The sequence below is a fragment of the Bradyrhizobium huanghuaihaiense genome (genome assembly GCF_007830635.1).
Lineage (GTDB): Bacteria > Pseudomonadota > Alphaproteobacteria > Rhizobiales > Xanthobacteraceae > Bradyrhizobium > Bradyrhizobium huanghuaihaiense.
Genome location: NZ_VLLA01000005.1, coordinates 283,147 through 392,767 on the forward strand (window position 1 = coordinate 283,147; position 109,621 = coordinate 392,767).

Below are 109,621 nucleotides of genomic sequence, written 5' to 3' on the forward strand. Positions count from 1 at the left end.
CGGCAGCGAGGAGTTGGCCGCGTTCATCGCCTGCGGCGAGAACAGGACGTGGTCCTCGGCGGCATAGGCGAAGCCGCCGGCAATCAGCCTTTCGATGATCTCGCGCATTTCGGCGATATGCTCGGTCGCGCGCGGCTCGACGCTCGGCCTGAGCGCACCGAGCGCATCGACGTCGGCGTGAAACTGCTTGCCTGTCTGCTCGGTGACCTCTCGGATCGCCTCGTTCAGCGGCAGGCCGGGAAAGTCGCGCGCGGCACGGTCGTTGATCTTGTCGTCGACGTCGGTGATGTTGCGGACATATTTGACGTGCGCCTCGCCGTAAGTGTGGCGCAGCAGCCGAAACAGCACGTCGAACACGATCACCGGTCGCGCGTTGCCGATATGGGCGAAGTCATAGACCGTCGGTCCGCAGACATACATGCGGACGTTCTTCGCATCGAGCGGCACGAAGGGGCGCTTTTCCTTCGTCAGCGTATCGTAAAGGCGCAATTCCATATGGACACCCGTCGGCTGTTGGCCGGGCGTCCAGTGCTCTCAATGTGTTTGAGAAAAGACGGCTCCAGCCAGCGAATCGCTAGCTCGTAATCTCGCAAATGATGCAAATGGCGAGGAGACCGTTCATGCGGGAACATATGGGCTATGAGGTGCCCCGACGTCAAGGGAGCCGCGAAAATGCCGCCTTCTCCCCGCAATGCGCACCGGCCCGCCGCAATGGTTCCATTCCCCTTAACCTTTTGAGTTTATTAAGAGCGGGCGGTCTCCAGCCCCCGGTACCCCCATGCGATCCCTGTTCGCGCTCGTCTCTTGTGCTTCCCTCGTCGCGGCATCCGGTGCATTCGCCGAGACCCGCGTCTTCATCATTGCCAACCAGGCGGACGGCTACGGCGTCGACAAGTGCCTGGCCAAGGGCGACAAATGCGGGGCGCAGGTCGCACGCACCTACTGCCAGTCACGGGATTTTGCCCAGGCATCAAGCTATCGCCGGGTCGATCCCGACGAAATTACCGGCTCTGTCCCCAAAACCGGCGCAAACTGCTCCCATGGCCATTGCGACGAATATGTCGCAATCACCTGCCAGCGCTGAATTCCCTCGGAGCTGGCGGACCTTAGGACCAGTCTTCGGCCCCCTGAAACGACGTGACGATGCCGCAGGAAGCGGCTATTGGAGGGCGCGCTTCGGCCCCCAGATCATGCCGGGCCGTGACCTCGCTAGAATGGCGGATATGCCTGAATTTTTGTCCCTCTCCCGTGCCCGCTCCCTTCTTGCCTGCACCGTGCTCCTCGGCACCGTCGTGCTCGCCAATGGCGCTTTCGCGCAGGCCGGTCCGCCCGGCCCGCCGCCTCAGCCCGGCCAGAACGGGCTTGGCCCCAATCCGATGTGCGCACGGCTGGAAGGTCAGCTCGCCGCGCTCGATCGCGGCGGCGGTGGCGACCCCGCGCGCGAGGAGCAGATTCGCCGTTATCAGGATTCCCAGGCCAAGCAGCAGGCCGAGCTCGACCGCGTCACCATGCAGGCCAAGCGCATGGGCTGCGACTCCTCCGGCTTCTTCTCGCTGTTCAACGGCCAGCAGGCGCAATGCAGCCCGGTCAACACCCAGATCCAGCAGATGCGCGCCAATCTGGACCAGATCACCGGCAATCTCGAACGCCTGCGCGGCGGCGCCGGCGGCTTCAGCCCGGAACGCGACAACCAGCGCCGCTCGGTGCTGATGGCGCTGGCGCAGAACAATTGCGGTCCGCAATATGCCAACGCCGCGCAGTCGCAGGGCGGCGGCAACTTCCTGAGCAACCTCTTCAACGGCGGCAACAACCCGAACAATCCGCAAGCCGTGCCGCCCTCCGATCTCGGCCCGCAATCCGGCACCTTCCGTACCGTGTGCGTGCGCACCTGCGACGGCGCTTATTTCCCGATCTCGTTTGCCACCGTGCCGGCGCGCTTCCCCGACGACGAGAAGACCTGCAAGGCGCTGTGCCCGGCCGCCGAGGCCGTGCTCTACACCCATCGCAATCCCGGCGAGGACATGAATTCGGCGGTCTCCGTCGGCGGCCAGCCCTACACGGCGCTGCCGACGGCGTTCAAATTCCGCAGCGAGTTCAACCCGTCCTGCTCCTGCAAGGCGGCCGGACAGACCTGGGCCGACGCGCTGAAATCGGCCGACGACAAGGCGACCGTCGAGCAGCAGGGCGACATCATCGTCACCGAGGAGAGCGCCAGGAAGATGCAGCAGCAGCGCCTCAACAAGGGCGCGCCGCAGCCTGCCAACGCCAAGAAGGGCGCGGCGCCCGCGCCGACGACGGCCGCTGCACCGGCGGCAACGCCGCCGGCTGATACCGGCACGGCTGCGCCGAGTTCAGAGAACAAGCCGATCCGTTCGGTCGGCCCGACCTTCCTGCCGCAGCAGCAGAAGTAGTCCTAACCCGTCACCTCAAGCGAAGGCGGCCGCCAGGCGCGGCCGTTTCGCAGTTACTGCTCGCCCTCGCGGCTCCACGGGAAGAGATTGGCCGGAAAGTCCGCTGCGTAGCGCTTTCCCTTCGGGGGCGGCGGCGGCTCGTCCGGTGGATTCGGGTTTGGCTCGACGATCCGCCGATAGAGGTGCCAGGTGGCATGACCGAGCACCGGCAGAACGACCGCGAGACCGACGAAGAGCGGCAGCGAGCCGATCACGAGCAGCGCCGCCACGATGAGACCCCATCCGGCCATCGCAACCGGATTCGTTGCCACCGCCCGGAGCGACGTGCGGATCGCGTCGATCGCAGTCGCATGCCGGTCGAGCATCAACGGGAACGACACGACGCTGACGCACAAGGCCACAACCGCAAACAGGAAGCCGACACCGCAACCAACGACGATGAGCGACCAGCCTTCCGGTGTCGTCAGCACGCGCGTCGCGAAGTCGGGAATGCTTGCAGCCGCCGCGTGACCGAAGATGGTGACATAAATTGCGTTCGCGACACCGATCCAGGCCCCGAACAGGACCAGCAGGAGCACGCCGAGCTCGACCATGGCACCGAACGACGGTGCGCGCAGCACCTTGATCGCATCCCACGCATCGACCTCCTCGCCACGTTCGCGACGCCGGCTGAGTTCGTAGAGACCGATCGCGGCAAAAGGCCCGATCAAGGCGAAGCCGGCGGCCAGCGGAAACAGGAGCGGCAACACCGAATAGCCGAGAACCATCCTGAACAGCACGAGACCGAGAACGGGATAAATCACGCACACGACGATCGCGTGACTCGGCATCGCCTGGAAATCGTCCCAACCCAGGCGCAGCGCCTCGGTCAGGTCCGACAAGCTGATCTTGCGAATGGGATAGGAGGCCGCTTCGCCGAAGACGTGCCGCCTGATGATATCGTGGGAGTACAGAGTGGCCATGAACGGAGCCTCCCGTGCTGAAAATCGCGATTGTCGATAACACGCGCTTTTCAGCCACGCGTGTCCGCCTGACGAGCAGGAAACGCGATGGGTCGGGTACGGCAACCCAGGTTCAGCGAACAGAGCCTGGCCGCGGAACCCGTCGCGACCTGCCTCGCAAGCTTAGCGCGCGCGGGCCACGGCTGTGCTCACGGTTAGGTGAATTGTGCACCAGCGCGGGCTTGTGCGTTGCATCAACCAGACCCGACATGCGCACCTGATGCGTTGTCGGCTTGCCGGCGACGGCAACCACGCCACGTCGGGGCACCTACATTGCTCTATTGACGCCGGATTGGGGCGGTATCATTTTAGACGCAGACGCCCTTAGGTGATGGTCGCGAAGCGTTCTCTTGATTTCGCGACCCGTGGAATGGGCGAGGCAAAAGGCCGGCGATGGCATAGATGCCAACCAAGAAAGGCCAGCCATCGCGACAGACATGAGCTCCGCCCCGGATTCGTATCCGCAGCCTTCGATGGCAAGGATGGATCAGGATGGCTGTCGCACTGATACTGCTTCTGGTCGCGATCGGCTCGGTGCTGTTTCACATCTACAGCCCGTGGTGGTGGACGCCGATCGCCACGAACTGGGCCTATATCGACCACACCATCAACATCACGTTCTGGATCACCGGCTTCGTCTTCGTCGCGGTCATCGCCTTCATGGCTTACTGCGTCTTCCGCTTTCACCACAAGGAGGGAAGACGGGCTGACTACAATCCGGAAAACAAAAGGCTCGAATGGTGGCTGAGCGTCGGGACCGGCGTCGGCGTCGCGGCCATGCTGGCGCCTGGCCTCGTGGTCTGGCACCAGTTCGTGACGGTGCCTGCGGATGCCACCGAGATCGAGGTCATGGGCCAGCAATGGCAGTGGAGCTTCCGCCTTCCGGGCAAGGATGGGAAGTTGGGCACATCCGATGTCCGCAACATCGCAGCCGACAATCCGATGGGTCTCAATCGCGACGACGCCCACGCGCAGGACGACGTCGTGATCGAGAACGGCGACCTGCACCTTCAATTGGGAAAGCCGGTCAAGGTTCTCCTCCGCTCGGTCGATGTCCTGCACGATTTCTACGTGCCCGAATTCCGCGCCAAGATGGACATGGTCCCAGGCATGGTGACCTATTTCTGGATAACGCCGATCCGAACCGGGACGTTCGATGTTCTCTGTGCGGAGCTCTGTGGCGCGGCTCACTATCAGATGCGGTCCAAGGTCATCGTCGACGAGGAGCGTGAATATCACGCTTGGCTGGAGCAACAAAAGACGTTTGCCGAATTGTCTTCGGCAAAAGCCATCGTGAAGGCGACATACCAATCCGGTGGCAAGTAGCGAGCTGCCGCCACGAAATAGATCGGGTGCATGAGGCCAACGCCTCGCTTCCGATGGAAACGACCGAGGAGGTTTCTATGGTCGATATTCCATATGAAGGGATCGAAGGCATCCCGCCTGCCGAAGTACCTGACGTCGAGCTCTATCATCCGAGGAGCTGGTGGACACGGTATGTCTTCTCGCAGGACGCCAAGGTGATCGCCATTCAGTATTCGCTGACGGCCACGGCCATCGGGCTGGTGGCCCTGGTGCTGTCGTGGCTGATGCGGCTGCAACTGGGATTCCCCGGCACCTTCTCGTTCATCGATGCCAACCAGTACCTCCAGTTCATCACCATGCACGGCATGATCATGGTGATCTACCTGCTCACCGCATTGTTCCTGGGTGGCTTCGGCAACTACCTGATCCCGCTGATGGTCGGCGCCCGGGACATGGTCTTCCCTTATGTGAACATGCTGAGCTACTGGGTCTACCTGCTCGCGGTCCTGGTGCTGGCCTCGACATTCTTCGTGCCCGGCGGCCCCACCGGCGCCGGCTGGACGCTCTACCCGCCGCAAGCAATCCTCTCCGGAACGCCCGGGCAGGATTGGGGCATCATTCTCATGATGTCGTCCCTGATCCTGTTCATCATCGGCTTCACCATGGGCGGGCTGAATTACGTGGTGACGGTGCTGCAGGCACGCACGCGCGGCATGACGTTGATGCGCCTGCCGCTGACGGTGTGGGGCATCTTCACGGCGACCGTCATGGCGCTGCTGGCATTCCCTGCCCTGTTCGTTGCCTCGGTCATGCTGCTGCTCGACCGTCTCCTGGGAACCAGCTTCTTCATGCCCTCCCTCGTAGAGATGGGACAACTATCGAAGCATGGCGGCGGCAGCCCACTGCTCTTCCAGCACCTGTTCTGGTTCTTCGGCCACCCCGAGGTCTACATCGTCGCCCTTCCCGCCTTCGGCATCGTCTCCGATCTGATCAGCACGCATGCGCGCAAGAACATCTTCGGCTACCGCATGATGGTCTGGGCGATCGTGGCGATCGGCGCGCTCAGCTTCATCGTCTGGGCGCACCACATGTATGTGAGCGGCATGTTCCCGCAATTCGGGTACTTCTTCGCCACCACGACGCTCATCATCGCCATCCCCACCGCGATCAAGGTCTACAACTGGGTGCTGACCCTGTGGCGCGGCGACATTCATCTCAGGGTGCCGATGCTGTTCGCCCTCGGCTTCATCATCACCTTCGTGAACGGCGGGCTCACCGGCCTCTTCCTCGGCAACGTCGTCGTGGACGTGCCCCTCTCGGATACCATGTTCGTGGTCGCGCACTTCCACATGGTGATGGGCGTGGCACCGATCATGGTCGTGCTCGGCGCGATCTATCATTGGTACCCAAAGGTGACGGGGCGGATGCTGAACGACGCCCTCGGCAAGTTTCACTTCTGGGTCACCTTCCTCGGCGCCTACCTGATCTTCTTCCCGATGCACTATCTCGGACTGCTCGGGGTTCCGCGCCGGTATTTCGAGCTCGGGGACACGTCGTTCATCCCGTCCTCGGCCCATTCACTGAACGCCTTCATCTCCGTCGTGGCCTTGACCGTCGGCTTCAGCCAGATGGTGTTCCTGTTCAATCTCGCCTGGAGCCTGTTCAAAGGCGAGGCCTCGGGCGGCAATCCGTGGCGGGCGACGACGCTGGAGTGGCAGACGCCGGAGACGCCTCCAGGGCACGGAAACTGGGGCAAGGAGCTCCCGGTCGTGTACCGCTGGGCTTATGATTACAGCGTGCCTGGCGCCGCGGAGGACTTCATTCCGCAGAACCAGCCGCCACGCGCGACGCAGCTCGTTCAGGGAGCTGCTTCGTGAGCGCCATCATTCTGTTCCTGGCTGTGCTTGCGGTGATCGCCGGATGGTGGCTGTCGCACCAGCGGCTGACGGCCAAGCCCTGGCTGGAGGAAGGCGCGGTCGGCGACTTCCCCGGCGGCGATGCCATGACCTGGCCGGCAGCGAAGGTCGGACTTGGCGTGTTCCTCGCTGTCGCCAGCGCATTATTCGTCCTCTTCATCAGCGCCTACTCGATGCGCATGAGCGTGGTGGACTGGCGGCCGCTGCCGATACCGCGGCTGCTGTGGGTCAACACGGGCGTCCTGGTCCTGAGCAGCGTCGCGCTGCAATGGGCATACGTGGCTGCTCGGCGACAGGACACTGAGAGCGTCATGATCGGTCTGCTCGCTGGCGGAGCATCTGCCGTGATCTTCCTCGCCGGACAGCTCCTGGCCTGGCAACGGCTCGGGGCCGCCGGATACTTCGTGGCGTCCAATCCGGCGAATTCCTTCTTCTACCTGTTGACCGCGGTGCACGGGCTGCATCTGACCGGCGGTCTGGTGGCCTTGGGCCGCACCTCAGCCAAGATGTGGCGTGGCGCCAAGATCGCCGAGATGCGATTGAGCGTGGAACTGTGCGCCATCTACTGGCACTTCCTGCTGCTGGTCTGGCTTGTCCTGCTCGGTCTTCTCACCGGCTGGACCGATGATTTCGTCGACATCTGCCGCCGATTGCTGAGCTAGGGAGGCAAGACCAGATGGCTGAGACCGTGCTGACACATTCTGGCCAACCGACTGCGCGGCTTGAAGGCTGGCGCGGCATCGCCGCCGACTGGGCGTCCGATCAGCGTGCCTTCAAGAACGTGTCCTGGGGCAAGGCCATGATGTGGATCTTCCTCCTCAGCGACACCTTCATCTTCAGTTGCTTCCTGCTCTCCTACATGACGGCGCGCATGTCGACGACCGTGCCGTGGCCGAATCCCAGCGAAGTCTTCGCCCTCAATATCGGGGGCAACCACATCCCCCTGATCCTGATCGCCATCATGACCTTCGTGCTGATCAGCAGCAGCGGAACGATGGCGATGGCCGTCAATTTCGGCTACCGCCGCGATCGCGTGAGAACCGCAATCCTGATGCTGGTCACTGCAGCCTTCGGCGCAACCTTCGTCGGAATGCAGGCCTTCGAATGGACCAAGCTGATCATGGAGGGGGTTCGGCCCTGGGGCAATCCATGGGGTGCGCCGCAGTTTGGTGCGAGCTTCTTCATGATCACCGGCTTCCACGGCACCCACGTGACGATCGGCGTGATCTTCCTGATCGCGATCGCGCGAAAAGTCTGGCGGGGAGACTTCGACGTCGAGAGGCGCGGCTTCTTCACGAGCCGCAAGGGGTACTACGAGATCGTCGAGATCATGGGCCTGTACTGGCACTTCGTCGATCTCGTGTGGGTCTTCATCTTTGCATTCTTCTACCTTTGGTGAGGTCGGCGCATGACAAACGCGGCGGTACACATGGAAGGACAGCTCCACGCTCCGGCGCATGGCGCAGTCGCAACGGGAGCCGTTCACGCCAAGGGTCAACAGCACCCGATCAAGCTCTACCTCGTGGTCTGGGGCTGGCTGTTCGTCCTCAGCACGGGCTCCTATCTCGTCGACTACTTCGGCCTGCACGGCTATCTGAGGTGGTCGTTGATCCTGCTGTTCATGATGTTGAAGGCCGGCCTGATCGTCGCCGTGTTCATGCACATGGCCTGGGAGCGACTGGCCCTGGCCTATGCCATCCTGCTGCCGCCGATCGCGGTGTTGGTATTCGTGTCGATCATGGTGCTCGAATCCGAATACACGCACTTCCTGCGGGTGCTGTTTTTCGCAACCCCGTCGTAGCGCTCATGTGAATTCGCACCTCGCTCCACTGTCATGCCCCGCGAAGGCGGGGCATCCAGTACTCCGCGGCAGGAGTCGGTTTCTACAACATCCGCTGCGGAGTACTGGATCATCCGCTTTCGCGGATGATGACAGATAGATGTGTGGCGAGAACGTCCGTCTCTCTCCGATGCTACCCCTCGAACGCGTCGATCGACGCCTTGCTGCCGCGCGAGACCAGCGTCTCGTCCGGGGCCGGCGGCCTCTCACCCTTGTCGCGGAAGCGGTTGGTGATGGGATAGCGGCGGTCGCGGCCGAAATTCCTGGCCGTCACCTTCACGCCGGGCGCGGCCTGGCGGCGCTTGTATTCGGCGACGTTGAGCAGATGGTCGATGCGGGTGACCGTGTCGCGGTCGAAGCCGGCGGCGATGATCGCATCGAGCGGCTCCTCGCGTTCGACAAGACGCTCGAGGATGGCATCGAGCACGTCGTAAGGCGGCAATGAATCCTGATCGGTCTGGTTCTCGCGCAGCTCCGCCGTCGGCGGACGCGTGATGATGTCAGGGGGAATGACCTCGCCCGCGGGCCCGAGCGCACCATCCGGCTTCCAGCCGTTACGCAGGCTCGCCAAGCGAAACACCTGCGTCTTGTAGATGTCCTTGATCGGGTTGAAGCCGCCGTTCATGTCGCCATAAAGCGTGGCGTAGCCGACCGACATCTCCGACTTGTTTCCCGTGGTCACCACCATCAGCCCGGTCTTGTTGGAGATCGCCATCAGCAGCGTGCCGCGGGTGCGGGCCTGGAGGTTTTCCTCGGTGATATCGGGCGGCAGGTTCTTGAAGATGCCGGACAAGATGGTCTCAAACCCGGTCACGGCTTCCGCGATCGGCAACACCTCGTAGCGGATGCCGAGATGGCCGGCGAGTTCGCCGGCATCCGCAATCGAGTGTGCCGCCGTATAGCGATAAGGCAGCATCACGCCATGGACCTGGTCGGCGCCGAGCGCGTCGACCGCGATCGCCGCGCACAGGGCAGAGTCGATGCCACCGGAGATGCCGAGCAGCACGCCGGGAAAGCCGTTCTTGCCGACATAGTCGCGCAGGCCCAGCACGCAGGCGGCGTAATCGGCCTTGTCGCCCTCGACCTGCTCCGCGATCGGCCCCGTGCAGCGCCAGTCGTCGCCGTTCCGGGTAAAGCGCAGCGTGGTGACGTTCTCCTCGAACGCCGGCAGTTGCGCTGCGAGCGAGAGGTCGCCGTTGAGCGCGAAGGACGCGCCGTCGAACACCAGTTCGTCCTGGCCGCAAACCTGGTTCAGATAGACCAGCGGCAGCCCACTCTCGGTGACGCGCGCCACCGCCACCGACAGCCGCACGTCGTTCTTATCGCGGGCGTAAGGCGAGCCGTTCGGCACCAAAATGATCTCGGCGCCGGTCTCGGCCAGGGTCTCGACCACGTTTTCGTAGTCCTCGGACTCCTCGAGCCAGATGTCCTCGCAGATCGGCACGCCGATGCGAACGCCGCGCACCGTGACGGGGCCGGCCGCAGGTCCCCGCGCAAACAACCGCTTCTCGTCGAACACGCCGTAATTCGGCAGATTGCACTTGAAGCGAAGTGCGGCAATGCGGCCGCCGTCGAGCAGCGCGCAGGCATTGTAAAGCCTGCCGTCCTCGACCCAGGGCGTGCCGACCAGCATGGCCGGCCCGCCATCGGCGGTCTCACGGGCGAGCGCTTCGATCGCGACGCGGCAGGCGGCCTGGAAGGCCGGCTTCTGCACCAGATCTTCCGGCGGATAGCCAGAAATGAACAATTCCGGAAACAGGACGAGATCGGCGCCGTCGGCGGCGGCTTGCGCGCGCGCGGCGCGCACCTTCGCGGCATTGCCCTCGATGTCGCCCACGGTCGGATTGAGCTGGGCGAGCGTGACCGCGAATGCGTTGAGACGTTCGGTCATGGCCGCCCTTTTCAATTCTCGTCAGACGAAACCCAGCCGCTCGACGATGGCGAAGATCCAGAACGCGCCCGCCATCAGCAGCGCCACACCAACGGCGGCCGAGCCCATGTCCTTGACGCGGCCGATCTGCTTGTCGTGATCCATGGTCAGACGGTCGGCGAGCTTCTCGATCGCGGTGTTGAGCAGCTCGACCGTCAGCACGAACGCGACCGCACAAATCAATTCGACCGCACGCATCGCAGTCGCGCCGATGAACCAGGCCAGCGGCAGCGACAGAAGGAGCGCAAAGATCTCCTCGCGGATGGCCTGCTCCGAGCGGAACGCAAAAGCCAGACCGTTGCGGGAATTGATCGTGGCCTTCCAGATTCGCAGCAAGGTCCTAGAGCCCCGCTGCGGCCGGCATCGGCTTGGTCTTGCCGGCGCGTTCCTGCTTCAGCAGCTCGGCGACCAGGAAGGCCATGTCGATGGATTGCTCGGCGTTGAGGCGAGGATCGCAGACCGTGTGGTAGCGGTCGTTGAGATCCTCGTCCGTGATCGCGCGGGCGCCGCCGAGACATTCGGTGACGTCCTTGCCCGTCATCTCCAGATGCACGCCGCCGGCATGGGTGCCTTCGGCGGCGTGGATCGCGAAGAACGACTTCACCTCGGACAGGATGCGGTCGAACGGCCGCGTCTTGTAGCCCGACGTCGAGGTGATGGTGTTGCCGTGCATGGGATCGCACGACCAGACCACCACTTTGCCCTCGCGCTGCACAGCGCGGATCATGTTCGGCAGATGCTCGCCGACCTTGTCGGAGCCGAAGCGGCCGATCAGCGTCAGCCGGCCCGGCTCGTTGTCGGGATTGAGCACGTCGATCAGCTTCAGGAGCTCCTCGGGCTTCAGCGACGGGCCGCATTTGAGCCCGATCGGGTTCTTGATCCCGCGGAAATATTCGATGTGGCCGTGATCGAGCTGGCGGGTGCGGTCGCCGATCCAGATCATATGGCCCGAGGTCGCGTACCAATCGCCGGTGGTGGAATCGACGCGGGTCATGGCCTGCTCGTAGCCGAGCAGCAGTGCCTCGTGGCTGGTATAGAAATCGGTCGAGCGGAGCTCGGGATGGGCCTCGAGATCGAGGCCGCAGGCGCGCATGAAATTGAGCGCATCCGAAATGCGGTCGGCCAATTCCTTGTAGCGGCGGGACTGCGGACTATCCTTGAGGAAGCCGAGCATCCATTGATGCACGCTGCCGAGATTGGCGTAGCCGCCGGTGGCGAACGCACGCAGCAGGTTCAGCGTCGCGGCCGACTGGCGATAGGCCATCAACTGGCGCTGCGGATCCGGCACGCGCGCTTCCTTGGTGAAGGCGATATCGTTGACGATGTCGCCGCGATAGCTCGGCAGCTCGATGCCGTTCAATTTCTCGGTCGGCGATGAGCGCGGTTTTGCAAATTGGCCGGCAACGCGGCCGACCTTCACCACCGGCACCGCACCTGCATAGGTCAGCACCACCGCCATCTGCAGCAGCACGCGGAAGAAGTCGCGGATGTTGTTGGCGCCGTGCTCGGCAAAGCTCTCGGCGCAGTCGCCGCCCTGGAGCAGGAAGGCCTCGCCGGCCGCGACACGGGCCAGCGCCTTCTTCAGATTGCGCGCCTCGCCGGCGAACACCAGCGGCGGAAAGGTCGCAAGCTGCGCCTCGACGTCGGCCAGGGCCTTGGCGTCGGGATAATCGGGCACCTGTAGCACCGGCTTGCTGCGCCAGGACTCGGGCGTCCACCGCTCGGACATCGCAATCTCTCCGTGAAGCAAAAAGCACAACCTGATCTAGGGGTTGCGAGGGCCGCCTTATACACAGGCTGGCACGACATCGCCAGTTGTAAATCCGTTTCGCATTGCAAACCCTTGCGGGCAAAGCTGAATTCGCATTTGCTAGGGGTAGCGAGGAAACCGGCAAGACACCTTCCGCCCATGGACGCCGCACTGGACGACGTTTTCATCGACGAGATCAGCTTCCCGGCGGCCGACGGGTATGCGCTGGCCGGCACCCTGTTCCTGCCGCGCGGCACCAAGCGCCACGCCGTCCTGATCAATTCGGCCACCGCCGTCCCGCGAAAAATCTATCGCGGCTTTGCCTCCTACCTCGCCCATCGCGGCTGCGCGGTCCTCACCTACGACTACCGCGGCATCGGCGACTCCCGGCTGCCGGCGATGGTCGGCTACAACCAGCCGAAATCGCTGGTCGGCTTCAAGGCCTCGATGTCGGACTGGGCCGCGCTCGACGTCACCGCCGCGGTGCGCTGGATGCGCGAGCGGTACAATACGCTGCCCCTTGCCTATGTCGGCCATTCCTACGGCGGCCAGGCGCTCGGGCTGATCGAGAACAACAGCGAGATCTCCCGCGCCGCCTTCGTGGCCTCGCAGGCCGCGACCTGGCGGCTGATGACCTCGCCGGAGAAATACCGCGTCTACGCCTTCATGAATTTCGTCGGCGTGCCGCTGGCCCACGCGCTCGGCTACGCGCCGGGCTGGGCCGGCATCGGCGAGGATTTGCCCAAGGGCGTCTTCCTGCAATGGGCCGAATGGGTCCGGAGCCCGCGCTATCTGTTCGATTCAAAGCTGCCGGCGCTGGACAATTTCGCCAAGTTCAAGGGCGAGCTGCGCGCGCTGTGCTTCTCGGACGATCCCTGGGCGACGCGGCCCGCGGTCGAGTTGCTCATGGGCGGCTTCACCGCGATCAAGCCGGAGGTATTGACGGTGACGCCGTCCGAAGTCGGCGCCAAGGGAATAGGCCATTTCGGCTTCTTCCGCCCCGCCCACCGCGACACGCTGTGGCGCGGCGTCGCGGAATGGCTGCAGGGCGAGTGAGACTGCGTCAGCGGATGATCGTCGTCAGCGACGAGTAGCGCCTGTTCGGCTTGGCATCGCTCGGCGCAAACTGCGCGAACGCTTCGCTGACGCGGACCGCCGGCGGCGTGTCGCTCGCGAACCGAAACTCCTTCGGCTTGGGTGCGTAGAAGCTGGCGCTGTAATAGGCGTCGTCGAACCGCGCCTCGCCGACGCCGAACACCGCGTCGCAGGCGAACAGGAGCGCGTACACTCCTGCAACCGCCACGACGATCTCCCTGAAGATTGACATGATGATGCCCTGCCCTTTTGCGGGCAGGATGCATCTCGGTTCCAAAGCTCTGGTTTAAGGCGCCGCGCTTCTTGTCGGGAGGGTTTGCGCCTGCTGAGCCGGATGCAGACAATTTTATCGATCTCGAAAAAGAGCCCGCCTGACCGGACGATCAGGCGGGCCCAGGATTGGCCGATCGGGAGGTTATCAGACGGCCAGATTCATCCAGACAGCCTTGGGCTCGGTGAAATTGTCGAGCGCCGCGGTGCCGTGCTCGCGGCCGAGGCCGGAGTCGCGCTCGCCGCCCCAGGGCAAGCGCACGTCGGTATAGCCATAGGTGTTCATCCAGACCGTGCCGGCGCGGGCCCGCTTGGCGAAGCGCTGCAGCTTGCCGACGTCACGGCTCCAGACGCCGGCGGCGAGGCTGTAGGCGGTGCCGTTGGCGATCCGCAGCGCATCGGCCTCGTCCCTGAACTTGATGACGCTGACGACGGGGCCAAAAATTTCCTCCTGCGAGATCCGCATCTCGTGGGCGACATCCGCGAACACCGTCGGGCTGATGAAGTAACCGCGCTCGCCGACCCGCGTCCCGCCGGTGACGAGGGTCGCGCCCTCCTTCCGGCCGATATCGACATAGTCGAGGATCGACTTCATCTGCTTCTCGGAGATGACGGGGCCGAGCGCCGTCTTGCGGTCGAGCGGATCGCCGATCCTGAGCGATTTCGCGCGCGCAGCCAGTCGCTCGACGACCTCGTCATAGGCCTTTTCCTGCACCAGCACGCGGGAGCCGGCCGAGCACACCTGGCCGGCATTGAAGAAGATGCCGGAGGCCGCCGCCTTGCTCGCCGCTTCGAGATCGGCGTCATCGAAGATGATATTGGCCGATTTGCCGCCAAGCTCGAGCGAGACGCGCTTGAAGTTGCCGGCCGCGCCCTTCATGATTCCGCGGCCCACACCGGGCGAGCCGGTGAAGGTGACCTTGTCGACGTCGGGGTGATTGACCAGCGCATCGCCGACGACGCGCCCCGGACCCGTCACGACGTTGAACACGCCCGCCGGCAGCCCGGCTTCGAGCGCGAGCTCGGCGATGCGCAGCGCCGACAGCGAGGTCAGCTCGGCCGGCTTCATCACGATGGTGCAGCCGCAGGCCAGCGCCGGCGCGAGCTTCCACATCCCGATCATCAGCGGAAAATTCCACGGCACGATCGCCGCGACCACGCCGACAGGCTCACGCATTGTGTAGGTCAAGGCATCGTCACGCACCGGCACGACGTCGCCGCTGATCTTGTCGGCCCAGCCGGCGTAGTAGATCAGCGTGTCGACGGCGGCGGGAAAGTCCTGGCGCATCGTCGCGGAAATCGGCTTGCCGGCATCGATCGACTCCAGCTCGATGATTTCTTCGGCGTGTGCCTTCAGCAGGTCCGCCCAGCGCAGCAGGATCTGGCCGCGCTCGGAGGCGCGCATCGTCCGCCACGGGCCCTCGAACGCCCGGCGTGCCGCGGCCACGGCATGCTCGACATCGGCCTCGCCACCCTCGGCGACGGTGGCGATGACCTGCCCCGTTGCAGGATTGAGGGATTTGAAGGTGCGGCCGGAGCTGGCGGGGACGCGGCGGCCGTCGATGAGCAGGTGCTGCGGCCGGGCCATGAACTCGGTCGCCGGCGAATGCGCAAAGTCATATGCAACTGACATCATATCTCCTCCTGTTCTGGTATGCCAGACTAGGCGTCTATTGGCCGGAGTAAATATGATATGATCTGCAAATGGACGCCGAATATATGAAGTGTAGTTCATAAGGAAAGGCCGATGCTTCAGATCGAGATCGAGGCTGTCTGGCGGTTTCGCCGCGAGGGCAGCCCGCGCACCGTCGCCGTCATGCTCGGCGTGCTCAACGAAATCCGGAAGACCGGCAAGATCACCAGCGCCGCCAGCGACGCGCATCTCTCCTACCGGCATGTCTGGAATCTGATCGAGCAATGGTCGGAGTTCTTCGGCACGCCGCTGGTCGAGACCCAGCGCGGCAAGGGCTCGAAGCTGACCCCGTTCGGCGAGCGGCTGGTCTGGGCCGGCGAGCGCATGCAGGCGCGCCTCGGGCCGCAGCTCGAAAACCTGGCGCAGGAGCTCGCCAGCGAGATCAAGCCGTTCCTCGAACAGCGCCCATCCGTGATCCGCGTCCATGCCAGCCACGGCTTTGCGGTCGCAAAGCTGCGCGAATTCCTCGACCGCGAGCCCGGCATCGGCGTCGATCTGCGCTATGTCAGCAACCAGCATTCGCTGGTCTCGCTGGCGCAAGGTGCCTGCGACCTCTCCGGCCTGCATCTGCCGCACGGCGCGCTGCGTGCGCAAGGCATCAAGGCCGCGCGTGAATGGCTCGATCCGCGCGAGGACCGCATCATCAGCTTCGTCACGCGCGAGATGGGCCTGATGGTCGCGCGCGGCAATCCGCTGCGCATCGCCTCGCTGCAGGACCTCACCGGACCAAAAGTCCGGTTCGTCAACCGCGACCATGATTCCGGCACGCGCCTGTTGTTCGACCAGCTGCTCGCCGCAAACCGCATCGACGAAGGCAGGATCAACGGCGCGCAGCAGATCGAGTTCACCCACGCCGCGGTCGCGGCCTATGTCGCGAGCGGCATGGCGGATGCGTGCTTCGGCGTCGAGGCGGCCGCGCGGCAGTTCGGCCTCGATTTCATCCGCCTCCTCACCGAGGATTATTTCTTCGTCTGCAAACGCGCCTTCCTCGATACCGCCCCGATGCAGCGCATCCTCGAGATCATCCGCAGCGCCGATTTTCGCGCCGCCGTCGCCACCCTGCCCGGCTACGTGCCGTCGGATACGGGCACCGTGACCGGCGTGAAGGCGTTCCTGGAGATGCACGCCGTGCGGTGATGAAGGACCGCGCGCTCACCTTGTCGGCGGTGGGCAAGAGTGGCAATCTCAATTGCGAATTGATCCAAGAGTCCTCGTCATGCCGCGCGCCAGCGCCAAACCGCTTCCCCAGTTGAGCCTTCGCATCGACCTCGACGGCGAGGACCGGATCGGCCCCGGCAAGATCGAGCTGCTTGAGCAGATCCGCGAGCAGGGCTCGATCTCGGCGGCCGGCCGGGCCATGGACATGTCCTACAAGCGGGCATGGGACCTCGTCGACGAGATCAAGCGCATCTGCGGGCATGCCGTGGTCGAGCCGCAGGCCGGCGGCAAGAACGGCGGCGGCGCGATGCTGACTCCCTTCGGTGAGAAGCTTGTCGCGCGCTACCGCAAGATCGAGCGCGACGCCGCGCGCGCCGTCCACAAGGAGCTGGAGGCGCTCAGGAGCGACATCGCCCGTTCGCGGAAATCGTGACGGCCGTCAGTTCGGCCGTACCGTCATCTCGGGCATCGGCTGCGTCAGCGCTTCGCCCAGCAGGCTCTGCTCCGCCTTCGGGATCGAGAACCGCACCTTGAATCCATCCTCGGTCTGCAGCGTGATGATGCGCTGGGTCGTGTCGGTCGATTGCTCCAGCACCCAGGACGCCAGCGGATAGGCGTAGCGCAGGCTCTGGTCGCCGTAACGGGCCTTCAGCGCCGTCTCGAGCAGTCCGGGCAGCGTCATGATGAGGGCGCCGACCTGGTTGAGCGAGACGCTGACGGCAGCCGAATTGCCCGTCACGTCCTCGAAACCCAGCGAGATCGCGCCGCCGTCGGCCGCCACCTCGCACGTCGTGAGCGATCTGACCTTGATTTCCATCGAGAACTCCGGGACGCAGTTCCGCTATATCCTGAAAAATATAGCGATAGTTGCGATCAGGTCCAGCCGGTTTTTTTGGAATATCTCGAACCGGCCGGAGGGAGCGTGGCTTCGACTTCCGACGGCGACACGGTCCCGGCAGCGCCACGCGGCCGCTTACATCAGCGGCTCGTCCTTCAGCGCCGACACCACCTGCTCGCCGCGCTCGGTCAGGCGATAGGTCACCAGCGGCCGGCTCGATGGCGGCTTGCGATCGATCTCGACGATGTAGCCGCGCACCATCAGCGCTTCGAAGCTGCCGTAATAGCCGAACATGCTGATCTGGTTCTGCCTCAGCAGCTTGAACTCGCGCAGGAGGCGGATCTCGTTGCCCGAAAGCAGCGAGCGGCGCACGCGCTGCACGAACCGTGCGCGCTGCTCGAACCAGGCCTGATCGGGCAACTCATGCGCGGCCGGTGCCGGGTCGCGCTCGCAGGGGCGTGCCTCCGGCGCAGCGTCGGCCATCACCTGCGGCAGGCACGGCATGCTGCTCACGACCGCTTCCCTGGCGACATCGAGCAAGGCGATCGGCCAGCGCCGCTTGTTGTCCACCATGACCGGCGGCGGCACGACGTTGTCGCGCACCAATTGCTCGAAGCGCCCGGCGGTCACGCCGACATAGGCGGCCGCTCGTCGGCGATCGACCAGACGGGTGTCCGGCCCGTGCTCCAGCTCGCAAGCGATGTTCTCGTCCACCCCGAAATCCCCTGGCGCCTCGTTGCGCGAAGCCCGGCGGTCCCCAAGGGGACCGGCCGGGCCGGCGGCGAACGTAAGGAGGAGCAGCGCTCTCGAAAAGCAGAGAATTTCGCACATGTTGCTGCCGTTTCGGCAACGGCTATAGTCCTCCCCAGGGGACCCCATGCGATTTCATTCACCCGCCATCCAGTACTTCCACGCCGTCCGCCGCACCGGCTCGATCCGGGCTGCGGCGCGCGTCCTGAACGTCGCCTCCTCGGCCGTCAGCCGCCAGATTCTCAAGCTGGAGCAAGAGGTTGGGTCGCCCTTGTTCGAGCGTAATGCGCGCGGCCTGACGCTGACGACGGTCGGCGAGATGCTGGCCCGGCATGTCATGAACGTGCTCCAGGACCTCGACCGCTTCCGCTCGGACGTCGCCTCCCTCTCCGGGGCCTGGAGCGGCACCGTCAGCATCGCCTGCATCGAATCGCTGACGGAATCCGTGCTGCCGGACCTGATCGCGTCCCATCGCGGCCGCGCCCGCCGCGTCAGCTTCACCACTGAGGTGAAGGGATCGTCGGACGTGCTGGAGTCCTTGAGCCGCGGCGAAGCCGACATCGGCATCGCCATGGCGCTCCGCCACCCGCCCGATTTGCGGCAGGTCGCCTTGAAGCGGTTTCGCCTCGGGGCGGTGGTCGCACGCGAGCATCCGTTGGCGCGCCGCAAGACGGTGACGCTGGAGCAATGCCTCGCCTTCCCCGTCATCAACGCGCTGCCGGAGCTGTCGATCTATCATCTGCTGCAGCCGCTGATCGCACAGCTCTCGGAGACGCCGGAGCCGGCGATCCAGGCCAACTCGATCGACCTGATGCGCGAGCTCGCCGCGCGCGGCGTCGGTGTCGCCTTCCAGACCCAGCTCGGCATCAACAGGCTGTCACGCGACGGCCAGCTCGTCTTCCTGCCGCTCGACAACGCCGGCAGCCCGGTCTGGTCCGATCTCGGCATCTACGTCCGTGCCGAGCGGACGCTACCCGCCTACACGGACTCCTTCCTTCAGGAGCTGGTGCGCGAACTGGGCGAGCGCGAGCGGCGGGAGAACGCGGCCTATCCGCCGACCTCGTGACGTCGCCTCAAGCGCGCCCGCGCTCAGCCGTGGCTTGCCGGCTTGCGGTGGCCGTTCTCGCTGAGGCGGTCGACCCAGGCGATGCCGATCGCGGAGATGATGAAGGTCAGGTGGATCAGGACCTGCCACATCACACCGCTCTCGGTGAAATTGGAGCGCGTGGTGCCGAGATTGCCGGCCTCGATGAAGGTCCGCAGCAGCGAGATCGAGGAGATGCCGATGATCGCCATCGCCAGCTTGATCTTGAGCACGCTGGCATTGACGTGGCTGAGCCATTCCGGCTCGTCGGGATGGCCGCTCAGGTTGAGCCGCGAGACGAAGGTCTCGTAGCCGCCGACGATCACCATCACCAGCAGGTTCGAGATCATGACGACGTCGATCAGTCCGAGCACGACCAGCATGATCTGCTGCTCGCTGGCGTCGAAGGAATGCACGACCAGATGCCAGAGCTCTTTCAGGAACAGCAGCACGTAGACGCCCTGCGCGATGATCAGGCCGACATAGAGCGGCACCTGCAGCCATCGCGAGCCGAAGATCAACTGCGCGAACGGGCCGATTTGCGGTCGCGGCACGGCGTGCGCCGAAGGTGCTTTGCGTTCGGACGTCATTGATTACTCCGGATTGGAGGCAGGAAGCGTCGCCTCAGAAGAATTGCGCTCAGAGACTCGCGATCACAGGCGCGAGCTCGAGCGAGCCCCGATAGATCATCTCGAAGGCGACGTAAACGATGATGGCGAGACCGACATAGGCGATCCAGCGCTGCTTCTGCAGCACCCGGCCGAGCAGGTCGGCGGCAACGCCCATCATCGCGACCGACAGCAACAGGCCGAAGGCGAGGATGTAGGGATGCTCGCGCGCGGCGCCTGCCACCGCGAGAACATTGTCGAGCGACATCGAGACGTCGGCCGCGACGATCTGCACCGCCGCCTGGCCGAAGGTCTTGTGCGGCGCCGTCGCAGCATCCGCGCCGGGACCATGGCTGAACGCGAGCTGGTTGGAGTGCGCGGCCTGCTCGCGAATCTCGCGCCACATCTTCCAGCACACCCACAAGAGCAGCACGCCGCCGGCGAGCAACAGGCCGATCACCTGCAGAAGCTGGGTTGCGACGCCGGCAAAGACGATACGCAGCGCCGTTGCGGCGGCAATGCCAACGATGATGGCACGCCGGCGCTGCGCGGCCGGAAGGCCGGCGGCGGCAAGGCCGATGACGACGGCGTTGTCGCCGGCAAGCACGAGGTCGATCAGGACGACTTGAAGCAGCGCACTCAGCGCGTCGGCGGTGATGAATTCAGTCATGATTGATCATTTTTCGGTGTGGACGGATCGAGCCAATGCGGCTTCTTCCGCTCGATCCAGTCGAAGACCTTTGAACGGGAGGAACGCAGCGCCGGCACGTCCTCGGCGAGCAGCGCAAGGCCAAGCGGCAGCATCCAGACGCCGAGCACCGGCAGGAAGGAGAGCACTCCGCCGACGACGAGCAGCGCGCCCGAGGGGATCCGCACCCAGCGGCTGGACGGCTTGAGCAGATAGCTGACGGTGTCGGCCATGCGCGGCGGCAGACGGTGGACGAGCTTGTCGAGGCGCGGATCGCCGCCGGCCATCTGGCTGGCGGCGCCCGCGGTCCCGGTCGTGTGCTCATCCGATGCTGTGCTCATGCTCACTCCCTTGGGGCGGTGCTCACCGCACCCGGCCCGACCTGCTTCGCGCGCGGCAGCACCAGCGTCAAAAGCCGCAACAGCTTGATCGCCTGCACCTCATGCGGATGCACGTCCTCGTCCGCGGCCGCGACGCGCTCCGACAGCTCGATCAGATGCGACGACAGCGGCATGTTCGAAACCGGCCGCAGCGTGTCGATCACCACATTGGCAAAGTCCGGCTCTTCCAATCGTTCCGCAAGCTCGTCGAACATCGAAAGCAGCCGCTCGTCGCCGATATGCGGCGCCAATCCGCGATCCCTGATGAAGCGGATCACCTCGTCACGCTCGACCGGCGAGACGCGCCGGTCGGCCACGGCGACCAGCGCGCCGGCAATGACCAGCGCCACTGCGGCCTGCTCGTTCAGGCTGGACGGTTCGGTGATCTCGATCGTATTTGAGAATTTGGCGTCAGACATCGTTGCTCCTCGTTTTGCGCAAATGTCCGCGCGGAGCTGCGATGGAACGACGGGTCGGGAAGGAACTCGAGAGGGCCCGACGGTCGGCCGATCCATCGCATTCGCGCGGGACAGGTCATCCGACATCGCGAGGTTTGCCGACATCTGTCGGCGTCCTCGCCAGAGGGGCCCGGATTCTTGTTCGCCTCAGACATAAAGATGGGTCTGTCGGAATCAAGGCGATACGACTGCGACCAGCCGCCGCATCGGTTCCGTGTTGCCATGTTTGGTTAAGCAGTTGCGCACGCAGCTCCGTAGCCCGGATGAGCGCAGCGATATCCGGGACAGTGGTCGTCGCTTCGCTCATGCGGGCTACGGGAGATGGCCATGGGCACCGCACACACCTGTTTCAACCGTCATTGCGAGCGCAGCGAAGCAATCCAGACTGTCTCCGCGGAAAGACTCTGGATTGCTTCGCTACGCTCGCAATGACGGTGTATGGGCGACAGCGTCGCTCCTTCAATTCGAGCCTCGACAAGATGCGCGACGGGACGGCGGCATCGCAGCCGTGTCACGATGGATCGCTACGATCTCAGGAACGCGCGCTCCGATGGGACGCAGCGTTCCGTCATAGCGCCCGCACAAGCTTCGGCAGCGAAAAGGTCGCCCAGAGTTCGTTGATCGCGGAGAATCGCATGCATAGCATCACGTCCTGCACCGGCTGCGGCCATGCACTTGTCCCGATGCTGACGGCCAAGGGCCGCGCGGAGCTGAGCTGCCTCTGGTGCGAAGGCATCGACGCGCGCGCGGTGGACATGGCGAAGTGGGCGGACAGCCCGTCCGGCAAACCCGAGCGGATGGCTCGTCGGTCGTTCGAATGAGCGGTATCAAGCGCTGAGCCGGCGGCATTCGCCTATGCCCGCGACTTGCAGGGCTGCATGCCGTTTGCAGGACATGCCGACAAATTAGACAAGATACACCCCCGCACCGGACTTGCCGGCTTTGCGAGTTGGCCCGGGCAGGTTGGTGAACATGTTCTCTAACCTCAGGCGCAATCTCGATTTTTTTCGCGCCGCGTGAAGCCGGAGAGCTTGCGTGCTGCGCCGTGCGCCGACTGGCCCAAAATTCGCAAGACATCGTTACGCCGGATTCCCTGCCCTCCCACGACAGGAGCAGCAAGATGCGTGCGCCCAGCTCCGGGATGACGGCATCACATCGGAGAATGCCATGAACGTGCATGCCGCGGGCGATCTCAAATTCACCGGCCTCACCCGTCCGGATGGCTCCCCTCTTCGCCTCAACGATCAGGACTTCGTCGCGATCGATCGCGACAGGAATGCGAAGTTCGAGGCGACCTACCGGCCGCAGGCGCTCTACAACCGTGCCAACGAGGGCTTTCACGCCAACAACGAAACCTTCCTTCTGCACGAGGTCGCGACCAACCTGCCGATCTACCGCCCGGACACCGGCCCCACCGATTTCCACCTGCATCTTCCGCCCGGCGGCTTCCAGCTCGTGCTGGTCACGTCGGGCGCGTTCACCTTCGACTATGACGGGCGCTTCTACAATGTCGGTCCGGGCGCCGTGATGCTGCAAAGCGCGATCGTTCACCGCCAGCTGTTCTACACCTGGTCGGGTCTGTCGACCGAAGAGAACTTGAAGACGCCGCAAACGGTCGTGCCCGATCCGATCTCGATGGGCTATTCCGGCAAATTCCTCGAGGCCTTCATCACCGATCCCACCACCTTTCCGAACCCGACCATCGTCGGTCCGGACCAGATCAACGAGGCCGAGACGCCGCGCGTGGCCTGGAGTCATCAGTTGCACAACCGGCCGGCCGATGCCGGCTTCTGGCTTCAGGATCCCCTCGCGCTGGACGCGCTGTTCAAGCCGCTCACCGGCGGTGCGGTCAAATCGGCCCTGCCGGTCTACGTGCGCGACATCGGCATCGAGATTCCCAGCGGTCATCTCGTCACCGGCCACATCATCGCGACCGATCCGCGCGGCCATTCGCTGCTGCCGAAGAGCACGTCCATCGCCGCGGACGCCGGCTGTTTCGCCAAGGGCGAGGTCGTGATCTACCGCGTCATTCGCGGCACCGCCGAGTTCAAGAACAAAGCCGGCGAGAGTTTTGAACTTTCCGCCGGCGACGTGGTAACGGCGGGCAAGGAGTCCGTCAGCCTCATTGGCGTCGGCGAGAACACCCAGGTCCTCCGCCTCGGCCTGCTCAAGGGCATGAACGAGCTTCGCAGCTGGACGCCGACGCAGCGCGACGAGATCGACGGCCTTGCCGGTCAGATCATCACCCACAAGGACGTCCGTCCCCTGCGCACCGAAGGCAAGCCGGTCGGGTATCTGTACGGGTAGGCGGAAATCTCGCTTGCGGCCATCCTTCGAGACGCCCGCCTGCGGCGGGCCCTCAGGATGAGGTCCCGTGTTGCGGCGAGATTTCAGACCCTCATGGTGAGGAGCCCGCCAAAGCGGGCGTCTCGAACCATGCAGGCCCGGCTCGTCCGGCGGATGACAGCCTACTCCGCCGCCTGACGCACGTGCCGCGCAGTCGGCGTACGCATGGTGACGAGCTCTTCGGCCGCGGTCGGATGCAGCGCGATGGTCGCGTCGAAATCCGCCTTGGTCGCCTTCATCTTCACCGCGATCGCCACCACCTGGGTGACCTCGGCGGCGCAATCGCCAACGATGTGGCAGCCGAGCACGCGATCGGTCGAGCCGTCGACCACGAGCTTCATCAGCACGCGCGTGTCGCGGCCGGACATGGTCGCCTTGATCGGGCGGAACGTCGTCTTGTAGATGTCGACGTGGCTGAACTGCGCGCGCGCCTCGGTTTCCGTCAGACCAACCGTGCCGACCTCCGGCTGCGAGAACACGGCCGTCGGGATGTTGGCGTGATCCACCTGCACCTCGCGCTTGCCGAACACGGTGTCGGCGAAGGCATGACCCTCGCGAATCGCGACCGGCGTCAGGTTGAAACGGTGGGTGACATCGCCGATGGCATAGATGCTGTCGACCGAGCTCTTCGAGAAATGATCGACCGCGATGCCGCCATTCTTCGGATTGATGGCGACGCCGGCGTTCTCCAGGCCGAGATTGGCGACGTTGGGATGGCGGCCGATCGCGAACATCACCTGGTCCGAGGCGATGCTCGAGCCGTTCGACAGATGCGTGGTGAACTCGTCGCCGTGGCGGTCGACCTTGGCCACCGTGCAGCCGGTGAGGATTGTGATGCCCTGCTTCTCCATCTCGGAGCGGACATGGGCGCGCACGTCCTCGTCAAAACCGCGCAAGATGTTGTCGCCGCGATAGATCACGGTGACGTCGGAGCCGAAGCCCGCGAAAATTCCGGCGAACTCCAGCGCGATGTAGCCGCCGCCCTGGATCACGATCCGCTTCGGCAGCTTCTTGAGGTGAAACGCCTCGTTGGACGAGATCACGTGCTCGATGCCGGGAATCGCCGCGCCGTGGTTGGGCGCGCCGCCGGTGGCGATGAGGATGTACTTCGCCCTGATCTTGCGGTCGTTCTCGAGCAGGCGGACGGTGTGCTTGTCCTCGATCACCCCACGGCTCTTGACGATCTGTGCGCCCGACTTCTCGACATTCGTCGTGTAGGCCGCCTCCAGCCGCGCGATCTCCTTGTCCTTGTTGGCGATCAGCGTCGCCCAGTCGAAGCTCATGGAGGGGATGGTCCAGCCGAAGCCGGCGGCATCCTCGATCTCGTGACGGACATGCGAGCCGATCACGAACAGCTTCTTGGGCACGCAGCCGCGGATCACGCAGGTGCCGCCCATGCGGTATTCCTCCGCGATCATCACGCGGGCGCCGTGACCGGCCGCGATGCGGGCGGCACGCACGCCGCCCGAGCCGCCACCGATGACGAAGAGGTCGACGTCGAATTCAGCCATTGTCCACTCCGACCTCTAGAGCATGATCCGGAAAAGTGTGCAGCGGTTTTCCGAAAGGATCATGCTCAAATGACAACCTAAAGCGCGATAACGCGCTTTAGGTACTCGCTATCAGATAGGTACGGTCAGATTTCCTTGCCACGCTTGCGCATCTCGGCGCGGAAGGCCCCCATCACGGTCTCGGAGAAGTTCTGGGCCCAGGAGTTCATGAAGGCCATGCTGAGGCCGATGGCGCGCGGCTCGGCGTCGATCAGCTTCTTGCCGAGCGGCGACTTGTAGAAGGTGACGAGATCCTTCAGCTCCTGCTCGGTGAACTCGCTGGCGTAGATCTGCGCCATGCCCTCGCCGATCTCGTTCTGGCGGCCGTTGAGCTGCTGGGCGACGACCTGGGCAACCTCGTTGAGGTCCTTCTGGTAGTTGAGGTTCTGCTGGATCAGCGCGATCTTGGTCTTCTCGACGAGGCCGGGCACGGCGCCGGTGTACATCGCGGTGGCGTTCTTGATCTGCAGGATCTCCCGGGCCGCGGCAATCGCCGCCGGCGAGGCCTTCGGCTGGGCCGGCGCGGCGGGCGCCTTGGGCTGGGCCGGCGCCGGCTGCTGCGCCATCGCCGGAACGGCCGAAAGCGCCAGACCCGCAGCAAGTGTCACGGCCGGCAACAATTTCAAAACGCTCTTCATTCCTAGTCTCCTTAGGGCTTTCGCCGTTCAATTACGCGGATTCCCTCGCCGCCCGCCAAAACGGCCGAGCTGGCCAAGCCGATGAACAATCCATGCTCGACGACGCCGGGAATCGCGCTCAACGCCTTGGCGAGGCTGGCGGGATCCGCGATCCGTCCGAGCTGGGCATCGACGATCCAGTGGCCGCCGTCGGTGACGAAAACGTGGCCGTCCTTGGCCTTGCGGACCGCCATTTGCCCGGAAACGCCGCAGTCCGCAAATGCCTTCTCGATCGCGCGGCGCGTCGCGCCAAGCCCGAACGGGATGACCTCGACCGGCAGCGGAAACTTGCCGAGCGTCGGCACCCATTTGCTGTCGTCGGCAATCACGATCATGCGATCCGAGGCGGCCGCCACGATCTTCTCGCGCAGCAGCGCACCGCCGCCACCCTTGATCAAATTGAGCTCGGGATCGATCTCGTCCGCGCCGTCGACGGTGATGTCGAGATGGTCGACCTCATCGAGCGTGGTCAGCTTCACGCCGCAACGCTCCGCATCAGCGCGCGTCGCCTCGGAGGTCGGCACGCCGATCACCTTCAGCCCGGCAGCCACCCGCTCGCCGAGCAGCTCGACGAAATGCTTGGCGGTCGAGCCGGTGCCGAGCCCGAGCTGCATGCCGTCACGCACCTCCTCCAGCGCACGCGCCGCCGCCTGCCGCTTCAACTGGTCCATGTTCAATTTTGCGCCCGCCTCTGGCTTGAGAGTGCCGCCGGTATAGCTGCTTGCGGCGGCCTATGTAGCCTCGTTTTCCCCGCGGGAACAGGCCTCTGCGCCGATCTTATAAGGTGAACTTATGGCTTCTGCCCTTGCGCCGATCCGGCCGGCCCGATAGCGCTTGGCCCATGACCTCGCCCGCCACGACCTCCTCCTACACCCTCGTCTTCGATCTCGACGGCACGCTTGTGGATACGGCGCCCGACCTGATCACCGCGCTGAACTACGTGCTCGACCGCGAAGGCCTGCCGCCGGTGCCGATCGCCTCGGCCCGCAACATGATCGGCGCCGGCGCCCGCAAGCTGATCGAGCGAGGCCTGGAGGCCGAGGGCCGCACCGTCACCCCCGCCGACATGGACCGGATGACGGCGGATTTCATCGCCTATTACGCCGAGCATATTGCGGTCGAATCCCGCCCCTTCGAGGGGCTCGAGGCGGCGCTCGACCATTTTGCAGCGCAGGGCCATCGCCTGGCGGTCTGCACCAACAAGCTGGAATGGCTGTCCAAGCGGCTCCTGGACCAGCTTGGCCTGAGCCGCCGTTTCGCGGCGATCTGCGGCGCCGACACCTTTGGCGTCCAGAAGCCCGATCCGACCATCTTTAGGGAGACGGTGGCCCGGGCCGGCGGCAATGTGAAATCCAGCATCATGGTCGGCGACGCCGGAACCGATGTCGGGGTCGCCCGGCGGGCCGGGGTTCCCGTAATCGGGGTCAGCTTCGGCTACACGGACGTGCCGATCGCCGAGCTGAAACCGGACCGGCTGATCCATCACATGCGCGACCTGCCGGCGGCCGCCAGCAGCCTGATGACGGCCTAGACCTCGGCAAGTGCCTGAAATTTCAGCAAAAAACTGAAGATACCCGCGTTAACCAACTATTAACTATGCGCGGCGCGCCGGTTGCCTGCCCTCGGCGACGCCCCTAAGGTCCGCCCGGGGATGTGGCGGTTCGTCGCAGTCAAATTGGGTGGTTCATGCGTCGGGTGATCGCGATTGCGCTGGCGGGGGCGAGCTTGGGTGGCTGCTCCTCGATGTCCTGGGACATGTTCAAATCGGCGCCCCCGACCGTTCAGGTCCGGCTCGAATCAAATCCCCCCGGCGCTGACGCCACCACCTCGCTCGGTCCGGGCTGCAAAACTCCCTGCTCCGTTTCGGTTCCCGCCCCGGACGCGCCGTTCACGGTCGCCTTCGCGCTGCCCAAATACCAGTCCGCGAGCGTACCGGTGAACGTGACCAAGAATCCCGGGGATTTCACCACGCCCGCCTCGGTCACCACCGACCCGAATCCGGTGTTTGCGGAGCTCCAGCCGGCGGTGCCGCCAAAGCCCGTCCGCAAGCCGCACCGGCCGAAGAAGCCGAAACCGGCCACGACCGCCGCGGCACCGGCTGATGCCGCGCCTGCCGCGGGCTCGCCGTTCCCCGATCCGAACGCAGGCAAGCGCTGAGTTACGTATACCACCCGATTGTCCTAGCCGCGTCCGATGCTTAGATTGCTTCCAGAGCACCGCTGAAGCAAAGGTGCGCCCGTCGCCGTAAGTGACAAGGCATTTGGTATGAACGGACCCTCCGTGAGCCCCCGCGCAGCGCTGTCGAGCGCGATGACCGATCCGTTCGGACGGACCATCACCTACTTGCGCGTTTCCGTCACCGACCGCTGCGACCTGCGCTGCTTCTACTGCATGTCGGAAGACATGACGTTCCTGCCCAAGGCGGACCTGCTGACGCTGGAGGAACTCGACCGGCTCTGCTCGGCCTTCATCGCCAAGGGCGTCAAGAAGCTGCGTCTCACCGGCGGCGAGCCGCTGGTCCGCCGCAACGTGATGACGCTGGTGCGCTCGCTGTCGCGGCATCTGACGAGCGGCGCCCTGAACGAGCTGACGCTGACCACCAACGGCACGCAGCTCGCAAAGCATGCGAAGGAACTCGCCGATTGCGGCGTCCGCCGCATCAACGTCTCGCTCGACACGCTCGATCCCAAGAAGTTTCGCGAGATCACCCGCTGGGGCGAGATCGACAAGGTGCTGGAAGGCATCGAGGCCGCGCGGGCCGCTGGCCTCGCCGTGAAGATCAACGCGGTGGCACTGAAGAACCTCAACGAGGACGAGCTGCCCTCGCTGATGCGCTGGGCCCACGGCAAGGGCATGGGCCTGACCTTGATCGAGGTGATGCCGATGGGCGAGATCGGCGCGGGCCGTATCGACCAGTATCTACCGCTGTCGCTGGTGCGCGCGCGCCTCGCCCAGCAGTTCACCATGACGGATCTCGCTGAATCCACCGGCGGGCCGGCGCGCTATGTCAGCGTCGCCGAGACCGGCGGCAAGCTCGGCTTCATCACGCCGATGACCCATAATTTCTGCGAATCCTGCAACCGCGTGCGCATCACCTGCACGGGAACGCTGCACACCTGCCTCGGCCACGAGGACGCCTCGGACTTGCGCAAGCCGCTGCGCGCATCTGATGACGATGAGCTGCTGGCCGCTGCGATCGACCGCGCCATCGGGCTCAAGCCCAAGGGCCACGATTTCATCATCGACCGCCGCCACGACCGCCCGAGCGTCTCCAGGCACATGAGCGTCACGGGCGGCTGAAGCATGATCCGGCCCCGGACGGCCGCGTTAGTGCATTACGCGTGCCTCACAAGGCGTAACGCCGGTAGAGCACGACGATGACAGCGAGCACCGTCCCGGCATAAATGACCTGCGCTGCGTGATCCAGGACAACAGCGGCGCGCTTTCGGCCGGCGGCCCGAAGTTTTTCATGTTTGTAGCCAGCCAATATCGTCATCAGGCATAGTACGAAGAAAATGTAGAACATCTCTTCGACCACCACCGTGTACCCGACATCGCCGATCTGGCTGCTCACCGCGACGAGCAGCACCGCGCTCGCCAGGATCGAGGTCACTGGGATCGTCACGCGTTCACGAAACATGGTTTCGGGAAAGAACAGCGTCGCGAATACGACGAGCACGAGCAGGAACATCGGCAGCAGGTTCTTCAGCATGTAGATGGAGGAGCTGCGGCGCAGCACGATGGTCGCATCGAATCCTGCGAATTCCGTCATTGCCTCGGCATCAAACAAAGACGCCTTGCCGAGCGTCGATCCGCTGGACATGGATTCGACGAAATAGTTCAGCCCGAGAAATCGCCAGAGCGGAAGTCCGGAATAGGCCCCGTCCTCGGCCCGCGAGCTTCCGTCGTCGGCAAGGCGCAAGCCGAACCGATCGATGACATAGGTGATGAGTTCCCGCCGCTGTTCCGTGTTCTGGAAATGCAGACGTAGTTCCTGCGTGTCGAACGGATAATCATGGAGATCGAAACGGGCCTTGAAATCGCCGTTGATGCGATAGAGCCGATAGCTCAGACCGTCTTCCCGTCCAGCCTGAATCGGCCGAGCTGCATCGAACGCCCCGCGATCCAGCAAGGCCGGGAATTCGACGTGCGTCTGCGCCTCATCGTCACCAGCGAACCGCATCCAGAGATAGAAGTCGACGTTGAACGAATTTTGCTTCACGTCGATCCGACTGACGCGAATAATGTCGATGCCGGTATAAACGACGCGTTGAATCCAATAGCGCCGACCCTCGAACGCGACGACATGGCTCTTCTCCCGTTCGGCATCGAGATCGATCCCATCCGGCTGATCGATGCGCACGAGTTGCAGCGGCGCCGTGACGAACCGACCGTAACGGAAGAAACCCATTCGGATCGGGCGCGGAATGTCGCGGTTCGCGTTGAAATAGAGCCGCCCCGTCAGCCCGACGACCGCCGATTTCGGACTGTCGATCGCGGCCAGTGCGAGGCGCACCCGGTCGCGATCCGCAATCTTGCTGTCGGATGGTTTCTGAATCCCCTGCCCCATAAACCGGCGATGTAGGGCGGCTCGTCTCAGCGCGTCGATCATCAGGCGCGCGGCGTCATACGAGCCACCGCCAACCCAGCTTGGGGAGGTTCCCGCTCTCGCTTTGTAGTCTGCGGCGAAAGCCTGCGCCGCCACGCCGGCGCTGTCGAAAATCAGCGACGATGCCGCATACAGATTCTCACTGAAGAAACCCGGACGCGTTCGTTCCTCGGGCTCGTTGACGAAATTTCTCAAATAGCTTTCGCGGCCCGCGCCCTGGGTTGTGATGATCGTCCCCTTGATGCCGCGGCGACGCAGCGCCTTGACGATGTCTGCGATATAGTCGGCTGCCGCGCCGACGACGATGACACCGGGACCGGGCTCCTGCGCGGCAGCGTCCAGCGCCTCATCCATCGATCGGATCTGACCGGCTGCGACGTCCAGTCCGAACACACGCAACTGCTCCGCCGGATAGGCCGCCGCAAATCCACGCTCAAAACTCTTGCCGTAGGAATCGCGCGTGTGAACAAGACGGACTCTCGGCTCCTTCATCACGGCGCGCAGATGTTCCGCGATCGAGCGCGCCTGTGCGGAGACCGGCGACAGCGCACGAAAATAGTAATCACTGGTGGATGTCAGATCGTCGGCAGCCGCGCTTCCCGTGAGCGCCGGAATCCGCGCATCCTTATATGCCGGCGCTGCCGCGAGCGATGCGGAGCTGAGATAATGGCCGAGCACAGCGACGCATGGGCTGTCGGCGATCGCCTGCGCATTCGCGCGCGCCACGGCTGGATCGCTTGCGTCGTCGAACAGAACCAGTTCAATCGGCCGTCCGTTGACGCCACCCTTGGCGTTCACGTCGTCGATTGCAAGCTGCATCGCGATCAGGCTTTCCGTCCCAGCCGGGGCGGACGGGCCAGAGAGCGAATTGGCGAACGCGATGCGAATGGGCTCCGGGCGGGTCCAGAGGATGGCGGCCCAGGCGACGCCGAGCACCAGGGCGATACCCGCAACAACGGCAAGCCACATGATAAGCCGCGGCTTCATCGTCGATCCTCGCATCGGTCGGCATAAGCCGAGATTCTCCAGATCGAGGCCTCACTCAGGTGGAGATTGCCGCCGCTGAGAGCGTTTTTCAAGCCTGCCCGATCGCCCCCGGCAGATCTACGACCGCTCAAACAATAGCCTAAAGCCTTACTCCCGAATCCCCGGCGCGTAGCCAAATCCTACCGCCGGCTCGGCTGCGGTCTCGACCCAGACGCTCTTGACCTGCGTGTACTCGAAGAGCGTCTCGACACCGCTCGAACGGCCGTAGCCGCTCATGCCGAAGCCGCCGAAGGGCGATGCGACGCTGATCGTCTTGTAGGAGTTGATCCAGAACGTCCCGGCCCTGACTTGCGCGGCGACCCGGTGTGCACGCGCGACATCGCTCGTCCAGACCGCGCCGGCGAGACCGAATTCACTGTCGTTGGCGAGCGCGATCGCCTCCCCCTCGGAATCGAACGGGATCGCGGCGGCGACAGGTCCAAAAATCTCGTCGCGCGCAACCGCCATGCTGTTGCTGACGTCGCGCAGCACGGTCGGCGCGACGAAGAAGCCGCCCTTCCCCATGCTGCCATCGCTGCCGGTCGCGAGCGTTGCGCCCTCCGCGAGGCCCTGCTTCACCATGGTGAGCACGCGGACGTATTGCCGGGCATTGTTGATCGGCCCGACCTCGGTGTCCGCCGCGCCGGGCGCGCCGACCTTCAGCTTCGCAGCCCCATCGGCGACCATTTTGACGAAGCGGTCGTAGACGGAGCGTTCGACCAGCAGCCGCGAGCCGGCGACGCAGCTCTGCCCGGCGCCGGCGAAGATGGCCGACTGCGCGCCGATCGCCGCGCGTGCGAGGTCGGCGTCGGCAAACACGATGTTGGCGGACTTGCCACCGAGCTCGAGCACGCAGGGCAGCAGCCGCTTGGCGGCGGCTTCCGCGATCAGCCGGCCCGTCGGCACTGACCCTACGAACACCACCTTCTTCACCGCCGGCTGGCCGAGCGCGGCCTGCCCCGTCGTGTGGCCGTAGCCTGCGAGCACGTTGACGAGCCCGGCCGGCAATCCCGCTTGTTCTGCGAGAAGCGCCACCGCCATCGAGGTCAGCGGCGTCAGCTCGGAAGGCTTGAGCAGCACGCCGTTGCCCATGGCGATGGCGGGAGCGACCTGCCAGCCGCAGGTGAAGATCGGCGCGTTCCAGGGCGTGATCTGCAGCACGACGCCGACGGCTTCGCGCCGCGTGTAGTTGAGATGGCTCGAGGGCACCGGGATCACGTCGCCATGGAATTTGTCGGCCCAGCCGGCATAGTATTCGAACATCTCGGCGACCTTGGCGACCTCGACACGCGTGTCGCGGATCGGCTTGCCCGCCGACAGCGACTCAAGGCGCGCCAGCTCCTCGGCCTTGCCCTGAATGGCCCGCGCGATCGCCTGCACGACGCGCCCGCGCGCAGCGCCGGTGAGCCGCGACCAGCCGGCTTGCGCCGCGCTGGTCGCCGCTGCCGCCTCGGCAACAACCGCCTCGCCGGCATCACGATAGGCATAGAGCGGCGCGCCGGTTGCGGGATCGTCGATCGTGATGAGCTCGCCCGCTCCGAGAGCGATACGGCCCGCCACGTGAGAACCGATCGCCGCGCAGTCGGGCCAGAAGGGAGCGAGCGCATCGCGCAGCCGCGTTTCGATGAAGGAAGTCATGGTGTCGCTCACATCCTGCCGAGCTGGGTCTCGACGATCCTGTTGAAGTCCTCGCCGTCGCCGATCGAGGCGGCGCTTTCCGCCCAGATCCGTGCGGCTTCCCCGGCGATCGGCAGGTCGAGCGCGAGCTCGCCGATGAGCTGGTTCGCGAGGCGCACGTCCTTGCGCATCAGCCTCATGGTGAAACCGGAATCGAAGGCGCCGTTCAGCACCCAGGTCGGCAGATTGACCTGCGTGACGCCGGACCGGCCGGAGCCGGCATTGAGGCCTTCGAGCAGCCGCGCCGGATCGACCTCGGCTGCGCGCGCGATCCGCATCGCTTCAGCAGCGATCAGCAGATGCGCCGCGCACAGCAGGTTGTTGATGAGCTTGCAGACATGCCCGGCGCCGACCGATCCGACATGAACACGCTTCGCGCTCATGTCGGCAAGAACAGGCTCGACCGCGGCCACATCGGCCTCCGCACCGCCGATCACCATGGTCATGGTGCCGGTGATGGCGCCCTTCGGGCCGCCACTGACCGGCGCGTCGATCATGGACATGCCATGCGCGGCGAGCGCCGCGGCAAGGCGGCGGGTCGTCGCGGGATGGGATGTCGAGGTGTCGACGACGCGTAAGCCCGGCCGTGCATGGGCGATGATTCCGCCCTCGCCGGCGACGACGGCATCGACGATCTCGGCGGTCGGCAGCGAGAGGACCAGCAGATCGGCACGGGCGCAAAGCGGCCCGACGCGCTCGAACACCGCGACACCTTCCGATGCGAGCGCGCTGCGCGCCTTTTCCGAGGCGTCGGTCCCGAGCACCTCATGCCCGGCCCGCATCAGCGAGAGCGCCATGCCGCGCCCCATATTCCCGAGCCCAACGACGCCGACGACCGCCATGTCCTGTCCCTCACCCTGCGAGTGCCGTGAAAACCATACGGATCCGGCCCGGGTTCGGGCATCAGCAGGACGATTGCCTAATGTTGCCTCATGGGCAACACTTGGGCATGAGCAATGCACTCGATGAGAACCGCCTTCGCTATCTGTTCGAGGCCGCGCGCTACGGCGCCGTGCGCGCCGCGGCCGACGCGCTCGGCGTGAACCCGTCCGTGGTGAGCCGGCAGATCGCCCTGCTGGAGCGGGAGCTCGACGCCGCCCTGCTCGATCGCCATAGTCGCGGCGTGCGGCCGACCGAGGCCGGCGAGCTCCTGATTGCGCATTATCGCCGCCATACGGTGGACCGCGACGACACCCTGGCCCGCTTGCGGGAACTCCAGGGGCTGCACCGCGGTCACATCGACCTCGTGCTGGGCGAGGGCTTTGTCGCCGATCTCATGGGCGGCGCGCTCGGCGAGTTCTGGCGGAAGCATCCGCGGCTGACCATCTCGCTGGAATTGGCGGGCACGAGCGAGGTCATTCGCGCCATTGCCGACGACCGCTGCCATATCGGGCTGGTCTACCATCCGCCCCAGGATCCGCGAATCCGCTCCTGCGCCGCCATCCGGCAGCCGATCTGCCTGATCGCGCGCCCCGACCATCCGCTTGCGAAGCTCCGCCGCCCGATCAAGCTCCGGGAGATTGCCAGCCACACGCTTGGGATCATGCATGCGGGTTACGGCACGCGTCAGTTGCTCGCGATGGCCGAAACGTCCGAGAAGATCGGTCTGTCGCCGAAGCTGACGACGACCTCGATCAGCATCTTGAGAGATTTCGTCCGGTCCGACCTTGGCGTGACCCTGCTACCGGCGTTTTCAGTGGCAGCGGACCTCGAGGACGGATCGCTGGTCGCCCTCACCGTCGACAATGCGCTGCTCGCCTCGGCAGAAGCCCACATCATCACCCGGTTGGGCCGCGAGCTGCCGAACGCGGCCAGCCAGCTGCTCAGATTCCTGATCGGCCGGATGAAGGCCTTCCAGGCCGGCCGCCGCTAACCTAAGCTTTTGACCACGCGTCAATTTGTCCATTTTCCGATTGACGGCAGGTGAAGCCGCTGGTTTGGTGCGACCGCCTTTGCTTGCCCGGCAGCAATAAGCCGGCCCGCCCGTTGGCGGTCGCGGTCAAGACGGCAAGGCACGAGGGGAGGACTGACGCCGCAACGCATTTCGGAAAACGAAGCCGTGCGGTCGCGTGCTTTTTCGCATGCGGACCGAGCGATGCGTGCTGATGCTGCTCCCGTGAAGTTAGACCGCGACGGAGAAAAAATAAGATGCGTCCATTGCTGGCGGTGAGCAACGCCATCGACCTTCTCAACGAGAAGATCGGCTACGTCTGTAATCTCCTGGTGCTTTTATCCTGCCTGGTCAGCGCGGCCAACGCCATGATCCGCTACGCCTTCAGCTACTCCTCCAACGGCTGGCTGGAGATGCAATGGTACATGTTCGCGATCCTGGTGATGTTCGGCGCGTCCTACACCTTCAAGCGCAACGAGCACGTCCGGGTCGAAATCTTCTATCTGCTGCTGTCCGAGCGCGGCCAGCTCCTGCTCGACCTGATCGGCACGCTGTTCTTCCTGATTCCCGCCTGCCTCCTGCTCGCCTATCTGTCCTGGCCGTTCTTCATGCAGGCCTATGACGTCGGCGAGATGTCCGGCAATGCCGGCGGCCTGATCCGCTGGCCGATCAAGTTCGTGATTCCCGCCGGCTTCGTCCTGCTGGCGCTCCAGGGTGTTTCCGAAGTCATCAAGCGTATCGCGGCTCTCCAGGGCTATGTGACGATCGACGCCAAGTACGAGAGGCCGACCCAATGATTACGCTGGAAATGATGCCGCCGCTGATGTTCGGCGGCCTGGTTCTGGCGATGCTGATCGGCTTCCCGGTTGCGTTCACGCTTGCCGCGGTCGGCCTGTCCTTCGGCTTCCTCGCCATCCATCTCGGCTTCTTCGACCTCAACTTCCTCCAGGCCATTCCCGGCCGCGTGTTCGGCAGCGTGCTCTCCAATGAGCTGCTGCTCGCGATCCCATTCTTCACCTTCATGGGCGCGATATTGGAGCGATGCGGGCTCGCCGAGGACATGCTGGATTCGATGGGTCAGCTGTTCGGTCCGGTCCGCGGCGGCCTCGGCTATTCCGTGATCATCGTCGGCTTCATCCTCGGCGCCATCACGGGCACGGTGGCGGCGCAGGTGATCGCCATGGCGCTAATCTCGATGCCGGTGATGATCCGCTACGGCTACAACATGCGCTACATCACCGGCGTGCTGGCTGCCTCCGGCACCATCACGCAGCTGGTGCCGCCCTCGCTGGTGCTGATCGTGCTCGCCGATCAGCTCGGCAAGTCGGTCGGTGACATGTATCTCGGCGCCTGGGGTCCCTCGGTGTTCCAGATCATGCTGTTCGCCGGCTACACCTTCATTCTCGGCCTGATCAAGCCGGGCCACGTGCCCCCAGTGCCGAAGGAGGCCCGCACGCTGACCGGCTGGGCGCTGTGGAAGAAATGCCTGATGGGCATCATCCCCTCCGCCGTCCTGATCTTCGTCGTGCTCGGCACCATGATGATGGGCCTTGCGACGCCGACGGAAGCCGGCGCCATGGGCGCGGTCGGCGCCATCGTGCTCGCCGCGATCCACCACAAGGACTTCACCTCGAACGATCGCAAGGTACTGGTCATTGGCGTGATCGCCGCCGGCATCGGCACCATCATCGCGATGCTGTACAGCGAGAATTTGATCTTCAAGCTCGCCTTCGCGGTGACTTATCTCGCGGTGGCGTGGATCTGCTTCCAGGCCGCGCGCATCCCGGACCTGCGCGACCTCATCAAGCAGGGCTACGAATCCACCATGCGCCTCACCTGCATGGTCACCTTCATCCTGATCGGCTCGACCTGCTTCTCGGTGGTGTTCCTCGGCGTCTCCGGCGGCGTCTGGCTCGAGCATCTCCTGACCTCGCTGCCCGGCGGCGTCTGGGGCTTCCTGATCTTCATCAACCTCTTCATCTTCTTCCTGGCGTTCTTCCTCGACTTCTTCGAGATCGCCTTCATCATCCTGCCGATGATCGCGCCGATCGCGCAGAAGATCCTCGCCCCCGTCGTGGGGCCGGACGCGGCGCTGATCTGGTTCGGCGTGATGCTGTGCGTGAACATGCAGACCTCGTTCCTGCATCCGCCGTTCGGCTTCGCGCTGTTCTACCTGCGCGGCGTCGCGCCGAAGGAAGTGAAGAGCTCCGACATCTATTGGGGTGCGATGCCCTGGATCGGCCTGCAGATGATCATGGTGCTGCTGGTGATCATCTTCCCGTCCGTGGTGACGGGCCTGCTCGACAAGCCGCTCAACGTCGATCTCGACAAGGTCAAGATCGAGGTCCCGCAGATCGAGCTGCCGCCGCTGGATCTGGGACCGCCGCAGAAGTAAGGCGACTCGCACACCTGCCCTCTTACCCTCCCCTGGAGGGGGAGGGTCGATCGCGCGTAGCGCGAGCGGGGTGGGGTGATCTCTCCCCGCGGGCAGTGTTCGTGTGGAGAGATCACCCCACCCCGTCGCCCATTTCGCTGCGCTCAATGGTCGCCGACCCTCCCCCTCCAGGGGAGGGTGGAGACCGACACCCGTGACACGCGCGGCAAACACAGGCATACCGGGCCCATCCTCCAACTGATGGACCGCCGCGCATGCCCCGATCGCACCCTGTTCCCTCGCTCGTCGCTCCGGTGATCGCTTCGCTGTGGCTGGCATGTGCCGCCACCGTCGTGCACGCCGAGCCGGTGGCCGACGTCCACGCGCTGGCACAGAAGGAGCAGCAGCCCCTGCTCGACACGCTGCGCGATCTCGTCAGCATCGAATCCGGCAGCAAGGACATCGACGGCCTGAACCAGATCGCCGGGCGGGTGGCCGACCAGCTCAGGCAGCTCGGCGGCACCGTGGAGATCCTGCAGCCCACCGACATCTATCGCCTCGACGACACGCCCGAGAAGATCGGTCCGGCCGTGCACGCCGTGTTCAAGGGCACCGGCAGCAGGAAGATCATGCTGATCGCTCACATGGACACGGTGTACCTGAAGGGCATGCTGAAGGACCAGCCGTTCCGCATCGACGGCGACAAGGCCTATGGCCTCGGCATTTCCGACGACAAGCAGGGCGTCGCGCTCATTCTCCATACCGTGGCGCTGCTGCAGAAACTGAACTTCAGGGACTACGGCACGCTCACGGTGCTCACCAATGGCGACGAGGAGATCTCCTCGCCCGGCTGGCGCAGCACCATCACGAAATTCGCCTCGGATCAGGACGTGGTGTTCTCGTTCGAAGGCGGCGGCACCGACGGCACGCTGCGCCTCGCCACCAGCGGCATCGGCTCGGCCTATCTTTCGGTGATCGGCAAGTCGTCGCATGCCGGCGCAAGACCCGAGGGCGGCATCAACGCGCTCTACGAGCTCTCGCACCAGGTGCTTCAGATGAAGGACTTGTCCAAGCCCGAGCAAGGCCTGAAGCTGAACTGGACCGTCTCCAAGGCCGGCACCAACCGCAACGTGATCCCGGCCGAAGCCACGGCCCAGGCCGATGCGCGCGCGCTCAAGGTCTCGGATTTCGACGAGCTGGAAAAAGCACTGCAGGAGAAGATCAAGAACCGCCTGCTGCCCGATTCCAAGGTCGAGCTGAAATTCGAGGTGCGCCGTCCGCCGCTCGAGGCCAACGACGCCTCGCGCCGCGTGGCGGCCTACGGCAAGACGATCTATGGGGAGCTCGGAATGCCTCTCAAGGTCGACGAGAAGGCGACCGGCGGCGGCACCGACGCCGCCTTTGCCGCGCTCAAGACCAAGGGCGCGGTGATCGAAGGCATGGGCCTCTCGGGCTTCGGCGCGCATTCCAACGATGCCGAATATGTGAAGCTCGACACCATCGTGCCGCGTCTTTATCTCGCCACGCGCATGATCATGGATCTGTCCACCGGCAAGGTGAAATAATCCCCTCGCCGCCGCTCATAAATCGTCTTCGAAATTCCGACCGGCATACGCAATTGTGACGATCTCGACCTGGGTCTTCAGGACCCGGAACGCAATCGTGACGCGCCGCTCGAATCCAATCGTGCGCAAGCCCGGCAGGAGATCGTTACGGATCGTGCCACGCTTGGGAAAGGTGGCGAGTGCCATGCAGGCTTCCTCGATGCGATCGATATAGCCGCCGGCGACTCGATAACCCGCACGTTCTGCGATGTATTCGTAGAGGCCGATCAGATCGGCCTCGGCCTCCGGTCGGAATACGACCTTAAGCGCCACGCTTGGTGGCTTTCGCGTTCCTCGTATGCCGGGCGCGCAGACGCTTGAAAACGTCTGCTGCCGGAACACTGGGACGCGGATCCTTGATCGACGCCCGGACCTTGGCGGCGAGATAGTCGTCGAGCGCGGCATCCTGCCGGTCGAGGGCGCGAAGAGCCGAACGCATGACTTCGCTGGCCGATGCGTATTCTCCCGACTTCAAGCGGGCTTCCAGGCTCGCGAGCTGCGGACCGAGGGTCACGGTGATCGGTTTGCTGGTGCGCATGCAGTCCCCTTTCACGGTCATTGTAGCACATCGTATGACAGTGTCATACACCGCCTTTTGGCTAATTAATCGCGGCTGGGGGAGCCTGCAGCAACGTCTCCCTCCGCCAGCCGAAACCGCAGCGTGAACTCCGCGCCGCCGCCGGGAAGGTTCGCCACCGCCACCGTCGCGGCGTGATCGTCGGCCACGCCGCGCACGATCGAGAGGCCGAGGCCGGCGCCGTCGCTGCGCCGGCGGTCGGCGCGCCAGAAGCGCTGGAAGATCAAATCGCGCTCGGCTTCCGCAATGCCCGGGCCGCAATCGCGCACGCGCACGGAGCCGTCCTCGCCGACCTCGACGTCGACCGCGGTGTCCGTTGCGGTGAACTTGATGGCGTTTTCGGCGAGGTTGAAGATCGCGCGCTGGAGCATCTCGGCATTGCCGTGGATCAGCACCGGCGCGTCGGTGCCCTTCAGCGCGATGTCCTTGTGCTGGGCGAGCGCGAACGGCGCGATCGAACCCACCACCTCGGTGCAGACCGCGCGCAAATCGGCGGTCTCGCCGGGATCGAGCACCAGCGTGTCGAGCTCGGCGATCTCCAGGAGCTGGGCGACGATGCGGCTCATGCTCTCGATGTCGGCATGCAGCGCCTCCCTTGCCGTGCCGTCATGCAGCGTCTCGATCCGCGTGCGCAGGATCGCGAGCGGCGTGCGCAATTGATGCGCGGCATCCGCGGTGAACTGGCGCTGCACGCGAAACCCGTCCTCGAGGCGGTCCAGCGCCTGGTTGACGGCGGTGACGAGCGGCATGATCTCGCGCGGGATCTGCTCGGTCGGCAGTCGGATGTCGGTGCGCGCGGGGCCGATATTGCTGGCTTCCTCCGAGGCCTTCCACAGCGGCGCGACCGCGCGGCGGAAGATGATGATGTCGGTGGCGAGCAGGACCAGCAGGATCGGGATGGTGATCCATCCCACCCGCCGGAAGAAGTTCGAGATGATGTCGTCGATGATGACGTCGCGATGCGAAAGGTCCTCGGCGACGCGGATGCGCACCGTCTTGCCCTCGATGACGCGCGTCACGCCGGCACCCGAAATCGTTTCCGACAGCGGCGGCGCCGGTGTCGCGGCGCCCGCCTTGCGGCGGGACGAGAACAGCATACGGCCGTCCTCGTCGCGGATGTCGTAGAGGTAGCGGCCGTAGGCTTCCGAATAGAGGCCCCTGAGACTGTCGGGCAGATTGAATGTCAGCGTGCCGTCCGCTTGCGGAACGATGCGCTCGGCCAGCACCTCGGCTTGCGCGCGCATGGCGTCGCGGTGCAGCTGGTCGACCTCGGAGTTGAGCAGCCAGAACAGCACCAGCGGCAGGAAGATCGCGACCACCGCGACCGCGACGATGTGCAGGAACACGATGCGCCAGATCAGCGATTTGAACGTCGGCCTGGCGGATGACCGGGCGGCGAACACGCTATTTCTCCTCGGCCATCAGATAGCCGACGCCGCGGATGGTGTGGATCACGACCTTGGCGCCGTGCTCGGCGAGCTGCTTGCGCAGCCGCGAGACGTAGACCTCGACCGCGTTGGAGGCGACCTCGCCTTCGAGGCCGAAGATGTGGTCCTCGACGTTCTTCTTCGGCACCACCCGCCCCTGCCGGCGCAGCAGGATCTCGAGCACCGAGGTCTCGCGCGCGGAGATGATCCGCGGCTGGTCGTCGACGAAGATCTGGCGGCTTTCGGTGTCGTAGACGAGATTGGCCAGATGCAGCGAGCGGCCGAGCAGCTGGCCGGGCCGGCGCAGGATCGCCTCCAGCCGCGCCACCAGCTCCTCCATCGCGAACGGTTTTGCGAGATAGTCGTCGGCGCCGCTGCGCAGGCCGCTGACGCGGTCCTGCAGCCCGCCGCGCGCCGTCAGCACCAGCACGGGTAGCGGTTCCATCTGCCGGCGCAGCTCGCGCAGCACCGACAGGCCGTCGCCATCGGGAAGACCGAGGTCGAGGATCATCGCGGCGTAGCTGACGCTGCTGACCGCTTCGCGCGCCTCGGCCGCGCTGCCCACGATGTCGCTCTCATAGCCGGCCGCCGACAACCCGGCGGCCACGAGCCGCGACAGCTCGGCATTGTCCTCGACGATCAGAAGGCGCATAGCATTTCCCGCCGGATGTCCCAGTCACAGCACGGCCCGTGCCGCATCCGTGCTCTCTTCCCCTATTCGTCCGGTTTCGGCCAGCGAAAAAGCAGCTGACAGGAAGGTCCTGTCAGGTTCATGTAAGCGGAGGGCGAGCGATAGATCCCGCTGCCTAGGAGGCATCCGAGGCGCGCGCGAACGGATTGCCGTACACGGAATAGGCCAGCCAGGTCAGTTCCTTGCGGTTCTTGGCGGCCTCGCGCGCGGCGCGGACGGCGTCGACCAGCGTATCCCCGCCCTTGAGCGAGCGATAGAACGCCTCGGCAAAGCTATAGGCCAGCTTGTCGTCAACCGACCAGAGCGCGCCGACCAGCGCGCCCGCGCCCTGCTCGGAGTACGGCCGCAGGAACGCATCGACGAACCCGGCGACACCGCCGCCGATGCCGCGCCCGGCGCGCCCGGTCTGGCAGGCGTTGATGAAGACCATCGGATTGGGCCCACTCTCGGCGAAGCGGGCATACGCCTTGACCTGATCCGCCGAGAGCGAATCCTGTGCAAAGTTGCCGTCGACCTTGGCGCCCGTCATCAACAGGTCGGCCGTCATCACCGCCCGCTGGGCCGCCTCGCCATGGCAGGCAAAGTGCAGGACGTCGCATTCCTTCGCATCCTTCTGCAGGAAGCCGGTCACGGCGATGCTCTCGGCCGTCACCTCGCGGGGGCTGCCGAACAGCTTGGCCAGCATCTGGCGTTCGGCATCGGCGCCTTCGAGCCGCAGGCCGGGATCGACATAGGCCGGGATCACGTAGTTGACGCGATCATTGCGCATGGCGAGTTGCGGACCAGGCCACGGCGTGCTGTGCAGCCAGCGCACCAGCCCCCATTCCGCAAGGAAGCCCTTGCCGTCCGGCCCGGACTTCCGGTCGTTGATGTAGAGCAGCTCCCAGGGAATGAACGGCTCCTCGGAGATGACCTGGATCGCGCGGATCGCATCGCGGTGGGTCCACAACGCCTCGCGGACCTTGTCCGGCAGCAACTCGTTTGCCATGACGATTCCGTTGGCCTGCAGGCGCGACAGGAACTGGTCATACAGACGGTTCGTCGCGAGCCACGCGCTCTCGATGCCCTTGAAGATCTCCGCAACGTAGACATCGCGGGAGAAGCCGCCCGGAAGCGTGCGCGATTCCGACACCGCGATGTTCGGATCGACGCAGGCCAGATCGAAGCGCAGCGTCACCTTGCCGCCCTCCATGATCTCGTAGATCCGCAGCACCGCCGGCTCGTCCGGATGCGCCGCCATAGCCAGTCCGGCCTGGCTCTTGCGCAAGGTCTTGCTGTCGGCGTCGACGAACACCGGGGCCAGGGTGAATGAGGCGAGAATGCGCGGGCCCTGCCGCGCTTCGACCAGGATGTCGGCCGCGCCTTCCGAAGTGCCCTCCACGACGAAGCGCAGCGACTCAGCCCGCTGGTCTCGTGGCAGGTCAATCTCGGCGCTGGTGTCTCCGATCACCCGGCAATTCTTGCGCGCGATGATCTCGACGACGATCGCGCGGGCCGTGTCGACGTTGACCGGCGCATTCAGGGCGGCCGAGGCCGGGCTCTCCGCGGCCTCGATCTTCTGTCGGGAGACCGTGACGAACAGCGGGACCGGTTTCTTCGGCGGCGGATGAGACTCGATCTCCGCCGCGAAATAGCAGGCGGCGGTTCGTGACCCGGGCGACGTCGATGCCGGGGGCGGCGTGTCACCTGCGGCAGGCGCCTGCTGCGGCCCGGGTGGCCTCGCCGAAGGAGCAGAGCGCGATCGCGTCCGTCGCAATGTGAGCGTGTCCGACATGGAGCCGGATCCGGGGCTTTCCCATTCGCGCGCAGCCGAGCTGGATTCAGGCGGACTTTCGGCGATGGACGCCACGCCCCGCCTCGATCGCCGCGGCGGCGGCTGCTGCAGATCGATTTGCGGCGGGACGCTCTCGGGACGAGCTGCACCAAGACCCAGCCACTCGCCCAATTTCGAAGGGACGACATCTGTCGCAAAATACGTGGTGTGAAACACGTCGTCCGTGTCGCCGAAAGCAAATGTCGCGTCCTTCGCAAGGCGCGGGCCGCGGGTCCCGAACGATGTCATCGACGCCGTATCCACCACCAGATCGTTGTCGAGCTGGAACAGGCGGTTCGTCACGCGGTCGGCGATGAACTCGGCGAACTCCTTGGTCACGCCCTTGTCGGGTGCGATCTGCGCGACGAAATTCGACGTGATCGCATGATAGGCCGCGAGCTTGTCGAGAGGACCGGCCGCGCCGTTCAACTCCCTGACGAGATCGCTCGTTGGCCGCATCGCGGCAAGTCCGGGCACCCGGCCCTCGTCGATGGCGACTTCAGAAAACGCCTGGACGAAACGGCCGACGGTCTTGATCCCCTGCGACACGACGGGGCTCAGCGCAGCGCCTCCTGCGAGGAATGAAACCGCGCGGACGCCCGCCATGATCCCGTTGGTGTAGAGATCGATCATCGCCGCCCAGTTCTCGGGCTCGGCCAGATGCGTTCCGGCATTGGTGCAGCCGACAAAGACCGCCTTGCCGAGCCGGATGTCCGGCCGTTTCTCCGCAAGCAGGTTTTCGGCCACGCGATAGACAAGTCCGCCGCGGCTATGGATGACGGCGTCGATCGAGGAATTCTTGGGGATATCGAGCGCCTGCAGCGCGGCAACGAGAGCGGCCGCATTCTCTCGCGGTGTGACGGTCAGGGTCTTGTGATCGAAGCCGAGCACGGCGTCGTAATGCGCGCTGGCCTTCGACAGGAACGTCTTTCCGCTGTCGGAGCCGGCAAGCTGCGCGAAGCCGCTCGCCGTCGACGAGAACGTGCCATGCACCATCAGCAGGAACTTCAGCGGCCGGTCCTGCGGCAGCGGGGGCCGCGCCGATCGCGCCGGCGTCCACGCCGCCGGGTCAAGCCCGGCCATCACCACGATGCCTTCTTCCCTGTCGCCCTCGATATAGTCGGTCGCCACGTCGATCGCCGTTCGGGCGGCAAATTTCAGTACATAGGCACGGACCGGATCGATCAGCTTGTCGGACACCCAGTCGAGAACGGGACCGCGCTTGCCGCTGGCGGGGGCGACGCCGCGCGCCGAGCCCCTCGTCGCGGCCGTCAGCGGAAAGACCAGAACTTGTCCACCTCCACGCTGCCTCGACGGTTGGCCCGCGGCTTGCGGATAGGTCCAGGCATAGACGCCGCCTGCGCCCTCGATCAGGACCAGCGCCCTTTCCGACGGGCCGACTTCGACCTCGATCTGCGTCGGCGTCGATGCGTCCCGTCGCAGCGCCCGCGTGCCCGGTCGCGTCGGTACCATCTCGACCTCGGCTGCGATGGTGAAGTCGGAGGCCGACAACGCGCCCTTCAGCTGATCGGCGCCATCGATCTGGCTGGCAGTCCCCCGGCGAAATCCGCGGCGCACAGGACCGTCCTGAACGATCCTGATTTCGACATCGTCGGGACCACGAACCACGATCCCGTTCGCTACTTCCAGTTCAGCCATGACTTCGCCCCTGTCCAGACGGTCTGCTTCGTCGCGTCCTCGCGTGCCGCACGGGCTTTGCGAGCCCGGCGTGAAATCAGGATCTGAGCTGCGTGCTCGGCTGAGACACCGGCGCCGCCCATTCGAGCCGGTTGCCGTCGAGCGCCGACGACTTCCGGATCAGCTTGTTGGCCTCGATGTAGGCTTCCGCGGTCGAGGGCACGAGATAACCCATGACGAAGCCGAGCACGCCGAAAAGAGCGACGATGCCGGCGTAGACCAGCCAGGAGATGTACGGCATGTTCAGACCGAAGTACCTGCTAACCAATGTGAAGCCAATGAGAACGCAGACCATGACGGACGCCATCACCACCGCATGGGCCGCGCCGTCCTTCAGCCTTGCCTCGTGATAGTCCAGTCCACCGGCCCTCAGCCGCACGTCGAGAAGAATGCTCAGAACCAGCGTATTGACCAGGAAGACCAGAGACACCAGCGAGCTCGCCGCAAGCGGATGACCGCTTGCCAGCCAGCCGGGCGCGATCGGGATCGCGCTGTAGGTGATCCAGAGGACGACGTTGCCGAGCAGGTAGGATAGCGCGCCGAAGACGATGTAGGAACGCCAGGGCAAGGCATACAGCGAGGGACGCGCGAAATTCGTCGAGGCCTTGGGATAGATCGCAAAGAAGATCGAGATCATCACGGCGACCGCATGTGCGGCCGAGGAGAGGCCTCCGGTCAGCGAGCCGACCTCGTAATTCTTCGACAGGTTCATGAAGAACAGCGGCGCGACAGAGACCACGAAGTCGAGCACGAAGATGATCACCAGGGGCGCAAACGGCAACGGCTGGGGAAGAACGGTCTGGTACCCGAAGCTGGAGATCAGCTCCGTGCGGGAATCGCGCCTGTCGACCACCGACAACGTTGCCTCGGCCAATCGGCGCTGGTAGGCGACGCGCAGATCCTCGCATTCCTCGGAGATGAAGTCGGAAATCTCGTACACCAGCTCCTCCGCGTCCAGGGCCGATACCGTGATGTCGTCCGTCAGCAGGAGGGCACGGGCCGACCGTCGCAGCATGCGCCGATATTGCCTTTCCATCTCGTCGAAGACGGCTTTCCGGGCGCGGAAGAATCTCTTGAACCGCTTGTTGCCGCGCAGCTCGACGAAACTGGTGTGGAGGGAAGCGACCTGCTTGATCATGGTCGCAGCGCCGGGCGCGAGCACCTGGTCGTCGTCGTTGAGCGCCTTCTCGATCAGCCCGGCGGGAACGCCGTAGCCTTCGAGCTCGCGCTGCAACTCCGGTCTTGCCCGCTCCGTCACCTTGATGGGCGACCGCGCGATGGCGACGATGACGGTCTCCACGGCCTGCGGGTAGCGTGCCAGCGTCTGCATCATTCTTCGCAGGAAATCGATCACCCAGCCGAGCACCGGCAAATGGGGCGTCAGCACCATGAAGGCGATCGTCGCCGGGATCGCAACGACGAGGCCAGTTCCGCGCGACATCAGGATCGCGACGAAGAAATAGAACATCACCGCGATCGTGACGTAGGCGAAGACCGCGAAATAATAGCGATCGCGCATCACGGCAAAGCGGATGTCCGCGGTCTCGAAAGGTGCGTGGAAGTCGATCGCGCTGACGACGCAGACCGCAATCGCACCGAGGCCGAGAGCTACGATCGACGGGTCAAGGCCATGCATGGATGAAAACTCACTCCGATCCGGCCCGGTCCACGAAAATTTCCCCGTCGAGGCCGCGCATGTACAGGACCGGCGAAATCCATTCGGCGAATTGCCGCGCCTTCAATTCGGCCCGGGTATGCGCCAGCGCGGCCTGGATCGAAACGTTTTCCGCCAGATAGGTGTAGAACGTATCGGCGAAGGCGAGACCCATATTGTCGCTGATCTCGAACTGCATGGCGATCACGGCGGGCACGCCGCCCTGAATGAGCTCGGCGGCAGTGCTCGAGAACAGAGAGCCCGGTTCGCCCTGCGCGCCGCTGCAGGAGTTCAGGACGACGAGACTCGGCGTTTGACCGGGCTGGGTCAGGAATTCTTTCAGCGAGTCGGCATAAAGCCTTCTTCCCTTCGGCCCGCCCTCCTCCTGGACCACGATGAAGCCCATCTGCCGCTCGGGATCGTGACCGCCGTGCCCGATGAAGTGAAACAGGTCCCACCGCTTGCCTTCGTCTCCCCTCAGGAAGCGGCGGTTGAGATCCCGAGCCTTCGCCGAGGGGATCCACGACAGTTTCAGCCTCTTGCCGTCGTCCAGCTCGCTCAACGCCTTCTTGATCGCGACCTGCTCGGCATCGACCTCGATCTCGTCCAGCGGCAATCCGTTCAGGACCTTGACCCGCGCGGCCATACCCAGCATCCGTATCGGCCTTGCCGCGGCCACCCGGCGCTCCTCGCCATAGTCGTCGACGGCCCGCATGAATGGCGTGCTTTGCGACGTCGTCACGTAGAAGCGGTTCTTCTTGTCGTACATCGTCTCCCACGGCACGTAGGCGAGCGTGGGATCGGTGACCCGCAGACGGATCAGGAACGGCTGATCGTGCTTTCGCGCCGCCTGGGAGCATTCCTGATAGAGCTCGAGGATCTTGCGCTGAAAGATGAACTCGAAGAGCTGCGATCCGATCTCCTGCACGATCCGCTCGTCCGACCCCGAGGCCAGACCTCCGGCAGCGTCACGCAAAGCGGGTCTCGCTTCATCACCGCCACCTGTCGCGGACGCATTCGCGTTGCGCGCGGCAGCACACTGGAGAATTGCTTCCTGCAACGGCCTCAGATTCTGACGAAAGCTCGGCTTGAGCTTTTCGACTTCAATCTCGCGGCTCGATGAATTGTAGTCCGCGACGATGCGGCAATGACTTTCGCCACTATCTTCAATGGTCAGATTGAAAACGACTTTCGCCACGACGCAACCCTCAGCCGCGCAACAGCCGGCGCAAAAAACTCACGCCTACTCCAAGTCTATACCGGACAGAAAAGCGCGCAACGGGCGAATCGAGCCGGCGCTGTTCTCCGCATCTGCGGTGCCGGCATCCTGCCGGTCTGTTTTCCGTCCGGGACGCTCACCATCCATGGCGGGCGCCCGATTGAAATCCAATCGAATGATCGTCAAAACGACGCGGAACCGGCGTTCAGGCCTGCCGCCGCGGCTTGCGCGCCCGCCGCGGCTGGCGCACCGCATTTGCGGCCATCGGCGCAGAGCGGAAGCTTGCCGGCTCCTGAGCTTTTCTAGAGCCAATTCTCCGGAGCGAATGTGAGCCGCTTCACACCTCCCGGTTTATTGATCCCGCCCGGCTTGAGCATGCTCCGGAACTCGAAAGCGTACCGCCGCTCGCCCCTGAATCAATTTGACTTTCATGTCGACCGCCAGCATTCGACATCGCGGTCCCCGCTTATGCCGCTGGAAGCTCTACGCCTGTCAGCTCGTCCAGTCTGGCGATGAGGGCGTCCTGGAATGTCGGGTCGGTCGCCTCATCGGCCGGCTGCTCCTGCCGGAGGTGATGCCAGTAGCGGCCGCTGACCATCGCGGCCGGCTCTTCGCTGACGGCGAGCCAGGACTGCGTACGTTGTCCGGTGTCGAGATCCACGGGGGCACCCGCACCGCCCATTCTGGTGCGCACCCAACCGGGATCGACCGCATTGCAGAGAACGTGCGGCCAGCGCCTTGCCAGCGCGTAAGCCAGCGCGACCGCGTGCAGCTTGCTCTCGGCATAGGCCTTCCCCGCATCCCAGCTTCGCCGGGTCCAGTCGAGGTCGCGCAAAGAGCCCTCGCCGCCGCGATGCAGGCCGCTGCTGAGATAGACCAGCCGCTTCGGCCGCGCGATCAGGGCCGTCAGCATGTACGGCGCCAGCGTGTTGATCACCAGCGTGCCGGCATGGCCTTCCGCGGTCGAGCCGCGGCTCCGCTCCGTGTAGACGCCGGCATTGTGGATGATCGCATCCATGCGTCCGATCGCGTTGACCTGGTCTGCGATGTCCTTCGTCTCGGCGGCGCTCCTGAGATCGCCGACCACGATACCTGCAGCATGCGAGGCAAAGTCCGCAACCGCCGCGGCGCGATCGGCCGATCGCGCGTGCAGCACCACGCGGTGTCCCTGATCGATCAGCGATTGCGCAGCCGCCCGGCCAAGACCATCCGTGCTGCCGGTGATGAAGACGATCGCCATGCACTGCTCCGCTATCCCCTGCGATATTGTTCGTCGCTGACCTTCTCCATCCAGTCAACATTTTTGCCGCCCACGGATTCCTGGATGGCGATGTGGGTCATTGCCGTCGTCGGCGAGGCGCCATGCCAGTGCTTCAGTCCCGGCGGAAACCACACGACGTCGCCGGGCCGGATCTCCTCGACGGGGCCACCCTCCCGCTGCACCCAGCCGAGCCCGGCGGTGACGATCAGGGTCTGGCCGAGCGGGTGCGTATGCCAGGCGGTTCGGGCGCCCGGTTCGAATGTCACCTGACCGGCCGCCACGCGCGCGGGATCGGGTGCCTGGAACAGCGGATCGATGCGCACCGTTCCGGTGAACCAGTCGGCCGGGCCCTTCTGCGAGGGGCGCGATCCGTTTCGTTTGATGTCGATGTCCATGTCAGGTTCCTTCTGTGCTGCGGCCGCAAGCGGGCGGTGAACTCCGATCGCAGCGGCGGCGCCGCCGATCAGCGCGCCCCTGCGTGTGACGTGAGGCATGGCCCGGCTTCCTTCAGTGCGGACGCTTCTCGATGACGTCCTTGACGATGGGCGCTGCGGAGAACGCGTTGGGCCAGCCGGCGTAGAAGGCGAGATGCCCGAGCACCTCGCCGGCCTCCTCACGCGTCAACCCGTTATCCATCGCGCGGTTCAAATGATAGGTAATCTGCGCGACCTGGCCGGTCGCGATCAGCGCACTGACGGTGACGAGGCTGCGGTCGCGCGGCGCCAGCGCCGGCCGCAGCCAGAGATCCCGGAACAGCACGTCGGTCGTGTATTGCACGAGGCTCGGCGTGATCTGTCCGAACTGCTCGCCGACCCGGCTCGCCCGCTGCTTCTCCGCGGCTTCGTCGAGCGGAAGCTGCGGTCCCGACGCCGGCGGAAGCTGGTCGGCGCCGATGTTGCGGCTCCTGAACGCGTCCCTCGCCGCCGGGATCGCCCCCATCGCATTCGCCCAGCCGGTGTAGAAGGCCAGGTGCGTGATGATCTCGGAGATCTCGGATGGCTTCACGCCGCTGTCGAGCGCGAGACCGAGATGGGTCGGCAGCTCCACCGTCTGGTTGCGAGCAATGAGAGCCGCGACGGTGACGATGCTGCGGTCCCGAACCGAGAGGCCCGGCCGTTTCCAGAGATCGTCCTTGAGAACCTTCTGCGCATAGCTCTCGAGTGCGGGCGCGACGGCGCGGATGTCTTCGGGCTTCAACATGAGATTGGCTCCTTGTACGTCGCTGGCGGCGGCCACGTCGCCGGCAAGCAGGCAGAACGAAAACAGGGTGACGGCGAGCAGCTTCATTGCGGGGATCCTTCCAATGTTGCGGGGTGCACGATCAGCCACCAGGCGACGAGCGCGGCGCAGAGCACGGTCATGGCGCTGACGAGGAACACGGTGTTGAGCCGCGCGCCGGTCGCGATCAATCCGAGCGCAGGGCTTGCGAGCCCTTGCGCAAGGTCCAGGAAGGCGGTGTAGGCGCCCATGGCGAGGCCGCGGCTCTGCGCGGGAACGCGGCGCACGGCTTCGACGCCGAAGCCGGGATACACCAGCGAGAAGCCGAAGCCGGTCAGCGCCGCGCCGGCGAGCGCCATCTCGGGCCGGGCAGCAAGCCAGATCAGCGCCTGCCCGACCGCTTCGATCAGCGCGCAGACCAGCGCGACCTTTGCGCCGCCGACCGCATCGGCCACATGACTGAAGAACACCCGTGCCAGGATGAAGGCGACAGCGTAGGCGCTGTAGGCGAGCCAGCCGTCGGCCCATCCGCGGTTCGCGAACAGCAGGGCGACGAACGTCGTCACCGCGCCGAACCCGACGCTGCCGAGTGCCGAGCCGAAACCCGGCACCCATACCGAGCCGACGACCTGAACGAGCGAGAGACGCGCCTGGTGCACCGGCGCCACCGCGGGAAGCGGGGCGACAAGCAGCAGCGTCAACAGCGGCGCCACCGCTGTTGCGACCGCGATTGCGGCAAAACCATAGGCGGCGTAGAGCGCGGAGCCCGCGGGCGCGCCGATCGCGAAGGCCGCGAACATCGCCGACCCCACCCAGGCGATCACCTTGCCCGTGCTGCGGCCGTCGGCAAGCGCAAGTCCCCAGCTCACGGCAGCGGTGATGACGAAGCTCTCGGCCGCCCCCAACAGCCCGCGCCCGAGCAGGAGTATCGCGACCGAGATCAATGGCGCCTGGGTCGCCCCCAGCGAAGCCAGGTACAGCAGTCCGGACACCGCGGCCGCGAGCAAGCCGACGACCACGCCACGCTTGGCGCCGCTTCTGTCCGAAAAGTGTCCCGCCCATGGCCGCGATACCAGCGAGGCCGCGAACTGACTGCCGGCGACGAGGCCGACCACGAAAGTGCCGAGGCCCAGCCCATCATGGACATGAAGCGGAAGCACCGGCATCGCAACGCCGATGACGAGGAAGGCCACGAAGACCACGCCCATGATCGGCAGCAAGGCCGCGGCCCCACGAGGCCCCGCGACCTGCTCCTGCATCGTCGTTGCCGACATGCCTCTCTCGGCTCCTGCTTCGTGGTCTGATTGGCTGAGCCGAACCTAGAGCTTCCGCGCCCCCCTGATTAGGTGATAGATTTCGGATGCAGTCATTAGCTGGGCTAATCAATGAACCGGGACGACGCCGGCGATCTCCTTGCCTTCCTCGCGGTGGCCCGCGAACGCAGCTTCACCCGCGCAGCGGCAAAGCTCGGCATGACGCAGTCCGCGCTCAGCCAGATCATCCGGAACCTGGAGGAGCGGCTCGGCATGCGGCTGCTCAACCGGACGACGCGCAGCGTCACGCCGACCCAGGCCGGCGAACGCCTGTTTGCAAGCATCGCTCCCAAATTCAGCGAGATCGACGCCGACCTCGCCGCGCTCAGCGAGCTCAGGGAGAAACCGGCCGGAACGGTGCGGCTGACCGCGACCGAATATGCGGCATCCGAAATCGTGCTGCCGGCACTGACGAAGCTCCTTCCGAAATACCCCGACATCCATGTCGAGATCGTCATCGACTACGGTCTCACCAACATCGTGGCGCAGCAGGTCGACGCCGGCATTCGCCCCGGTGAACTCGTCGCCAAGGACATGATCGCGGTGCGCGTCAGTCCCGACCTTCGCATGGCCGTGGTCGGTTCACCCTCCTACTTCGCCGCGCGCAAGCGCCCGAGGGTTCCGCAGGATCTGACGCACCACAACTGCCTCAACCTGCGCCTTCCGACCCATGGCGGCAGCCTGTATGCGTGGGAGTTCGAGAAGGGCGGCCGCGAACTGAATGTGCGCGTCGACGGACAGCTCGTCTTCAACAGCGCCGGCCTTCTCCTGGACGGAGCGCTCAAGGGCCTGGGCCTCGCCTATCTCACGGAGGGACATGTGCAGCCCTACCTGTCCGGCGGCAAGCTGGTCAGGGTATTGTCGGACTGGTGTCCACCGTTCTCGGGCTATCATCTGTACTATCCGAGCCGCCGCCAACCCTCGCCTGCCTTTTCGCTGCTGGTCGACGCGCTCCGCTATCGCGGGAAATAGCAGACGCTTGCGTGCCCTGCGCCAAGAGGCCTTACGGGCTTGCCGGCAACTGACCTCGATCGCTCCGTCCCTCGAAATAGGCGCAAAGCAGGGTCGTGTCCTTTTGAGCGATGGCCTTGCGAAAGAACTGGCACCTGAAATGCCGGTCCTTTCCCTCTCCCCTCTCGATCAGGAACATGCATTCAGTGCAAATGTCGGCATGATGGCGGCGCTTGCCGACATCGAGCCCGGCCAGGACGCGGCGAAGCGCATCGTGCAGCCGAGATCGATCGGCGACGTCAAGCGCCACAAGCCGGTCTCGCAGCGCGTTCATCGGATCACGCTTGAGGAATCTCTCGCCTTCTCCCGTGAGACAAAGCGCAATCGAGCGCTTGTCCTCTACAATCGGCTTGCGGACCATCAATCCCTTGCTTTGCAGCGCGGCGGCGATCTGCGATGCGGCGCTGCGGGTCGTGCCCAGAAAGCTGGCAAGAGCGCTCGGCGTCCTCGAAAACCTGTTTGCGCGGGCGAGATAGCGCAAGGCCATCCATTCCCGATCGCTCAGACCCGAAAGACTGCCTTCAAAATTCCAAGTGTCCGCCGATCGCACCAGGAGCTTTAGAATCTCAATTGCCATTGTCACTGCAAGTCCCCAGGCAACGGCCGTCCTGGCTCTCGATCAAGGATCGCGAGCCGCCGTATTGGATGAAGGTTGAATTCCCGTCGGGACTTGTTGGGTCCGGTATACCGTCCCGTGAAGCCGGAACGGCGGTGATGATTCCGCCGCGGCTTCAGCCCGATTGCCGGTTCCCGATAGCCTGATCGTTCCGGGAAAGGAACACCGAAAAAATACGTACCGCGCTCACCTCGAGATGGTGGACACCGAGTCCCGCACGCCCGGATAGGTTCGGAAGCCCGTGGCGCCACGCGAACTCAGCGAGATCCATGCGTCTTCCGCAGGGAAGCCGATGGATAGCGCTTGAAAGCCGTCGCAGTCTTTAAGTTGATTTGATGTGGTGCTTCCGAAATGCCGCTCTGAGTTGAGCCAGCTCATCGTGTGTCGCTCCCCGCTCCGCGTCGGCCCGATCGGTGAGCACGTCCACGTAAACGATCGGCTGATCGAACTGGCTCGCCGTGAAGTCGTACCGCTTGCCCTCGATCCGATTGTAGAAATGGTCGCCGGCCTGCAGAGGCGTTTTCAGCAGGTCACCGCCGAAGAGATCGTGGATCAGCAGCGACGTGACGTTGCATTGCCCCGCCGCCGGGTTGTCCGCCGTCCATTGGCTGGAAGTCGACAGCGACCATGCCTCGCTCAGCGCGCGTTGTACGTCATCGGGATCGAAGTTCATCGGCATCGCCAAGATCAGCGCCGAACTATAATTTCGGATTATACGATTATCGCTTTCTACCACTGTTTTGCCCGACGAGTCAAAACGGCCTCGTTGCTCGACTGGGCCCCAACTCCATCCGCCCGTCATTGCGAGCGCAGCGAAGCAATCCAGACTCTTTCCGCGGAGGGACTCTGGATTGCTTCGCTGCGCTCGCAATGACGATTGGGCACCGGTTGCGCCAAGATTGTTCTGTCCCGCTGATTTGCCCATCTTGTCAGACGATTAGCCGCGTCGCCCAGGCAACATGCCCTGCCCCCGTCTCTACTGTGCATGGGGTTGTTTTCGATATTTTTTTGTTTGGCCCCTTCCGACGCGCCTCAGCAAAGAAAAAGCCCGGCCTCTTCTCGAGGCCGGGCTTTCCCCTCTTGCGACTTGTTCGAACGATCAGCCGCGGGTGCGCGAGCGGATCATGAAGCTGTCGTAGGTGTATTCGGCGACCTGCCACCACAGATATTCGTCGGAGCGGTAGGCCTGCATGGCGTCGATCGACTTCTTGAAGTCGGCGTTCTTGGCCGAGGTCTCCGCCCACAATTCGTTGGTCGACTTGAGACAGGCTTCCAGCACTTCGTTGGTGAACGGACGCAGCTGGGTGCCGCCGGCAACCAGACGCTTCAGCGCCGCCGGATTCTGCATGTCGTAGCGCGCGGCCATCCAGCTGTTGGCATTGGCCGCCGCGTTGGTGAGGATCGCCTGGTAGTTCTTCGGCAGCGAGTTCCACTTTTCCAGATTGGTGAAGGCATGGACCATCGGACCGCCTTCCCAGAAACCCGGATAATAGTAGTACTTGGCAACCTTGGCGAAGCCGAGCTTCTCGTCATCGTAAGGGCCGACCCACTCGGCGGCGTCGATGGTGCCCTTTTCCAGCGCCGGGTAGATGTCGCCGCCGGCGAGCTGCTGCGGCACCACGCCGACCTTCTGCAGCACCTGGCCGGCGATGCCGCCGATGCGCATCTTCAGGCCGGAGAGGTCGGCAACGGTCTTGATCTCCTTGCGGAACCAGCCGCCCATCTGGGTGCCGGTGTTGCCGCAGGCGAAGCCGATCACGTTCGACTTCTTGAAGAACTCATTGCCGAGCTCCTGGCCACCGCCCTGGTACCACCAGGAGTTCTGCTGGCGGGCGTTGAGGCCGAACGGCACCGAGGCGTAGATCGCCCAGGTCGGGTCCTTGCCGACGTAGTAGTACGAGACCGTGTGGCACATCTCGACCGTGCCGTTCGAGGTCGCGTCGAGCGCCTGCAGGCCGGGAACGACTTCGCCGGCGGCGAACACCTGGATCTGGAATTTGTTGTCAGTCATCTCGGCGACGTACTTCGCCAGCTGCTCGCCGCCGCCATAGATGGTGTCGAGCGACTTCGGGAAGCTCGACGTCAGGCGCCACTTGATCTCGGGCGAGGACTGCGCGATCGCCGGCGAGGCCACAGCGGTCGCCGCCGCGCCTGCTGCCGACACTTTGAGAAAATCACGACGCTTCATCTTCAGGTCTCTCCTTGCTGGGGCGTTTCCCCTTAACTTCTCTTTTGCCGCCGCTCATTCCGGCGGCGCGCTGGGCCCGCGTCGATCCGAAGGGGCTTGACTGCCGTGGGCCTTTAACACGGAAGGGGCGCTTTCGGAACGCGACAATGGCATGACGGGGCTCTACGAAAGTCGCATGTCCCGATGGACTCCTCTCCGCCTCAGGCCGCGGCGATGACGCCCTTGAGCTGGTCACGGACCTGTCCCGCAATGGCGCGGTAGATCGCCGCATGGGGACCGTCCGGCTCGCTGTCGACCACGGGATTGCCGGCGTCCGAAGTGGCGCGAATCGCCATGTGCAGGGGGATCTCGCCGAGGAACGGCACTCCCAGCTTCTCGGCCTCGTGCCGCGCCCCGCCGTGGCCGAAGATGTCGGATTTCGTGCCGCAATGCGGGCACTGGAAATAGCTCATGTTCTCGACGATGCCGAGCACCGGCACGTTGACCTTCCTGAACATCGCAAGCCCCCGCCGGGCGTCGATCAGGGACAGGTCCTGCGGGGTCGAGACAATCACGGCACCCTTGAGCGGCACGTTCTGCGCCAGCGTGAGCTGGGCATCGCCGGTGCCGGGCGGCATGTCGACGACGAGCACGTCGAGCTGGCCCCAGGCGACGTCGCGCAGCATCTGCGTCACCGCCGACATCACCATCGGGCCGCGCCAGATCATCGCGGTCTCCTCTTCCACCAGGAAGCCGATCGACATGATGGCAAGGCCGAAGCGCCGCAGCGGAATCATCTTGCGCTCGCCATCCAGCTCCGGCTTGTCACGCAAACCGGTCAGCCGCGGCACCGAGGGGCCGTAGATGTCGGCATCGAGCAACCCGACCTTGAGGCCGAGGTCGCGCAGCCCCAACGCGAGGTTGAGCGCGGTGGTCGACTTGCCGACGCCGCCCTTGCCCGAAGCAACCGCGATGACGGCGGCGACGCCCGGGATCTCCGACTGCCGCGCCATGGGCGATTGGGCACCGCCCTGCGGCGGCGGCTTGTGGGCATGGACCGGTTGCACACCCGGCGTGCCGCGGCTGGGAGGCGGCGGCGGCGCGGAGCCCGCCTTGCGTTCGGCGGTCAGCGCCACCATCACGGTGGTGACGCCGGGAAGGCTGCGCACCGCGGCCTCGGCCTCGGCCCGGATGGGCTCCCAGGCCCGCGCCTCGGCGGCATCGACGTTGATCGAGAAGAACACCTTGCCGTCGGAGGCGCTGATCGGGCTCAGCACATTGGCATTGGTGAGCGCAACCCCGCGCGGCGACTTGATCCGGGCGAGGCTGTCGAGAACCTGTTGCTGCGTCACGCTCAAAGCGCATCTCCCAAACGGGGCATGATCCGGTCAGATCAGGCCCAAGGCTTCAGGATGCCCCATTAGAGCGGAAACGACCAAAAGGCTACTGCCTGCCGATATCGTCAGCCATCTCGGCGGGCGCGGCGCCCTGCTCCAGGGCCGCCTCGTAGTTCAGCTCGATCATGACCCCGTTGGGGTCGTGGACGAAGATCTGCCAGAGGTCGCCGCCGGGCACCTGGCGGGAGTCGAACTTCATCCCTTTGGACGTCAGCCGCTGCTTCATGCCGTCAAACCCGCGGCTGACGAAGGCGACATGGTGGACAACGCCGGAATCCGGCTTTTGTGGCTCCGAGGTCGACGAAATATCGACGAGGTGCACCACCGCCTTGCCCTCGCTGTACATCCAGGCCCCCGGGAAGGCGAAATTCGGCCGGGCGCCTTTTTCCAGACCCAGCACGTCTTCGTAGAAGCGGACCGTCTCGGCCAGATTCCGGGTCCTTATGTTGAAATGATCGAGGACGCCAACGCTCACGCCGCCCAAGCCCGATGCCATTTTTCGCTCCCTTGTTTTGAAGTTCTTGAGGTCCGCCATCCTAGCACAGGAGGGCGCCAAACGAAGGCGTTGCCCTCCGCCCTTAAGGGTTTATGGTGCGCCCGGTCCGCTCCGAAGCGGAACCTCAAAATGCCGCATGGGCGCCCCCCGCCCGGCTACAACCGTAAAACTCAAACTACGGACAAGGTACCACAATGGCTAAAGTCGCTTTCCTCGGTCTCGGCGTGATGGGCTTCCCCATGGCCGGACACCTCGTGAAAAAAGGGGGCCATGAGGTCACCGTCTACAACCGCACCGCGGCCAAGGCGAAGGAATGGGCGGACAAGTTCGGCGGCAAGACCGCGGCCACCCCGAAGGCCGCCGCCGAGGGCCAGGATTTCGTGATGTGCTGCGTTGGCAACGACAATGACCTGCGCTCGGTCACGATCGGCGCCGATGGTGCATTCGCCGGCATGAAGAAGGGCGCAACCTTCGTCGACCACACCACCGCCTCCGCCGAGGTTGCCCGCGAGCTCGATGCGGCCGCCACCAAGGCCGGCTTCAAGTTCATCGACGCGCCGGTTTCCGGCGGCCAGGCCGGCGCCGAGAACGGCGTGCTGACGGTGATGTGCGGCGGCGCTGAGGACGTCTATGCCGGCGCCGAGCCGATCATCACGGGCGCCTATGCGCGGATGTGCAAGCTGCTCGGGCCCGCCGGCTCGGGCCAGCTGACGAAGATGGTCAACCAGATCTGCATCGCAGGGCTCGTGCAGGGTCTCTCCGAGGGCATCCATTTCGCCAAGAAGAGCGGCCTCGACGTCGCCGCCGTGATCGAGACCATCTCGAAAGGCGCTGCGCAGTCGTGGCAGATGGAAAACCGCTACAAGACCATGAACGAGGACAAGTACGATTTCGGCTTCGCGGTCGAATGGATGCGCAAGGACCTCTCGATCGCGATCGCGGAAGCCCGCCGCAACGGCGCCAATCTGCCTGTCACCGCGCTGGTCGATCAGTTCTACGCCGAGGTCGAGAAGATGGGCGGCAAGCGCTGGGATACGTCGAGCCTGCTCGCGCGCCTCAATCGCTGATACCTGACGACCTGAAACGACCTTGCTGATCGCGATCGCCGCCATCTTCGTCCTCGCCTATGCGGCGATCGCGCTCGAGCACCCGCTTCGCGTCAACAAGAGCGCCACAGCGCTGCTCGGCGCGGGGCTGCTGTGGACCATCTACGCGGTCGCAACCGGCGACCACGCGCTGGTCGGCCGCCAGCTCGACGAATCCGTCGGCTCCACCGCGCAGATCGTCTTCTTCCTGATCTGCGCCATGACCATCGTCGAGGTGATCGACGCCCATGACGGCTTCGAGGTCATCACCTCCCTGATCCGCACGACGAGCCAGGTCACGCTGATCTGGCTGATCGGTTTCGTCACGTTCTTCCTCAGCGCGATTCTGGATAATCTGACGACCACCATCGTCATGATCTCGCTGATCCAGAAGCTGATCGCCCGCCGCGACGACCGCCTGCTGTTCGCCTCCCTCATCGTCATTGCCGCCAATGCCGGCGGCGCCTGGACCGTGATCGGCGACGTCACCACGACCATGCTGTGGATCGGCGGGCAGATCACGCCGCTCAAGATCATGAGCGCGGTGTTCCTGCCCTCGCTGCTCAATCTGCTGGTGCCGCTCGCCTTCATCAGCTTCTCGCTCAGGGGCAAGACCATCGCACCGCCGCCGAAAGATAACGGACTGCTGGCCGTCGACCGGTTCGAGCGCAATTTGATGTTCTATCTCGGGCTCGGCACGCTGATCGCGGTGCCGGCGTTCAAGGCGGTCACGCATCTGGCGCCCTTCATGGGCATCCTGTTCGGGCTCGGCGTGCTCTGGCTGGTCGGCGAGATCGTGCACCGCCACAAGGAGGAGCATGTGCGCCAGCCGCTCACGCTGGTGCACGCGCTGACCCGGATCGACATGAGCTCGGTCGTGTTCTTCGTCGGCATCCTGCTCGCGGTCGCCTGCCTCGAGCATGCCGGCCTGCTGTCGATACTGGCCAAATGGCTCGATGCCGCGATCGGCCGCCAGGACGTCATCGTCGTCGTGCTCGGCCTGCTCAGCGCCGTCATCGACAACGTGCCCCTGGTCGCCGCGACCATGGGCATGTACGACCTCGCGCATTATCCGCCGGACAGCTTCATCTGGGAGTTCATCGCCTATTGCGCCGGCACCGGTGGGTCGATCCTGATCATCGGCTCGGCCGCGGGCGTTGCCGCCATGGGCCTCGAGCGGATCGAGTTCCTCTGGTACGCCCGCCGCATCGCGCCGCCCGCGCTGGCGGGCTATCTGGCCGGCGCGGTGGTCTATATCGCGCAGCACGCGGCCTTGCATTGACGGCGCTGGCCGGATCCAAAATTAACGCCGGGTTAACGTAATTCTTTAGCTCCTTAAGTCACCTCTTAAGGATTTCTTGCCAGAGATAGACAATGCAGAAGGCCCGCGCCCGGCGCGGGCAGGAATCGTTGTTGTTCGATGAGTAACCCCGCTGAAAAGCCTGAGGTAGTGCAGCTTCCGGCCGAGCCGGTGAGCGCTCCATCGGCGAGCAGCCGAAGGGCTGCGGCGCAGCGGGTGCGCGAGGCCCGCGATAAGTTAACGTCGACCAGCGGAACCCGGCCGGCCTTCGACGCAGAGATGCTGCGCCAATATGCCCAGACGCGATTGTCGGCCTCCTATGTCGTGATGCTGCTGGTGGTTGCGACCGGCGTGCTGTTTGGCCTGTGGATGCAGCCGATCCCGGCCGCGCTCTGGACCGCCGGCATGCTCTGCATCCACGGCGCGATGGTCCGCAGTTGCCGGCGCTTCCTGACCGAACCCGCCTCGCCCGCGGCAACGCGCGCCTGGCGTACCCGATTCGTCGTGCTCGACCTGCTCTATGGCCTGTGCTGGATGGCGATCCTGATCCATCCCGTGCTCGACATGGTCACGGAAACGCTGATGATGTTCCTGATGCTGCTGGTGATTGCAGTATCGAGCATGCTGGCCGCGAACTTGCCGATCGCCGCCCTTGCCGCCACCGCGCCGGTTGCGGTCGCGATGGCGCTGAGCTTTGCGATGACCGGCTCGCTGGACAATTACATCCTGGCCGCGCTGGCGATTGCTGCCGAAGGCTATTTCGTGCTGCTGGCGCATCGCCTGCACTCCTCGACCTTCGCGACGCTCGAAGCGCGGGCCGAGAAGGACGCGCTGATCGGCGAGCTGGAGCAGGCCAAGGCGATCTCGGACGAAGCGCGTCACCGCGCCGAATCTGCCAACGTCGCCAAGTCGCGCTTCCTCGCTCAGATGAGCCATGAGCTGCGCACGCCGCTGAACGCCATCCTCGGTTTCTCCGAGGTGATGAAGAGCGAGATCTTCGGCGCGCATGCGGTGCCGGTCTACAAGGAGTACTCGGCCGACATCCATAATTCCGGCGTGCACCTGCTCAACCTCATCAACGAGATCCTCGACCTGTCGCGGATCGAGGCCGGCCGCTATGAGCTCAATGAGGAAGCGGTGTCGCTGGTCGGCATCGTCGCCGACTGTCATCATCTGATGAAGCTGCGCGCCTCCAGCCGCGGCATCACCATCCACGAGGTGTTCGAGCAGGCCATGCCACGGCTCTGGGCCGACGAGCGCGCGATCCGCCAGGTCGTGCTCAACCTGCTCTCCAACTCGATCAAGTTCACGCCGCAAGGCGGCGAGATCTGGCTCAAGGCCGGCTGGACCGCTTCGGGCGGACAATATCTGTCGGTGAAGGATACCGGCTCCGGCATCCCCGAGGACGAGATCCCGGTCGTGCTCGCCTCCTTCGGCCAGGGTTCCAACTCGATCAAATCGGCCGAACAGGGCGCCGGCCTCGGCCTGCCGATCGCCAAGAACCTGATCGACCTGCATGGCGGCACGTTCACGCTGAAATCGAAGCTGCGCATCGGCACCGAAGTGATCGTCACCTTCCCGCCGGAGCGGGTCATGAGCGCGCTGGCACCGCTGTCGGACGATTCTCCGCCGCTCCAGCCTGAAGGGTCCGCCGTCCCCGACGAGAAACGCCGTCCGCGACACAAGCCGATCATGAGCGCCGGCACGGGCTCTTAACCAGATGCTTGCAGACATGCCCGACAATCCTCCACTATGTCCGAATGAGCAAAGAAACGCCGTGCGTCGCGGTCTGCATGATCGATCCCAAGACCAAGCTGTGCTTCGGCTGCGGCCGCACCTTGCCGGAGATCGCGCGCTGGCACGCCATGGAAAGCGCGGAACGGCTCTCGGTCATGGCGCTGTTGCCGGCACGCATGGCGGACGCCGGTTTGCAGCCGATCGCGGGATCGCCGAAACGCACCTGATCGGCCTGCGCACGCATGGAGGTGCGCAATGATCCGCTTCCTCCTCGTCCTCATCATGCTCGCCGGCACCGCGGGTGCAGTCGTCGCTTATGGCGATCCCGAGCAGATTGCCCGTGCGAGCCACAAGGTCTCGCACATCTTCCGCGGACAGACCGCCGCCCCGCCCCCGGCGGTGCAGATCCCGCGCGGCCAGGGCGGCGAATTCGCACTGCGCGCGAAGATCAACGGCGTCGCTGCGCCGATGGTGATCGACACCGGCGCGACCTCCGTGGTGTTGACCTGGGAAACGGCGAAGGCGATCGGGCTGCCGCTCGAAATGCTCGAATACGACGTCGACCTCGAGACCGCAGGCGGCCACACCAAGGCGGCCCGGCTCACGCTCGATCGTCTCGCCGTCGGCCATCTCGTCGAGAAATCGGTGCCGGCCCTCGTCGTGCAGCGCGGCCAGATGAAGACCAATCTGCTCGGCATGAGCTTCCTCGACCGCCTGGAGAGCTGGGGCGTGCGCGCCGACAAGCTGATGCTCACGGGCTATCCCGAGCTGCAGAGCAGCCACCGCCGCTCGCGCATCGCGGTCGACTAATCCTTCAACCACACCACGATTTCAGGCAGCCCGCCCGAATGCGCCGGGGTGTGGCATTTCCGCTATTTACAAACCGCCTGGTCGGTTTATAACGGATGACATTCCCGGATCGGGGTTGGACAAGCGCTGCTTCCCGCCGGAAGCGGCCAAGTGGGAGATTTGAGTCATGACTGCCAGAGCCGCCTTACGCCGCACGATGCGCGCCCTGCCCTTTGCCGCCGCGTTCGCCGCAGGCAGTGCCAGCGCTGCCGACCTGTCGCCGCGCTATGCGGCGCCCTCCTCCGCCTACACGGCACCGCAGCCGGTCTATTCGTGGACCGGCCTGTATGCGGGCTTCAACGCCGGTTACGCCGAGAGCAGCGACGATGCATTCAACAACCTCGTCGGCGTGAGCGGCGGCAAGGTCAAGGGCGCCTTCGGCGGCGTGCAGATCGGCTACAACTATCAGCTCTCGCCGATGTTCGTGGTCGGCATCGAGAACGACTTCGAGGGTGGAGACATCAAGAACCACGACGCCCTCAACAGCGCCGCCGTGAGCATTCCCTGGTTCATGACCGGCCGGGCCCGCGCCGGCATCGCCACGATGGATTCACGGTTGTTGTTTTTCGGGACCGCGGGCCTCGCCGCGGGCGAGTTGAAAGACGGCCCGATCAACAAGATGAAGATGGGCTGGACCGCCGGCGGCGGCGTCGAGTGGGCGTTCCTGCCGAAATGGTCGGCCAAGGCCGAGTATCTCTACACCGAGTTCAAGCACGACGATCTGCCGGACTGGAATGCAGCGAAGTTCCACACCTTCCGCGTCGGCGTGAACTATCATTTCGACCTGTTCCGCTGATTGCGGATCGACGAAGGGCCGGATCTTGCGATCCGGCTCATTCTCCGTGGTGGGCGCTGCTAAGCAGCGGCCTCCGCCGGCACGCGCGCACCGACGCGCGCGATCGCATCGCGGAGCACGTCGACACCTGCGCCCGGCTTCACACCCTGCTCGGCGAGATGGCGGCGGAACGCACGTGCGCCGGGAACGGCGTGGAACGCGCCGACGAAATGCCGCGTGATGGCGTGCAGCCGCGTCCCGCGCGCGAGCTGCTCCTCGATGTAGGGCATCATCGCCTCGAATGCGTCCTGCATGGTCACGTGCGGCGCAGGCGCGCCGAAGATCTCGGCATCGACTGAGAGCAGGCGCCACGGATCCTGATAAGCGGCGCGGCCGACCATCACGCCGTCGACATGCGCCAGATGCGCCTTCGTCTCGTCGATGCCCGGGACGCCGCCATTGATGATGACAGGCACATCAGGCATCGCGCGCTTGAGACGATAGACGCGATCGTAATCAAGCGGCGGGATGTCGCGGTTCTCCTTCGGCGACAATCCATTGAGCCAGGCTTTTCGGGCGTGCACGATCAGCGCGTCGCAGCCGGACGCAACCACCGCGCGCGCAAGCGTATCGAGTGCCAATTCAGGATCCTGATCATCGATGCCGATGCGGCATTTCACCGTGACGGGAACGGCAACCGCCCGCTTCATCGCATCGACGCACCGCGCCACGAGCTCCGGCTCCGCCATCAGGCATGCGCCGAAGCGGCCGTCCTTCACGCGGTCGGACGGACAACCGACATTGAGGTTGATCTCGTCATAGCCGAAATCCTCGCCGATCCGCGCCGCCAGCGCGAGCTCGCGCGGATCCGACCCGCCGAGCTGAAGCGCCACCGGGTGCTCGATCGCATCGAACCCAAGCAGCCGTTCCCGGTCGCCGTGGATGACGGCGCCGGTCGTCAGCATCTCCGTATAGAGCAGCGCCCGTCGGGTGAGGTGACGGTGGAACACCCGGCAATGCCGGTCGGTCCAATCCATCATGGGCGCCACGGAGAACTTGAATCTTTGTAAATTCAACAGCTTGATCTTGATTTGCAGCTCGCGCAGTCCACGGTACCGCTTCCGAGCTATCCCGCTCAGGTCATTGCGATACATTCATTGCCCAAGCATGCACCACTTTCAACAGAAAGAATTTCGCTTCTTGGCAGGGAGAGCAAGCTGACGCCTGAGGGCGCCGGGAAGAACCTTGGAGAGCCAGCATCGGCGAGAATGATCCGGCAGCTCAATAGGCCGTGAGCTATCGGCTCATATCATCTCCGAGACGCGCGCTATGCGTCTTGCGAGATCGGCCGGCAGTTCCCACTGCTTTTCCGCTGGATCGTCGTAGCGCCCCCTGACGGAGCCCTTTGGTCGATCGAGCGCATTTCGAAGCGCTGGTCCATCTATGGGAGAGCGGCCGGACTTACTCAAAACGTGCGATCGCAAACGAAGTCAGATCGATATGGTTGCGCCCACCGGTCAATCGTTCGGCAACCACAGCACCGATTCCGGCGGAGTGCTTGAAACCGTGGCCGGAACATGCCGAGACCACGAAAATGCGATCGTGACGCGGATGGTGATCAATGATGAACCCACGATCGGGACGGACGGTGTAGAGACAGGCGGCCGCTTGAGCCACGCGCGGCGTCGCACCTGCCATCCGTCCCTGGACGTGCCTGCGGTACATCTCGGCGGACTCTGCCGGATCGACCTCGCGGTTGATGGTATCAGCGGTCGTCCGCGTCTCATACTGTTCGGTCGCGACTTTGATGCAGCGATCGCCCGGCAGCGGTGGAAAGCCATAGAGATAGTCGACATCGGTCGCGCCATGCATCCAGATGAACACCGGCGCGTCAGGCCCGTAAGCGGCGGCATCGTCGAGTTCGTACCAGTGAAGAACCTGGCGATTGACGGTCAGCAGGCGATCGAACGGCGCTCCCAGCAAGGGCGCCGTCCAGCCACCGGCCGTCACCACAGCCTGCTGTGCCTCAATCGTTCCGCTTGAGGTCTCGACACGGACAATGCCGTGCTGGTCGACTGAAAGAACCTTAACGCCGGTACGGATTTGTGCGCCGAGTTGCGCGGCGCGGCTCAGTTGCGCCGAGATGCAGCGCTCCGGAAAAACATATCCGCCGCCAGGTTCATAGTAAGCCCTCTCGTTTCCTGCGAGGCCCAGGAATTGAGGGAACCTGCGTGCAACTTCCGTACCGTCGAGAATTTCGTGCTGGATGCCGAAATCGCGTGCGACCTCGACCGAGCGTGCGACGAAGTCCGGTTTGCCATGGTGCGAGGTCGGTCCCGTGCCAGGCCCCATAACCAGAACGCCGCAATCATGCAGAAGCTTCTCTCCAGTATCCGCCTCGAGCTCACGCCAGATCCGGTGAGAGTTGAGGACGAGTGGAGCATAGACGCCACCCTCACCGACTGCCTGCCGCGTGATACGGGTTTCTCCGTGGCTCGACCCCATGCGGTGTGGGGGCACGAAACGATCGATTCCGATCGCATGCACGCCGCGCTTGGCCAACTGGTAAAGGATCGCACTGCCCATCGCGCCAAGACCTACGACAACGAAATCTGCTTGCTCGCTCATGGCGTGCTCTCCGGGTTCGAGTCTAAAGTTCTGACCGATGTAGGGGCGCCGCGATCCGCGATCGACGGACACAAAAGGCTCAAATCAGGCGACCTTCTTCAACCGCTTGAATCGCTCGATCCGGAACGGAGCCGGATCGACGCAAGCCGTCGATCCGGTCACCAGGTCTGCCATCAACGCGCCGGCGCCCGGGCCGATACCGAACCCGTGACCGGAGAAACCTGTGGCGAGATAGAAGCCGGGAACGGAGCCGACCGGCGCCATGACCGGCACGGCATCCGGCGTAACGTCCATCAAGCCGGCCCACACCTTTGTTATCTTGGCGTCGCCGAACGTCGGGAAAGCCTCGCGCAAATGGCGAACGCCGCCTCGAACGAATCGCCACGACGGATCGGGATCGAGAATGCGGACCTGTTCGAAAGGGGTAACTTCGTCGCTCCGCCAACTTCGCGCCATCGACAGCTCACGAAAAAACTGACCGCCGATGCGAAGTGTCAGCTCATTCCAGCTTTTGATGAGCGTCGGTGTATAATCGCAGAACAAACGGAAGCTGTCCGGCGTGATCGGCGCAATATTTGCGTTGCGCTGAGCGACAGTGAACCCGCCGTCCAAACGGCGACGGAAAGCGAAGTTGCCCGCACCAACTGCGAAATCCGGAACGCCGTCGACGGAGGACAGGCGGACGACGCTGCCGAGGATCTTCAGGACCGGAAGATCGATGCCCATGTTGCCAGCGAACAAGCGCGACCAGGCTCCCCCCGCCAAAACCACGGAGGAGCAGCGGATCTCACCGCGCTCGGTCACACAGCCGCTCACCCGACCGGCCGATCGCTCGATGGAGCGAACCGCGCAATTGGTGAGGATGTGCGCGCCTTTGGCGGCCGCGGCCCGCGCCATCGCCGGGACTGCGATAAAGGGCTCCGCCTTGCCGTCGCTCGGCGTGTGCAATGCGGCGCGGAACGGCTTCGTCGCTCCGGGAATGAGCGTCTTCAGCGCCTCGCCGCTGACGAGGCGGGAATCGAGACCAAGCGGGGCGGCATGCTTCAGCCACTCCTCATGCATCGCGACGTCGGCATCGGTGTCGCAGAGGTAGGCGATGCCCGTCTGCCGAAAACCCGTTTCGCCGGCGATGCGTGCGTTCATGCCGCGCCAAAGCCGGAGACTCTCGATGGCAAGCGGCAACTCGGCCGGATCGCGGCCCATCTGGCGCACCCAACCCCAGTTTCGCGACGACTGCTCCGCTCCGATCAATCCCTTTTCACACAAGGCCACGCTGACGCCGCGCTCAACCAGCGAAAGCGCGGTCGATACGCCGATGATGCCGCCGCCGATGACGACGACGTCCACCTTCGCCGGCAGCTCCTGCGGCGTGATGACGAGCTCGGGAATTATGCTGGACAAATTGTCCTCCTTCAAGACGAGCGCTTGGAAAACCATACGGCTCGGGCGTTCGTTGCCGCACCATCCGGGCGGACCGGAATAGCGGGCAGCTCCCATTCAGCCTCCCGGGCGATCGAGGAAATCGCGCAAGCGATACCAGCCGGCAAAGAGCGGCACGAACCACGGCTTGCCCGCATAGAACGGCACGGCGGTGAATTTGTCCCGATCAAAGGCTGACGGCATGTTCTGCTCGCCGAGAATTTTCCGCGCCGTCTGATAGCCGAGATAGGTCATCAGCGCGACGCCGTTGCCGTTGCAGCCGGCTGCGAAGTCCGTGCCATCACGGGCACCAAGATGCGCGAGCTTGTCGACCGTCATCGCCACACGCCCGCTCCACGCATGCGTGATCTTCACGCCCGCAAGTTGCGGCCAGATGGTCAGCATGCGCATGTAGAGCCGCTTGGCGGCAAGCTTGTCCGGCCTGTCGAAGATGCCCGGGCGCGACCCGAACAGAAGCCGCGTGCCGTCGGGCGACGGCCTTGCATAGATCAGGTCACGGCGCGTGTCGGACACCATGCGCGCCTGCGGAATCAGCTCGGCGAGCAAATCGGCCGGCAGCGGCTCGGTGGCGATCTGATAGCTCTTGACCGGCACGATGCGGCTCGCGAGCCCCGGCGTTGTATCGGCGGCGGTGTAGCCGTTGGTGGCTGCAACGACGTGCGCGGCCCGGATGCTGCCCCGCGCGGTCGGCACGATCTTCTCCTCGCCCGCTCCGTCCTGCACCATGCCCGCACGCGCATGCGAGCGCAGCACGACGCCAGCGGCGCGCGCCCGGTCGCGCAGCGCCTTGTGATACTTGCCCGGGTGCAGACCGCCATATTGGTCGATCACCATGCCGCCATGGTAATAGTCCGAACCGATCGCAGCCCGCTGCTGCTCCCGATCGAGGAAGCGCACGGTGACGCCGGTCTTTTCCGCCAGAAGCGCGCCATGCCGCTTCAGGGTTGCGTAGTCAAGCGCGGCATGAGCGCCGAAAAAACGGCCGGTGAGCGCGAGACCGGCATCCAGCTTCTCCGTCTCGACCAGCATCTTCAGATAGTCGAAGCTCTCATTGCTTTCGCCGATCAGGCGCGAGAACAGCACGGGGTCGATCCCCTTGATCGCGCCGCTCACCACCAGCTTCTGACCGCTCGACACCATACCGCCCGACCGCGTCGAGGCGCCCTCCCCGATCCGGTCGCCGTCGATGACGACGACCGAGCGCCCGGCGCGCGCCAGATGAGTCGCCGCGTTCAGCCCCGCATAGCCCGAGCCAATGACCACGACGTCGGCGCGTTCCGGCAAGGGATCGAGATTGGTTTCCGGTTCGGCAGCCTCCCACCAATAGGGCGCCTCCTTGAAGTCCTTGGCATAGATATCGTCAAAACGGGGCATGATGGATCGAGCCTTTCCGGCTTGTCTTTCTTTGAACGTGGAACGGCGCGATCAGAGAACCTGACCGAGGAATTCGCGCGTACGCGGATCTTGCGGATTGTCGAAGAGTTCTGCAGGCGGCGCGCTCTCCACGATCAGGCCATGATCGGTGAAGCAGACACGCTGCGAGACCTCCCGGGCGAACTTCATCTCGTGCGTCACGAGGATACAGGTGAGGCCTTCCTCCACCAGTTCGCGGATGGCGAAGAGCACGTCCTTCACCGTTTCAGGATCGAGCGCCGCCGTCACCTCGTCGAACAGGATCACCTCCGGCTGCATCGCGAGCGCGCGGGCGATCGCCACGCGCTGCTGCTGGCCGCCGGAGAGCTGACCCGGGTAGCTGTCCGCCTTCTCGGAGAGCCGCACCTTCTTCAGGAGCTTGCGGGCGCGCTCCTCGACTTCGGCGCGGTCGTGCCCGAGCACCTGGATGGGCGCCATCATGATGTTTTGCAGCGCCGTACGATGCGGAAACAGGTTGTACTGCTGAAACACCATCGCCACCTGATGGCGCAACGACCGCATCGCCTTATCCGACTTCAATTCGTGCACGCGATGCGTGCCGACGCGAATAAAGCCTTCGTCGATCGGAAATAGGCCGTTGATGCAGCGCAGGATGGTGGACTTTCCCGATCCGGAGGGGCCGATGATGCAGACGGCCTCGCCCTTCTGCACGAACATCGAAATGCCCTTGAGAACCTCGAAGTCGCCGAAGGACTTGCGGACGTTGTCGAGCTCGATCAGCGCTTCGATACGGCTCAAAGGCTATCTCCCTTCACGGCACGTTCCAGCCGGCGCGCGATGGCTGCGATCGGATAGCAATAGGGGATGAACAGGAACAGAATGGTCAGATAGAAATAGACGATCACCCGCTCGTTCTCCATGGCGAGCAGAGTGTTCAGGATCGTCAGGACGTCCTGGATTCCGGTGACCGTGGCAAGCGCGGTCGCGATCATCAAGGGCGCATAGAGATTCATCCAGCCAGGGATCATGCGCCGCATCGCCTGCTGCATGATCACGTGGCGATAGATCTGGAAAGTATTGTAGCCGAGTGAACGTGCCGCCTCCCATTGGCCGCTGTGAACGGATTGGACGGCGCCGCGGATCACCTCGGAAAAATTCGCCGCGGTCGGCAGCGCAAGGCCAATCACGGCTTTCACGAATGGTGGAAACGGAACGATCGTGCCGAAGATTCGCATCTCGAAGGGCAGGAAATAGAGCGTGGCAAAGAGCAGAACGAGCCAAGGTGAATTGCGCAGGAAATTCACCAACAGAAGATTCGGCACTCGGATCAATCCGACCCGCGCAAGCGTCCCAAGCCCCATGATCGTGCCGAGCGCGGTCGCCAGCGCCATGGAAGCGATCGAAAGGAGAATGTTGAGAACGAATCCGCCGGTGACCGGCCAACCGGTTGCTGAACCGGTCAGAAGCAGGGGAAGCCGCACCAACACGCGGGTCCAGTAAGCCGAGCCACCCGTCGCAGCATCAACAGCAATCCAGACCACTACGCCAAGGGTGATCAGCAACTGAACGGCGCGCTTCTTGTCATCGTAGTGGAGCACAAACCCTGCCATCAAAGCCCCCTTCCGTATCCCGGGAAGGCCATAAAGGCCTCGAGCCTCGCCATTGCGAGTGTGAGAATCGACACTAGCGCCACGTAGATGAGGAGCACGAGGATCATCACCTCCAGCGTGCGAAACGTGTCATTGTAGATCTGCCCGGCGTAGTACATCAGCTCCGGCACGGTGATGACGGACGCCTGCGACGTCGTCTTGAAGAGATTGGTCAGGATGTTCGTCAGCCCCGGCAGGCAGATGCGGGTCGCGATCGGTGCCTCGATGCGCCAGAAGCGGGCCCACCGGCCGTACCCGAGTGACCGCGCCGCATCGACGATCGACCGCGGCATGGTTTCGATACCTGAGCGAAACGCTTCGATGGCCAGTGCCCCGCCGAAGAGACTGAGCGATATCGCAGCACAAGCAAAGGCGCTGAGCAGCGGCACTGACAGCCCGGTCGAAGGATCGGTCACCCTGAGACCGAGGGTCGAGAGCGTGAAATAGGCAAAGAGCATCTGTAGCAGCGGCGGCGTGTTGCGAAACACCTCGACGAACAGCTCGATCAGGGCATCAAGCCAGAATATCCGCAGGGTGAAGCCGAGAGCCCCGAGCATGCCGATGAGTATGGCGGCGCTGGACGAGAGCGCCGCCAGCTTCAGCGTGTTGACGACACCGATGAGCAGCCATCGCTGGTACGCTGGATCCGCGAGCCAGGAATAGTCGAGACCTAACAAGGGCTGCGGCTCCGCGTCCGTCAGTTCTTCTTCGCCGCCGCAGCCTTTGCCCGCGCGGCAATATAGTCGGAGTGCGGCATGCCGAACTCGGTCTCCCACGCGATCAGTTTGCCCTCGGCTTCGGCCTTGTCGATGGCCTTGTCGACGGCTTCGCGGAACTCGGCATCGTCCTTGCGCAGGCCGCCCGCCATCGGCTGGAATTCATAGGGTGCAACGGCGATCTTGTAGCTCGCCCAATCGGGCTCCTTGAGCTTCTGCTGAAGCGTCATATCGTCGAAGACGAAGCCGATGCAACGATTGTCCTTCAGCGCGCGATAGGCTTCCGGCTGCGTCTTGAAGGCGACGAGAGTGATCCCGAACTCCTCAGTCATCTTCTTGTTGTAGTAGGAGCCCTGAATGCCGCAGACCGACTTGCCTTTCAACTCTTCCCACTTGGAGATCGTCGACTCCTTGGCCATCAGCACCGATGGACCGGCGGCAGAAACATATTCCGTGGTGAAGTCGATGACCTTGGCGCGCTCGGTCGTCACGCCAAGTGTGGCGAAGATCGCATCGATACGGCCGGCAGTCAGGAAATCGATGCGATTGGCAGCGATGACCGGCACGAGTTCGATCTTGTCCTCCGAGCCGAGAAGCTCCTTGGCAACGTACTTGGCCAGCGAGACCTCAAAGCCGACGACTTCGCCCTTGTCGTTCAAATAGCCGTAGGGCACGTAGTCATTCTTCACGCCGACGATCAGCTTGCCGCGTGCCTTGACGTTATCGAGCGTCCCCGCCAGCGCGGCGCCAGCCACGAAGAAGGTCGCGAGCGCGAGGGCAGAAGCGCCCATCATTCTCTTGAAGCCTGCCATCCTGTTCCCCTGGATAAATCAGGGCCTTCGGGCGCTGTTGCCGCAACGCCGCGTTAGCCGTCAACTTTGTTCAATGCAGAAATCAGGCCGCTCGAAAAATGTGCACCTCCGCTGAGCGACCTAATTTTCATCATTGGAGGCTGATCTCTCTCATTAGACAAGTTGCCAACGGCAGTTTTTTCATAATATGAGATTTTATGTCGCCGACCGCCCAGCCATCTTCTAGTGGAGCCCAGCTGCTCGACCGGACTGTCGTCCTGCTGGACCTCGTCGCCGATGGCGGCGTCGACGGCCTGTCGCTGAAGGAATTAGCGGCGCGCTCCGGGCTCAACACCGCCACCTGTCACCGCATCCTCAACACGCTGGTCGGCCACAAGCTGCTCGCGCGCGACGACAAGAAACGGCGCTACCGGCTGGGTGCGCGCATGGCGATCTACGGCGTGCGCGCGGCCCGCGGTCCCGGAATCATCAGCCGCTGCGAAGTCGCGCTGACCCGGCTCAGGCGGCGCACCGGTGACACGACCCATCTTATGGCCCGCTTCAACCACGATTCAGTCTGCCTCGACCGGCGCGACGGCGAATGCATCGTGCCGACGCTGACGGGATCGATCGGCGGCTTCGTGCCCCTCGGCGTCGGCCCCGGCTCGATCGCGATGCTCGCATTCCTCGACGAAGATGAGCAGGATTACATCATCCGCGCCAATCTGGGGCGCTACGCATCCTATCGTAACCTCACCAAGGACAAGGTTCGGCAGTTGATCGCCGATACCCGCCGGCGGGGCTACGCGGTGGATATGGGCGAGCTCATTCCAGGCATTGCCGGCGTCGGCATGCCGATCATGACGCCTGGAGAAAAGCCGGGCGCAGCGCTCAGCTTCACGCTGCTCTGCGCCAAGGTCGGGCCCGGCGTCATCGAACGCTATGGCGCCCTCCTCGAGGAAGAGATCAACGCCATCATTGGTCAGTAAGACGGATTGGGTACACGCGGCAGCAACGGGCGAGTCTCGTTCACATAGTGATGATGCGCGGCCGTGGCCCGGTGCTCCTGTAACAGGAGCGCTCTTCTTTGAAGATAGTCAGTCACAGACGTAACGACTTGCCGTCTGCCGACTTGTACTGATCGAAAACAGTTGGATGGATCCCCTGTCCCGGGTGCACGCTGGTATCAGCCGGACTTTCGGCACAGGGCGCGGACAGCTTTGGTCAGCAGCCGCGGCAAATGATGAGCTTGCGATCGATCTTGATGTCCTCTTCGCTGCGCCGTTCGAGGTCGTTCGGGGTTTCAAAAAGGACATCTCTGGTCTTCGGCTGTCGATGGCCAACTGGCGCGCGTCCAATCGGGCCGGATGGCTGTGACGAGGCGATCTGCACACTCGCCGAACTGATCAACAATCTTCCCGGCGCAATCACGTGTGCGGCAGCGGCGCGGCCGCTGAGGAGCAAGATTGGAATAATGGTCCGGATCAATTTGTACATCTGCGGGATCCTCTGAGTTGGCCAGACGTGGACGATCGCCGTCCTCGTCGATTTCTGTTGGCAGTGAAGATTGATGGGTGATTTAGCTCTCTGCGATGGCGCTCGCCGAGGTCACGTGCTTTGGGCACATCTGCGCTTCGCACATCAAGAACTCTGTGATTTCCGGTCGACCGGCAAAAGCCGTGTCAGCAATCACGGCAGTACCTCACCATCCGCTCGATATCCGCTCGGCCGTGGATGCCGAGGTCCCGCAAGGTCCGCTCGTCGTATTTCGACAGGGCGGCGATCGCACTTTTGATCTCCCGCTCACGGCGCCAATGCGCCCACAGCGCCACAAACTTCTCCCTAAGCTCGCTCATCCAGTTTCCGCGGCGACGCAGACGTAACTCAACCCTCGCTGCGAGTTCCGGCGCGACTCTTGGCGGCTGCAAGCTGCCATGCCCGTGCGCCATGGAAGGCGGACAGCCACCGGCTCGGCGCGCCTGGCGAGCTCGTCCGGTGACCAACGCCGCATGTGCGGTGACCAACGCCGCCTCAGCGATGAACGTCGTGCTCGGATGCAGCCACTCGCCGTAGAGGGCTAAACCTCCGATGGAGAACGCCAGGCCCGTCCTCCACCAACGGCTGGTCGGACTATCTGCGTCCACAGCCGGCGCCAAAGGCGGCCGTCGAGTGTATCCCGGCATATCGGGATACACTGCGCGCACGAGCTTGCCGCCGAGTCCGCGCGCGATCTGGCCGATACGCATCCGGGAAGGCCGAACCATCCGATTCACGTTTGAAGAGAGGTACTGTTTCAGCATGAAGATTTCTCCTGCGCGATGTTTGCAGGAGATATCCTGAAGCTCCCCTGTCACGGGGGCGTCACGGCTACAGCAAAAACGGTTACAACTGCAGCCTGCTGCTTCGAGCCGGATAGTCGTTGCGCCAGTCACGAAGCCGACTTGCCGATCGACGAAATACCGTCGTCGCTATCGCCAGCGAAAGGTTCGTGGCCGCAGCCGAGAGGCCGCTCGTACGACGGGCCTCACGAATATTCAATGATCGAGACCAGCTTCCTGCCGTTCGGGCTGGTCCAATCGAGCGCCAGCTCGGAAACGATCTGTGGAACGGTCACGATAGCTGCGCCCGCCTTGTGCATGCGCTGCAGTGCCAGATCATTACCGACTTGCGAAAACGAAGCCGAGGCGTCAGCCGATACCTGCACCTCATACCCCTCCTCCAGCATTTGCAGCACTGGAAAAGTGATACAAATTTCAGTGGTAATACCGGCCACGAAAAGCTTTTCACGACCGGTTGCCTTGACAGCCTTGTTGAAGCCTTCGTGGTGCATCGCGTTGACGATACCCGGGCGCCGGATCCTTGCAGCAAATGCCTCAGGCAGGATTTGTTCGAGCTCCGGGATGAGCGGGCCGGTGAAATTGATCTGATCCTCCATGCTCGAGGTCAACACCACCGGCATTTCCAAAGCCTTCGCAATTTGCGCGAGCTTGATCGCGTTTTTCCTGACGATGTTGATATCGAGAGAGTGCGTCCACGACATCGTACCGACCTGGTGGTCGATCAGCACCATCGCGGCATTGTCGGGCGTGAAGGCGTTCTTGTGCATGTCAAAACCCCTTTGGAGTCGACTTTACGTGGCGACGGAAGCGCGCAAACCTCAAACAAGCTGCCTAAGTGGGGCGAAAGGTAGCGAGTGAAAGGTTCGTCCAAAAGCCAGAAAAATAGCAACACACCGTCCGCTCTTTGTGGACGATTCGCGCTGCTGCATCTCCCGGCCATAGGCGCAGGATAGCCCCCGCAAGTCGGACCGCGTTCGCGCCCAGCATCCAATTGCAATCGTCGCAGCCTAGAACGGCTCGACCGGGATAGTGAAGACGTAACCAACGCCGCGCTCGGCCTGGATGATGCGCGGCGCGCTCGGGTCGGTCTCCAGCTTCCGCCGCAACCGCAGCACTTGAACGTCGACGCTCCGGTCAAAGATGTCTTCGTGGACGCGGGTCGCCTGAAGCAGGTGCTCGCGCGTCAGCGGGCGCTGCGGCGCTTCAAGAAAAGCCAGCAACAAGGCGTATTCGCCCTTGCTCAGGGGGACCTGCGAGTTGTTGACGTCTATCAGACTGCGGCCGCGACGTTCGAGTTTCCAGCCGTTGAAGCGATAGCCGCCGCGTTCTGGTTCACGGGCACGCGCGGCCCGCCCCATCTCCTGACGCCGCAACACGGCGCGGACTCGCGCCAGGAGCTCTCTCAAGCTGAATGGCTTGATGATGTAGTCGTCGGCGCCGAGCTCGAGCCCAACGATGCGGTCGCTTTCGTCGAGCCGGTGCCCGGTCGTGATGATGACAGGCACATCGGAATGTGCGCGAATTTCCCGCAGCATATCCAATCCATCGTCCTGACCTAGACGAAGGTCGAGAATGATCAGACTAGGCTGCGTTCGTTGAAGATGAAGATGCAGTTCGACCCGGCTTGATGCGGCCCTGCTCGGCACACTGTGCTCTTCCAGATATCCGATCACCATCTGCCGCAAAGCGGCATCATCATCGACGACAATGATATGGCTGACGTCTGCCAACATATTTGATCTCTCAAACTTGCCGTAGCAGCAATCCCGGTTGCTGCGTTGGGACGGGAAATGCTGCTTACTCCGGCTGGAACTTGAATTAGCCCCGGTCCGCCCCTGGCATGGGCCGCCTTTGCCTACCCTACACGCACTCCAACAAATGACTGACAGGTCAGGATTCACCGTGTGCGTCCGCCGGCGCCCGCGCCGCCTTGAAGCCGGCGACGAACCTCGCCAGCGTGTCCGACGTCGTCCCGCGGGGCAGCATCACCTCGATCAGCGCGAAGCGGCCGCGGTTCTGTACCGCCCGCTCCAGCGCCGCCGCGAGCTCGCGACGCGTCGTCACCCGCTCGCCGGTGCCGCCGAGCGCCGGCACGATCTTGGCGAAATGCCAGTCGTCGAGATCGTTGAACACGGACTCGGGCTGGAACGCGCGCAGCATCTCCCAGCTGCGGTTGTTGAGCAGCACCACGATCGGATCGAGGCCATAGCGGCGGCAGTTGCCGAGCTCCCAACCAGTCATCTGGAATGCGCCGTCGCCGACCAGCACGAGCGGGCGGCGTTGCGTCGCCACCGCGGCGCCGATGCCGGCCGGCACGCCGAACCCCATGCCGGCGTAGTAGCCGGGCGCCGCGAGCGCGGTGTTGTCAATCTCCATGGCAACGAACAGGCAATCGCCCATGTCGGCCACCATCGGCATCTTGCCGTGCCGGTCGAACAGGTCGTTGATCGCCGCCGCCACGTCGGACGGCGCAATCGGGCGGTCGTCGGCCGCGAGCCCGCGCGGGTAGGGCAGCGCCAGCCGCTTGCGACCCGCGGCCTTGTTTCGGCGCGGCGCGCGCCGCACCAGCTCGGCCACCAGGTCCTCGATCGGCACGTCGCGGTAGACGTGGTGCCCGACCCGCACCTCGCGGCCGACCGCCAGCATCGTGCGCTGCGCATCGAGCTGGCGCTGCGACAGCGCGAAATTGGTGTCGCTGACGATCACGCCGAGCAGCAGCACGGCGTCGGCGTCCTCGACCAGCCGGGTGATCTCGGGATGGCCGGCGGCGCCGAGATAGGTGCCGGCCATGACGTCGGCGGCGTCCTCCAGCAGGCCTCGCCCCATGAAGGTGGTGACCACCGGCAGCTCGAGCGTCCGCGCCAGCTTTGCGGTCTTGGCCTCGACCCCGTAGCGGCGGATCTCGACGTCGACGATCATGACGGGCGCGTGCGCCCGTGCGAGCTTTGCCAGGATCTCCTCGGCGCATTCGGCGAGCGCGCCGGGATCGGCCGGCCGCCGCGCCAGCCTCGGCACCGCCGCGGTTCTCGCGCCGACGAGGTCGCGCGGCACCTCGATGTAGACCGGCAGCGACTGCTCGCGCGCGCTGCGCAGCACGCGCGCGATCGCCTCGGGCGCGCGTCCGGGATCGTCTAGCACCGCCTGGCCGCAGGTGATCTCGCGAAACACCGCGAGCTGGGTGTCGATGCTGCGCGCCTGGTGATGCAGCAGGAAGCCGCCCGCGCGCTCGCGCGCGCCCGGCGCGCCGGCGATCACCACCACGGGCGAGCGCTCCGCGTAGGCGCCGGCGACTGCATTGACCAAGTTGAACGCGCCGGCCCCATAGGTGACCACGGCGACGCCCAAGCCCTGGTGATAGCGCGCGGCTGCGTCGGCCGCGAAGCCGACCCCCGGCTCGTGGCTCAGCGTGTAGTGAGGCAGGATACGCGATTCCTCGATCGCCTTGTAGAACGGAAGGACGAAATCGCCCGGGATGCCGAAAATCTCGCGCGCGCCGTGCTCCTTCAGGCCCTCGAGCAACGCGGCCGCGAGCGTGGTCACGATTCGCGCGCCCGAGCTTCGGCAACGATCGGCAGCGGGATAGCGGACCGGAACACATTGTCCGGGTCATAAAAACGCTTGGCCCGGAGCAGTCGATCAGCGTTCTGGCCAAAGCTCGCTGCAGCGCGCGCGACCTCACCCTCGCCCAGCATGTTTGGGTATCCGCCAGGAAGCGCGATATTCGTAAACGCCTCGCGGGCCTCACGTACCCATTGTCGATGCCGCCGTTCTTCCGTCCGCGATCCGTCGTCAAATGACGCAAGGATTTCGATGGACACATGGTCCCGACGCAAGCCAAACGCAGTCGTTTCCAATGGGACCTGCGAGGCTGCTCCCTTGAACTCATGGGTGATCATGGAACAGCCGGCGGATGGCGCACTCGCCATTGCTTTCAAAAGAATGTCGATGCCAGCCTCGTCGAGTACGGGAAGCAGGCACGTTTCCATAAACACACGCTGCCCATTCACGATGGCCGGATCAAACAGCGACACGGAAGCGCCGTAGCGAACCGTTCCCACAGTATTGGTGAGCGCCGTCCCAAGCTCAAGGAATGGCGCTAGATGGGTGTCGGCCTCGTCGCGCGAACCACTCCAGGTCGGCACAATCATGATGACCGGCGTGCCATCAGGCGCCGCCCCCGCGACGACCTGCACGGTCAGTTCGTCCGGTGCGAAGCGAGCCACGTCGGCGCAGCGTCGAAGTACGTCCCGCGCTTGCGAGAACGGATAGACCAGCGCGCCGGAAACGACAAAGGGCAGTTGGTGCAGCTGAATCCGCATAGCCGTCACCACGCCAAAATTGCCGCCGCCGCCGCGCAAGGCCCAGAATAGGTCTTCGTTGCGCCCGCGCTCCGCGATCACCAGCCGGCCGTCCGACAGGACGACGTCGGCCGCTATCAGATTGTCGAGCGCTAGTCCAAAACGTCCGTTCAGCGGACCGTAGCCGCCACCCAGTGTAAGCCCGGCCATGCCGACCGTACTGCACGAGCCTGTCACTGCGGCGAGCCCTAGTGGATCGGTCGCCGCGAGCAGATCGGAGGCACGGCTCCCGCCGGAGACCCAGGCAATGTCGGCCTCAACGACCACATCCCGCATACCACCAAGATCAAGCACGAGCCCATCGCACAACGCGCGACCGGCCCAATCATGGCCGCCGCCTCGCACGGACAGCGGAAGGTCTGCAGAACGCGCGGCCGCAACGGCAAACTGGATGTCCTGCGGCGCCCGACAATGGACGATGGCACGAGGCTGGCGCCCGACCGGCTTCGCCCAGATGGCGCAGGCGGCCTTATAGGCTTCATCGCCTTGCGTTGAGATCCGACCTTCGATCTGGCCACTGAGCCTACGGAGGGCACCATCAATATCCTGAGTCTTTTCCAGCATACCGGCCGTCCTGACGGTTGTTCGTGAAGACTTCTCCAACAACAGGCGTGAAGCTTGGCTGCCAAGCCGTACCAAAGCCATTTCAAGTGCGGTCCAATTCGTTACAGATGTTACGGATTGTAGCGCCAGCGCCAGCCTTGTAGTGTCTTGCCATATGCTCACAATTCGCGCGCCCGGTCGGTTCCCGATCTCGCCGCGGAGAAGGCCGGCTGCACCGGCGATACAGCGACAATTGTCCGGTTTTGTCGGATACAGAGTATGTCTGCAGGCCACTACTTGGACTGTCCGCCCTTCCTTAGGCTTATGACTCTTCCGCAACGAAGTGTTCACGACTCAAAGGAAAGACAATGCCGACTAGTTTACTCCAGCATGTCTCACCCGAGGACGCAGCGCTCGTTCTTGATTTCCAGCCGCCGATCTTCATGGGCGTTGAGAGCCATGACCACCTGAAACTTAGAAGCAATCTGCAGATCATCGCCAGGACTGCGAAGCTCTTCAAGTTTCCGACCTTGCTGACGACCGTAACCGCGAACGCCTCCGCCGGCCCCTTCGTGCCCGAGGTCACCAAGGATGTCTTCCCCAATGATCCGATGCAGGGTCGCACGTCGATCAATGCTTGGCTCGATTCCGGCTTCGTCTCCGCCGTGGAGGCAACCGGACGGAAAGCGGCTGGTCATCACCGAAGGCGTCATGGACATCCTCAAGGAGAACACCGCCTTCCGCATCAATGTCTACTTCTCGAAGTGGGCACTCGGCGAAGAGATCAGGCGGAAGTAACAGGTCGACCAAAAGGGGCTCGTGTTGGATGAATCAAAGGGAGGTGTAGTTGCTCAAGAACTCACACGGAACGGTATGAAACCCGCCAACCTTCGTATCGATGTCATCACGACGTTTATCGCAATCGTCGAAGCGGGAAGCATGCGAGAAGCCGGTCGGCGTCTTGGCGTCTCCAAGTCTGTCGTCAGTCAACGCCTCAGCGCACTGGAGGCAGCCCTGAATGTCCGGCTGCTGAGCCGGTCGACGCGGCAGCAGGCCCTCACCGAGAGCGGTAAATATTTTTTTGAGCGTTGCCAGAAAATCGCCGAGGATTTCCAACTGGCAGCCGAAGAGGTGAGCGATCGGCAGGACGAGTTCTCCGGCACGATCCGCATCGCCGCCCCGATGAGTTTTGCTGTACTGCATCTGACTGACGTGTTTTCGACTTTCTTACAAACCCATCCCTTGATCGATCTCCAGATCGAATTCGACGACCGCATGCATGATCTGGTCGGCGACTCCTTCGACATGGCGGTCCGAATTGGAAGGCTGAAGAATTCCGCGCTGATTGTGCGCCGGTTCGGGCTGAGCAATCGGGTAGTGGTCTGCTCGCCGCGCTACATTGCCGAGCACGGAAAACCCCACTCGATCGAGAGTCTCGAGAACCACTACGCCGTCAGCTATGCCAATCTCACCGCTCAGTCGGAATGGATTTTCCGCCGAGGCGACGAGATCAAGAGCGTGACGCCAAAGAGCCGCATGAGGGTCAATAGCGGCGATATCCAGCTGGCGGCTGTGAAAGACGGCGTGGCGATTGCAGCACTGCCCCTCTTCATCGTTCACAAGGCGATCGAGGCGCGAGAGGTCCAGGTCGTCGATCTCGATTGGCAATTGGTGCCAGATGACCTTTGCATCGTTTATCCGCAGAACCGTTTTCTGGCACGGAAAGTAAGAGCGCTGTCCGCTGCCATCATCGCTCACGTCGGAAGTCCGCCTCGCTGGGAGAGCCGTCTTAGCGCAGAACAACAGGAGAAGCTAAAATCATGAATCAGATGATCATCAACGGCGTCAACAGCCAGACCTTCGTCTGCTCGGATCTCCAAAGAGTCGAGCAGTTTTATACTGTCATGCTCGGTCTTCGCGTTGTCAAGCGCACTGTCAGCCATCTCGATGGACGATTGCCAGTGATCACCTTCGGCTTCAACAGCCTCGCGGAGGAGCCACGATCGCAAACCATAACCTATCTCGAATGGAATCCGATCTTCTACATGATGCCGAAGGAAGGATTTACCGATCCCGCCCTCGTGGCAGATGCTGTTGCAAACCCGCGCGCAGGTGATCCTAAGGGGCGCTGGGGCGCCGGCACCAACCATCATCTTGCCCTTCACGTCCCTAATCGAAACGGACTTTTGAAGTGGAAGCGGCGGCTTACGGACTTTGGCATTCATGTCACTGGCCCATATAACCGGCACTACTTCCATGCGATCTATTTTCCCGACCCGGATGGCGCGATCATCGAAATCGCAACGTCGGAACCCGGCTTCGGTCATGACGAAGTTGTTCTGGGATCGGAATTCAAGCATCAGCCTGCGGAAAATCTGGTCGGCGGCCGGAGCGAATTGTCCATCGCGTCAGAAACCTGGCCGGCTCCGATGCCTGTTATCGGCGATGATTACGCGTTGCGTGGCTTCCACCATATCACGTCAATTTCCAGTAACGCAGAGCGCACGGAGAAGTTTTTCGTCGAAACAGTTGGACTGCATCTAATCAAGAAGACTGACTACCTCGACGAGAAGGGTGGAACGCACTACTACTATGCGTGCGATGAAGACCTTTCTCCCGGTTCGGTAATCACATTCTTCGGCCTGCCCAACTATGCCCCGGGACGGCTCGGAACCGGTCTTTCCCATCATTTCACGTTGGAGGTCGAAAACGAGCCGGCGCTTGCCGATCAACGCGAACGCCTGAAGCGCGCCGGCGTCGCGGTTTCCGGCATTCAGGACGCAGTCTATTCGAAGCTCTTCCATTTTCGTGATCCCGACGGCCATATCTGTGCCGTCTCGACGCCCAGCGATTTTACCGTAGACGAGGATAGCGAGGATCTCGGTCAATCTCTCTGCTTGCCCGAGTCACTTGAACCGCGCCGCGTCGAAATTGAGCGGCACCTTGCGTTTCGACCAGCGCCGACGCCGATCCTCCCCGAGTGAGAGTCGTTGGGGCGCGGTGCTGCCGCGCCCCATCGAAAGGAGGTCACTTCCAGGCCACGCCTCCATTTCCGGCGAAGCGTTCATGCAGTCGGAAATCAACCAGCGCACCGATGTAGTCGTATGCACGTGCTGCCAACGGAAAGGTCGTAGTCGGCCCCCTTAAAGCGCCCATTTGGCAAATCAATACGAATTGATTTCACGACCGGCCTTTTCGCATCAGCGTTGCAACCAACTCTTGTGGTGGCGCGGCCACTTACTTGATCCGCGGACTAGCGTCGCAAGACGCGTATTCGATATGGCGCATCCCAAAGCGATCCGGGAGCGTCGGAGAAATAAAATGGACGAATGTATCGATAGAACAACCGCTCTTTTCGCCAGCGCGGCAGGTGGACCACTTGGACCAACGGACACACCGAGCAAACAGCACCCGACGTTCACATGCCTCCTCGTCGAGGACGATGACGCCCTCCGCCTCCTGGTAGCGAATTATCTGGAGGAAAATGACGTCCGCGTGATCTGCGCATCCCGGCTGTGCGACGTGGCACCGCTGCTTGCGCGCAACCAACCCGACCTGATCGTGCTCGATTTGCGGCTCGGGCGAGAAGATGGCCTCGATCTGCTTCGTGAACTCCGCGCGCGATCCGATATACCCGTCATCATCACGACCGGGCACCGGCCCGACGAGATCGACCGTATCGTCGGGTTGGAGCTCGGAGCTGACGACTACATCACCAAGCCATTTAGCTTGAGGGAATTGTTGGCCCGCATCCGCACCATCTTGCGACGCCGAGACGCGGAACCGACCAAACGGCAGCGCGAGAGCGAGAGAGGCAGCCTTCGCTTTGGGGGATGGCGCCTCGAGCGGCGGACGCGCCGCCTCACCAATCCGCGAGGCGAACCGGTCGCCCTTACCAAGGGGCAATATGCGCTATTGACAGCATTCCTCGATGCACCACAGCGGCCGCTGTCCCGCGAATACCTGCTGCAAGCGACGCGCGTCCACGAAGACGTATTCGACCGCAGCATCGACATGCAAGTCATGCGCTTGCGCCGCAAGCTCGAGGACAGCGGGGGTAGCCCCTCGATCATCCGCGCCGAACGCGGCGTCGGCTACGTTTTCACGCTTCCTGTGGCGACCTCATGAAACCGAGGCTCAGGCTTTCCAGCCCTATTGCCTGATGACCGGTTGAAATTGATACGGTGAAACTCCGGCAATTTGCTATCAAGGTCGAACGAAAATGCAGCAAGTACAGTTGCCCAGCTTTATCGGTCGGCTGACGAGGACCCTGCACAGCGCAGGACTTCCTGGAGGCTTCGCGCCAGATCTACAGAGCGAAAAGGTTTGCGTATGATCGGAAACTCATCCACGGCATCATGTCGTTGCAACACATCCCTCGCGTAACCCGACGTGAGCAGTATCTTGATGCCTCTCCGCAGTCGCCTCGCTTCGCGAGCAAGCTCAACTCCGCTCATACCTTTTTGCATCACGATATCGCTGAACAAGAGTTCAAATTCCTGGTCGCTCTGAAGGATCCGAAGCGCCTCCGCGCCGCTCCGGGCACAAGAAACCTGATAGCCATGTACGGTCAGCATTTCCGACGTGACTTCCAGAATATCGTCGTTGTCATCAACCAACAGGATTCGCTCCGAGCCGCTTGTTATAGGCTGAGCCTGTCGGGTTTCTTCCTCAGGTTCAAGTTTCTGCGTGGCCTTAGGCAGATACAGAGCAATCGTGGTTCCCGCTCCAGGTGCACTTTCAATGGTAATGTGTCCTCCGGACTGTCGGACAAAGCCATAGACCATGCTGAGGCCAAGCCCGGTCCCCTTGCCGACCTCCTTGGTCGTGAAGAAGGGCTCAAACGCCCGATCCAGCACTTCAGGAGACATCCCGCCCCCGGTGTCTGTGACGGACAGCCTGACGTAGGCCCCCGCCAAACACCCCGCAATGGCGCCCTCTTCCGCTACGATGTTCCGCGTTTCGATCTGGAGCACACCGCCATCTGGCATGGCATCACGTGCGTTCAGCACCAGGTTGAGGAGAGCGGTTTCCAGCAGCGACGGATCAACCTGGCACAGCCATAACTGATCATCGGTCCGCAGCTTGACCTCGCATGCCGCCCCGACGGCCTGCCGAACGAGCCCCTGAAACGCGGAAATGAGCTGGTTGGCGTTGACCACCTTTGGGTTCAATGTTTGCCGCCGTGAAAACGCCAGAAGCTGCGCTGTCAGTTCTGTCCCCCGGTCAATGGCACGCCGTGCGGCTGCGGCGAACTTACGAACCTTGCCGACATCCGTGGCCGCGTCGACGAGTTCGAGATTCCCGGAGACCACCGTGAGCAGGTTGTTGAAGTCGTGCGCAACTCCGCCAGTGAGCTGGCCTACGGACTCCATCTTGTGGCTCTGGTGCAACTGCTCCTCGGCCAGGCGGCGCGCCTCCAGGGCATGCTTGTGTTCGGTGATATCGCGGAGAAAAATTGCGACACCCTGGCTGGAAGGAAACGCATTGATTGCGTACCAGATTTTCCGGAGCGGGCAGTACACTTCGGCGAACGCCGGATGATCCTCTGACACTTTCTCCCGAATTTGGTGCAAGATTTCCCTGTCACGGTCGCCTCGAAACGCCTCGAACAGAGTCATGCCGATGATATCGCGGCCCTCGGCGACCTGGGCCCAGGCCGGCCCGTTGATATAGCTGACGCGCCAGTCCCGATCGATGATGACTACGCTGTCGTTTGTGCTTTCAAAGATCGTAGTGATCCGGGCAGCCGCCTCCTCGGCTATCTCCTTTGCCTTGGACAATTCCTGCTCACGGTGCTCCAACGCGTCCGCCATGGTGTTGAATGCGTCGGCCACCCGCGCGATTTCTGCATTTCCGCTGATGTCTACGCGGCGCGCAAATTCACCGAGCCGCCATTGGTTCGCGGCATCGACCAGCTGCCCAAGCGGGCGATGGATGAACTGCCGGGCGCCCAACGACACCAGTGCCAACACCAGCGCGGTGCTCAAGAGGATCAGGAATGTGTCGCGCAGCGTTTCACGTTGGATCTCGGCGAAAGCCTGCGCCTTGTCGAGGCCGAAGCTGACGACAAGCCCGCCGGAGTCGTCCTGAAGGGCGGAGTAGCCTTCGATCCGCTCGACGCCATCGACATCGACGATATCGACCGCGCCGCGGTCGTCCACCGTCAAATGTTTGTCACCGGGCATCTTTGTACCGACAAACCGGTCGTTGTCGGGATAGCGGGCAAGATAGGTTCCGTTGCGGTCCGTGACGGCGAGCGCGACTCCTTTCGAAGCTCCCTTTTGAGCGATGTGGTCGGCGAGCCACTCCAGGCCCAGACTCGCAGCGACAACGCCGCCCATACTCCCATTGTCGTCGTAGAACGGCAGTGCACACAGGATGACCTTCCGGCCTGACGCCAGACCTATCGAGAATTCTCCGACCGCGAACGCACCGGTCGCGAGCGCTCTCGCGAAGTAGGCGCGCTTGGAAACGTCAATCTGCTTTTGATCGCCGGTGTGGCAAAAACTCACGCCGTTCAAGTCGGTCGCGAAGAAGGTAATGAATGCGGGAAACCGCTCCTTCACCGCAGCGAGGTAAGTCGTGCATCCCAGGCTATCCCTCGACTTGATCTGTGGGAGTTCCGACAGCGCGATCAGGACCTGACGAATTCCCTGGACGATTTGTTGCTGGTCTGCCGCCGCGAGCTTGGCCAGGCTGAGCGCATGGTCCTGCACTTCGAGTTGGCGCGCGCACCGACGATCGAATTCGTTGTACGCCTGGAGCGCGATCGCCGGCAAAAGCGCGACAGCCACCAGCAGGAATAGCCTTGACAGGAGAGTCACTTGCGATCTGGCCCCATTTGCGATCAGCCGAAGGTCGACCGTCGCGGCCCCAATGCTTTCCGGGCACGCCGGCGTTAGGGGTCGCTGCTGTCATTTCTTACACCATTGCCCCCTTCTGCGGCTGGCCGCAGCGGAGCCGGCCGTAGAGTTCGAGGCTTGTTGAAGGCACCAGCAATCCGTGCAAAGCCGCGACCCGAAGATCGCACCAGATGTGCCCCATAGGATCGGCAGTTCCCGCAGCCGATCCGCCATAGGCCGATGCGAGCGTGTCCGCCGCCTCCATGATGAGGCGAACGGCAAATGCGATGTCGCGACGAATCCGGGCGCGATCGAGTGTTGACATATACTCACCCATAGACTCCGCATTGCGATCGAGGGCTTCGGCTGCGCGCTGCACCAGCACATCCGCCGCATCGATTTTTGCGGTAATTTCTCCGATCTGCAAATGCGTCACGGCGGATTCGATTCTCTTTTCGTTGAGGCCGTAAATCATGCGGCCGGGCAAGCGATCAAGGAAGATGTCAACGGCAGTTTGTGCAGCGCCCAGAGCCGGGAAGAACTGCGAAATCGTTAGCAAGGGATCAGCAGCGGCGCGATACAGCGGCGCTGTTTCCGACGCTTTTTGAGTCTCACCAGCGAGCAATGCAGAGGCCGAAGTCACAAGCTCTTCGGCCACAAAGACGTCTTTGACAATCACGCCGGAACTGCCAGTGCCGCTGAGACCCATTGCGTCCCAATCGTCCAAAATTTTGACGTCTTCGATTGGCACGAGAGCGAGGCCGTGGTCGATGATATTTCCAACGTCGTCTGCCAGGGGTATCGCAAGCACATCCCAGTTGGCATGATGGACGCCGGAATTGAAAGCCCATCGACCTTCCTCTATCACATAGCCTCCGGGCGCTTTGCGCACCGTGGCCTTTATGACGGACGCAGCGACGCACCCGCGGAAACCGCCGGGCGTGGCGGACAACCGGTCTTTGACGTCTTTCGGAAACAGCGCATAATGGATCCATGCAGCGTTGTTCATCACCGCCGCAACCCAGCCAACGGATAGATCTCCGCGTCCCAGCTCTGTGATCGCGGCCTTGCTGGCCTTAACGTTTGCTTGCAAGCCGCCGTAGTTGCGGGGCGTCGACAGCCCAAACAGTCCGTTCGCAAAGAGGCGATCGAAAAGATCGTGCGGGATTCTGCCGATCGTGCGGATTTCATTCGAGCGGCAACGAAGCTCCGGTACAAAATTGCGAGCACGAGCCACAACTGTTTCATCCACCCCCGCCGATGAATCGTAACTGGTATCGGCACGATCTCTGCCATTCGTCCTATGATACACCTTCACTTCTTGTTCTTGCGGAAGCTCAACTGCGTGTCGGTCTATCATTGCGCACCTGTTCTTTCGGGAAATAGCTGCTGTTGACGAGTCAGTGCGCCACGAACACTCCGTCGCGGCAGCCGCCTTGCTCGCCGATGTGCGCAGGTATGAGGCGACGAGCCGGTCACAGCATCGTTTCAGCTCGGACGAAGCGCGTTACAACTGTGACCAATTCCGATTTTTTGAAAGATTGGAGACCTTGATCGCTCGCCTACAAAATTCGGCAGCGATCGGATCGTCTCGTTGACGGAACTTCCAACAGATAAACGATCGTCGGCAAGTCAGGCTGGTTCGCCAAGCGAAAACTAGATCAGCTTCTCAGTCGCGGGACTGTCCTGTTGGATCGCGTCAAGCCCGACCCCCAGCATCCCTCGGACCGACTGATCAGACTTGCCGTGAATAGATTATTCTTGATCTCCCGGTGCACACGTCGTGCACACACCGCCCTCTAAACAATTGAAGGACTTGAACTCTCATTCCAATCCATCATGGGAGCGACAGAAAAGCGATAATCCTGCGATTCCAACGATTTACCCCTAACCTCTCAATGGGATGAAGCACGAACGTGTGCACTCCAAACTAGACGAAATTGCACACGTTTCTACCCGTTTTGACCGCTCAGTATACATGCGCGAACTCGCGCGCAGCCATCGGCGGACGTCTATGGCGATACAGACACCCAACGTCGTCCGCCGGCAGCTTGGATGCCTTTGGTCGAAGCGCGAGGGCAGGCGTCAGACGAGGCGCCAACGGTCCCTTGCCGAAGCGAGGCAACCGCCATATTCCCCGCAAAAGACGCGCACCGAAAGTGACAGCATTCGTCGCCATGTGGATGGAGGAGCACAAGTGGAAGGAAGCAGAGCCGCCCCGTTGACGCCGGATGCGATCGACTGATTGCCAGGCTACTTCATCAACCTGAAGCGCCCTGCTTCCACCTTGATCAGAAACGCCGAGCGCCCGTCGTGGTCGTTGTGATCGGTTGCGCTCGTCGTGGACAGGCCGTTGTTCGGATACACCTCCTTGCGAGGTTGGCCGTCCGAGATGGACCTTAAGTCCCTTACGCAGATGGACACCGTGAGATCCATCTGGCGATCTCAACTGACTAGAGCCTATTTTCGGTCTGGCAGCATTGCGCAGTCAAACCGAAGCGAGTTCGGCACGACGTTGCATTGAAGATGCAACAAGCGATGTGCTGTCAGCGGCTGACGTGCCACAGCGCGATCCAGCCCTCTTTCCGATAGCGCCGAGCGGGCATAAACCAATGATTGCGAGAAAACGTCTGCAGACGATCCGCGCCGCTTGTTCGCGGCGCTTTGGCAGCTCCAGCTTAGGCTGGGCACACCTGCCCGTTTGTGGCAGATTCAGAGCTTAGGAAAGCACCTCCTCACCCAGCATCGGGTCACTTGGAGGCTTCCGGTTGAACCCATCATTTTCGGTTCGACGCGCATGGACAACAGATTCCAAGTGCTATGGGAGGACGATGCCCGCATCTTTTGCCGGGCTTTGTGTCCGGATTCCGATACCACCTGCAGAGCTGTATTGGCGGTACTTCCCAAGGCGAAGCACGCTTCGTCGGGCATCCTCGATCGGCTCGCTCACGAGTTCGAACTGAAGGACCAGCTGGATGGCGCGTGGGCAATGCGGCCGCTCGGGCTGGAGTACGACGGTGGTCACCCTGTTCTGCTGCTTGAATATCCTGGCGGCCAGCCACTCGAGCAGTTGCTTGGTGCGCCCATGGACATCGAACCCTTTTTGCGACTAGCAATCGAGATCGCGAGAGTCTTGAACAAGGTGCATCAGCGCGGCCTCGTTCACAAGGACGTTAAACCGGCGCATATACTGGTAAACTGCGACGACGGACGGATCCGGTTCACCGGTTTCGGTATCGCTTCGCGCCTGGTCCGGGAGCGACGCACGCCCGGGCCGCCCGAGTTCATCGTGGGCACGCTCCCTTACATGGCCCCCGAACAGACCGGGTGGATGAACCGCTCGATCGATTTCCGTAGCGACCTCTACTCGCTTGGTGTGACGCTCTATCAAATGCTGACTGCCTCGCTACCGTTCACCGCGGCACATTCGATGGAGTGGGTACATTGCCATATCGCGCGAAAGCCCGTACCGCCCAGCGAGCGCCTGAGCACTGTACCGACTGCAATCTCGGCCGTAGTACTCAAGCTGCTCGCCAAGTCCGCGGAGGAACGTTATCAGAGCGCGCCGGGCCTTGAGCATGATCTATGCCGCTGCCTGCATGAATGGGAAACCGAACGTCGGATCCAAGACTTTGCACTCGGGCAATACGACACGCCCGACCGGCTGCTGATCCCCGAAAAGCTCTATGGAAGAGACCGCGAGATTGAAATCCTGCTGGGCGCGTTCGACCGCATGCTCAAGAGCGGCGTGCCGGAATTGGTGCTGGTTTCCGGCTATTCCGGCGTCGGCAAGTCCTCAGTGGTCAATGAGCTCCATCGTCGGCTTGTTCCGTCGCACGGACTGTTCGCATGGGGCAAGTTCGATCAATACAAACGCGACATTCCGTATTCGATGCTGGTCGAGGCATTTCGGAGCCTCGCGAGGTCTCTTCTAAGCAAGAATGACGTCGAGCTCGCGAACTGGCGCCAAGCCTTTCAAAATGCACTGGGCGCAAATGGCCAGCTTGTTGCCAACCTGATTCCTGAATTGCGGCTGATCATGGGAGAGCAGCCTCCCGTCCCTGATCTCCCGCCACCGCAGGCACAAAACCGCTTTCATCACGTACTGCGGCGCTTCATAGGGGTATTCGCACGTTCCGAGCATCCGTTGGTACTTTTCCTCGACGATCTTCAATGGGTCGACGCCGCCACGTTGGATCTCATTGAGGATCTGTTGACCCGGACCGATCTGCAATACTTGATGCTGATCGGGTCCTTTCGAGACAACGAGGTTACCGCCGCCCATCCGTTACGGCGTCGGCTTGAAGCCATAGAGAACGCTGGTGCAAACCTACGACAGATCATCCTCGCGCCGCTTGCCGGCGAACACATTTCGCACCTGATTTCTGATGCTCTAGGCTGCGATTTGCTGCATGCGGCGCCGCTCGCGCATTTGATCCACGATAAAACGGCCGGCAATCCATTCTTCGTGAATCAGTTCCTCCACGTACTCGCCGAAGAAGGCCTCGTCCGCTTTGATCATGACGCGAGGTGCTGGTGCTGGGATCTGGATCGCATTCACGCAAAGGGGCACACCGACAACGTCGTGGATTTGATGATCGCAAAGCTGGCACAGCTGCCGGCTGACACACAGAATACGCTGCGGGAGTTGGCCTGTCTCGGAAATTTCGCCGAAACCACGACACTCTCGGTCGTCCTCGGGCTCTCCGAGCAGCAGGTTCATGCGGCGCTCTGGGAGGCGGTCCGCCAGGAATTGATCGAGCAACAGGCTGATGCCTACAGGTTTGTCCACGACCGCGTACAAGAAGCTTGCTATTCGCTGATCCCGGAGCATCAACGCGCGGCGCTCCATCTGCGAATCGGACGGCAATTGCTGGCGCAGACATTCGGGGAGAAGCGCGAGAAGGCGATCTTCGCTCTCGTCAATCAGCTCAACCGCGGCGCGGCCTTGATCACCTCGCGAGATGAACGCGTGCAGCTTGCGGAGCTCAATCTGACAGCCAGCCTGCGCGCGCGGGCGTCGGCGGCCTACGCGGCATCGCTCAACTACGCCGTAACTGGTGCGGCATTGTTACCGTACGACTGTTGGGAGCGCTTCCAGCGGCTTGCCTTTTTACTCGAGCTGCATCGCGCCGAATGCGAGTTCGTGACCGGCGCTGTCGTTGAGGCGGAACAGCGCTTACAGGACCTGACGACGCGGATCTCGAGTGCAACTGACCTTGCAGTCGTCGCACGCCGGCGGGTGGATTTGTATACCGCGCTAAGCAAGCCGGACCGCGCGGTTGGCGCCGGTCTCAGCTGTCTGGAGCAATTCGGGATTCGATGGCTGGCCCACCCAAGCGATGATCACGTCCGACAGGAATACGAGCGCGTCCGATCTCGCCTCGGAAACCGAGCCATCGAGCAGGTGTTGGATCTACCGCTGATGACCGATCCGCTCGCACTGGCCATGTTGGATCTTTTGACGGCCCTCATGCCGCCTGCATTCTTCACCGATACGAACCTTCGCTCGCTGGTAGTCATCAAAGCGGTGGATGTCAGCCTGGAGTGGGGGAACAACGATGCTTCCTGCGTTCCCTACGTCATGTTCGGCGCCATTGCCGGCGCGCGCTTCGACGACTATGAGGCGGGGCTTCGATTGAGCCGTATCGGCACTGAACTGGTCGAGCGGCGCGGATTTTCGCTCGTTCAAGCGAGGACCGACCTGAACTATGGCAACCTTGTCCTTTCATGGACAAAGCCCCTCCAGCACGCGCGAGACGCGTTTCGCCGCGCATTTGAGGCGGCGAGCAACAGTGGCGATGTCACGTTCGCTGCCTTCAGCTGCGCCAGCCTGAATACAAATTTCCTTGCGGCGGGCGACCCGCTTGCAGACGCACAACGCGAAGCCGAGCACGGATTGCGGTTGACCGAGAAGGCGAAATTTGCGCTGATCGGCGACATCATAAAGCCGCAACTTGGGCTCATCCGGATGCTGCGTGGCCTGACGCGGCGGTTCGGCGCTCTTCACGACAACCAGTCCGACGAGCTTCGGTTCGAGCGGCATTTGGCTGCTGATCCGGCGCTCGCACTGCCTGAGAGCTGGTACTGGATACGCAAGCTGCAAGCGTGCTTCTTTGCCGGCGACTATGTGTCAGCCGCGGCCGCCGCAGCCAAGGCTCGGAGCCTACCGTGGTCACCACCTCAGCTATTCGAAACGGCGGAATACGAGTTCTATGCAGCACTGTCCCGCGCCGCATGCTGGGATTTGGCTCCCCCTGAAGAACGGCAAGGGCACTTTGAAGCGCTGACGGCCCACCAGCAGCAGCTCGAATTGTGGGCGCAGAATTGCCCTGAGAGCTTCACGAATCGCGCTGTACTCGCCGGCGCAGAAATCGCCCGCCTCCAAGGCAGAGAACTCGACGCGGAGCATCTCTATGAACAAGCCATCCGCTCCGCCCGCGGCAACGGCTTCGTCCACCACGAAGGACTCGCTTACGAAATGGCCGCCCGCTTTTACGGCATGCGGGGCTTCGAAGAGTTTGCTCGCATCTATCTGCAAAAAGCGCGCGATTGCTATGTTCGTTGGGGGGCGGACGGCAAAGTGCGGCAACTTGAGGATATCCATCCGCACCTCAAGGAGGTGAGATCAGAGCCTGGCCCCATGAGCACCATCGGGGCGCCGGTCGAGCATCTCGACCTCACTACCGTGATCAAGGTGTCTGAAGCGGTATCAGGCGAGATAGTCTTGGAAAAGCTCATCGAGACGCTGATGCACACGGCCATTGAACAAGCAGGCGCTGAACGGGGTCTGTTGATCCTGTCGCACGAGAACAACGAGCCGCGCATCGAGGCGGAAGCCACGACAACCGGCGAGAGAGTGACCGTCGAACTGTGCGAAGCAGCGGTGACCGAGGCTCTGGTTCCGGAATCCGTTCTCTATTACGTAATGCGGACCAGAGAGTGCGCTGTTCTCGAGGATGCCGCCTGCCAACCTCCTTTTGCTACGGACCCCTACCTTGGTCAGCGCAAGCCTCGTTCCATTCTTTGCTTGCCTCTGATCCACCATGGCAAGCTTATCGGCGTGCTCTACCTCGAGAATACACTGACGCCCCACGTTTTCGCACCCGCTAGAGTTGCTGTTATAAAACTGCTCGCCTCACAAGCGGCAATCGCGCTGGAAAATGCGGCTCTGTATCGCGATGTCAGGGAACGCGAAGCGAAGATCCGCCGCCTTGTCGACGCCAACATCATTGGGATTATCATCTGGGAGCTTGAAGGCCCCATTCTGGAGGCCAACGACGCGTTTCTGCGCATCGTGGGGTACGACCGTGAGGATCTCGCCTCTGGTCGCCTGCTTTGGACTGCCCTGACACCGCCGGAATGGCTCGATCGGCACGAACGATGGTGGATCCCGGAACTCAAGAAGATGGGGAGCGTACAGCCGTTCGAGAAAGAGTATTTCCGTAAGGACGGAAGCCGCGTGCCGGTCTTGATTGGAATGGCTGCGTTCGACGAGCAACGGGACCAAGGTGTCTCCTTTGTCGTCGACCTGACGGAGCGTAAACGGTCCGAGGAGGCTCTGCGGGAGAGCGAAGAGCGTTTTCGTACTCTCGTACAGTTCTCTTTCGACGTGTACTGGGAATCAGATGCGGACCATCGCTTCATCCGCCAGGAGTTCGCCGAAACCGTTGCTGACGCTCCCGCGTCGGGCTCTGAACTTGGTAAAACGCGTTGGGAAGTGCCCTACTTGGAGCCCGACGAGGAGGCTTGGCGCATGCATCGGGAGACGCTCGATGCCCACCTGCCATTCCGTGACTTCGAGCTCGCGCGCCCTACGACAGACGGCCGCAAGCGCTACGTCTCCGTCTCCGGGATGCCGGTTTTCGACAAGTCCGGCCAGTTCATTGGCTATCGCGGCGTGGGACGTCACATCACCGAACAGAAGCGCGCCACGGAGGCCCTGCGCGAGATGCAGAGGGAGTTGGCGCATGCCAAACGCCTCGCCACCATGGGCGAACTCACGGCCTCGATCGCCCACGAAGTAAGCCAGCCGGTCGCCGCGGCATCCATGAATGCTGGTGCGGCCGCGCGGTTCCTTGATAGAGACCCGCCCGATCTCGAGAGGGTCAGGCAATCACTGGACTGGGTCATTAACGATACTGCGCTCGCCAGCGACATCATCCAGCGAATTCGCGATCTCATCAAGAAAGCACCGCCCCGGAAGGATAATTTGGATATCAACGAAGCCATCCGGGACGTGATTGAGCTTACCCGCGGCGAAGCGATGAAGAACGGCGTCTCGGTACAAGCGGAACTTGCAGACAGCTTACCGCTTGTGGAGGGCGATCGTGTCCAATTGCAGCAAGTGGTCCTTAATTTGATTGTCAATGCAGTCCAGGCAATGGGCACCGTGGCGGACGACGCCAGAAGGGTGCTTATCACCACCGGTGAGGTCGGCCCGGATCGTGTTCTTGTCGAGGTGCAGGACTCGGGACCGGGGTTGGCAGTGGAAAATCTCGAGCACGTCTTCACCCCCTTTTACACGACGAAGCCGAGCGGGCTCGGGGTAGGACTGTCCATCTGCCGTTCGATTATCGAAGCTCATGCCGGGCGCTTGTGGGTGACGCCAAACCTGCCCCGCGGAGCGACTTTTCACTTCACCGTGCCGGTCCGTCCCGCAGACGCTTCCTGATCATCCTCCTGCCCGTGCTTCTCCACGATAGGACGAGTCCGACTTCCCCAGGCGGCGAACACTCGCAGCAGGGCGGCGTCTGGAGAGTGAAGTCATGAATCCGGACGCAATCAGGGTCGAAAACGCAGGGCTGAGCGCGTATGCCGCGCCCACTCGATCTCTCGAAGCGGCCATTCTGCCGCGCCGCTGACTCGGCTTGTCGGAACGGTACACCAACAACCTTCGAATAGTGGTTGATCTCGCTATGGTGGGCGCACCGCGGCTCGAACCTGGGACCCGCTGATTAAGAGTCAGTTGGTCTATCAAGAGTCAGTTGGTCTCATCCCAAGACGTCGCGTCATTGACCGAATATATCGAAAGTAGCTGCGCGAGTACATGGAAACTGCGCTTATCCGATCAATCCGCTCGCTTCAAAGCGCCTGCTCACATTGGCCTGCGCAGGATTTTTCTTGATCTCCCGGTGCACACGTTATGCACACGCCGCCGCTTAACCGATTGAAAACTTGAACTCTCGGTCCAATCCATCATGGGGGCGACAGAAAATCGATGAGACAGCATGGAAACCATATAGACGTTCAAGTCCTCGCCGGGAGTAGCGGATTTCGCGGCAGCAGCGGGCCGGACCCAGGGGGCGCGAGGCAATCCAGCTGCGTCGCAAGGACGGAGCAAGCGGCAGCATCGCGATCCTCCAACACACCTTTCAAGGACACACCTCGGTATTCTCGCGGCGGATTTCGCCCGAGCCTTGCATCTTCCCTTTGCCCTCTAGGCCAACAGGGCACAGGGACGACCGCAATCACCATTTCAATGCCGCCGTACGCACAGGATGGTCCCAGAGCGCCGTCGTTTCGGTATCGAGCAGGCTGACGGTGAGCGAGCACCCGGCCATGTCCAGCGAGGTGACGAAGCTGCCGACGAGCGAGCGAGCGATGCGCAAGCCGCGCTTCTCGAGCATCCGGCGCGCCGCGTTGTACATCAGATAGAGCTCGATCGTTGGCGTTCCGCCAAATCCGTTGACGAGCAGGAGGGCCTCGGCCCCGTCGCGCGCGTCGAGATCCTGCGCGATGGCCGTCGTCATCTCGTCCGCGATCACATCGGCTCGCTCCAGCTTGACGCGGCGACGACCCGGCTCGCCGTGAATGCCGACCCCCATCTCCATCTCGTCCTCACCAAGCGCAAAGGTCGGCGTGCCAGCGGCTGGGACCGTGCAGCTCGTCAGCGCCACCCCCATCGAGCGCGTGCGCGCATTGACACGCTCGCCGAGCGCAACGCAGCCCTCGAGGTCAGCACCCTTTTCGGCGGCCGCGCCGACAATCTTCTCGACGATCAATGTGCCCGCCACGCCGCGACGCCCGATACTGTGGGTCGAGCTCTCGACCGCGACGTCATCATCCGTCACGATCGTGGCCATACGGCCCTCAGCAATCTCGGCCGCCATCTCGAAGTTCATGCGATCTCCCGCATAGTTCTTGACGATGAACAGCACACCGGCGTCCCCCGCAACCGCCTGAGCAGCCTCGACGATCTGGTCCGGCGTCGGCGAGGTAAAAACCTGTCCCGGGCAGGCGGCGTCGAGCATGCCATAGCCGACGAAACCGGCATGCAGCGGCTCATGCCCGCTGCCACCGCCCGACACGAGCGCGACCTTCCGGGGGCTTAGCTCGCGGCGTCGCACGAATTTCCGCTCCGGTCCGAGCGCGACGAGATCGGCATGCGCAGTCGCAAACCCGTCAAGGCTTTCCGCGAGCACGCCGTCGACCGAATTGATGAACTTCTTCATTGTCTCCTCCCCGCTTCCTGCCCTTTTTCCTTCCCTTGGCCTCGCGCCTTATTTTTCCCGCATGATAGCAATCAGGCGCCGCGCGAATTCCTGGAGCAGCGCATCGAGCTCGGCGTTCCGCTTGGCGCTACCGAGATCCGGCAAATGCAGAGTCAACGTCCGCTCGTGCGATCCTTCGGTCAGCCGGCCGACCCGGCGCGGATGTGCGCGCGCATAAGCGCGAAGAAAAGCGGCCTTCGCCTGCGGAGGGAAGTGGCAGACATCGAAGATCGTATTGAGATGCTGCACAGGAATCGGCACCGGATAAGCGGGATTGCTGATCTGGCTGACGAAGCTGCGATTCTTGCCCATGGCATGCGCAAGACGAAGCCGCATGCCGGACGGCCGGCTCTCAAGCACCTCCTTGAAGATGCGCTTGTAAATCGCCACAGCACCGGCTTCCGCCGGTTCATCGATCGCCGTGTCAGCCAAGGCCACCTCCGCCGCTCAGCCGGTCGATGGTCTGCTTGATCTGCGCAAGCGCCGACGCATTCACCGAAAGCTCGCGTAAGCCGCAGTTCAGCAATGCGGGGAGACAGCGCGGATCGCCAGCCATGTCGCCACACAGGCTGACGCTGATCCCGGCGCGCCGCCCATGCTCCGCGGTCCGCGCGATCAGTTCGAGCACGGCCGGATGCAGCGGATCCATCAAGGGGGCGAGCTCTCCATTGGAACGATCGCAGGCAAGGACATATTGCGCGAGATCGTTCGAGCCGATCGAGAAGAAGCCGGCCTTGAAGCTCGCGATCGCCAGGGCTGCCGCCGGGACTTCGACCATGATTCCCAGCTCGGGAAGCATCGCGGCAATGCCCTCCGCCCGCAAGCGCTGCACGACGTCGGAAAACAGCTTCCGTCCGGCCTCGAGCTCGTCCGCCGATGTGACCATCGGAAACATGACCTTGAGATTTCCATGCACCGCGGCGCGCGCCAGTGCGCGGAGTTGGACGGCAAATATCTCGGGGCGGGCCAGGCAAAGCCGCAAGCCGCGAACCCCGAGGAACGGATTGGCTTCGCCGTCCCGCGTGAAGCCGGCGATGGGCTTGTCGCCGCCTGCGTCAAAGGTACGAATAGTGACCGGGCGCCGGTCGGCCCAACGCAACACCGCATCGTAGGCCCGCAACTGCGTTTCCTCGTCGGGCAGGCCGCCCTGCTCCGTCAGCAGAAACTCGGTGCGCATGAGGCCGATGCCATCGGCATATTGCGCGTCGGCGTGCTCGAGATCGTCGACGCGCTGGATATTGATGAGCAGCTTGATCCGCTCGCCGCGCCATGATGCCGTCGGCCGTCGCAGAATCGCGCGCGCAGACGCCCTGCTCTTGCGATGGCTTTCGTGCCGCTTTTCGAACAGGCGGACCTGCTCGGCGCTGGGATCGAGTTCGAGCGTCGCGCCTTCACCATCGAGCAGCGCGGTCGCTCCGACGTCTGGAATGGCGCCGAGTTGCACGACCATGGGAATACCCCGCGCGCGCGCCAGCATCGCGACGTGGCTCGTGGGACTGCCACGCAAGAGCGCCAGACCACCGCCACCGGACCAGTCGATCTCAAGGAATCGCGAGGGCGGCAGATCGTCGGCGCAGACGACGGCACCGCTCGGAATTTCCAGCGCCTGCCCCCCATCGCCCCGCAAGATGTTGATCACGCGGTCGCGCAGGTCCGCAAGGTCCGAAGAGCGCGCCTTCAAATACTCGTCCGCCGCTGAATTGTAATCCGCGATCTGCGTGTCGAGCGCCGAACGCCATGCGACGTCAGCCGCATTCCCCTCGCCGATCGACGCGAAAATGGCCTCGATGAAATCCTCGTCCTCCAGGAGCGCGACCTGGAATTCGAGAATTTGCGCCGCCTCGCCGCCGGCTATCCCGGCCAAATCCGCGATCTGCCCGCTTGCCGTGTCGATCGCAGCACGAAGGGCAAGCGCTTCTTCAGCGAGGTTACCCGCGACACGCTCGCCGTTGGTATCGGCGTCGACCCGGACGAACGGACCGTGGGCAAAGCCGATCGAGGCGGTCCTGCCGCGGTAGGCCAACCCTGTCGCGCCAACCTGCATGCTGCTAAGTCCCGTCCGGAAAATCGCTTGCAATCAGATCGACCAGCGCGGCGACGGCGACCTCTGCGTCACTGCCTGACGCCCTGATCTCGATCGTGCTGCCGCGGGCCGCGCGCATCGCCATGATCTTGACGACGCTCTTGGCGTTGATCCACTCGGCCGCGCCTGCGACCCGCACGGAAATCTGCGCCTGGAACTTCTTGGCGAGCTTAGTCAGCTTGACCGCCGGGCGCGCGTGCATGCCCACTGCGTGCACCAGCCGCACATTGCCGGTGAAAATCTGTCCGTCCGCTTTGTCCAGCATACCTATATTCCATCTTCGCTTCGCCGACGTCTCAGTCGGCAGAGAGTTCCTCGGCCACGGCCTTCACCTGGGCCAATGAGCTGCCGCCTGCCGCCTCGGTCGCCGCCATCACGGCCCCCTCGACGATCGGTGCGTTGCATACGACAACGAGATCGCGCCGCGCAGGCTCCAGCATCTCGACCGCCATTTCGCTGTTGGTTTCGGCCCCGCCGAGGTCGACGAGGATCGCGACACCCTTGGCGGACCAAGCATCATTGATGGCGTCGATGATAAGGGAGACGCTGGTGCCCAATCCACCATCGGGATTGCCGCCGCAGAACGCCACCTTGACCTCGCTACCGACCATCTGCCTCACCATGTCGGCGGTGCCCTTGGCGATGTCCTTCGAATGCGAGACGATCACGATACCCACAGTGTCGGTCATTGCTGTCCCTCCAGGCTCGCGCAGACCGCCTGCACGAGAACGCAACTCGAACGTGCCCCGGGATCAACATGCCCGACGCTGCGCGGTCCCAGGAACGACGCCCGCCCCTTGGTGGCTTGCATCGGCGCAGTCCGCTCGACAGCTTCGGCTGCAGTTGTCCGGACCCGCGCGATCAGGTCAGGTTGGCCGGCGGCCGTCTTCAGCGTCTCCAGGACGGGAACGAGAACGTCGAGCATCGTCTTCTCGCCGGCCTGCGAGCGGCCCCGTGCGCTCACCGCGTTCACGCCGCTGCCGAAGACGTCAGCGAGATCGTCCGGCAAGTGCCTGTCGTGCGAGAGCGCTTCGCCGGCGGCGAGAAAGAAACTGCCGTAAAGCGGCCCCGACGCGCCGCCGACCGTCATCACCAGGGTCTTGCCGATCGTCTTCAGCGCCTCGTCGAGCGGTTGCGTGGATATGGCGTCGAGCTTGCCGAGCACGGCTTCGAACCCGCGCTTCATGTTTATTCCGTGATCGCCGTCGCCAATCGCCTGATCCAGGCTTGTAAGCTCCGGCGCGCTGGCGATGACCTGCTCTGCGGCCACCTTGACCAACGACTTGAACGTTTCGGGTTGCAGCGACATCGAACGAATCCTCTAGTGAATTATCGCTGGGACGCGCTGCCCCGCGCGATCGAAACAGAGTGGATGCACCAGGTGCAGTTCGACCTCCTGGCCGGACTGAAGCGGCTGGCGCGGATCGGCAAGCGTCACCAGCATCTCGCCCTTATAATCCAGGTGAACGTGATTCTGCTCACCGAGGTGCTCCACGCGGTGCACCCGGCCGACCATCCGTCCGCCATTGCGCGCGGCGATTTGCAGATGCTCGGTTCGGATGCCGACCGTCTCCGTTCCCGGCGGCACCGGCACGTCGGACAACAGATGGGCCGGAAGGAAGTTGATCTGGGGCGTGCCGAGGCGCGAGGCGACATAGCTGCTCGACGGGCTTTCGTAGATCTCCCGCGGCGTGCCGCACTGAAGAAGCTGGCCGTCCCTGATCACGCCGATCCGGGAGGCCATTGTCATGGCCTCGACCTGATCGTGGGTCACGTAGAGAATAGTCGCGCCAAGCTCGAGCTGGATCCGCTTGAGCTCAAGACGAAGCTCCGCTCGGAGCTTCGCATCCAGCGACGACAGCGGCTCGTCCATCAGGTAGATCGAGGGATCGCGAACCAGCGCGCGGCCGATGGCCACCCGCTGCATTTCGCCGCCGGACAGGCGGGTTGCACGGTTGTTCAGCTTGCTTGCGATATGCAAAAGCTCCGCCGTCTGCTCGACGCGCTTGCGGATAATTGGCTCCGGCACGCGCCGCGCGGGGGAGCGCAACGGAAACGCCAGATTGTCGTAAACCGTGAGGTGCGGATACAGCGAATATTGCTGGAAGACAAAGGCAATATCGCGTGATCCCGGCGGATCGTGCGTCACATCGCGGCCGTCGATCATCACCGAGCCGGCGTCGGGGGCCTCGAGCCCGGTGATCAGCCGCAACGTCGTGGTTTTGCCGGCTCCGCTCGGCCCGAGCAGGACCAGGAATTCTCCATCATTCACTGCCAGCGAGAGTTCGCGCACGGCCTCGACCGCTTCGAAGCGCTTGCTGATGTTGCGCAGAACTATGTCAGCCATGACGCGCACTCCCCAAACTGGCGGTTCGAACAGCGAGGCCGCTGGCGACATCGAACAGCGCCAGCCTCTCGGAGTGGAATTCAAGACCCACCGTCTCGCCGATCCGCACCGACGCGCTGGAGGGCAGCCGCGCCGCGACGCGTCCATGTGCCGTGTCGACGGTGACGATCTGCGTGGTGCCGAGATATTCGGCGCCGAACACCTCGCCGCGGACGGGTGCCGCGTCGGCAAAGCGAATGTGCTCAGGACGTATCCCGAGCGCCAGCGGTGCGCTCGCACGATCCTCGCGGATCTCCGGCACTTCGACGCTGACGCTATGGAAGGCGACAGCCCGATCCCCCGACCGCAGGCCGCTTTCAAACCGCAGGAAATTCATCGGTGGCGAGCCGATGAAATCGGCTACGAACATGCTGGCGGGCCGGTCATAGACCTCTTGCGGCGAGCCGATCTGCTCGACGCGTCCCTTATTCATGACGGCGATCTGATCCGCCATCGACATCGCCTCGAGCTGGTCGTGCGTCACATAGACGGTGGTCGCACCTATGCGGTCGTGCAGGTCGCGAAGCTCGCCGCACATCAGGTGCCGAAATTCGGCATCAAGCGCCCCGAGCGGCTCATCCATCAGGAAGGCCTTCGGCCGTCTCACCATAGCGCGGCCAAGCGCGACACGCTGCCGGTCGCCGCCCGACAGTTTCGACGTCTTGCTCGACAGGAGATGCTCGATCCGCAGCAGCCGCGCGGTTTCCTGCACCCGCTCGCGAATCTCTCTCCGCCCCATGCCCTGGCACTTCAGGGGAAAGCCGATATTGCCCGCGACATTCATGTGCGGATAGAGCGCAAAGAGCTGGAACACGAAGGCGATATCGCGGGCAGCGGCGCGGCGGAAGGTCACGTCCTCGCCGTCGAGCAGGATCTTGCCCTCGGTCGGCAGTTCGAGGCCCGCGATCATGCGCAGCGTGGTGGTCTTGCCGCAGCCGGAGGGCCCGAGCATCGCGAAAAAGGTACCGTCATCGATGGTGAAGTTCGAACCTTCAACGGCTGTGAACTGATCGAACGACTTGCGCAGGTTTTCGACGCGGATTTGTGCCATGGCTGCCGCCCTATTCCGGAAAATGGCTGACAATGACATAGCCAACCGTGCCGGCAAGGATCGTCACGAAGGAATAGCTGTACAGGTCGATCGACCAGGGCTGCACCAGCATGACGATGCCGCCCCCGATCAGGGTCATCGCGCCGACCTCCCAAGGCCCACGAAGGAACCAGCGAGACATTCCGCTTTTGCCAACCGCAGATCCGTTCATTTGCGCACAGCTCCGAAGGTGATGCCACGCAGCAGGTGCTTGCGCAACAACACGGTGAACAGGACGATCGGGACGACGAACAGCGTGGTCGCAGCGGCGACGGCCGGCCAGTCCTGTCCGCCTTCGCCGATGATGAAGGGGATGAAGGGCGGCATGGTCTGGGCTTCACCACTGGTAAGGAGAACCGCAAAGGCATACTCGTTCCAGGAGAAGATCAGGCAGAAGATCGCGGTTGCCGCGATTCCCGTGACGGCCTGCGGCAACACGACCTTGCGCAACGCCTGCAGCCGCGTGTAGCCGTCGACAAGCGCGGCCTCCTCGTATTCGCGCGGGATCTCGTCGATGAACCCCTTGAGCAGCCAGACGGCGAGCGAGACGTTCACGGCCGTATAGAGTAGGATCATGCCAAGCCTGGTGTCGGTCAAGTTGAGCTGCCGGTACATCAGATAGATCGGGATCGCGACCGCGACCGGCGGCATCATCCGCGTCGACAGGATGAAGAACAGGAGATCGTCGGCAAGCGGGATGCGAAATCGCGAGAACGCATAGGCCGCGAGCGTGCCAAGGAAGACGGCGAGGAACGTCGAGCCGAAACCGATGATGAGCGAATTGACGAAACGCGGCACGACCTTGGAGGGGCCGGCGATCACCATGTCCCGCTGCCGCACGAGCTTGTCGTACCAGGTCTCCGGCGGCGGCAGTTTTGCGATGAAGTCCGGCGTCTGCCGCGTGCGCACCGTGAACAGGTTCACATAGCCTTCGAGGGTCGGCTCGAACAGCACCTTGGGCGGATAGGCAATCGCATCGCTCTGCGACTTGAACGCCGTGGCGACGATCCAGAGCAGCGGCAGGATCGTGATCACGGCATAGAGGATAACGAGACCACCGGCGACCGCCTTTGAACGCGGCGAAGCCTCGACGATGGAGTGAGCGGTGGACTTGGCCAGGACAGATTTGGCGACGGCAGCGGTCATCGTTGCTTCACCTTGTTGAGCGCTTTGACATAGATGTTGGCTGCACCGAACACGGTCACGAACAGGATGATGGCGAGCGCGGAGGAATAGCCGGTGCGCCATTTCTCGAACGCCGCACGCTTCAGCGTGATCGACACGAGCTCCGTGGTCGAGCCCGGTCCTCCCGACGTCAGGAGGTTGACCATGTCGAACATCTTGAAGTTCTCGATCGCACGAAACAGCACCGCGAGCATCAGGAACGGCACGGTCATCGGCAGTGTGATCGACCAGAATTGCCGCCAGGCCGAGGCGCGATCGACTTCGGCCGCCTCGTAGATGTAGTCGGGAATGGAGCGGAGCCCGGCGAGGCAGATCAGCATGACGTAGGGCGCCCACATCCAGGTGTCGACGAGCACGATGGTCCAGGGTGCGAGCGAGACCTGGCCGGTCATGCTGAACGAGCTCGGCGGCACACCGGTGAACATACTGATGAGGTAGTTGAACGGCCCGATTTGCGGCTGCAGGAGCAGCGTCCAGAAGTTGCCGACGACCGCAGGCGACAGCATCATCGGCATCAGGATGATCGTGGTCCAGAAACTGTGACCGCGAAACTGGCGGTTGATCAACAGCGCCAAGCCATACCCGATGACCACCTGTAGCGCCACCGACCAGATCACGAATTGCGCCGTGGTCTGGAGCCGGAACCAGACGTCCTCGTCGGTAAGGATGTCGCGGAAATTATCGAGCCCGACGAACCGCAACGGCAGATAGGACATGCTGAGGTTGAGGCTGGTGAAGGACAGCCGGATCATCCACACCAGCGGAAAGATGTTGATTGCCAGCAACAGCGCGATCGTCGGCGCAACGAACAGCCAGGCGATGGTCCGGTCCGAAAGGCCGCGGACGGGCCGCGTGGCGCGAGATCTGGCGGGCTCGCTCATACCTGCAATCGTAGCATCATCAGGTTGAAGGATCGTCGTCATCTGGTCCATCGGCTGGCTGGTTCGGCTTCCCCGGGATACACCCCGGGGAAACCGGTTCAGTTGACACGAGCGCCGGGTCCAAAGCGCTATGAACGCGCTTTAGCTTTATTGTTTGAGCATGATCTTTTCGGAAAACCGCGGCACACTTTTCCGGATCACGCTCTATTGCGACGCGACCTGCTTGCCCTGCTCCTTGAAGACCTTGGTCCAATCCTTGACCAGGAGATCGAGCGTCTGCTGCGCCGTGCCCTTGTCGGCAACGACGTAGTCATGCACCCGCTTCTGCATGTCGAGCAGCAGTTGCGCGTAGGACGGCTCGGCCCAGAAGTCCTTGACGATACCCATCGACTCCAGGAATTGCGGTGCGAACGCCGCGCTCTTCGGGAAGTCGGGCGCATCGACGACCGCCTTCAGCGCCGAATAGCCGCCGAGCTGCCACCACTTCTGCTGCACGGCGGGCTGCGCGAACCACTTGATGTAGGCGAGCGCATCGTTCTTGCGGTCGGAAGTCGCGACGACCGAGATGCCCTGACCGCCGAGCTGGGTGAAGTGTCCGTTCGGACCGGCCGGATTGACGAAGAAGCCGATCTTGTCGCCGCCGACATTCGGATCCTTGTAGAGGCCGGGGAAGAAGGCGAACCAGTTCATCTGCATCGCCACCTGGCCGGATTTGAAGGCATCAAGTCCTTCCTGCATGTAGGCGTTGGTCATGCCCGGCGCGGTGCAGCACTTGTAGAGTTCCTTATAGAACTCGAGCCCCTTGGCCGCCTCGGGTGAGTTGACGACGCCCTGCATCTGGTACGGCTTCTTGGGATTGTCGTAAGCGAAGCCGTAATTGTAGAGCACGTTCGTCACGCCCATGGTGATGCCCTCCGAGCCGCGCTCGGTGAAGATGTAGGCGCCATAGACCTTCTTGCCGTCGATCTCGCGGCCCTGGAAGAACTCCGCGATCTGCTTCAGCTCGTCATAGGTTTTCGGCGGCGCCAGGTCTCGGCCGTACTTTGCCTTGAAAGCGGACTGAATCTCGGGCCGCGAGAACCAATCCTTGCGGTAGGTCCAGCCTACCGCATCGGCCATAGCCGGCAGCGCCCAATAGTTCGGCGAGTTCTTCGGCCACTGCGAGTAGCCGACGACCGTCGCCGGGACGAAGTCGTCCATCGATATCTTCTCCTTGTCGAAGAAATCGTTGAGCTTGACGTACCACTTGTTCTCGGCGGCGCCGCCGATCCACTGGCTATCGCCGATGATCAGGTCGCAGAGCTTGCCGTGGGAGTTGAGCTCGTTGAGGAAGCGATCGGCATAGCTCGTCCACGGGACGAACTCGTATTTCATCTCAATGCCGGATTGCTTGGTAAAGTCCTTGCCGAGCTCGACCAGCGCATTGGCCGGATCCCATGCCGCCCAGCACAGCGTAAGCTGCTTGCCCTGAGCTGCGGCTTCGCCTCCGCCAAATATCCCCAGCAGCGCCGTCCCGAGGACCATGGTTGCCGTCGAGCTCCTTAGCCAATTGAATGTCCGCATATCTGTTTCCTCTCTCGTTGAAGCATCTAACCCGCTCGGCGCTCCCTGCCGGAACGACGCCAAGATCCTGAAACCGAGTTTGAGGAGCGATGAGTGGAGAACGAGACGGACCATTTCCGGAAACGGGTCCGGAAGGGCTTGGGCTCCTCCCACACATCGGCTCGATGCGTGATGTTTAGTTTTTTGTAACACTAAACGTATTACTAAATTTTGGAAGCCGTCAAGCCGGTTTGTCGCTAGCTAAGCGAAAAGATTTGCGACGTTCGCGCGCGCAAGCGGGATGTTCGCAGCGCAGCAAAATTGCCGAATTTTCCGGAAGATTCGATCGCCGATCTGCCGCCGCGAGCAATCCAGCCCGCCTGGATAACCGGCGAGCCAGAAGCTGGCCAACGCCAAGCATGTTTAGCAAATGGCTTTACTGAACGTTCAACGAAGCTCGGATCCCAGCCGCTCGACAGCCACGCACACCACGTTTCTTGATCGCAACCGTATCGAAGCCCATATCGCTGGCTTGGCGCTACCCAACAAACGACAGGCCCATTCGTGCCGCGGGTCTTGCTCCTTCTTTGCAAGGACGCAAAGCCACCGAGCGCTGGAGGCTCGCACTCTATCGCAACGAGCAACCTCGAGCGGGATGACGCCGGACGAGGAACAGCAACCGGGAAAACGAGATGCAAATCTATGCCGCTATTCGTAGAAATGACGGCATCTCGCCGGCAGTTTTTACGACGACACGTGTGGATCGAGATACTTGATCAGAGTTCCGCCGGCACCATCCGCTCCAACTTCGAAAGCGCCCGCTGAGTACTGTCCCAGAAGCGCGATATGAGCTGTGTGCGTACCATCGCTTATGCTGAGCATTCCCCCGTCGCCCGCCGCATTTGCTGCATAACTGGCCGTCGTTGCCGCACCTGACAGAATATCGGCCAGGTCGAGTTGATCGTCGGCGTTCAGACCGGCGATGGCCCCCGTGAAATTGATGGAATGGTCGAGCTTCAGGGTTCCGATGGCATCAAAGTCAAACGTTACGTCGGCTGATGCCATGCCGCCCAGTTCGAGTGTTGCGGTGCCACTAATCTGCGCCGCGCCTCCGCTGACATCGTGGTTGGCAATGATATTGCCGCCATTGGCCCAGAGCAGACCGAAGTTGGAGACCGCGCTGTCGATCACCAAACCGCCGGAGCCCGTCGCCTCCAAGGTACCCGAATTGATGACCGCGTTCGCTCCGGTATCGATCTCCAGCGAGTTGGTCCCGGTCGCGACGATGGTGCTTTGGTTGACCAGCGTCATGGTGCCCGCGCCGAGCTGGCCGGCGCCGGAAATCGTATTGTCGACGTTGGTCAGCGTCACGTCGGAAACCGCACCGCTGATGACATTTCCGATGTTGTCGGACAACAGCACTTGACCGCCGCCCTCAAGCGATATGCCGTGTTCGATGAGCCGCAGGTCGGTCTCATTGCCGGTCGAACTCAGCGAGATTGTTCCTGTATTATGGATGATGCCGGACAACGGCAGGATTGCGCCATCACTGATGGTCATCGTGACGGCGTTGTCGACCACAGGTGTCTGATCGAATACGAAGTCGTCGGCCGAGAGCGAGCCGGCGTCGATGCCGTCCAATGTGATCGTTTGACCGTCGCCCAGGGTAATCACGGCATTTCCGGCCGCATCATTCGCCGCGTGCGCCTGGATGTCGGCGAACGCCGTGAACCCGGCGTAGCCGATCAGGTCAATCTTGTCGTGCATCAGATCGAAACTGTAGACGATATCGTGTCCGATCGGCTGCGAGAACACGAGCAGATCGTTGCCGCTCGAGGCGGTGAGATTATCATCGCCGGAGATGGCAAAGATCGGATTGCCCGGCGCGTAGGCTTCGACGTTGTCGACGATGGCTGCATTTCCGAAGCTGCCGTCGGCATTGGTCCAGGTTTCTGAGACATTGAGCACCAGCGCGCCCGTGTAGGCGCTCGGCATCGTAACGGTGAGCGAACCGACGTCATTCGTCACAACGGTCCAAGTGCCGTCACCATTCGAGGTACCTTCGCTCAGGGTCCAGCCGGAGGGAACTCCTGCGATGCTGACACTGATGTCCCCATGGATGCCGCCCGGATCAAGCAATCCAAGATTAATCGGCTGCCCAGCAACTCCCGCTGGCGCCACTTTCTCGTTGGTGGAAGTAGTCTGCCCAAGCGCGCCCATGTTGCCGGAAACGTCGGTATAGGTGGCGGTGACAATCAGCCTTCCATTATCTTTGCCGCTCGGACTGCTTCCTGAATAGTCGAGCTGGAGGGCCCAATGAATGTTGTCCAAAGTCGTTAGAGAAATGACCTTCACTGGAGTGGAGGTTGCGCTCAACGTGACAGGCGGACCTGAACCGCCGGTTTGCCACTGGAGATCACTGGCGTCAAAATTGCCTACGGCTTCAGAGAATGTGATCGCGACATCGGTAAACCCGCTGGCATCGGGGTTTGGATTCTGAAACACGATCGAACTGACCGACGGCGCAGTGGTATCGATCGTCGCGGCATAGCTGGCAGACAGACCGCTGACGTTTCCGGCCACGTCCGTCTGTCTCGCCGTAAACTGATAAGTTGTGCCGTTCACCAGCACGTTGCTGTCGACCTTGCTCCAGTTTCCGAGACCGTCTGCTGTCGTCGTGCCGATCGACACACCGTTCTGGAACACTGTCACGGTGCTGTTTGCTTCCGCCGTGCCATTGATGGTGAGCGACGTATCGCTGGTGATGTGGTCTCCCACCGTTCCAGTGTCGGTGGTGAATCCGGTGATAACGGGAAGGCCGACCGCTGTATCGATCGTCACCGCCTGGGTATCGGTGTTGCCGACATTGCCGGCGGTATCCACCACCCGCACCTGGTAAGTGAAGCTGGTGCTATGGGTGGTCGGATCGACGTAGCTCCAGGTCGTGCCGGTGTTCTGGGTCACATCCGCCCAGTTCGCGCCGCCGTTACTGCTGATCTGGATCTTCTCGCCCGAACCGAGGGCCGAGTTGGTGCCCGACGCCGTCAAGGTGGTGTCATTGGTGATGAAGTCGGTCGACGAAGTGCCGCTGTCGGTCGCAATCGCCGTCAAGTCAACCGTAGCAGTCGGATTCTGGGTGTCGATGGTAACGGTATCCGTTCCGGCGCTGCCGAGATTGCCGGCGGGGTCGGCGTAGCTCCCCGCCGTCACCGACACCGATCCGGCCGCAGAAACGCCGTCCGTTGCCGTGAAGGTGGCGTGATAGTGCGTGGCGTCGTCCAGCGTCAGGCCGCTGATCGTGCCGTTAGTCGCCGTGATGTCGGCGGGCGTGAAGCTGGCGCCCGGCGCCTCGCTGAAGGTGAAGGTCACGTTCGAGCTCGGCGTGCCATCGCTCAGCGATGTAGCCACGATATCGACCGCAACGGTCGGATTGACCCGATCGATAGTGACCGTATCCGTCCCCGCGCTGCCGAGATTGCCGGCGGCATCGGTATAGCTCCCCGCAGTCACCGACACCGATCCGGCCGCAGAAACGCCGTCCGTTGCCGTGAAGGTGGCGTGATAGTGCGTGGCGTCGTCCAGCGTCAGGCCGCTGATCGTGCCGTTGGTCGCCGTGATGTCGGCGGGCGTGAAGCTGGCGCCCGGCGCCTCGCTGAAGGTGAAGGTCACGTTCGAGCTCGGCGTGCCATCGCTCAGCGATGTGGCGACGATATCGACCGCAACGGTCGGCGGGGTCGTATCGATGACTTGCGCAGTGGCCGACCCGGTGCCGACCACCAGATGCTCGAAGTTTCCACCTTCGGTCCCCGCGATCGTCGCGGTCAAACTCGACGAGTTGGGGGTGCTGACGACCAGTGTGCCCGTGGTCTGGCCGTCGGCGATCGTGACGTCACCCCGGTCGGTATGCACCGTGGTGACGCCATGGGAGGCGTTCGACAGCGTCGCCGTGAACGTGATGGTTGGATCATGGTCGGTCACGTTCGATGTGGAGAGGTTGACCGTCGCATCGGTGGTGGTGTCGTTGACATGGGCCGTCGCCAAGCCG

Annotated in this window: 98 protein-coding genes and 1 pseudogene (1 of these 99 cut by a window edge); 33 read left to right on the top strand and 66 right to left on the bottom strand. The window is 63.3% G+C overall.

The features are described 5' to 3' along the window. Positions 1–495 carry the beginning of a cysteine--tRNA ligase gene (cysS, locus tag IQ16_RS14015; protein ID WP_018645530.1) on the bottom strand. 885 nt of this gene lie to the left of the window's left edge, so the window shows 495 of its 1,380 coding nt (coding positions 1–495); it begins with the start codon at positions 493–495; its stop codon lies beyond the left edge, outside the window. 283 nt (positions 496–778) lie between these two features. Here cysS and IQ16_RS14020 point away from each other — a divergent pair, with 283 nt between their 5' ends. Next, complete coding sequence (locus IQ16_RS14020) at positions 779–1,084, top strand: hypothetical protein (protein ID WP_018645529.1); 306 nt, start codon at positions 779–781, stop codon at positions 1,082–1,084. Positions 1,085–1,214: 130 nt separating this feature from the next. Next, entirely contained in the window at positions 1,215–2,411 is a 1,197-nt protein-coding gene (locus tag IQ16_RS14025) for a DUF2865 domain-containing protein (RefSeq protein ID WP_018645528.1), read from the top strand. A 53-nt stretch (positions 2,412–2,464) separates the two neighbouring features. Here IQ16_RS14025 and IQ16_RS14030 read toward each other — a convergent pair whose 3' ends face one another. After that, positions 2,465–3,373: a DUF2189 domain-containing protein gene (locus tag IQ16_RS14030; RefSeq protein ID WP_018645527.1), complete on the bottom strand. Its 909-nt coding sequence runs from the start codon at positions 3,371–3,373 to the stop codon at positions 2,465–2,467. Between the two features lie 531 nt (positions 3,374–3,904). Between IQ16_RS14030 and IQ16_RS14035 the strand changes: the two genes are divergently transcribed. The 5 genes from IQ16_RS14035 (at position 3,905) to IQ16_RS14055 (ending at position 8,434) form a co-directional block, all read left to right on the top strand. Beyond that, the gene (locus IQ16_RS14035; protein ID WP_018645526.1) at positions 3,905–4,738 is read left to right on the top strand and encodes a cytochrome c oxidase subunit II; all 834 of its coding nucleotides are present in this window, start codon (positions 3,905–3,907) and stop codon (positions 4,736–4,738) included. Positions 4,739–4,815: 77 nt separating this feature from the next. Continuing rightward, positions 4,816–6,594, top strand: a complete 1,779-nt coding sequence (locus IQ16_RS14040) for a cbb3-type cytochrome c oxidase subunit I (protein ID WP_020608000.1) — start codon at positions 4,816–4,818, stop codon at positions 6,592–6,594. Further along, positions 6,591–7,295, top strand: a complete 705-nt coding sequence (locus IQ16_RS14045; RefSeq protein WP_018645524.1) for a cytochrome c oxidase subunit 3 — start codon at positions 6,591–6,593, stop codon at positions 7,293–7,295. Before IQ16_RS14040 ends, IQ16_RS14045 begins: the two co-directional genes overlap by 4 nt. A 14-nt stretch (positions 7,296–7,309) precedes the next feature. Further along, a complete protein-coding gene (locus IQ16_RS14050; protein ID WP_018645523.1) occupies positions 7,310–8,032 on the top strand; it encodes a heme-copper oxidase subunit III family protein in 723 nt (240 codons plus the stop codon). 9 nt (positions 8,033–8,041) lie between these two features. Beyond that, on the top strand, positions 8,042–8,434 hold the full coding sequence (locus IQ16_RS14055; RefSeq protein WP_018645522.1) for a cytochrome C oxidase subunit IV family protein: 393 nt from the start codon (positions 8,042–8,044) through the stop codon (positions 8,432–8,434). A gap of 172 nt (positions 8,435–8,606) precedes the next feature. Here IQ16_RS14055 and IQ16_RS14065 read toward each other — a convergent pair whose 3' ends face one another. From IQ16_RS14065 to IQ16_RS14075, 3 genes are read right to left on the bottom strand one after another with little or no spacing between them, the layout of a single operon-like run. Continuing rightward, the gene (locus IQ16_RS14065) at positions 8,607–10,364 is read right to left on the bottom strand and encodes an NAD+ synthase (protein WP_018645521.1); all 1,758 of its coding nucleotides are present in this window, start codon (positions 10,362–10,364) and stop codon (positions 8,607–8,609) included. Positions 10,365–10,385: 21 nt separating this feature from the next. Further along, positions 10,386–10,739, bottom strand: a complete 354-nt coding sequence (locus IQ16_RS14070; RefSeq protein WP_018645520.1) for a diacylglycerol kinase — start codon at positions 10,737–10,739, stop codon at positions 10,386–10,388. A 4-nt stretch (positions 10,740–10,743) separates the two neighbouring features. Further along, positions 10,744–12,132, bottom strand: coding sequence for a class II 3-deoxy-7-phosphoheptulonate synthase (locus IQ16_RS14075; RefSeq protein WP_018645519.1), 1,389 nt, complete (start codon positions 12,130–12,132; stop codon positions 10,744–10,746). Positions 12,133–12,312: 180 nt separating this feature from the next. On the opposite strand from IQ16_RS14075, the gene IQ16_RS14080 reads away from it, so the two are divergent. Continuing rightward, on the top strand, positions 12,313–13,209 hold the full coding sequence (locus IQ16_RS14080; protein WP_018645518.1) for an alpha/beta hydrolase family protein: 897 nt from the start codon (positions 12,313–12,315) through the stop codon (positions 13,207–13,209). 7 nt (positions 13,210–13,216) lie between these two features. Here the strand turns inward: IQ16_RS14080 and IQ16_RS14085 are convergent, their stop codons facing one another. Both IQ16_RS14085 and IQ16_RS14090 read right to left on the bottom strand, forming a co-directional pair. Then, on the bottom strand, positions 13,217–13,480 hold the full coding sequence (locus IQ16_RS14085; protein WP_026312400.1) for a hypothetical protein: 264 nt from the start codon (positions 13,478–13,480) through the stop codon (positions 13,217–13,219). Between the two features lie 186 nt (positions 13,481–13,666). Continuing rightward, positions 13,667–15,151 (bottom strand): aldehyde dehydrogenase family protein, encoded by a 1,485-nt coding sequence (locus IQ16_RS14090; RefSeq protein WP_026312399.1) that lies wholly within the window; start codon positions 15,149–15,151, stop codon positions 13,667–13,669. A gap of 114 nt (positions 15,152–15,265) precedes the next feature. On the opposite strand from IQ16_RS14090, the gene IQ16_RS14095 reads away from it, so the two are divergent. Both IQ16_RS14095 and IQ16_RS14100 read left to right on the top strand, forming a co-directional pair. Next, on the top strand, positions 15,266–16,348 hold the full coding sequence (locus IQ16_RS14095) for a substrate-binding domain-containing protein (RefSeq protein ID WP_018645515.1): 1,083 nt from the start codon (positions 15,266–15,268) through the stop codon (positions 16,346–16,348). A gap of 79 nt (positions 16,349–16,427) precedes the next feature. Beyond that, complete coding sequence (locus IQ16_RS14100; RefSeq protein WP_018645514.1) at positions 16,428–16,802, top strand: winged helix-turn-helix domain-containing protein; 375 nt, start codon at positions 16,428–16,430, stop codon at positions 16,800–16,802. A 6-nt stretch (positions 16,803–16,808) separates the two neighbouring features. On the opposite strand, the gene IQ16_RS14105 is transcribed toward IQ16_RS14100, so the two are convergent. Together IQ16_RS14105 and IQ16_RS14110 are read right to left on the bottom strand one after the other, a co-directional pair. Further along, a complete protein-coding gene (locus tag IQ16_RS14105; protein ID WP_018645513.1) occupies positions 16,809–17,186 on the bottom strand; it encodes a hypothetical protein in 378 nt (125 codons plus the stop codon). Positions 17,187–17,342: 156 nt separating this feature from the next. Beyond that, the gene (locus IQ16_RS14110; protein WP_026312398.1) at positions 17,343–17,921 is read right to left on the bottom strand and encodes a hypothetical protein; all 579 of its coding nucleotides are present in this window, start codon (positions 17,919–17,921) and stop codon (positions 17,343–17,345) included. 163 nt (positions 17,922–18,084) lie between these two features. Between IQ16_RS14110 and IQ16_RS14115 the strand changes: the two genes are divergently transcribed. Then, positions 18,085–19,023 (top strand): LysR family transcriptional regulator, encoded by a 939-nt coding sequence (locus IQ16_RS14115; RefSeq protein ID WP_145831528.1) that lies wholly within the window; start codon positions 18,085–18,087, stop codon positions 19,021–19,023. Between the two features lie 23 nt (positions 19,024–19,046). Here IQ16_RS14115 and IQ16_RS14120 read toward each other — a convergent pair whose 3' ends face one another. Genes IQ16_RS14120 through IQ16_RS14135 form a run of 4 tightly spaced genes read right to left on the bottom strand, consistent with a single transcriptional unit; the run spans position 19,047 to position 21,136 of the window. After that, on the bottom strand, positions 19,047–19,631 hold the full coding sequence (locus tag IQ16_RS14120) for a TIGR00645 family protein (protein ID WP_018645510.1): 585 nt from the start codon (positions 19,629–19,631) through the stop codon (positions 19,047–19,049). 49 nt (positions 19,632–19,680) lie between these two features. Continuing rightward, entirely contained in the window at positions 19,681–20,319 is a 639-nt protein-coding gene (locus IQ16_RS14125) for a YjbE family putative metal transport protein (protein ID WP_018645509.1), read from the bottom strand. Next, entirely contained in the window at positions 20,316–20,678 is a 363-nt protein-coding gene (locus IQ16_RS14130) for a hypothetical protein (RefSeq protein ID WP_026312397.1), read from the bottom strand. The genes IQ16_RS14125 and IQ16_RS14130 overlap by 4 nt, the downstream gene beginning before the upstream one ends. Positions 20,679–20,680: 2 nt before the next feature. Next, positions 20,681–21,136, bottom strand: coding sequence for a TerB family tellurite resistance protein (locus IQ16_RS14135; protein ID WP_018645507.1), 456 nt, complete (start codon positions 21,134–21,136; stop codon positions 20,681–20,683). Positions 21,137–21,810: 674 nt separating this feature from the next. On the opposite strand from IQ16_RS14135, the gene IQ16_RS14140 reads away from it, so the two are divergent. Both IQ16_RS14140 and IQ16_RS14145 read left to right on the top strand, forming a co-directional pair. After that, complete coding sequence (locus tag IQ16_RS14140) at positions 21,811–21,996, top strand: hypothetical protein (protein ID WP_026312396.1); 186 nt, start codon at positions 21,811–21,813, stop codon at positions 21,994–21,996. A gap of 346 nt (positions 21,997–22,342) precedes the next feature. Continuing rightward, entirely contained in the window at positions 22,343–23,482 is a 1,140-nt protein-coding gene (locus tag IQ16_RS14145; protein WP_018645505.1) for a hypothetical protein, read from the top strand. 161 nt (positions 23,483–23,643) lie between these two features. Here the strand turns inward: IQ16_RS14145 and gor are convergent, their stop codons facing one another. The 3 genes from gor to rpiA form a co-directional block, all read right to left on the bottom strand. Then, entirely contained in the window at positions 23,644–25,032 is a 1,389-nt protein-coding gene (gor, locus tag IQ16_RS14150; protein WP_018645504.1) for a glutathione-disulfide reductase, read from the bottom strand. A gap of 125 nt (positions 25,033–25,157) precedes the next feature. Beyond that, the gene (locus tag IQ16_RS14155) at positions 25,158–25,709 is read right to left on the bottom strand and encodes a DUF2059 domain-containing protein (RefSeq protein WP_018645503.1); all 552 of its coding nucleotides are present in this window, start codon (positions 25,707–25,709) and stop codon (positions 25,158–25,160) included. Between the two features lie 11 nt (positions 25,710–25,720). Then, a complete protein-coding gene (gene rpiA, locus IQ16_RS14160; RefSeq protein ID WP_026312395.1) occupies positions 25,721–26,425 on the bottom strand; it encodes a ribose-5-phosphate isomerase RpiA in 705 nt (234 codons plus the stop codon). Positions 26,426–26,589: 164 nt separating this feature from the next. Between rpiA and IQ16_RS14165 the strand changes: the two genes are divergently transcribed. The 3 genes from IQ16_RS14165 to moaA all read left to right on the top strand — a co-directional run bounded on the left by IQ16_RS14165 (position 26,590) and on the right by moaA (position 29,048). Then, the gene (locus IQ16_RS14165; RefSeq protein WP_018645502.1) at positions 26,590–27,279 is read left to right on the top strand and encodes an HAD family hydrolase; all 690 of its coding nucleotides are present in this window, start codon (positions 26,590–26,592) and stop codon (positions 27,277–27,279) included. Positions 27,280–27,434: 155 nt separating this feature from the next. Then, positions 27,435–27,905 (top strand): hypothetical protein, encoded by a 471-nt coding sequence (locus IQ16_RS14170; RefSeq protein WP_026312394.1) that lies wholly within the window; start codon positions 27,435–27,437, stop codon positions 27,903–27,905. Positions 27,906–28,013: 108 nt separating this feature from the next. Next, a complete protein-coding gene (moaA, locus tag IQ16_RS14175; RefSeq protein ID WP_018645500.1) occupies positions 28,014–29,048 on the top strand; it encodes a GTP 3',8-cyclase MoaA in 1,035 nt (344 codons plus the stop codon). Between the two features lie 46 nt (positions 29,049–29,094). Here the strand turns inward: moaA and IQ16_RS14180 are convergent, their stop codons facing one another. From IQ16_RS14180 to IQ16_RS14190, 3 genes are all read right to left on the bottom strand, one after another. Further along, a complete protein-coding gene (locus IQ16_RS14180; protein ID WP_018645499.1) occupies positions 29,095–31,344 on the bottom strand; it encodes an ABC transporter substrate-binding protein in 2,250 nt (749 codons plus the stop codon). Between the two features lie 147 nt (positions 31,345–31,491). Further along, positions 31,492–33,021 (bottom strand): aldehyde dehydrogenase family protein, encoded by a 1,530-nt coding sequence (locus tag IQ16_RS14185; protein WP_026312393.1) that lies wholly within the window; start codon positions 33,019–33,021, stop codon positions 31,492–31,494. Between the two features lie 8 nt (positions 33,022–33,029). After that, positions 33,030–34,022, bottom strand: a complete 993-nt coding sequence (locus IQ16_RS14190) for an NAD(P)-dependent oxidoreductase (RefSeq protein ID WP_244635679.1) — start codon at positions 34,020–34,022, stop codon at positions 33,030–33,032. Here IQ16_RS14190 and IQ16_RS14195 point away from each other — a divergent pair. From IQ16_RS14195 to IQ16_RS14210, 4 genes are all read left to right on the top strand, one after another. Further along, positions 34,010–34,933 carry a LysR family transcriptional regulator gene (locus IQ16_RS14195; protein WP_018645496.1) on the top strand — a complete coding sequence of 308 codons (924 nt, stop codon included), beginning with the start codon at positions 34,010–34,012 and terminating at the stop codon, positions 34,931–34,933. The genes IQ16_RS14190 and IQ16_RS14195 overlap by 13 nt on opposite strands. A 275-nt stretch (positions 34,934–35,208) precedes the next feature. Next, on the top strand, positions 35,209–35,748 hold the full coding sequence (locus tag IQ16_RS14200) for a TRAP transporter small permease subunit (RefSeq protein ID WP_145831530.1): 540 nt from the start codon (positions 35,209–35,211) through the stop codon (positions 35,746–35,748). Next, positions 35,745–37,346 carry a TRAP transporter large permease gene (locus IQ16_RS14205; protein WP_018645494.1) on the top strand — a complete coding sequence of 534 codons (1,602 nt, stop codon included), beginning with the start codon at positions 35,745–35,747 and terminating at the stop codon, positions 37,344–37,346. The genes IQ16_RS14200 and IQ16_RS14205 overlap by 4 nt, the downstream gene beginning before the upstream one ends. A 254-nt stretch (positions 37,347–37,600) precedes the next feature. Then, on the top strand, positions 37,601–38,890 hold the full coding sequence (locus IQ16_RS14210) for a M20/M25/M40 family metallo-hydrolase (RefSeq protein WP_035667244.1): 1,290 nt from the start codon (positions 37,601–37,603) through the stop codon (positions 38,888–38,890). A 15-nt stretch (positions 38,891–38,905) separates the two neighbouring features. Here the strand turns inward: IQ16_RS14210 and IQ16_RS14215 are convergent, their stop codons facing one another. From IQ16_RS14215 to IQ16_RS14245, 7 genes are all read right to left on the bottom strand, one after another. After that, positions 38,906–39,202, bottom strand: coding sequence for a type II toxin-antitoxin system RelE/ParE family toxin (locus tag IQ16_RS14215; protein ID WP_018645492.1), 297 nt, complete (start codon positions 39,200–39,202; stop codon positions 38,906–38,908). Then, on the bottom strand, positions 39,192–39,467 hold the full coding sequence (locus IQ16_RS14220; protein ID WP_018645491.1) for a ribbon-helix-helix domain-containing protein: 276 nt from the start codon (positions 39,465–39,467) through the stop codon (positions 39,192–39,194). Before IQ16_RS14220 ends, IQ16_RS14215 begins: the two co-directional genes overlap by 11 nt. A gap of 65 nt (positions 39,468–39,532) precedes the next feature. After that, positions 39,533–40,909 (bottom strand): sensor histidine kinase, encoded by a 1,377-nt coding sequence (locus IQ16_RS14225; protein ID WP_018645490.1) that lies wholly within the window; start codon positions 40,907–40,909, stop codon positions 39,533–39,535. Between the two features lies 1 nt (position 40,910). Beyond that, positions 40,911–41,585 carry a response regulator transcription factor gene (locus IQ16_RS14230; RefSeq protein WP_018645489.1) on the bottom strand — a complete coding sequence of 225 codons (675 nt, stop codon included), beginning with the start codon at positions 41,583–41,585 and terminating at the stop codon, positions 40,911–40,913. Between the two features lie 154 nt (positions 41,586–41,739). Next, entirely contained in the window at positions 41,740–45,096 is a 3,357-nt protein-coding gene (locus IQ16_RS14235; RefSeq protein ID WP_080648121.1) for a DUF7379 domain-containing protein, read from the bottom strand. 76 nt (positions 45,097–45,172) lie between these two features. Beyond that, entirely contained in the window at positions 45,173–46,771 is a 1,599-nt protein-coding gene (locus IQ16_RS14240; RefSeq protein WP_018645487.1) for a hypothetical protein, read from the bottom strand. Positions 46,772–46,781: 10 nt separating this feature from the next. Next, the gene (locus IQ16_RS14245) at positions 46,782–47,765 is read right to left on the bottom strand and encodes a CHAT domain-containing protein (protein ID WP_158646931.1); all 984 of its coding nucleotides are present in this window, start codon (positions 47,763–47,765) and stop codon (positions 46,782–46,784) included. 171 nt (positions 47,766–47,936) lie between these two features. Here IQ16_RS14245 and IQ16_RS45130 point away from each other — a divergent pair, with 171 nt between their 5' ends. Next, positions 47,937–48,314 carry a hypothetical protein gene (locus tag IQ16_RS45130; protein ID WP_158646932.1) on the top strand — a complete coding sequence of 126 codons (378 nt, stop codon included), beginning with the start codon at positions 47,937–47,939 and terminating at the stop codon, positions 48,312–48,314. A 160-nt stretch (positions 48,315–48,474) separates the two neighbouring features. Here the strand turns inward: IQ16_RS45130 and IQ16_RS14250 are convergent, their stop codons facing one another. From IQ16_RS14250 to IQ16_RS14265, 4 genes are all read right to left on the bottom strand, one after another. Further along, on the bottom strand, positions 48,475–49,248 hold the full coding sequence (locus IQ16_RS14250; protein WP_018645485.1) for an SDR family NAD(P)-dependent oxidoreductase: 774 nt from the start codon (positions 49,246–49,248) through the stop codon (positions 48,475–48,477). An 11-nt stretch (positions 49,249–49,259) separates the two neighbouring features. Beyond that, positions 49,260–49,658, bottom strand: a complete 399-nt coding sequence (locus IQ16_RS14255) for a (R)-mandelonitrile lyase (protein WP_035667294.1) — start codon at positions 49,656–49,658, stop codon at positions 49,260–49,262. 118 nt (positions 49,659–49,776) lie between these two features. Next, the gene (locus IQ16_RS14260) at positions 49,777–50,556 is read right to left on the bottom strand and encodes a carboxymuconolactone decarboxylase family protein (RefSeq protein ID WP_018645483.1); all 780 of its coding nucleotides are present in this window, start codon (positions 50,554–50,556) and stop codon (positions 49,777–49,779) included. Then, complete coding sequence (locus IQ16_RS14265) at positions 50,553–51,761, bottom strand: arabinose transporter (protein ID WP_018645482.1); 1,209 nt, start codon at positions 51,759–51,761, stop codon at positions 50,553–50,555. Before IQ16_RS14265 ends, IQ16_RS14260 begins: the two co-directional genes overlap by 4 nt. Positions 51,762–51,872: 111 nt before the next feature. Here IQ16_RS14265 and IQ16_RS14270 point away from each other — a divergent pair, with 111 nt between their 5' ends. Further along, entirely contained in the window at positions 51,873–52,772 is a 900-nt protein-coding gene (locus IQ16_RS14270) for a LysR family transcriptional regulator (RefSeq protein WP_018645481.1), read from the top strand. A 31-nt stretch (positions 52,773–52,803) separates the two neighbouring features. Here IQ16_RS14270 and IQ16_RS14275 read toward each other — a convergent pair whose 3' ends face one another. The 5 genes from IQ16_RS14275 to IQ16_RS14295 all read right to left on the bottom strand — a co-directional run bounded on the left by IQ16_RS14275 (position 52,804) and on the right by IQ16_RS14295 (position 57,475). Beyond that, the gene (locus tag IQ16_RS14275) at positions 52,804–53,388 is read right to left on the bottom strand and encodes a MarR family winged helix-turn-helix transcriptional regulator (RefSeq protein ID WP_145831532.1); all 585 of its coding nucleotides are present in this window, start codon (positions 53,386–53,388) and stop codon (positions 52,804–52,806) included. Positions 53,389–53,749: 361 nt separating this feature from the next. Next, the gene (locus tag IQ16_RS14280; RefSeq protein WP_035667293.1) at positions 53,750–54,100 is read right to left on the bottom strand and encodes a YunG family protein; all 351 of its coding nucleotides are present in this window, start codon (positions 54,098–54,100) and stop codon (positions 53,750–53,752) included. A 426-nt stretch (positions 54,101–54,526) separates the two neighbouring features. After that, positions 54,527–55,615, bottom strand: coding sequence for a TRAP transporter substrate-binding protein (locus tag IQ16_RS14285; RefSeq protein ID WP_018645478.1), 1,089 nt, complete (start codon positions 55,613–55,615; stop codon positions 54,527–54,529). 200 nt (positions 55,616–55,815) lie between these two features. Beyond that, on the bottom strand, positions 55,816–56,952 hold the full coding sequence (locus tag IQ16_RS14290; RefSeq protein ID WP_018645477.1) for an Mrp/NBP35 family ATP-binding protein: 1,137 nt from the start codon (positions 56,950–56,952) through the stop codon (positions 55,816–55,818). A gap of 85 nt (positions 56,953–57,037) precedes the next feature. Continuing rightward, a complete protein-coding gene (locus IQ16_RS14295) occupies positions 57,038–57,475 on the bottom strand; it encodes a VOC family protein (protein WP_026312391.1) in 438 nt (145 codons plus the stop codon). Between the two features lie 206 nt (positions 57,476–57,681). On the opposite strand from IQ16_RS14295, the gene IQ16_RS14300 reads away from it, so the two are divergent. The 6 genes from IQ16_RS14300 (at position 57,682) to IQ16_RS14325 (ending at position 63,254) form a co-directional block, all read left to right on the top strand. After that, on the top strand, positions 57,682–58,554 hold the full coding sequence (locus tag IQ16_RS14300) for an NAD(P)-dependent oxidoreductase (RefSeq protein ID WP_018645475.1): 873 nt from the start codon (positions 57,682–57,684) through the stop codon (positions 58,552–58,554). A 22-nt stretch (positions 58,555–58,576) separates the two neighbouring features. Next, positions 58,577–59,854 (top strand): sodium:proton antiporter NhaD, encoded by a 1,278-nt coding sequence (nhaD, locus tag IQ16_RS14305; protein ID WP_018645474.1) that lies wholly within the window; start codon positions 58,577–58,579, stop codon positions 59,852–59,854. A 138-nt stretch (positions 59,855–59,992) separates the two neighbouring features. After that, entirely contained in the window at positions 59,993–61,588 is a 1,596-nt protein-coding gene (locus IQ16_RS14310) for a sensor histidine kinase (RefSeq protein WP_026312390.1), read from the top strand. 44 nt (positions 61,589–61,632) lie between these two features. Further along, complete coding sequence (locus IQ16_RS14315) at positions 61,633–61,836, top strand: DUF1289 domain-containing protein (protein WP_018645472.1); 204 nt, start codon at positions 61,633–61,635, stop codon at positions 61,834–61,836. A 28-nt stretch (positions 61,837–61,864) separates the two neighbouring features. Further along, entirely contained in the window at positions 61,865–62,419 is a 555-nt protein-coding gene (locus tag IQ16_RS14320; RefSeq protein WP_018645471.1) for a TIGR02281 family clan AA aspartic protease, read from the top strand. A 166-nt stretch (positions 62,420–62,585) separates the two neighbouring features. Then, positions 62,586–63,254, top strand: a complete 669-nt coding sequence (locus tag IQ16_RS14325; protein ID WP_018645470.1) for an outer membrane protein — start codon at positions 62,586–62,588, stop codon at positions 63,252–63,254. 59 nt (positions 63,255–63,313) lie between these two features. On the opposite strand, the gene dusA is transcribed toward IQ16_RS14325, so the two are convergent. The 8 genes from dusA to IQ16_RS14365 all read right to left on the bottom strand — a co-directional run bounded on the left by dusA (position 63,314) and on the right by IQ16_RS14365 (position 71,852). Continuing rightward, entirely contained in the window at positions 63,314–64,387 is a 1,074-nt protein-coding gene (gene dusA / locus IQ16_RS14330; RefSeq protein ID WP_018645469.1) for a tRNA dihydrouridine(20/20a) synthase DusA, read from the bottom strand. A 307-nt stretch (positions 64,388–64,694) separates the two neighbouring features. Then, the gene (solA, locus tag IQ16_RS14335) at positions 64,695–65,861 is read right to left on the bottom strand and encodes an N-methyl-L-tryptophan oxidase (RefSeq protein ID WP_145831534.1); all 1,167 of its coding nucleotides are present in this window, start codon (positions 65,859–65,861) and stop codon (positions 64,695–64,697) included. Between the two features lie 84 nt (positions 65,862–65,945). Beyond that, positions 65,946–67,262, bottom strand: a complete 1,317-nt coding sequence (locus IQ16_RS14340) for an NAD(P)/FAD-dependent oxidoreductase (RefSeq protein WP_026312388.1) — start codon at positions 67,260–67,262, stop codon at positions 65,946–65,948. Between the two features lie 96 nt (positions 67,263–67,358). Beyond that, on the bottom strand, positions 67,359–68,675 hold the full coding sequence (locus IQ16_RS14345) for an NAD(P)/FAD-dependent oxidoreductase (protein WP_018645466.1): 1,317 nt from the start codon (positions 68,673–68,675) through the stop codon (positions 67,359–67,361). 51 nt (positions 68,676–68,726) lie between these two features. After that, on the bottom strand, positions 68,727–69,473 hold the full coding sequence (locus IQ16_RS14350) for an amino acid ABC transporter ATP-binding protein (RefSeq protein ID WP_018645465.1): 747 nt from the start codon (positions 69,471–69,473) through the stop codon (positions 68,727–68,729). Next, on the bottom strand, positions 69,470–70,285 hold the full coding sequence (locus IQ16_RS14355; protein WP_018645464.1) for an amino acid ABC transporter permease: 816 nt from the start codon (positions 70,283–70,285) through the stop codon (positions 69,470–69,472). The genes IQ16_RS14350 and IQ16_RS14355 overlap by 4 nt, the downstream gene beginning before the upstream one ends. Beyond that, positions 70,285–71,001 (bottom strand): amino acid ABC transporter permease, encoded by a 717-nt coding sequence (locus tag IQ16_RS14360; RefSeq protein ID WP_018645463.1) that lies wholly within the window; start codon positions 70,999–71,001, stop codon positions 70,285–70,287. The genes IQ16_RS14355 and IQ16_RS14360 overlap by 1 nt, the downstream gene beginning before the upstream one ends. Before the next feature lie 20 nt (positions 71,002–71,021). Beyond that, complete coding sequence (locus IQ16_RS14365; protein ID WP_018645462.1) at positions 71,022–71,852, bottom strand: transporter substrate-binding domain-containing protein; 831 nt, start codon at positions 71,850–71,852, stop codon at positions 71,022–71,024. Between the two features lie 197 nt (positions 71,853–72,049). Here IQ16_RS14365 and IQ16_RS14370 point away from each other — a divergent pair, with 197 nt between their 5' ends. Beyond that, on the top strand, positions 72,050–72,820 hold the full coding sequence (locus IQ16_RS14370; protein ID WP_018645461.1) for an IclR family transcriptional regulator: 771 nt from the start codon (positions 72,050–72,052) through the stop codon (positions 72,818–72,820). A 235-nt stretch (positions 72,821–73,055) separates the two neighbouring features. Here the strand turns inward: IQ16_RS14370 and IQ16_RS14375 are convergent, their stop codons facing one another. The 7 genes from IQ16_RS14375 to IQ16_RS14405 form a co-directional block, all read right to left on the bottom strand. Then, positions 73,056–73,328 (bottom strand): hypothetical protein, encoded by a 273-nt coding sequence (locus tag IQ16_RS14375; protein WP_018645460.1) that lies wholly within the window; start codon positions 73,326–73,328, stop codon positions 73,056–73,058. A 185-nt stretch (positions 73,329–73,513) separates the two neighbouring features. Further along, positions 73,514–74,131, bottom strand: a complete 618-nt coding sequence (locus IQ16_RS14380) for a YjiS-like domain-containing protein (RefSeq protein ID WP_026312387.1) — start codon at positions 74,129–74,131, stop codon at positions 73,514–73,516. A 224-nt stretch (positions 74,132–74,355) separates the two neighbouring features. After that, positions 74,356–74,937, bottom strand: coding sequence for an isochorismatase family protein (locus IQ16_RS14385; RefSeq protein ID WP_018645458.1), 582 nt, complete (start codon positions 74,935–74,937; stop codon positions 74,356–74,358). A 240-nt stretch (positions 74,938–75,177) separates the two neighbouring features. Beyond that, entirely contained in the window at positions 75,178–75,903 is a 726-nt protein-coding gene (locus IQ16_RS14390; protein WP_018645457.1) for a response regulator, read from the bottom strand. 157 nt (positions 75,904–76,060) lie between these two features. Continuing rightward, a complete protein-coding gene (gene ipdC, locus IQ16_RS14395; protein WP_018645456.1) occupies positions 76,061–77,710 on the bottom strand; it encodes an indolepyruvate/phenylpyruvate decarboxylase in 1,650 nt (549 codons plus the stop codon). Beyond that, positions 77,707–79,092 (bottom strand): FAD-binding oxidoreductase, encoded by a 1,386-nt coding sequence (locus tag IQ16_RS14400; RefSeq protein WP_035667238.1) that lies wholly within the window; start codon positions 79,090–79,092, stop codon positions 77,707–77,709. Before IQ16_RS14400 ends, ipdC begins: the two co-directional genes overlap by 4 nt. Positions 79,093–79,466: 374 nt before the next feature. Then, positions 79,467–79,784, bottom strand: coding sequence for a hypothetical protein (locus tag IQ16_RS14405; protein WP_026312386.1), 318 nt, complete (start codon positions 79,782–79,784; stop codon positions 79,467–79,469). A gap of 160 nt (positions 79,785–79,944) precedes the next feature. On the opposite strand from IQ16_RS14405, the gene IQ16_RS14410 reads away from it, so the two are divergent. The 3 genes from IQ16_RS14410 (at position 79,945) to IQ16_RS14420 (ending at position 83,199) form a co-directional block, all read left to right on the top strand. Then, a complete protein-coding gene (locus IQ16_RS14410; RefSeq protein ID WP_018645454.1) occupies positions 79,945–80,895 on the top strand; it encodes a LysR family transcriptional regulator in 951 nt (316 codons plus the stop codon). Beyond that, positions 80,892–82,055, top strand: a complete 1,164-nt coding sequence (locus tag IQ16_RS14415) for a VOC family protein (RefSeq protein WP_018645453.1) — start codon at positions 80,892–80,894, stop codon at positions 82,053–82,055. The genes IQ16_RS14410 and IQ16_RS14415 overlap by 4 nt, the downstream gene beginning before the upstream one ends. 337 nt (positions 82,056–82,392) lie before the next feature. Continuing rightward, positions 82,393–83,199: a response regulator gene (locus IQ16_RS14420; RefSeq protein WP_018645452.1), complete on the top strand. Its 807-nt coding sequence runs from the start codon at positions 82,393–82,395 to the stop codon at positions 83,197–83,199. 119 nt (positions 83,200–83,318) lie between these two features. Here IQ16_RS14420 and IQ16_RS14425 read toward each other — a convergent pair whose 3' ends face one another. From IQ16_RS14425 to IQ16_RS47505, 3 genes and pseudogenes are all read right to left on the bottom strand, one after another. Beyond that, positions 83,319–85,868, bottom strand: a complete 2,550-nt coding sequence (locus tag IQ16_RS14425) for an ATP-binding protein (protein ID WP_244635682.1) — start codon at positions 85,866–85,868, stop codon at positions 83,319–83,321. A 127-nt stretch (positions 85,869–85,995) separates the two neighbouring features. After that, complete coding sequence (locus IQ16_RS14430) at positions 85,996–87,234, bottom strand: acyl-CoA dehydrogenase family protein (protein WP_158646933.1); 1,239 nt, start codon at positions 87,232–87,234, stop codon at positions 85,996–85,998. Between the two features lie 935 nt (positions 87,235–88,169). Further along, positions 88,170–88,289 (bottom strand): annotated as a pseudogene (locus IQ16_RS47505) (ABC transporter substrate-binding protein); the annotation flags it as partial. A 424-nt stretch (positions 88,290–88,713) separates the two neighbouring features. Between IQ16_RS47505 and IQ16_RS14440 the strand changes: the two are divergent. Beyond that, positions 88,714–94,590, top strand: a complete 5,877-nt coding sequence (locus tag IQ16_RS14440; RefSeq protein ID WP_145831535.1) for an AAA family ATPase — start codon at positions 88,714–88,716, stop codon at positions 94,588–94,590. A 796-nt stretch (positions 94,591–95,386) separates the two neighbouring features. On the opposite strand, the gene dhaK is transcribed toward IQ16_RS14440, so the two are convergent. The 13 genes from dhaK to IQ16_RS45135 all read right to left on the bottom strand — a co-directional run. Then, positions 95,387–96,370 carry a dihydroxyacetone kinase subunit DhaK gene (gene dhaK / locus IQ16_RS14445; protein WP_018645447.1) on the bottom strand — a complete coding sequence of 328 codons (984 nt, stop codon included), beginning with the start codon at positions 96,368–96,370 and terminating at the stop codon, positions 95,387–95,389. Between the two features lie 48 nt (positions 96,371–96,418). Next, entirely contained in the window at positions 96,419–96,847 is a 429-nt protein-coding gene (locus IQ16_RS14450; protein WP_018645446.1) for a hypothetical protein, read from the bottom strand. Next, entirely contained in the window at positions 96,834–98,453 is a 1,620-nt protein-coding gene (gene ptsP / locus IQ16_RS14455; protein WP_145831536.1) for a phosphoenolpyruvate--protein phosphotransferase, read from the bottom strand. The genes IQ16_RS14450 and ptsP overlap by 14 nt, the downstream gene beginning before the upstream one ends. Positions 98,454–98,457: 4 nt before the next feature. Then, complete coding sequence (locus tag IQ16_RS14460; RefSeq protein ID WP_018645444.1) at positions 98,458–98,757, bottom strand: HPr family phosphocarrier protein; 300 nt, start codon at positions 98,755–98,757, stop codon at positions 98,458–98,460. Between the two features lie 31 nt (positions 98,758–98,788). Further along, positions 98,789–99,181: a dihydroxyacetone kinase phosphoryl donor subunit DhaM gene (gene dhaM / locus IQ16_RS14465; protein ID WP_011086355.1), complete on the bottom strand. Its 393-nt coding sequence runs from the start codon at positions 99,179–99,181 to the stop codon at positions 98,789–98,791. Next, positions 99,178–99,801 (bottom strand): dihydroxyacetone kinase subunit DhaL, encoded by a 624-nt coding sequence (gene dhaL, locus IQ16_RS14470; RefSeq protein ID WP_018645443.1) that lies wholly within the window; start codon positions 99,799–99,801, stop codon positions 99,178–99,180. Before dhaL ends, dhaM begins: the two co-directional genes overlap by 4 nt. 12 nt (positions 99,802–99,813) lie before the next feature. Beyond that, the gene (locus IQ16_RS14475; protein ID WP_018645442.1) at positions 99,814–100,839 is read right to left on the bottom strand and encodes an ABC transporter ATP-binding protein; all 1,026 of its coding nucleotides are present in this window, start codon (positions 100,837–100,839) and stop codon (positions 99,814–99,816) included. After that, positions 100,832–101,929 carry an ABC transporter ATP-binding protein gene (locus tag IQ16_RS14480; RefSeq protein ID WP_018645441.1) on the bottom strand — a complete coding sequence of 366 codons (1,098 nt, stop codon included), beginning with the start codon at positions 101,927–101,929 and terminating at the stop codon, positions 100,832–100,834. Before IQ16_RS14480 ends, IQ16_RS14475 begins: the two co-directional genes overlap by 8 nt. 10 nt (positions 101,930–101,939) lie before the next feature. Then, complete coding sequence (locus IQ16_RS14485; RefSeq protein ID WP_051123037.1) at positions 101,940–102,140, bottom strand: hypothetical protein; 201 nt, start codon at positions 102,138–102,140, stop codon at positions 101,940–101,942. Beyond that, positions 102,137–103,114 carry a carbohydrate ABC transporter permease gene (locus tag IQ16_RS14490; protein WP_018645439.1) on the bottom strand — a complete coding sequence of 326 codons (978 nt, stop codon included), beginning with the start codon at positions 103,112–103,114 and terminating at the stop codon, positions 102,137–102,139. The genes IQ16_RS14485 and IQ16_RS14490 overlap by 4 nt, the downstream gene beginning before the upstream one ends. Next, positions 103,111–104,034, bottom strand: a complete 924-nt coding sequence (locus IQ16_RS14495; protein ID WP_244635685.1) for a carbohydrate ABC transporter permease — start codon at positions 104,032–104,034, stop codon at positions 103,111–103,113. The genes IQ16_RS14490 and IQ16_RS14495 overlap by 4 nt, the downstream gene beginning before the upstream one ends. 204 nt (positions 104,035–104,238) lie before the next feature. Beyond that, positions 104,239–105,558, bottom strand: a complete 1,320-nt coding sequence (locus IQ16_RS14500) for an ABC transporter substrate-binding protein (protein ID WP_051123036.1) — start codon at positions 105,556–105,558, stop codon at positions 104,239–104,241. Between the two features lie 762 nt (positions 105,559–106,320). Then, the coding region (locus IQ16_RS45135) for a beta strand repeat-containing protein (protein WP_208751637.1) at positions 106,321–109,621 on the bottom strand (3,301 nt) is incomplete at its 5' end.

What these genes read in the sequence shown, in the direction of transcription:
- IQ16_RS14020 (WP_018645529.1), top strand. Translation starts at nt 779, where the DNA reads ATGCGATCCCTGTTCGCGCTCGTCTCTTGTGCTTCCCTCGTCGCGGCA.
- IQ16_RS14025 (WP_018645528.1), top strand. Translation starts at nt 1,215, where the DNA reads ATGGCGGATATGCCTGAATTTTTGTCCCTCTCCCGTGCCCGCTCCCTT.
- IQ16_RS14030 (WP_018645527.1), bottom strand. Translation starts at nt 3,373, where the DNA reads ATGGCCACTCTGTACTCCCACGATATCATCAGGCGGCACGTCTTCGGC.
- IQ16_RS14035 (WP_018645526.1), top strand. Translation starts at nt 3,905, where the DNA reads ATGGCTGTCGCACTGATACTGCTTCTGGTCGCGATCGGCTCGGTGCTG.
- IQ16_RS14040 (WP_020608000.1), top strand. Translation starts at nt 4,816, where the DNA reads ATGGTCGATATTCCATATGAAGGGATCGAAGGCATCCCGCCTGCCGAA.
- IQ16_RS14050 (WP_018645523.1), top strand. Translation starts at nt 7,310, where the DNA reads ATGGCTGAGACCGTGCTGACACATTCTGGCCAACCGACTGCGCGGCTT.
- IQ16_RS14055 (WP_018645522.1), top strand. Translation starts at nt 8,042, where the DNA reads ATGACAAACGCGGCGGTACACATGGAAGGACAGCTCCACGCTCCGGCG.
- IQ16_RS14065 (WP_018645521.1), bottom strand. Translation starts at nt 10,364, where the DNA reads ATGACCGAACGTCTCAACGCATTCGCGGTCACGCTCGCCCAGCTCAAT.
- IQ16_RS14075 (WP_018645519.1), bottom strand. Translation starts at nt 12,132, where the DNA reads ATGTCCGAGCGGTGGACGCCCGAGTCCTGGCGCAGCAAGCCGGTGCTA.
- IQ16_RS14080 (WP_018645518.1), top strand. Translation starts at nt 12,313, where the DNA reads ATGGACGCCGCACTGGACGACGTTTTCATCGACGAGATCAGCTTCCCG.
- IQ16_RS14085 (WP_026312400.1), bottom strand. Translation starts at nt 13,480, where the DNA reads ATGTCAATCTTCAGGGAGATCGTCGTGGCGGTTGCAGGAGTGTACGCG.
- IQ16_RS14090 (WP_026312399.1), bottom strand. Translation starts at nt 15,151, where the DNA reads ATGTCAGTTGCATATGACTTTGCGCATTCGCCGGCGACCGAGTTCATG.
- IQ16_RS14095 (WP_018645515.1), top strand. Translation starts at nt 15,266, where the DNA reads ATGCTTCAGATCGAGATCGAGGCTGTCTGGCGGTTTCGCCGCGAGGGC.
- IQ16_RS14100 (WP_018645514.1), top strand. Translation starts at nt 16,428, where the DNA reads ATGCCGCGCGCCAGCGCCAAACCGCTTCCCCAGTTGAGCCTTCGCATC.
- IQ16_RS14105 (WP_018645513.1), bottom strand. Translation starts at nt 17,186, where the DNA reads ATGGAAATCAAGGTCAGATCGCTCACGACGTGCGAGGTGGCGGCCGAC.
- IQ16_RS14115 (WP_145831528.1), top strand. Translation starts at nt 18,085, where the DNA reads ATGCGATTTCATTCACCCGCCATCCAGTACTTCCACGCCGTCCGCCGC.
- IQ16_RS14120 (WP_018645510.1), bottom strand. Translation starts at nt 19,631, where the DNA reads ATGACGTCCGAACGCAAAGCACCTTCGGCGCACGCCGTGCCGCGACCG.
- IQ16_RS14125 (WP_018645509.1), bottom strand. Translation starts at nt 20,319, where the DNA reads ATGACTGAATTCATCACCGCCGACGCGCTGAGTGCGCTGCTTCAAGTC.
- IQ16_RS14130 (WP_026312397.1), bottom strand. Translation starts at nt 20,678, where the DNA reads ATGAGCACAGCATCGGATGAGCACACGACCGGGACCGCGGGCGCCGCC.
- IQ16_RS14135 (WP_018645507.1), bottom strand. Translation starts at nt 21,136, where the DNA reads ATGTCTGACGCCAAATTCTCAAATACGATCGAGATCACCGAACCGTCC.
- IQ16_RS14140 (WP_026312396.1), top strand. Translation starts at nt 21,811, where the DNA reads ATGCATAGCATCACGTCCTGCACCGGCTGCGGCCATGCACTTGTCCCG.
- IQ16_RS14145 (WP_018645505.1), top strand. Translation starts at nt 22,343, where the DNA reads ATGAACGTGCATGCCGCGGGCGATCTCAAATTCACCGGCCTCACCCGT.
- gor (WP_018645504.1), bottom strand. Translation starts at nt 25,032, where the DNA reads ATGGCTGAATTCGACGTCGACCTCTTCGTCATCGGTGGCGGCTCGGGC.
- IQ16_RS14155 (WP_018645503.1), bottom strand. Translation starts at nt 25,709, where the DNA reads ATGAAGAGCGTTTTGAAATTGTTGCCGGCCGTGACACTTGCTGCGGGT.
- IQ16_RS14165 (WP_018645502.1), top strand. Translation starts at nt 26,590, where the DNA reads ATGACCTCGCCCGCCACGACCTCCTCCTACACCCTCGTCTTCGATCTC.
- IQ16_RS14170 (WP_026312394.1), top strand. Translation starts at nt 27,435, where the DNA reads ATGCGTCGGGTGATCGCGATTGCGCTGGCGGGGGCGAGCTTGGGTGGC.
- moaA (WP_018645500.1), top strand. Translation starts at nt 28,014, where the DNA reads ATGAACGGACCCTCCGTGAGCCCCCGCGCAGCGCTGTCGAGCGCGATG.
- IQ16_RS14180 (WP_018645499.1), bottom strand. Translation starts at nt 31,344, where the DNA reads ATGAAGCCGCGGCTTATCATGTGGCTTGCCGTTGTTGCGGGTATCGCC.
- IQ16_RS14185 (WP_026312393.1), bottom strand. Translation starts at nt 33,021, where the DNA reads ATGACTTCCTTCATCGAAACGCGGCTGCGCGATGCGCTCGCTCCCTTC.
- IQ16_RS14195 (WP_018645496.1), top strand. Translation starts at nt 34,010, where the DNA reads ATGAGCAATGCACTCGATGAGAACCGCCTTCGCTATCTGTTCGAGGCC.
- IQ16_RS14200 (WP_145831530.1), top strand. Translation starts at nt 35,209, where the DNA reads ATGCGTCCATTGCTGGCGGTGAGCAACGCCATCGACCTTCTCAACGAG.
- IQ16_RS14205 (WP_018645494.1), top strand. Translation starts at nt 35,745, where the DNA reads ATGATTACGCTGGAAATGATGCCGCCGCTGATGTTCGGCGGCCTGGTT.
- IQ16_RS14210 (WP_035667244.1), top strand. Translation starts at nt 37,601, where the DNA reads ATGCCCCGATCGCACCCTGTTCCCTCGCTCGTCGCTCCGGTGATCGCT.
- IQ16_RS14220 (WP_018645491.1), bottom strand. Translation starts at nt 39,467, where the DNA reads ATGCGCACCAGCAAACCGATCACCGTGACCCTCGGTCCGCAGCTCGCG.
- IQ16_RS14230 (WP_018645489.1), bottom strand. Translation starts at nt 41,585, where the DNA reads ATGCGCCTTCTGATCGTCGAGGACAATGCCGAGCTGTCGCGGCTCGTG.
- IQ16_RS14235 (WP_080648121.1), bottom strand. Translation starts at nt 45,096, where the DNA reads ATGGCTGAACTGGAAGTAGCGAACGGGATCGTGGTTCGTGGTCCCGAC.
- IQ16_RS14240 (WP_018645487.1), bottom strand. Translation starts at nt 46,771, where the DNA reads ATGCATGGCCTTGACCCGTCGATCGTAGCTCTCGGCCTCGGTGCGATT.
- IQ16_RS45130 (WP_158646932.1), top strand. Translation starts at nt 47,937, where the DNA reads ATGACTTTCGCCACTATCTTCAATGGTCAGATTGAAAACGACTTTCGC.
- IQ16_RS14250 (WP_018645485.1), bottom strand. Translation starts at nt 49,248, where the DNA reads ATGGCGATCGTCTTCATCACCGGCAGCACGGATGGTCTTGGCCGGGCG.
- IQ16_RS14260 (WP_018645483.1), bottom strand. Translation starts at nt 50,556, where the DNA reads ATGAAGCTGCTCGCCGTCACCCTGTTTTCGTTCTGCCTGCTTGCCGGC.
- IQ16_RS14265 (WP_018645482.1), bottom strand. Translation starts at nt 51,761, where the DNA reads ATGTCGGCAACGACGATGCAGGAGCAGGTCGCGGGGCCTCGTGGGGCC.
- IQ16_RS14270 (WP_018645481.1), top strand. Translation starts at nt 51,873, where the DNA reads ATGAACCGGGACGACGCCGGCGATCTCCTTGCCTTCCTCGCGGTGGCC.
- IQ16_RS14275 (WP_145831532.1), bottom strand. Translation starts at nt 53,388, where the DNA reads ATGGCAATTGAGATTCTAAAGCTCCTGGTGCGATCGGCGGACACTTGG.
- IQ16_RS14280 (WP_035667293.1), bottom strand. Translation starts at nt 54,100, where the DNA reads ATGAACTTCGATCCCGATGACGTACAACGCGCGCTGAGCGAGGCATGG.
- IQ16_RS14285 (WP_018645478.1), bottom strand. Translation starts at nt 55,615, where the DNA reads ATGAAGCGTCGTGATTTTCTCAAAGTGTCGGCAGCAGGCGCGGCGGCG.
- IQ16_RS14300 (WP_018645475.1), top strand. Translation starts at nt 57,682, where the DNA reads ATGGCTAAAGTCGCTTTCCTCGGTCTCGGCGTGATGGGCTTCCCCATG.
- IQ16_RS14310 (WP_026312390.1), top strand. Translation starts at nt 59,993, where the DNA reads ATGAGTAACCCCGCTGAAAAGCCTGAGGTAGTGCAGCTTCCGGCCGAG.
- IQ16_RS14315 (WP_018645472.1), top strand. Translation starts at nt 61,633, where the DNA reads ATGAGCAAAGAAACGCCGTGCGTCGCGGTCTGCATGATCGATCCCAAG.
- IQ16_RS14320 (WP_018645471.1), top strand. Translation starts at nt 61,865, where the DNA reads ATGATCCGCTTCCTCCTCGTCCTCATCATGCTCGCCGGCACCGCGGGT.
- IQ16_RS14325 (WP_018645470.1), top strand. Translation starts at nt 62,586, where the DNA reads ATGACTGCCAGAGCCGCCTTACGCCGCACGATGCGCGCCCTGCCCTTT.
- dusA (WP_018645469.1), bottom strand. Translation starts at nt 64,387, where the DNA reads ATGTATCGCAATGACCTGAGCGGGATAGCTCGGAAGCGGTACCGTGGA.
- solA (WP_145831534.1), bottom strand. Translation starts at nt 65,861, where the DNA reads ATGAGCGAGCAAGCAGATTTCGTTGTCGTAGGTCTTGGCGCGATGGGC.
- IQ16_RS14345 (WP_018645466.1), bottom strand. Translation starts at nt 68,675, where the DNA reads ATGCCCCGTTTTGACGATATCTATGCCAAGGACTTCAAGGAGGCGCCC.
- IQ16_RS14355 (WP_018645464.1), bottom strand. Translation starts at nt 70,285, where the DNA reads ATGGCAGGGTTTGTGCTCCACTACGATGACAAGAAGCGCGCCGTTCAG.
- IQ16_RS14365 (WP_018645462.1), bottom strand. Translation starts at nt 71,852, where the DNA reads ATGGCAGGCTTCAAGAGAATGATGGGCGCTTCTGCCCTCGCGCTCGCG.
- IQ16_RS14370 (WP_018645461.1), top strand. Translation starts at nt 72,050, where the DNA reads ATGTCGCCGACCGCCCAGCCATCTTCTAGTGGAGCCCAGCTGCTCGAC.
- IQ16_RS14375 (WP_018645460.1), bottom strand. Translation starts at nt 73,328, where the DNA reads ATGTACAAATTGATCCGGACCATTATTCCAATCTTGCTCCTCAGCGGC.
- IQ16_RS14380 (WP_026312387.1), bottom strand. Translation starts at nt 74,131, where the DNA reads ATGCTGAAACAGTACCTCTCTTCAAACGTGAATCGGATGGTTCGGCCT.
- IQ16_RS14385 (WP_018645458.1), bottom strand. Translation starts at nt 74,937, where the DNA reads ATGCACAAGAACGCCTTCACGCCCGACAATGCCGCGATGGTGCTGATC.
- IQ16_RS14390 (WP_018645457.1), bottom strand. Translation starts at nt 75,903, where the DNA reads ATGTTGGCAGACGTCAGCCATATCATTGTCGTCGATGATGATGCCGCT.
- IQ16_RS14400 (WP_035667238.1), bottom strand. Translation starts at nt 79,092, where the DNA reads ATGCTGGAAAAGACTCAGGATATTGATGGTGCCCTCCGTAGGCTCAGT.
- IQ16_RS14405 (WP_026312386.1), bottom strand. Translation starts at nt 79,784, where the DNA reads ATGACGCCTTCGGTGATGACCAGCCGCTTTCCGTCCGGTTGCCTCCAC.
- IQ16_RS14410 (WP_018645454.1), top strand. Translation starts at nt 79,945, where the DNA reads ATGAAACCCGCCAACCTTCGTATCGATGTCATCACGACGTTTATCGCA.
- IQ16_RS14415 (WP_018645453.1), top strand. Translation starts at nt 80,892, where the DNA reads ATGAATCAGATGATCATCAACGGCGTCAACAGCCAGACCTTCGTCTGC.
- IQ16_RS14420 (WP_018645452.1), top strand. Translation starts at nt 82,393, where the DNA reads ATGGACGAATGTATCGATAGAACAACCGCTCTTTTCGCCAGCGCGGCA.
- IQ16_RS14440 (WP_145831535.1), top strand. Translation starts at nt 88,714, where the DNA reads ATGGACAACAGATTCCAAGTGCTATGGGAGGACGATGCCCGCATCTTT.
- dhaK (WP_018645447.1), bottom strand. Translation starts at nt 96,370, where the DNA reads ATGAAGAAGTTCATCAATTCGGTCGACGGCGTGCTCGCGGAAAGCCTT.
- ptsP (WP_145831536.1), bottom strand. Translation starts at nt 98,453, where the DNA reads ATGCAGGTTGGCGCGACAGGGTTGGCCTACCGCGGCAGGACCGCCTCG.
- IQ16_RS14460 (WP_018645444.1), bottom strand. Translation starts at nt 98,757, where the DNA reads ATGCTGGACAAAGCGGACGGACAGATTTTCACCGGCAATGTGCGGCTG.
- dhaM (WP_011086355.1), bottom strand. Translation starts at nt 99,181, where the DNA reads ATGACCGACACTGTGGGTATCGTGATCGTCTCGCATTCGAAGGACATC.
- dhaL (WP_018645443.1), bottom strand. Translation starts at nt 99,801, where the DNA reads ATGTCGCTGCAACCCGAAACGTTCAAGTCGTTGGTCAAGGTGGCCGCA.
- IQ16_RS14475 (WP_018645442.1), bottom strand. Translation starts at nt 100,839, where the DNA reads ATGGCTGACATAGTTCTGCGCAACATCAGCAAGCGCTTCGAAGCGGTC.
- IQ16_RS14480 (WP_018645441.1), bottom strand. Translation starts at nt 101,929, where the DNA reads ATGGCACAAATCCGCGTCGAAAACCTGCGCAAGTCGTTCGATCAGTTC.
- IQ16_RS14485 (WP_051123037.1), bottom strand. Translation starts at nt 102,140, where the DNA reads ATGAACGGATCTGCGGTTGGCAAAAGCGGAATGTCTCGCTGGTTCCTT.
- IQ16_RS14490 (WP_018645439.1), bottom strand. Translation starts at nt 103,114, where the DNA reads ATGACCGCTGCCGTCGCCAAATCTGTCCTGGCCAAGTCCACCGCTCAC.
- IQ16_RS14495 (WP_244635685.1), bottom strand. Translation starts at nt 104,034, where the DNA reads ATGAGCGAGCCCGCCAGATCTCGCGCCACGCGGCCCGTCCGCGGCCTT.
- IQ16_RS14500 (WP_051123036.1), bottom strand. Translation starts at nt 105,558, where the DNA reads ATGGTCCTCGGGACGGCGCTGCTGGGGATATTTGGCGGAGGCGAAGCC.